Annotated in this window: 104 protein-coding genes and 5 pseudogenes (1 of these 109 cut by a window edge); 41 read left to right on the top strand and 68 right to left on the bottom strand. The window is 63.6% G+C overall.

Going from position 1 to position 113,565, the window contains the following annotated elements:
* Window positions 1-8: 8 nt before the first annotated feature.
* Both FOM02_RS18335 and epmA read right to left on the bottom strand, forming a co-directional pair.
* Window positions 9-1,103 carry a lysine-2,3-aminomutase-like protein gene (locus FOM02_RS18335; protein ID WP_027557930.1) on the bottom strand — a complete coding sequence of 365 codons (1,095 nt, stop codon included), beginning with the start codon at window positions 1,101-1,103 and terminating at the stop codon, window positions 9-11.
* Entirely contained in the window at window positions 1,100-2,164 is a 1,065-nt protein-coding gene (gene epmA, locus FOM02_RS18330) for an EF-P lysine aminoacylase EpmA (protein ID WP_027557929.1), read from the bottom strand. Before epmA ends, FOM02_RS18335 begins: the two co-directional genes overlap by 4 nt.
* A 162-nt stretch (window positions 2,165-2,326) precedes the next feature.
* Between epmA and efp the strand changes: the two genes are divergently transcribed.
* Window positions 2,327-2,893, top strand: a complete 567-nt coding sequence (efp, locus tag FOM02_RS18325; protein WP_027557928.1) for an elongation factor P — start codon at window positions 2,327-2,329, stop codon at window positions 2,891-2,893.
* Window positions 2,894-2,938: 45 nt separating this feature from the next.
* Window positions 2,939-4,540 (top strand): peptidase M23, encoded by a 1,602-nt coding sequence (locus FOM02_RS18320; RefSeq protein ID WP_027557927.1) that lies wholly within the window; start codon window positions 2,939-2,941, stop codon window positions 4,538-4,540.
* A 19-nt stretch (window positions 4,541-4,559) separates the two neighbouring features.
* On the opposite strand, the gene FOM02_RS18315 is transcribed toward FOM02_RS18320, so the two are convergent.
* Together FOM02_RS18315 and FOM02_RS18310 are read right to left on the bottom strand one after the other, a co-directional pair.
* Window positions 4,560-5,063, bottom strand: coding sequence for a cupin domain-containing protein (locus tag FOM02_RS18315; protein WP_027557926.1), 504 nt, complete (start codon window positions 5,061-5,063; stop codon window positions 4,560-4,562).
* A gap of 21 nt (window positions 5,064-5,084) precedes the next feature.
* Window positions 5,085-5,564 (bottom strand): carboxymuconolactone decarboxylase family protein, encoded by a 480-nt coding sequence (locus FOM02_RS18310; protein ID WP_027557925.1) that lies wholly within the window; start codon window positions 5,562-5,564, stop codon window positions 5,085-5,087.
* Between the two features lie 54 nt (window positions 5,565-5,618).
* Here FOM02_RS18310 and FOM02_RS18305 point away from each other — a divergent pair, with 54 nt between their 5' ends.
* On the top strand, window positions 5,619-6,149 hold the full coding sequence (locus tag FOM02_RS18305; RefSeq protein ID WP_027557924.1) for a MarR family winged helix-turn-helix transcriptional regulator: 531 nt from the start codon (window positions 5,619-5,621) through the stop codon (window positions 6,147-6,149).
* Between the two features lie 33 nt (window positions 6,150-6,182).
* On the opposite strand, the gene FOM02_RS18300 is transcribed toward FOM02_RS18305, so the two are convergent.
* The 3 genes from FOM02_RS18300 to FOM02_RS18290 all read right to left on the bottom strand — a co-directional run bounded on the left by FOM02_RS18300 (window position 6,183) and on the right by FOM02_RS18290 (window position 7,023).
* Entirely contained in the window at window positions 6,183-6,371 is a 189-nt protein-coding gene (locus FOM02_RS18300; RefSeq protein ID WP_027557923.1) for a hypothetical protein, read from the bottom strand.
* An 84-nt stretch (window positions 6,372-6,455) separates the two neighbouring features.
* Window positions 6,456-6,707: a hypothetical protein gene (locus FOM02_RS18295; protein WP_027557922.1), complete on the bottom strand. Its 252-nt coding sequence runs from the start codon at window positions 6,705-6,707 to the stop codon at window positions 6,456-6,458.
* Between the two features lie 61 nt (window positions 6,708-6,768).
* Window positions 6,769-7,023 carry a hypothetical protein gene (locus tag FOM02_RS18290; protein WP_027557921.1) on the bottom strand — a complete coding sequence of 85 codons (255 nt, stop codon included), beginning with the start codon at window positions 7,021-7,023 and terminating at the stop codon, window positions 6,769-6,771.
* A 124-nt stretch (window positions 7,024-7,147) separates the two neighbouring features.
* On the opposite strand from FOM02_RS18290, the gene FOM02_RS18285 reads away from it, so the two are divergent.
* Complete coding sequence (locus FOM02_RS18285; protein ID WP_027557920.1) at window positions 7,148-8,377, top strand: lytic murein transglycosylase; 1,230 nt, start codon at window positions 7,148-7,150, stop codon at window positions 8,375-8,377.
* 6 nt (window positions 8,378-8,383) lie between these two features.
* Here FOM02_RS18285 and FOM02_RS18280 read toward each other — a convergent pair whose 3' ends face one another.
* The 3 genes from FOM02_RS18280 to recJ all read right to left on the bottom strand — a co-directional run bounded on the left by FOM02_RS18280 (window position 8,384) and on the right by recJ (window position 11,992).
* A complete protein-coding gene (locus tag FOM02_RS18280; RefSeq protein ID WP_027557919.1) occupies window positions 8,384-9,181 on the bottom strand; it encodes an aldolase in 798 nt (265 codons plus the stop codon).
* A 95-nt stretch (window positions 9,182-9,276) separates the two neighbouring features.
* Window positions 9,277-10,086, bottom strand: coding sequence for an SDR family NAD(P)-dependent oxidoreductase (locus FOM02_RS18275; RefSeq protein ID WP_027557918.1), 810 nt, complete (start codon window positions 10,084-10,086; stop codon window positions 9,277-9,279).
* A gap of 64 nt (window positions 10,087-10,150) precedes the next feature.
* Window positions 10,151-11,992 carry a single-stranded-DNA-specific exonuclease RecJ gene (recJ, locus tag FOM02_RS18270; RefSeq protein WP_027557917.1) on the bottom strand — a complete coding sequence of 614 codons (1,842 nt, stop codon included), beginning with the start codon at window positions 11,990-11,992 and terminating at the stop codon, window positions 10,151-10,153.
* Window positions 11,993-12,274: 282 nt separating this feature from the next.
* On the opposite strand from recJ, the gene FOM02_RS18265 reads away from it, so the two are divergent.
* Window positions 12,275-13,351: a methyl-accepting chemotaxis protein gene (locus FOM02_RS18265; RefSeq protein WP_028146299.1), complete on the top strand. Its 1,077-nt coding sequence runs from the start codon at window positions 12,275-12,277 to the stop codon at window positions 13,349-13,351.
* Window positions 13,352-13,611: 260 nt separating this feature from the next.
* Window positions 13,612-13,755 carry a hypothetical protein gene (locus tag FOM02_RS18260; protein ID WP_265441948.1) on the top strand — a complete coding sequence of 48 codons (144 nt, stop codon included), beginning with the start codon at window positions 13,612-13,614 and terminating at the stop codon, window positions 13,753-13,755.
* Between the two features lie 52 nt (window positions 13,756-13,807).
* Here FOM02_RS18260 and FOM02_RS18255 read toward each other — a convergent pair whose 3' ends face one another.
* Complete coding sequence (locus tag FOM02_RS18255; RefSeq protein ID WP_027557916.1) at window positions 13,808-14,794, bottom strand: helix-turn-helix domain-containing protein; 987 nt, start codon at window positions 14,792-14,794, stop codon at window positions 13,808-13,810.
* A gap of 480 nt (window positions 14,795-15,274) precedes the next feature.
* Here FOM02_RS18255 and FOM02_RS18250 point away from each other — a divergent pair, with 480 nt between their 5' ends.
* The 10 genes from FOM02_RS18250 to FOM02_RS18205 all read left to right on the top strand — a co-directional run bounded on the left by FOM02_RS18250 (window position 15,275) and on the right by FOM02_RS18205 (window position 26,990).
* A complete protein-coding gene (locus FOM02_RS18250) occupies window positions 15,275-16,288 on the top strand; it encodes a formylglycine-generating enzyme family protein (RefSeq protein WP_027557915.1) in 1,014 nt (337 codons plus the stop codon).
* Window positions 16,289-16,298: 10 nt separating this feature from the next.
* Window positions 16,299-18,005 (top strand): arylsulfatase, encoded by a 1,707-nt coding sequence (locus FOM02_RS18245; protein WP_027557914.1) that lies wholly within the window; start codon window positions 16,299-16,301, stop codon window positions 18,003-18,005.
* A gap of 119 nt (window positions 18,006-18,124) precedes the next feature.
* Window positions 18,125-19,108: an HAD family hydrolase gene (locus FOM02_RS18240; RefSeq protein WP_051378467.1), complete on the top strand. Its 984-nt coding sequence runs from the start codon at window positions 18,125-18,127 to the stop codon at window positions 19,106-19,108.
* A 13-nt stretch (window positions 19,109-19,121) separates the two neighbouring features.
* Window positions 19,122-19,361, top strand: a complete 240-nt coding sequence (locus FOM02_RS18235) for a DUF3302 domain-containing protein (protein WP_027557912.1) — start codon at window positions 19,122-19,124, stop codon at window positions 19,359-19,361.
* Window positions 19,361-20,302: an HlyD family secretion protein gene (locus FOM02_RS18230; RefSeq protein ID WP_027557911.1), complete on the top strand. Its 942-nt coding sequence runs from the start codon at window positions 19,361-19,363 to the stop codon at window positions 20,300-20,302. Before FOM02_RS18235 ends, FOM02_RS18230 begins: the two co-directional genes overlap by 1 nt.
* 12 nt (window positions 20,303-20,314) lie before the next feature.
* Complete coding sequence (locus FOM02_RS18225; RefSeq protein WP_027557910.1) at window positions 20,315-21,340, top strand: DUF1254 domain-containing protein; 1,026 nt, start codon at window positions 20,315-20,317, stop codon at window positions 21,338-21,340.
* Between the two features lie 29 nt (window positions 21,341-21,369).
* Window positions 21,370-22,800, top strand: a complete 1,431-nt coding sequence (locus FOM02_RS18220) for a DUF1254 domain-containing protein (RefSeq protein WP_035731270.1) — start codon at window positions 21,370-21,372, stop codon at window positions 22,798-22,800.
* Window positions 22,801-22,851: 51 nt separating this feature from the next.
* Complete coding sequence (locus tag FOM02_RS18215; RefSeq protein WP_027557908.1) at window positions 22,852-23,868, top strand: SphA family protein; 1,017 nt, start codon at window positions 22,852-22,854, stop codon at window positions 23,866-23,868.
* Window positions 23,869-23,889: 21 nt separating this feature from the next.
* Window positions 23,890-25,986 (top strand): adenylate/guanylate cyclase domain-containing protein, encoded by a 2,097-nt coding sequence (locus FOM02_RS18210; protein WP_027557907.1) that lies wholly within the window; start codon window positions 23,890-23,892, stop codon window positions 25,984-25,986.
* Window positions 25,983-26,990 carry an ABC transporter substrate-binding protein gene (locus FOM02_RS18205; protein ID WP_027557906.1) on the top strand — a complete coding sequence of 336 codons (1,008 nt, stop codon included), beginning with the start codon at window positions 25,983-25,985 and terminating at the stop codon, window positions 26,988-26,990. Before FOM02_RS18210 ends, FOM02_RS18205 begins: the two co-directional genes overlap by 4 nt.
* On the opposite strand, the gene FOM02_RS18200 is transcribed toward FOM02_RS18205, so the two are convergent.
* From FOM02_RS18200 to FOM02_RS18170, 7 genes are all read right to left on the bottom strand, one after another.
* Window positions 26,969-27,991 (bottom strand): L,D-transpeptidase family protein, encoded by a 1,023-nt coding sequence (locus tag FOM02_RS18200; protein WP_035729772.1) that lies wholly within the window; start codon window positions 27,989-27,991, stop codon window positions 26,969-26,971. The genes FOM02_RS18205 and FOM02_RS18200 overlap by 22 nt on opposite strands.
* A 186-nt stretch (window positions 27,992-28,177) precedes the next feature.
* On the bottom strand, window positions 28,178-29,185 hold the full coding sequence (locus tag FOM02_RS18195) for a 4-hydroxythreonine-4-phosphate dehydrogenase PdxA (RefSeq protein WP_027557904.1): 1,008 nt from the start codon (window positions 29,183-29,185) through the stop codon (window positions 28,178-28,180).
* Window positions 29,182-30,723: a tripartite tricarboxylate transporter permease gene (locus FOM02_RS18190; protein WP_027557903.1), complete on the bottom strand. Its 1,542-nt coding sequence runs from the start codon at window positions 30,721-30,723 to the stop codon at window positions 29,182-29,184. The genes FOM02_RS18195 and FOM02_RS18190 overlap by 4 nt, the downstream gene beginning before the upstream one ends.
* Before the next feature lie 11 nt (window positions 30,724-30,734).
* Window positions 30,735-31,217 carry a tripartite tricarboxylate transporter TctB family protein gene (locus tag FOM02_RS18185; protein ID WP_028146300.1) on the bottom strand — a complete coding sequence of 161 codons (483 nt, stop codon included), beginning with the start codon at window positions 31,215-31,217 and terminating at the stop codon, window positions 30,735-30,737.
* A 200-nt stretch (window positions 31,218-31,417) separates the two neighbouring features.
* On the bottom strand, window positions 31,418-32,410 hold the full coding sequence (locus FOM02_RS18180; RefSeq protein WP_027557902.1) for a Bug family tripartite tricarboxylate transporter substrate binding protein: 993 nt from the start codon (window positions 32,408-32,410) through the stop codon (window positions 31,418-31,420).
* Between the two features lie 51 nt (window positions 32,411-32,461).
* Window positions 32,462-33,715: a CaiB/BaiF CoA transferase family protein gene (locus tag FOM02_RS18175; protein ID WP_027557901.1), complete on the bottom strand. Its 1,254-nt coding sequence runs from the start codon at window positions 33,713-33,715 to the stop codon at window positions 32,462-32,464.
* 9 nt (window positions 33,716-33,724) lie between these two features.
* Window positions 33,725-34,519, bottom strand: a complete 795-nt coding sequence (locus FOM02_RS18170; protein WP_027557900.1) for an enoyl-CoA hydratase/isomerase family protein — start codon at window positions 34,517-34,519, stop codon at window positions 33,725-33,727.
* Window positions 34,520-34,637: 118 nt separating this feature from the next.
* On the opposite strand from FOM02_RS18170, the gene FOM02_RS18165 reads away from it, so the two are divergent.
* Window positions 34,638-35,303: a GntR family transcriptional regulator gene (locus FOM02_RS18165; protein ID WP_027557899.1), complete on the top strand. Its 666-nt coding sequence runs from the start codon at window positions 34,638-34,640 to the stop codon at window positions 35,301-35,303.
* A 55-nt stretch (window positions 35,304-35,358) separates the two neighbouring features.
* Here the strand turns inward: FOM02_RS18165 and FOM02_RS18160 are convergent, their stop codons facing one another.
* Complete coding sequence (locus FOM02_RS18160; protein ID WP_051377900.1) at window positions 35,359-35,850, bottom strand: cupin domain-containing protein; 492 nt, start codon at window positions 35,848-35,850, stop codon at window positions 35,359-35,361.
* A 224-nt stretch (window positions 35,851-36,074) separates the two neighbouring features.
* Between FOM02_RS18160 and FOM02_RS18155 the strand changes: the two genes are divergently transcribed.
* Window positions 36,075-37,361: an adenylate/guanylate cyclase domain-containing protein gene (locus FOM02_RS18155; RefSeq protein ID WP_051377902.1), complete on the top strand. Its 1,287-nt coding sequence runs from the start codon at window positions 36,075-36,077 to the stop codon at window positions 37,359-37,361.
* Window positions 37,362-37,377: 16 nt separating this feature from the next.
* Here the strand turns inward: FOM02_RS18155 and FOM02_RS18150 are convergent, their stop codons facing one another.
* From FOM02_RS18150 to FOM02_RS18140, 3 genes are all read right to left on the bottom strand, one after another.
* Window positions 37,378-38,136 (bottom strand): sulfite exporter TauE/SafE family protein, encoded by a 759-nt coding sequence (locus FOM02_RS18150; RefSeq protein WP_027557898.1) that lies wholly within the window; start codon window positions 38,134-38,136, stop codon window positions 37,378-37,380.
* Between the two features lie 289 nt (window positions 38,137-38,425).
* Window positions 38,426-38,899 carry a hypothetical protein gene (locus FOM02_RS18145; protein ID WP_027557897.1) on the bottom strand — a complete coding sequence of 158 codons (474 nt, stop codon included), beginning with the start codon at window positions 38,897-38,899 and terminating at the stop codon, window positions 38,426-38,428.
* A 16-nt stretch (window positions 38,900-38,915) separates the two neighbouring features.
* On the bottom strand, window positions 38,916-39,242 hold the full coding sequence (locus FOM02_RS18140; protein ID WP_027557896.1) for a hypothetical protein: 327 nt from the start codon (window positions 39,240-39,242) through the stop codon (window positions 38,916-38,918).
* A 102-nt stretch (window positions 39,243-39,344) separates the two neighbouring features.
* On the opposite strand from FOM02_RS18140, the gene FOM02_RS18135 reads away from it, so the two are divergent.
* The 4 genes from FOM02_RS18135 to FOM02_RS18120 all read left to right on the top strand — a co-directional run bounded on the left by FOM02_RS18135 (window position 39,345) and on the right by FOM02_RS18120 (window position 42,517).
* Window positions 39,345-40,277: a LysR family transcriptional regulator gene (locus tag FOM02_RS18135; RefSeq protein WP_027557895.1), complete on the top strand. Its 933-nt coding sequence runs from the start codon at window positions 39,345-39,347 to the stop codon at window positions 40,275-40,277.
* 178 nt (window positions 40,278-40,455) lie between these two features.
* Window positions 40,456-41,199 (top strand): SDR family oxidoreductase, encoded by a 744-nt coding sequence (locus tag FOM02_RS18130; RefSeq protein ID WP_027557894.1) that lies wholly within the window; start codon window positions 40,456-40,458, stop codon window positions 41,197-41,199.
* A 46-nt stretch (window positions 41,200-41,245) separates the two neighbouring features.
* The gene (locus tag FOM02_RS18125; RefSeq protein WP_027557893.1) at window positions 41,246-41,662 is read left to right on the top strand and encodes a cupin domain-containing protein; all 417 of its coding nucleotides are present in this window, start codon (window positions 41,246-41,248) and stop codon (window positions 41,660-41,662) included.
* A 168-nt stretch (window positions 41,663-41,830) separates the two neighbouring features.
* A complete protein-coding gene (locus FOM02_RS18120; protein WP_027557892.1) occupies window positions 41,831-42,517 on the top strand; it encodes an alpha/beta fold hydrolase in 687 nt (228 codons plus the stop codon).
* 85 nt (window positions 42,518-42,602) lie between these two features.
* On the opposite strand, the gene FOM02_RS18115 is transcribed toward FOM02_RS18120, so the two are convergent.
* Window positions 42,603-45,746 carry an efflux RND transporter permease subunit gene (locus tag FOM02_RS18115; protein WP_027557891.1) on the bottom strand — a complete coding sequence of 1,048 codons (3,144 nt, stop codon included), beginning with the start codon at window positions 45,744-45,746 and terminating at the stop codon, window positions 42,603-42,605.
* 5 nt (window positions 45,747-45,751) lie between these two features.
* Window positions 45,752-46,954, bottom strand: a complete 1,203-nt coding sequence (locus FOM02_RS18110; RefSeq protein WP_028146301.1) for an efflux RND transporter periplasmic adaptor subunit — start codon at window positions 46,952-46,954, stop codon at window positions 45,752-45,754.
* A 262-nt stretch (window positions 46,955-47,216) separates the two neighbouring features.
* Between FOM02_RS18110 and FOM02_RS18105 the strand changes: the two genes are divergently transcribed.
* Window positions 47,217-47,831 carry a TetR/AcrR family transcriptional regulator gene (locus FOM02_RS18105; RefSeq protein WP_051377904.1) on the top strand — a complete coding sequence of 205 codons (615 nt, stop codon included), beginning with the start codon at window positions 47,217-47,219 and terminating at the stop codon, window positions 47,829-47,831.
* A gap of 34 nt (window positions 47,832-47,865) precedes the next feature.
* Here FOM02_RS18105 and FOM02_RS18100 read toward each other — a convergent pair whose 3' ends face one another.
* Complete coding sequence (locus FOM02_RS18100; protein ID WP_159073916.1) at window positions 47,866-48,792, bottom strand: LysR family transcriptional regulator; 927 nt, start codon at window positions 48,790-48,792, stop codon at window positions 47,866-47,868.
* Window positions 48,793-48,880: 88 nt separating this feature from the next.
* Between FOM02_RS18100 and FOM02_RS18095 the strand changes: the two genes are divergently transcribed.
* Complete coding sequence (locus tag FOM02_RS18095; RefSeq protein WP_159073915.1) at window positions 48,881-49,756, top strand: ABC transporter substrate-binding protein; 876 nt, start codon at window positions 48,881-48,883, stop codon at window positions 49,754-49,756.
* A gap of 19 nt (window positions 49,757-49,775) precedes the next feature.
* Here the strand turns inward: FOM02_RS18095 and FOM02_RS18090 are convergent, their stop codons facing one another.
* The 5 genes from FOM02_RS18090 to FOM02_RS18070 all read right to left on the bottom strand — a co-directional run bounded on the left by FOM02_RS18090 (window position 49,776) and on the right by FOM02_RS18070 (window position 54,836).
* On the bottom strand, window positions 49,776-50,495 hold the full coding sequence (locus FOM02_RS18090; RefSeq protein WP_027557887.1) for a haloacid dehalogenase type II: 720 nt from the start codon (window positions 50,493-50,495) through the stop codon (window positions 49,776-49,778).
* Window positions 50,496-50,638: 143 nt separating this feature from the next.
* On the bottom strand, window positions 50,639-51,640 hold the full coding sequence (gene glpX, locus FOM02_RS18085; protein ID WP_027557886.1) for a class II fructose-bisphosphatase: 1,002 nt from the start codon (window positions 51,638-51,640) through the stop codon (window positions 50,639-50,641).
* 138 nt (window positions 51,641-51,778) lie between these two features.
* Window positions 51,779-53,095, bottom strand: a complete 1,317-nt coding sequence (locus FOM02_RS18080) for a homoserine dehydrogenase (protein ID WP_027557885.1) — start codon at window positions 53,093-53,095, stop codon at window positions 51,779-51,781.
* 30 nt (window positions 53,096-53,125) lie between these two features.
* Window positions 53,126-54,346, bottom strand: a complete 1,221-nt coding sequence (locus FOM02_RS18075) for an LL-diaminopimelate aminotransferase (RefSeq protein ID WP_027557884.1) — start codon at window positions 54,344-54,346, stop codon at window positions 53,126-53,128.
* A 217-nt stretch (window positions 54,347-54,563) separates the two neighbouring features.
* The gene (locus tag FOM02_RS18070) at window positions 54,564-54,836 is read right to left on the bottom strand and encodes a hypothetical protein (protein ID WP_027557883.1); all 273 of its coding nucleotides are present in this window, start codon (window positions 54,834-54,836) and stop codon (window positions 54,564-54,566) included.
* 254 nt (window positions 54,837-55,090) lie between these two features.
* Here FOM02_RS18070 and FOM02_RS18065 point away from each other — a divergent pair.
* From FOM02_RS18065 to FOM02_RS18050, 4 genes and pseudogenes are all read left to right on the top strand, one after another.
* A pseudogene (locus tag FOM02_RS18065) lies at window positions 55,091-56,900 on the top strand (PHA/PHB synthase family protein).
* 131 nt (window positions 56,901-57,031) lie between these two features.
* On the top strand, window positions 57,032-57,430 hold the full coding sequence (locus FOM02_RS18060; protein ID WP_027557881.1) for an MAPEG family protein: 399 nt from the start codon (window positions 57,032-57,034) through the stop codon (window positions 57,428-57,430).
* 33 nt (window positions 57,431-57,463) lie between these two features.
* On the top strand, window positions 57,464-58,330 hold the full coding sequence (locus FOM02_RS18055) for an ornithine carbamoyltransferase (protein WP_265441947.1): 867 nt from the start codon (window positions 57,464-57,466) through the stop codon (window positions 58,328-58,330).
* A 176-nt stretch (window positions 58,331-58,506) separates the two neighbouring features.
* Window positions 58,507-59,277 (top strand): outer membrane protein, encoded by a 771-nt coding sequence (locus FOM02_RS18050; RefSeq protein ID WP_027557879.1) that lies wholly within the window; start codon window positions 58,507-58,509, stop codon window positions 59,275-59,277.
* Window positions 59,278-59,396: 119 nt separating this feature from the next.
* On the opposite strand, the gene argC is transcribed toward FOM02_RS18050, so the two are convergent.
* Complete coding sequence (argC, locus tag FOM02_RS18045) at window positions 59,397-60,380, bottom strand: N-acetyl-gamma-glutamyl-phosphate reductase (RefSeq protein WP_027557878.1); 984 nt, start codon at window positions 60,378-60,380, stop codon at window positions 59,397-59,399.
* Window positions 60,377-61,045, bottom strand: coding sequence for an FMN-binding negative transcriptional regulator (locus tag FOM02_RS18040; protein WP_027557877.1), 669 nt, complete (start codon window positions 61,043-61,045; stop codon window positions 60,377-60,379). The genes argC and FOM02_RS18040 overlap by 4 nt, the downstream gene beginning before the upstream one ends.
* 378 nt (window positions 61,046-61,423) lie before the next feature.
* Here FOM02_RS18040 and FOM02_RS18035 point away from each other — a divergent pair, with 378 nt between their 5' ends.
* Window positions 61,424-62,425, top strand: a complete 1,002-nt coding sequence (locus FOM02_RS18035; RefSeq protein WP_027557876.1) for an MBL fold metallo-hydrolase — start codon at window positions 61,424-61,426, stop codon at window positions 62,423-62,425.
* 39 nt (window positions 62,426-62,464) lie between these two features.
* On the opposite strand, the gene FOM02_RS18030 is transcribed toward FOM02_RS18035, so the two are convergent.
* Window positions 62,465-62,995 carry a DedA family protein gene (locus tag FOM02_RS18030; protein WP_027557875.1) on the bottom strand — a complete coding sequence of 177 codons (531 nt, stop codon included), beginning with the start codon at window positions 62,993-62,995 and terminating at the stop codon, window positions 62,465-62,467.
* 274 nt (window positions 62,996-63,269) lie between these two features.
* Here FOM02_RS18030 and parE point away from each other — a divergent pair, with 274 nt between their 5' ends.
* The 3 genes from parE (at window position 63,270) to FOM02_RS18015 (ending at window position 68,331) form a co-directional block, all read left to right on the top strand.
* Window positions 63,270-65,318: a DNA topoisomerase IV subunit B gene (parE, locus tag FOM02_RS18025; protein WP_027557874.1), complete on the top strand. Its 2,049-nt coding sequence runs from the start codon at window positions 63,270-63,272 to the stop codon at window positions 65,316-65,318.
* 395 nt (window positions 65,319-65,713) lie between these two features.
* Complete coding sequence (locus FOM02_RS18020) at window positions 65,714-66,496, top strand: outer membrane protein (protein ID WP_027557873.1); 783 nt, start codon at window positions 65,714-65,716, stop codon at window positions 66,494-66,496.
* A 287-nt stretch (window positions 66,497-66,783) separates the two neighbouring features.
* Window positions 66,784-68,331, top strand: a complete 1,548-nt coding sequence (locus FOM02_RS18015) for an outer membrane protein (protein ID WP_027557872.1) — start codon at window positions 66,784-66,786, stop codon at window positions 68,329-68,331.
* A gap of 69 nt (window positions 68,332-68,400) precedes the next feature.
* On the opposite strand, the gene FOM02_RS18010 is transcribed toward FOM02_RS18015, so the two are convergent.
* The gene (locus tag FOM02_RS18010; protein ID WP_027557871.1) at window positions 68,401-69,036 is read right to left on the bottom strand and encodes a hypothetical protein; all 636 of its coding nucleotides are present in this window, start codon (window positions 69,034-69,036) and stop codon (window positions 68,401-68,403) included.
* Between the two features lie 143 nt (window positions 69,037-69,179).
* Here FOM02_RS18010 and FOM02_RS18005 point away from each other — a divergent pair, with 143 nt between their 5' ends.
* Both FOM02_RS18005 and FOM02_RS18000 read left to right on the top strand, forming a co-directional pair.
* On the top strand, window positions 69,180-69,365 hold the full coding sequence (locus tag FOM02_RS18005; RefSeq protein ID WP_027557870.1) for a hypothetical protein: 186 nt from the start codon (window positions 69,180-69,182) through the stop codon (window positions 69,363-69,365).
* Window positions 69,366-69,386: 21 nt separating this feature from the next.
* Window positions 69,387-70,157 (top strand): SDR family NAD(P)-dependent oxidoreductase, encoded by a 771-nt coding sequence (locus tag FOM02_RS18000; protein ID WP_027557869.1) that lies wholly within the window; start codon window positions 69,387-69,389, stop codon window positions 70,155-70,157.
* Between the two features lie 72 nt (window positions 70,158-70,229).
* Here the strand turns inward: FOM02_RS18000 and FOM02_RS17995 are convergent, their stop codons facing one another.
* From FOM02_RS17995 to FOM02_RS17975, 5 genes are all read right to left on the bottom strand, one after another.
* Window positions 70,230-71,009 (bottom strand): outer membrane protein, encoded by a 780-nt coding sequence (locus FOM02_RS17995; protein WP_051395238.1) that lies wholly within the window; start codon window positions 71,007-71,009, stop codon window positions 70,230-70,232.
* Between the two features lie 346 nt (window positions 71,010-71,355).
* Window positions 71,356-72,123: an outer membrane protein gene (locus tag FOM02_RS17990; RefSeq protein WP_027557867.1), complete on the bottom strand. Its 768-nt coding sequence runs from the start codon at window positions 72,121-72,123 to the stop codon at window positions 71,356-71,358.
* Between the two features lie 179 nt (window positions 72,124-72,302).
* Window positions 72,303-73,550: an FAD-dependent oxidoreductase gene (locus tag FOM02_RS17985; RefSeq protein WP_181411716.1), complete on the bottom strand. Its 1,248-nt coding sequence runs from the start codon at window positions 73,548-73,550 to the stop codon at window positions 72,303-72,305.
* Window positions 73,551-74,025: 475 nt separating this feature from the next.
* Complete coding sequence (locus FOM02_RS17980; RefSeq protein ID WP_027557865.1) at window positions 74,026-74,214, bottom strand: hypothetical protein; 189 nt, start codon at window positions 74,212-74,214, stop codon at window positions 74,026-74,028.
* A gap of 306 nt (window positions 74,215-74,520) precedes the next feature.
* Window positions 74,521-76,035 carry a caspase family protein gene (locus FOM02_RS17975; RefSeq protein ID WP_265441946.1) on the bottom strand — a complete coding sequence of 505 codons (1,515 nt, stop codon included), beginning with the start codon at window positions 76,033-76,035 and terminating at the stop codon, window positions 74,521-74,523.
* 209 nt (window positions 76,036-76,244) lie between these two features.
* On the opposite strand from FOM02_RS17975, the gene FOM02_RS17970 reads away from it, so the two are divergent.
* From FOM02_RS17970 to fabA, 4 genes and pseudogenes are all read left to right on the top strand, one after another.
* Window positions 76,245-77,207, top strand: a complete 963-nt coding sequence (locus tag FOM02_RS17970) for a helix-turn-helix domain-containing protein (RefSeq protein ID WP_027557863.1) — start codon at window positions 76,245-76,247, stop codon at window positions 77,205-77,207.
* 286 nt (window positions 77,208-77,493) lie between these two features.
* Window positions 77,494-79,022 (top strand): annotated as a pseudogene (locus FOM02_RS17965) (DEAD/DEAH box helicase).
* 161 nt (window positions 79,023-79,183) lie between these two features.
* Window positions 79,184-80,251, top strand: a complete 1,068-nt coding sequence (locus FOM02_RS17960) for a GGDEF domain-containing protein (protein ID WP_027557861.1) — start codon at window positions 79,184-79,186, stop codon at window positions 80,249-80,251.
* A 79-nt stretch (window positions 80,252-80,330) separates the two neighbouring features.
* Complete coding sequence (gene fabA, locus FOM02_RS17955; protein WP_027557860.1) at window positions 80,331-80,864, top strand: bifunctional 3-hydroxydecanoyl-ACP dehydratase/trans-2-decenoyl-ACP isomerase; 534 nt, start codon at window positions 80,331-80,333, stop codon at window positions 80,862-80,864.
* A 96-nt stretch (window positions 80,865-80,960) separates the two neighbouring features.
* On the opposite strand, the gene FOM02_RS17950 is transcribed toward fabA, so the two are convergent.
* From FOM02_RS17950 to FOM02_RS17835, 24 genes and pseudogenes are all read right to left on the bottom strand, one after another.
* Complete coding sequence (locus tag FOM02_RS17950) at window positions 80,961-81,398, bottom strand: TfoX/Sxy family protein (RefSeq protein ID WP_027557859.1); 438 nt, start codon at window positions 81,396-81,398, stop codon at window positions 80,961-80,963.
* Window positions 81,399-81,574: 176 nt separating this feature from the next.
* A complete protein-coding gene (locus FOM02_RS17945) occupies window positions 81,575-81,973 on the bottom strand; it encodes a HesB/IscA family protein (protein WP_027557858.1) in 399 nt (132 codons plus the stop codon).
* A gap of 49 nt (window positions 81,974-82,022) precedes the next feature.
* Complete coding sequence (locus FOM02_RS17940; protein WP_027557857.1) at window positions 82,023-82,394, bottom strand: SUF system Fe-S cluster assembly protein; 372 nt, start codon at window positions 82,392-82,394, stop codon at window positions 82,023-82,025.
* Complete coding sequence (locus FOM02_RS17935; RefSeq protein ID WP_027557856.1) at window positions 82,391-83,638, bottom strand: cysteine desulfurase; 1,248 nt, start codon at window positions 83,636-83,638, stop codon at window positions 82,391-82,393. The genes FOM02_RS17940 and FOM02_RS17935 overlap by 4 nt, the downstream gene beginning before the upstream one ends.
* Window positions 83,635-84,957 (bottom strand): Fe-S cluster assembly protein SufD, encoded by a 1,323-nt coding sequence (gene sufD, locus FOM02_RS17930; protein WP_265441945.1) that lies wholly within the window; start codon window positions 84,955-84,957, stop codon window positions 83,635-83,637. Before sufD ends, FOM02_RS17935 begins: the two co-directional genes overlap by 4 nt.
* Before the next feature lie 11 nt (window positions 84,958-84,968).
* On the bottom strand, window positions 84,969-85,718 hold the full coding sequence (gene sufC / locus FOM02_RS17925) for a Fe-S cluster assembly ATPase SufC (protein WP_027557854.1): 750 nt from the start codon (window positions 85,716-85,718) through the stop codon (window positions 84,969-84,971).
* A 61-nt stretch (window positions 85,719-85,779) separates the two neighbouring features.
* Window positions 85,780-87,009, bottom strand: a complete 1,230-nt coding sequence (gene sufB / locus FOM02_RS17920) for a Fe-S cluster assembly protein SufB (RefSeq protein WP_265441944.1) — start codon at window positions 87,007-87,009, stop codon at window positions 85,780-85,782.
* Between the two features lie 191 nt (window positions 87,010-87,200).
* Window positions 87,201-87,395: a 4Fe-4S binding protein gene (locus FOM02_RS17915; RefSeq protein WP_035730311.1), complete on the bottom strand. Its 195-nt coding sequence runs from the start codon at window positions 87,393-87,395 to the stop codon at window positions 87,201-87,203.
* Between the two features lie 744 nt (window positions 87,396-88,139).
* On the bottom strand, window positions 88,140-89,252 hold the full coding sequence (gene ald, locus FOM02_RS17910; protein ID WP_265441943.1) for an alanine dehydrogenase: 1,113 nt from the start codon (window positions 89,250-89,252) through the stop codon (window positions 88,140-88,142).
* 27 nt (window positions 89,253-89,279) lie between these two features.
* Window positions 89,280-89,435: a hypothetical protein gene (locus FOM02_RS17905; protein ID WP_265441942.1), complete on the bottom strand. Its 156-nt coding sequence runs from the start codon at window positions 89,433-89,435 to the stop codon at window positions 89,280-89,282.
* A gap of 192 nt (window positions 89,436-89,627) precedes the next feature.
* Entirely contained in the window at window positions 89,628-90,674 is a 1,047-nt protein-coding gene (gene hypE, locus FOM02_RS17900; RefSeq protein WP_265441941.1) for a hydrogenase expression/formation protein HypE, read from the bottom strand.
* Window positions 90,671-91,813 carry a hydrogenase formation protein HypD gene (hypD, locus tag FOM02_RS17895; RefSeq protein ID WP_265441940.1) on the bottom strand — a complete coding sequence of 381 codons (1,143 nt, stop codon included), beginning with the start codon at window positions 91,811-91,813 and terminating at the stop codon, window positions 90,671-90,673. The genes hypE and hypD overlap by 4 nt, the downstream gene beginning before the upstream one ends.
* Window positions 91,810-91,995, bottom strand: a complete 186-nt coding sequence (locus FOM02_RS17890; protein WP_322596990.1) for a HypC/HybG/HupF family hydrogenase formation chaperone — start codon at window positions 91,993-91,995, stop codon at window positions 91,810-91,812. The genes hypD and FOM02_RS17890 overlap by 4 nt, the downstream gene beginning before the upstream one ends.
* 50 nt (window positions 91,996-92,045) lie before the next feature.
* On the bottom strand, window positions 92,046-94,301 hold the full coding sequence (gene hypF / locus FOM02_RS17885; RefSeq protein WP_265441939.1) for a carbamoyltransferase HypF: 2,256 nt from the start codon (window positions 94,299-94,301) through the stop codon (window positions 92,046-92,048).
* Window positions 94,298-95,254: a hydrogenase nickel incorporation protein HypB gene (gene hypB, locus FOM02_RS17880; protein ID WP_265441938.1), complete on the bottom strand. Its 957-nt coding sequence runs from the start codon at window positions 95,252-95,254 to the stop codon at window positions 94,298-94,300. The genes hypF and hypB overlap by 4 nt, the downstream gene beginning before the upstream one ends.
* Window positions 95,254-95,595, bottom strand: coding sequence for a hydrogenase maturation nickel metallochaperone HypA (gene hypA / locus FOM02_RS17875; protein WP_265441937.1), 342 nt, complete (start codon window positions 95,593-95,595; stop codon window positions 95,254-95,256). Before hypA ends, hypB begins: the two co-directional genes overlap by 1 nt.
* Entirely contained in the window at window positions 95,588-96,682 is a 1,095-nt protein-coding gene (locus FOM02_RS17870) for a hypothetical protein (RefSeq protein ID WP_265441936.1), read from the bottom strand. The genes hypA and FOM02_RS17870 overlap by 8 nt, the downstream gene beginning before the upstream one ends.
* A gap of 100 nt (window positions 96,683-96,782) precedes the next feature.
* A complete protein-coding gene (locus FOM02_RS17865) occupies window positions 96,783-97,646 on the bottom strand; it encodes a hydrogenase expression/formation C-terminal domain-containing protein (protein ID WP_416207785.1) in 864 nt (287 codons plus the stop codon).
* Window positions 97,646-98,089 carry a hypothetical protein gene (locus tag FOM02_RS17860; protein WP_265441934.1) on the bottom strand — a complete coding sequence of 148 codons (444 nt, stop codon included), beginning with the start codon at window positions 98,087-98,089 and terminating at the stop codon, window positions 97,646-97,648. The genes FOM02_RS17865 and FOM02_RS17860 overlap by 1 nt, the downstream gene beginning before the upstream one ends.
* 149 nt (window positions 98,090-98,238) lie before the next feature.
* Entirely contained in the window at window positions 98,239-98,529 is a 291-nt protein-coding gene (locus FOM02_RS17855) for a HypC/HybG/HupF family hydrogenase formation chaperone (RefSeq protein WP_027557843.1), read from the bottom strand.
* A gap of 16 nt (window positions 98,530-98,545) precedes the next feature.
* Complete coding sequence (locus FOM02_RS17850) at window positions 98,546-99,127, bottom strand: HyaD/HybD family hydrogenase maturation endopeptidase (protein WP_265441933.1); 582 nt, start codon at window positions 99,125-99,127, stop codon at window positions 98,546-98,548.
* Between the two features lie 11 nt (window positions 99,128-99,138).
* A pseudogene (gene cybH / locus FOM02_RS17845) lies at window positions 99,139-99,848 on the bottom strand (Ni/Fe-hydrogenase, b-type cytochrome subunit).
* Between the two features lie 4 nt (window positions 99,849-99,852).
* Window positions 99,853-101,637 (bottom strand): nickel-dependent hydrogenase large subunit, encoded by a 1,785-nt coding sequence (locus tag FOM02_RS17840; protein ID WP_265441932.1) that lies wholly within the window; start codon window positions 101,635-101,637, stop codon window positions 99,853-99,855.
* Between the two features lie 13 nt (window positions 101,638-101,650).
* Window positions 101,651-102,751, bottom strand: coding sequence for a hydrogenase small subunit (locus tag FOM02_RS17835; protein ID WP_265442185.1), 1,101 nt, complete (start codon window positions 102,749-102,751; stop codon window positions 101,651-101,653).
* An 884-nt stretch (window positions 102,752-103,635) separates the two neighbouring features.
* Between FOM02_RS17835 and FOM02_RS17830 the strand changes: the two are divergent.
* A pseudogene (locus FOM02_RS17830) lies at window positions 103,636-104,642 on the top strand (IS110 family transposase); the annotation flags it as partial.
* A gap of 433 nt (window positions 104,643-105,075) precedes the next feature.
* Here the strand turns inward: FOM02_RS17830 and FOM02_RS17825 are convergent.
* The 3 genes from FOM02_RS17825 to FOM02_RS17815 all read right to left on the bottom strand — a co-directional run bounded on the left by FOM02_RS17825 (window position 105,076) and on the right by FOM02_RS17815 (window position 108,745).
* Window positions 105,076-106,269, bottom strand: coding sequence for a DUF418 domain-containing protein (locus tag FOM02_RS17825; protein ID WP_265441931.1), 1,194 nt, complete (start codon window positions 106,267-106,269; stop codon window positions 105,076-105,078).
* 974 nt (window positions 106,270-107,243) lie between these two features.
* The gene (locus FOM02_RS17820; protein WP_265442184.1) at window positions 107,244-107,933 is read right to left on the bottom strand and encodes a molybdate ABC transporter permease subunit; all 690 of its coding nucleotides are present in this window, start codon (window positions 107,931-107,933) and stop codon (window positions 107,244-107,246) included.
* 614 nt (window positions 107,934-108,547) lie between these two features.
* Window positions 108,548-108,745, bottom strand: a complete 198-nt coding sequence (locus tag FOM02_RS17815; protein WP_141263466.1) for a hypothetical protein — start codon at window positions 108,743-108,745, stop codon at window positions 108,548-108,550.
* A gap of 355 nt (window positions 108,746-109,100) precedes the next feature.
* On the opposite strand from FOM02_RS17815, the gene dctA reads away from it, so the two are divergent.
* Both dctA and FOM02_RS46855 read left to right on the top strand, forming a co-directional pair.
* A complete protein-coding gene (gene dctA, locus FOM02_RS17810; protein WP_265441930.1) occupies window positions 109,101-110,411 on the top strand; it encodes a C4-dicarboxylate transporter DctA in 1,311 nt (436 codons plus the stop codon).
* Between the two features lie 1,065 nt (window positions 110,412-111,476).
* On the top strand, window positions 111,477-111,944 hold the full coding sequence (locus FOM02_RS46855; protein ID WP_322596973.1) for a DUF4118 domain-containing protein: 468 nt from the start codon (window positions 111,477-111,479) through the stop codon (window positions 111,942-111,944).
* On the opposite strand, the pseudogene sufB (FOM02_RS17800) reads toward FOM02_RS46855, so the two are convergent.
* A pseudogene (sufB, locus tag FOM02_RS17800) lies at window positions 111,877-112,854 on the bottom strand (Fe-S cluster assembly protein SufB); the annotation flags it as partial. The gene FOM02_RS46855 and the pseudogene sufB (FOM02_RS17800) overlap by 68 nt on opposite strands.
* Window positions 112,855-112,967: 113 nt before the next feature.
* Window positions 112,968-113,565 carry the 3' portion of a cysteine desulfurase family protein gene (locus FOM02_RS17795; protein ID WP_027557836.1) on the bottom strand. 542 nt of this gene lie beyond the right edge of the window, so only the last 598 of its 1,140 coding nucleotides appear in the window; its start codon lies beyond the right edge, outside the window — the gene reads right to left on this strand; the stop codon is at window positions 112,968-112,970.

Below are 113,565 nucleotides of genomic sequence, written 5' to 3'. Positions count from 1 at the left end.
TCACCTGCTCAGGTTTCGGGCGGATAGAGATGAACGTCGCCACAATAGTCCACGATACGATAGCGCGTTTCGGCTCCCGCATCACCCGCGTCGGGTGCGGTATTTTGTGCCGCCAACACGTAATTCGGTCCGACCGGAGACTTACCCGCGCCGCCGGGAATATCGATGACATAGTCGGGCTGACACAGTCCCGACACCCGTCCGCGCAACTGCCGCATCAAAGCCTGCCCCTCTGCCAGCGTCGTTCGCAAATGCACGGTGCCCGGCGCGAGATCGCCGTGATGCAGGTAGTAGGGCTTGATCCGGCATTCGACGAAAGCTCGCATCAAATCCGACAAAGCGGCCACGTTGTCGTTGACGCCGCGCAAGAGCACGGACTGGCTGACCATGGGAATGCCGGCGTCGACGAGCCGCGCGCAGGCGGCACGGGCGTCTTCCGTGAGCTCGCGCGCATGATTGGCATGGAGCGCGACCCAGGTGATCGCCCCCGGAACCTTCAGCGCTGCGACCATCTCCTCGCTGATGCGTGCGGGATCAGCCACCGGCACGCGGGTGTGGAGGCGGATGATCTTGACGTGATCGATGGCGGCAAGATCCGCCATGATCTCACTCATCCGGCGCGGCGACAGCATCAAGGGGTCGCCGCCGGTCAGGATCACTTCCCAGATATCGTTATGCGCGCGGATGTAATCGATTGCCGCGCGATAGGCGCTGTCCGACAGCGCGTTCTCCTTGCCGGGCCCGACCATCTCGCGGCGGAAACAGAAGCGACAATAGACCGCGCAGACATGGACGAGCTTGAACAGCACGCGATCGGGATAGCGATGCACGATGCCGGGAACCGGCGAGTGCGGGTGATCGCCGATCGGATCGGCGTTCTCGCCCGGCTGCACTTCGAGCTCTGCGGCGGTCGGCACGAACTGCCGCGCAATGGGATCGTCGGGATCGGCCGGGTCGATCAACTCGACCAACGCCGGCGTGATTGCGACCGCATAGCGCGCGGCAACGCGCTCGAGCGCTGGCAGCGCGGCTGCGGGCGCGAGGCCCTCGGCCACGAGCTCGGCCGGCTCGCGCAAGGTACGTGCAAGACTGGTCTTCGTCATCTCTCGCTTAACGCTTCTTCTGCAGGCGGCGTCCACACCACCTGATCAATCCGTGTTGCGCCGCTCGCCAGCATCACCAGCCGGTCGAAGCCGAGCGCGACGCCGCTCGCCTCCGGCATTGCGGCAACCGCAGCCAGAAAATCCTCATCCAGCGGATAGGCCTCGCCGTAGCGGCGCTGCTTCTCCGCCATCGATTCCGTGAAGCGCTTGCGCTGCTCCTCGGCATCGGTCAGCTCGCCAAAACCGTTGGCGAGCTCGACGCCACAGGCATAGACCTCGAACCGCTCCGCGACCCTCGGATCTTCCGCTTTCACCCGCGCCAGCGCCGCTTCTGGAGATGGGTATTCGAACAGGATGGTCAAACGCCCCTGCCCCAGATGCGGCTCGACGTGCTCGACCAGGACCTTGCTGAAGATGTCCGACCAGGTGTCGTCCTCGGCTATGCGGACCTTGCCGGCCGCCGCCTGGGCGAGCGTGGCACGGTTACCCTCTGCGCCCGAGATTGTCGACAGCAGGTCGATGCCGGCGAAACGCTCGAAAGCGGCCGCAACCGTCAGCAACTCAGGCTCGGAAAACGGATCGGCGGTCCGCCCCCGGAACGAGAAGGTCCCGATCCCGGTGGCCTGGGCCGCGCGGTCGATAACGACAACGGTGTCGGCCATGATGGCGTCATAGGGGGCACTGGCCCGGTACCATTCCAGCATGGTGAATTCGGGCAAATGGAGGTCGCCGCGCTCCCGGTCGCGGAATACCCGGGCGAGCTCGAAGATTCGGGGCTCCCCGGCCGCCAGGAGCTTCTTGCAGGCAAATTCCGGCGAGGTCCGCAAATACCGGCTGGCCCGGCTGCCGTCGGGGCGCATGATCTCGGTCCGGGGGGCATGCAGATGGGTCTCATTGCCCGGCGAGACCTGGAGGACGGAGGTTTCGACCTCGACGAAGCCCTGCTCGGCGAAAAAGCCCCGTATTGCTCCGGTAATGGCGCCCCGTGCCTGGAGGAAGGGCCGTCGGTCGAGGTGCCGCTCGGGCGACCAAAACGGCGAGATCGGCTTGTCCCCAGCCATCAGCCGGCCACCTTGGCCGCCAGCAAAAGGCTGGCATCGAACGGCAAAATCAGTATGTTGCGGCCCGAAACGGGCGCCGAGGTCCGATTTGAGGCCCCAAGTCCCCCATCGATTTGACCACGTCCTGGCCGATGCCGGGCCAAGCAAGCAGGAAATACAGCTTTGAGAGTCATCGCCAGTTCTATTCGCAAGGGCAACGTGATCGAGCAAGACGGCAAGCTTTATGTCGTCGTCAGCGCCGAGAACATCCATCCCGGCAAGGGCACCCCGGTCAGCCAGATCGAAATGCGCCGAATCTCGGACGGGGTAAAGATCTCCGAACGGTACAAGACCACCGACCAGGTCGAAAAGGCCACCATCGAAGAGCGCAACTACACGTTCCTCTATGAAGATGGCGACGGCTTCCACTTCATGAACCCCGAGACCTACGATCAGGTCCAGGTTTCCAAGGACGTCGTCGGCGACGCGGCCGCGTATCTTCAGCCGGATATGACCGTCAAGCTGTCGACCCACGACGTCAACGTGGTCTCGCTCGCGCTGCCGCAGCGCGTGACGCTGGAAGTGGTCGAGACCGAGCCCGTGACCAAGGGCCAGACCGCTTCGTCCTCCTACAAGCCCGCGGTGCTGTCCAACGGCGTCCGCACCACCGTGCCGCCGCACATCTCGGTCGGCACCCGCATCGTGGTGATGACCGAAGACGGCTCCTACTCCGAGCGCGCCAAGGACTAAGCGACGGGCCGGGGATCGGAATGGGTACCGCCGGGGGGCGAGGCAGTGGGTAGGAAGAGCTTCCGCTTCGTCTCGCTTCTTCTGGCGCCGCTTTCGCTCCCCATCGCCTCTCCGCTGGCGGCGGACGAATTCCGGAGCCCCTCGCTCACGGCCCTGCGCGTCGACTGGCGCGCAGCGCTCGACCAGCTCCGCACCGAGATCAACAGTCGCCCCCAGATCGCGGGCGACTTCATCTTCGCACCTCGCCGCTCGGTGCCGCGCTATGACCCGCGCGCGATGCCGGCGCTGGTGCAGCTCAACGCGGTCTCCTCGCAGTTCTTCACCGGCATCGCCCGCAGCTCCGTGCCAGTGCTGCTGCCGTTCGATACAGCGGCTTATCTCGAGACGCAGCGGAGCGGCGCGCCTGCGAGCCTGTCGCTGTCGCGCTTCCAGGCCGATTTCAATTCCGTCGACCTGTTCGATGCCGGCCCCGCCGGTTACAGCGCGACGTTCTCGCTTGAGCCCGGCGCCGGCGACGGCATGCCCAGCCGCGTGTTTGCAAGGCCCGTCGAGGTACAGATCACGGGCTCGGCCCTAATCTACGACATCGCCGATCCCTCAGGCGGCAAGGGCGAGCCGGTCAAGCCGCTCGCAGCAACCTATCCGGACCTGCGCAGGTTCATCCGGGAAGGTTACGTGCGTTACGCCTTCACGCGCTTCGGCGTCGCCTATGTGGTGTCGATCCAGTGCCTGGACAGCGTCGCCAAGCCGCGGCGGCTGGCCTGCAAGGAAGCCTATCCGGTCGCCGAGCGTTTCCTGAAGGCGCTGCGGATCGCCGGCGGCCAGCGCATGCGGCCGCTGACGGACATGGCCTCAGGCATCATTGATCGTCCCTCGGAGCGTTCGGCGGACTTCAGCTATCGGCCGAGCGGCGACATCATCCCGAACACAGGCTATCGCAACAGGGGTGGCCATCCCGACGTGATGGCCTATGCCCAGATCCGTTTTCCGCTGGAGAAGGCGCCCGCCTTCGTGCGCTCGCAATCCTACGCCAAGCGCGACAGGAACGAAGGTCCGATCGGTTATCCCTGGCGTGACAATTTCTGCGAGTCCCGCAGTTTCGAGGTCTGGCAATGCGCCGGCGGTTACGGCCACCAGGGCGAGGACATCCGCGCGGCCGACTGCCCGCCTCCCGGCGAAGGCCGCGCGCCCTGCGATCCCAAACAGCGCGGCGTCGTCGCGGTGCGCGACGCCATCGTGATCCGCGGCGCCAAGGATCAGGCGGTAACGCTCGAGGTCAACAGCCGCACTGAGCACATCCGCTTCCGCTACATGCACATGAACCCGCAGGTGCTGACCGCCGACGGCGTTCTCAATGGCCGCACGGTCACGGAAGGCGAGAAGATCGGTGTGGTCTCGAACTATCTCGACCATCCCGCCGGCACCTCGATGCATTTGCATTTCGACGTGCAGCTATTCACCCGCGATGGCTGGATCTGGGTCAGCCCCTACGTCACGCTGGTCTCAGCGTATGAACGCCTGATCCACGCCCGCGGCCGCGAGGTCGGCCCGGAGATCGCGGGTACGCCGCAGCCCGTGGCCCATGCGCTGCCGGAGGACGTGGTCAAGCCTGATTTGCGCGAGGGCTCGAGCGGCGAGGAGAATTGAGCGGCCGAGCCCTTACCAATCACTCCAGATACGTCGTCAGCTGCGCGCCCTCGTCCGCGACGAACACCGCGATCAACTCCGCCGGCTCCGTTGCGCTGGCATTGGCCGAGACCAGGTGCGTGGAGCCCGGCGGCTCGAAGAAGGACTGGCCGACGCCGAACGTCTCGACCGGGCCGCCGCCGAGCTGGGAGCGGATCTCTCCCTTGGTGATGTAGGCCGTGACGGACCCCGCGTGGCGATGCGGCCGCGAGAACCCGCCGGGGCCGTAGAACACGCGCACGATCGTCACACGCTTGCCCGGCACGTTGGGCAGCGCGTAGGAGCCGATCGGCTCGACCTTGTCGAGCGGCGAGCTCCCCGCGGCGGTGGCGCAGAGCGGCGCCAGGGCGCTGGAAACGGTGTCCATCGTCACCGGCAGCGCCTTGCCGATCGCAAGCGCGCAGGCAAGTCCGCCGACGACGGCCAGCGCCGTCGCGCGCGATGGCACCGGGCGCAGCGTGGTGGCCAAATCCATTGCTGACATGACAGTCTCTCCTCGTTGCGTTCAGGATGCCGCGGCATGCGCCGCGACCGGCCGCTTCGCCGGCGTCCAGCGAAATGCCGCGCCAAAACGGTTCCAGACGTTGATCGAGGCGACCGCCGAGGTGAGATACGTCAACTCCGTCTCGGAGAACTCGCGGCTCGCCTCCGCGTAGACGTCTTCGCCGACGCCGTCCGGCAGCAGGGTCAGCGCCTCAGCCCAGGCGAGCGCCGCCCGCTCACGCGCGGAAAAGATAGGTGCCTCGCGCCAGACCGCGACCAGATGGAGCTTGTCGGCGGGCACGCCGATCCGCTCCGACAACAAGACATGATGCTGCACGCAGAAGGCACAGCCATTGATCTGTGAGGCGCGCAGCTTGACCAGCTCGAGCAGCTGTTTGTCGAGGCCAGCCTTGGCCGCCACCTGGCCCAGTGCGAGCACCAGATCATACGCATCGGGCGCGATCCGCTTGAAATCCTCGTATTCACTGCGGGCGTGAGACATTGCCGTTCACCTCGTGTTATTGTAATAGCACTTACATCTTATAAGAGCTCTTACATGTCACGCAAGTCTGCCGGCATCACAAGATCGAAAACCGCGCGCAAGACGCCCATGTCTGCCGACGAAGGCACCGTTCGCGTGCCCGCTCCCGGCGAGGGCAAGCGCGGCGAGCAAGGCTATCTCGGTTATCTCCTGCGCCAGGCTCACGCCGCGGTCCGCCTGACGATGGAGCGGACGCTGGCGGACCTCGGCGTGACATCGCCCCAATTTGCGGTGCTGACGATGCTCAACGCGTACCCGGGCCTGTCGGGGGCAGACGTCGCCCGCCTCACCTTCCTGACCCCGCAGACGGTCGGCGTGATCATTCGCAACCTGGAACGCGACGGCGCCATTGAGATGACGCCGCATCCCGTCCACGGCCGTATCCAGCAGTGGATGCTGACGTCGCGCGGCGCGACGCTGCTGAAGGCGTGTCGGGAACGCGTGATCGCGCTGGAGAAGCGCCTTGCCGGCGGCCTCGATGCCAAGACCGAGGCAAGCATTCGCCGGTGGCTCGCAGGGATCGCAGCGGATTTGCAGGAGGGCTAGCTGCGCAATGCTCGCAGCATCACGGGGCGAGACCTAGTCGCCGCCTCCTCCATCGCCACCGCCGCCGTCACATCCGCCGGCATCCGAAAAATCGCCGCCGATGCCGCCATCACCCTGAATGCCGCGGCCAAAGTTCTCGGCAATGATCATCAGGACCACGACCAGCAGCCCGGCGCCGAATGGCCAGGGGGTGGCGTAGATGATGCTGAACAGCTCCCGCATGCGGGTATCTTGCACAGACGGAAACGAACCGACCGTAAAGCGACAGTCCAAAAGTTGGGGGTATCCTGACCGCGCAAGGACGGCCTAGTCGCCCTTCAACACTTTCTTAACCTCGCCGTCGGGCCAGGTCTCGTGCGCCGCGATCACCCGCACGCGGCTTTGGTCGGCGCCATTCACCAGCACATGCGAACTCACCCGGTCGCGGCATCGCTCCAGGTGCAAATCCGTCTCGGGCTTCCAGCTCAGCGTCGTCGCGAGATCGCCGGGGAAAATCTGCCACTGCGATCCGTCATCCAGTTCGACGACATGGCTTTCCGCATGCGCGCGTATCTTCATTCCACCCCGAATGCTCGATGAACAGATTGTGGCCCCGGCGTTGCGCCGGGGCCTTGCGCCGTCAGTCGTTGTCGTGATGAATCACGGTCTTGCTGCGATTGCCGAATTCATCTTCCTTCTTGATCACAGTGGTGCGATCGGCGGGCGCACGCTCCTTGATGACGGTTGTACGGTCGCGATCACGGTCGCGGTATTCATGGGACTGGCCCACCGTCACACCGGCGCCAACCGGACCGACGTGAACGCCGACTTCATCGGCGAATGCGGGGGCCGCGATCGCAGTGACCATGGCGGCAGCAAACAGATACTTCCTCATCTTCTCCTCCTCATTATCGTGCGGAGGGAATGCGGTAGTGCGACAGTTTGTTCCGGGCCAATGGGCTGTTCCCGGCGTTCCAGGAACCGACTCACCTGCGCGATTTTCCGGCTAGAATGGCACCATGAAACAAGCTGATTCCTCGTCCCTTCGTAGCCGCCGCACCCTGCTGAAATCCGCGCTCGGAGCAGCCGCTCTGCTCGCCTCGCCCGCGGATGTGCTTGCGGCACCTCCGGGCTTCGACGAGTGGCGCGAGAGCTTTCGCGCTCGCGCCATGGCCAAGGGCATTTCGGCCACGACATGGCAGCGCGCGATGGGACGCGTCGAGCCTGACATGAGCGTGTTCAAGCAGATGCGCAACCAGCCTGAATTTCACGAGCAGGTCTGGCAATACATCAACCGCCGCGTCTCGGACTGGCGCATCATCAACGGCAAGATCGCGCTGAAGAACAACGAGGCGCTGCTCGCGCGGATCGAGCGCGATTTCGGCGTCGAGCGCGGCACGCTGCTGGCGCTGTGGGGCGTCGAGTCCGCCTATGGCGATCCGCTGGTGCAGCAGAACCACATGACGCCGGTGTTTCCCTCCCTCGCCGCGCTCGCCTGGAACGAGCCACGCCGCAAGGCCTATTGGGAGACCGAGCTGATCAACGCCCTGCGCATCGTCGACAAGGGCTGGAGCACGCCCGAGGAGATGAAGGGCTCATGGGCCGGCGCGATGGGACATTCGCAATGGATGCCGGAGGTCTGGCTCAATGTCGGCATCGACTATGACGGCGACGGCAAGGTCTCGCCGTTCGGCAAGCCCGACGACGCGCTGGGCTCGACCGCAAAATATCTGGTCAATCGCGGCAAATGGCATCGCGGCGAGCACTGGGGCTACGAGGTGCGCGCGTCCGGCGAGGCAAGCGGCAGCCGCACCTACGCGGCGTGGCAGTCGGCCGGCGTCACCCGCGCCGACGGACAGCCGTTCCCGCAGCCGAACGCCTCCGCACAGATGTGGACGCCGGTCGCGGGTGGGCCAACGTTCCTGCTCGGACCGAACTTCTATTCGGTGAAGAGCTACAATCCCTCGATGAACTACGCGCTGGCGATCTGCCATCTCGGCGACCGCTGTCTCGGCGCGCCGCCCTTCACCCAGCCCTTCCCCGGCTCCGAACGCGCGCTGACGCTCGCCGAGGTGCAGGAGATGCAGACGCGGCTGACAAAGGCCGGGTTCGACACCGGCGGCACCGACGGCCGCGTCGGCAACGACACCATGAAGGCGATCAAGGATTTTCAGCAGCGCGCAGGGATCACGCCGGCAGATGGCTATGGCGGGCTGAAGGTGCTGGCGAAGCTGCGGCAGGGGTCGTAGGCGACCTCAGTGCCGGTACTGCGGCTCTTCCGCATCGAGCTGCCGCCGGATCGCGGCGAGGTGCAGCCGCGCGGATTCGGAATCGCCCTCGCGCATCTGCCTGTAGGTCTCGGCCGCAATCGCGGGATCGACCGGCAGCACCTTGCGTCCGGTCGACATCGCGAGCACCTGCACTTCGGCAGCGCGCTCGAGATAATAGAGATCGTCCCAGGCTTCCGCGATGGTCGGCGCCAACACCATCACGCCGTGATGCTTCATGAAGACGATGTCAGCATCGCCAACTGCGGACGCGATGCGCGCGCCCTCGCGGTTATCGAGGGCAAGGCCGTTATAGTCGCGGTCGACCGCGGTGCGGCCGTAGAATTTCAGCGCGGTCTGGCCGGCCCAGATCAGCGGATCGCCCTCGGTCATCGAGAGCGCGGTGGCGTAGGGCATGTGGGTGTGGAAGGCGACCTTGGCGCGCGGTAGGCGCTTGTGCATCTCGGCGTGGATGTAGAAGGCGGTCGCCTCGGGAACGCCTTCACCGTCGAGCACGTTGCCGTGGAAGTCGCAGATCAGCAGCTTCGAGGCGCTCAGCTCGCGGAACGCGTAGCCATAGGGGTTGACGAGGAAGAGATCGTCATGGCCCGGCACGACGGCCGAGAAGTGGTTGCAGATGCCCTCCTCAAAGCCGTTTCGGGCGGCCATGCGGAAACAGGCGGCGAGATCCTCGCGCGCGGTGCGGATCGCATCGGTGGCAAGGTCCGGCCGGTTCGAGCGGACGGGCTCGGGCGCGGAAGACGGCGAATGAAGGCTGTGCGCCATGGCGAAGGACACCTCTGTCGGTCGGAAGCTGTCAGCGTTCTACAGGGCCGCGCCTGCACGTCAGCCCCCGCGACCGCCACCCTGCCCTGCGCGTCTCACGCTCGACGCGGCACTCCGCCGGCATTCATGCCGCCGTCGATGACGAGCTCGCTGCCGGTGACGTAGCGCGAGGCATCGGAAGCCAGATACAACACGCCGGAGGCGATCTCCGCGGCCTGGCCGGCGCGCCCGAGCGGAGTTGCGACCTTGGCACGCTCCTCCGGATCGATCGGCGCATTCTGGCCGGCGCCGGCCGCACCGGTCGGAATCTTGCCCCAGATCGGCGTGTCGATGATGCCGGGATGCACGGAGTTGACGCGGATGCCGTCACCTGCTGCCGCGCACTCCATCGCGATCGACTTGGCGAACAGCCGCACGCCGCCCTTGGTCAGCGAATAGGCCGAGAGCCCCGGCGCACCGCGCAGGCCCGCGAGCGAGGACATCATGACGATCGAGCCGCCGCCGGTCTTGCGCATCAGCGGCAGGCAGTGCTTGACCGAGAGGAACACGCCGTCGAGATTGATCGCGTTCTGCTTGCGCCAGTCGGAGAGCGTCATGTCGACGATCGAGGGCACGGCAATGCCGATGCCCGCATTGGAGACCATGATGTCGAGCCGGCCATAGCGCTTCGCGATCTCGGCGACGATCTCGATCCAGCGCTCCTCGCTGGTGACGTCCTGCTCCAGGAAGATCGCCTTGCCGCCCGCCTTGGTGACGCGCTTTTCGAGTTCGGGGCCTCGCAGCTCGTCGATATCGGTGATGACAACAGTGGCGCCCTCGCGCGCGAACAGCTCGACAATGGCCTCGCCAATACCTGACGCGCCGCCCGTCACCAGCGCGACCTTGCCCTCAACCTGCCCTGCCATGTTCACTCCCTTCTTTTTTGTCGTTGCGGCATGATCTTGCCGGAAAATCGCGCCGGGTCTTGCGTTATCTGATCACGGATGGCCCCTGGTCCGGTAGCGCGACATCGAGGACGCGGAATTGCACGCGCTCGGCGCCCTGGTAGCGGTCGACCGACAATGATCCCGCGACATGTAGTTGCTGGCCGCGATTGGCGAGTAGCGCATTGCCGAGCTTCTGGCCGACTGCGCGGAATGCGATGCCGTTGACGATCGAACCGTCGCCCGACTTAAAACGCAGCCTCAAATGCGCCTGCCCGACCTCGTCGGCAAAGACGAGCTGATGCCCCGGCAGCGCCAGCACCGGCTCCGGGTTGCCGCTGCCGAACGGCCCCGCGCGATTGAGCGTCGTCGCGAGCTCCGTCGTTACCGCACGCGCGGAGACCGCGCCGTCGATATCGAGCTCATTGACGTGGCGCGCCTCGGCGACGTCCTGCGCCAGCGCGGTCTCGAGATAGGCACGGAATTCGGCGAGCTTCTCTTTCCGCAGCGTGACGCCGGCGGCCATCGCGTGGCCGCCGCCCTTCAGCAAGATGCCGTCGGCCACAGCCTGCCGCACCGCCTTGCCGAGATCGACGCCGGCGATCGAGCGGCCCGAGCCGGTGCCGATGCCGCCGGGCTCGAGCGCGATGGCGAAAGCGGGCCGCGAAAACTTCTCCTTCAGGCGCGAGGCGACGAGGCCGACCACGCCGGGATGCCACCCTTCAGACGCCGTGACGATGACGCCGAGCTTATCCTCCAGCCCGATCGAGGCCAGCGCCTCGGCTTCCGCCTGCGCTTCCGCGGCCTGCTCGATGATGCGGCGCTCGCTGTTGAGGCGATCGAGCTCGGCGGCGATCCGCGCGGCCTCGACGCTGTCGCCTTCCAGCAAAAGCCGCACGCCGAGATCGGCGCGGCCGATGCGGCCGCCAGCATTGACGCGCGGACCCAGCATGAAGCCGAGATGCCAGGCCTCCGGCGGGCCGTTGAGCCGCGCCACGTCCATCAGTGCGGTATGGCCGACATGGTCGCGCCGCCTCATCGCGATCAGGCCCTTGGCGACGAAGGCGCGATTGAGGCCGATCAGCGGCGCGACATCGGCGACCGTGCCGAGCGCGACGTGATGCAGCATGCCCAGTAGATCGGGCTCGGGCATCTCGGAATTCCAGAAGCCGCGCTGGCGCAGCTCGCGATTGACCGCGACCAGCGTCACCAGCACGAGGCCGACGGCGGCGAGATGGCCGAGACCCGAGAGATCATCGAGCCGGTTCGGATTGACCAGCGCATCGACCTCCGGCAGCTCGTCACCGGCCTGGTGATGGTCGATCACGACCACGGACATGCCGAGGCGTTTTGCTTCGGCCAGCGGCTCGATGCTGGTGGTGCCGCAATCGACGGTGACGAGCAGCGTGGCGCCCTTGGCCGCCAGTCCGCGAACCGCTTCGGTGTTGGGGCCGTAGCCCTCGAAAATGCGGTCAGGGATATGGATCAGCGGATCGAGCCCGCAATGGCGCAGGTGCCAGGCCAGCAGCGCCGCCGAGGTGGCGCCATCGACGTCGTAGTCGCCGAAGATCGCGACCTTCTCGCCCCTCGCCGCCGCGTCCGCGATCCGCTTCGCCGCGGCCTCCATCTCAGTCACGGTGAACGGATCCGGCATCAGCTTCCGGATGGTCGGATCGAGAAAGTCGGCGACCGCGTCGATGTCCACCCCGCGGCCCGCCAGCACCCGCGCCAGCAGTTCCGGCAATTGGTGCCGCTGCACGATGGCGAGCGCCTTGGCCGCCCCGCGCGCGTCCAGCCGGTCGCGCCAGAGCTTGTCGGTGAGCGAGCGCGCGACGCCCAGGAACGCCTGGGGCATCTCGGTCGGCAAGGTGGTGGCGGGCGGTGTCATGGATCGAAACTGGCTTGAGGAAGGCGAACCCGATACAGGCGATGCGGCGATCGGCCGACAATGACGATTGACCGGGAATCCCCTGGTGTTTGCAATGTCCCCGCCGCACAAAGCGGTGGATTGCCGCTTTGCTGCGCGGACTGACTATCATTTGGGCAATCCGCAAAACAGCAAATTAAGCAGGCGTTAGGCGGAATCCTCGAAAAAGAATCGTATTCGATCTGTGAGTTGTTGTTCCGGGTTCATTGCAGATCAGGCCTCATTGCCAAGGGAAGCTCCCCGATGTCTGCTGCGCTGGGTCTCAAAGCCAAGCCCGTTTCCAACGAACCCGCCGACGACGATTCCGACATTTCCGCGCTGATCAACCGCCTCACCGCGGAGGTCAACCAGATCGCGGTCGACAAGACCAAGGCGATCCAGCAGATCACCAACCAGATGAAGATGCTGGCGCTGAACGCGCTGATCGAGAGCTCGCGCGCCGGCGCGCAAGGCGCCGGCTTTGCCGTGGTGGCGCAGGAGGTGCGCGGCGTCGGCCAGCAGGTCGAGACCATCGCACGCGAGCTCGAGACCCAGTTGACGAAACGCACCGGCGATCTCGTCGCCTCGATCGACCGCATGAGCCAGCGCTCGCGCGGCGAGCGCATGGTCGATCTGTCGCTCAACGCGGTCGAGCTGATCGACCGCAACCTCTATGAGCGCACCTGCGACGTGCGCTGGTGGGCGACCGATTCCGCCGTGGTCGATTGCGCGGCCTCCCCTGCTCCGGCCGCGGTCACCTACGCCTCGCAGCGGCTCGGCGTCATCCTCGGCGCCTACACCGTCTATCTCGACCTCTGGCTTTGCGACCTCGACGGCAACGTCATCGCCAACGGCCGCACCGACCGCTTTCGTGTCGTCGGCCAGAACGTCGCCCACACCAAGTGGTTTCGCGAAGCGCGCACCCTTCGCTCCGGCGACGATTATGTCGCCGGCGATGTCGAGAACCAGCCGCTGCTCGGCAACGCGCAGGTCGCGACCTACTGCGCCAGCGTCCGTGCCGGCGGAGAGGCCCACGGCGCGCCGATCGGCGTGCTCGCCATCCATTTCGACTGGGAGCCGCAGGCCCGTGCGATCGTGCAAGGGGTCCGCGTCGGCGACAGCGACAAGGCCCGCGTGCTGCTGGTCGACTCCAATTTCCGCGTGATCGCCGCCTCCGACGGCCAGGGCATCCTCAGCGAGCGCATCTCGCTCTCGCTGAACGGCCAGCGCTCCGGCTTTTACCACGACCGGACCGGCACGATGATCGCCTTCCACGCGACGCCGGGCTATGAGACCTATCGCGGGCTCGGCTGGTATGGCGTGATCGTCTGCGGGGTGTGAGCCTGTTCAACCCAGATCGTGAAAACAACCCCATGCACAGTAGCGGAAGGGTCGTTTTCATGACGATTTTTCATTTGCCATTTGAGAGGTCGGGCAAGGCCGTTTGACAGGTCGGGCAAAACACCGGCATGATGCGATGATGGCGCCGTTGGCAGCCGGGGCTGTTCGCGTCTGATGACCAAGCCACCCCTTCTCGACCCTGTCGCCCGCGCCACCTCCGAGAGCAAGGGAACGCACCTCGTGACGGCGTTGCCGATCTGGTGCCCGAACTCGGCATCTCGAACATTCACGTCAGCCTGTCGTTCTGGCAGGACCTGCTCGGGTTCGAGATCGCCGATGATCGGTCGGCAACGACGAAATCGGGCAGCGCGAATTCCTGGTCCAGGATCCCGATGGCTATTTGATCCGCCTCGTCGAACGCTTAGGCACGCGCGCGCCGAAGTAGCCGCGGCAGCGCTATGCCCTGGCGATGCCGGCTCGTTGTGCCCGCAACGCGGCAATTCCGAGCGTCTGCGACGGGCGCTCGCCAAACACTGCAAAGTAATATTGCGCGAACCGGCCGAGCTCGTAAAAGCCCTGCTCCATCGCGACGGCCGCCACGGTGGTTGAGCCGGGCGCGCTCTGGCGCAGGATGGAATGAACGGCGCATAGCCGCTTGTGCCGGAGGAAACTGACCGGACCGAGGCCGAATACCTCCTGAAAGGCACGGTGCAAGGTGCGCCGCGATACGCTCAATGCCGCGCAGATCTCCGACACATGCACCGGGCGCGTGCCGGCTTCGTCGAGATAATCCTCAACCCTGCGGATCAGCCGTCGCGCCGAAGGCAGCCAGCTGCTGTGGTCAGGCGGCAGTGACGACATGACATTGGCCGCCATGCATTCCACAATCGCCCGTTTCCAGAACTCGGCGGTCGAGGGCGTCAAGCCCTCCGTGTTCGTCCGCAGATGCGACATGATCCGGACCAGGCGACGCGAGGCAATCGCACCGCTCTCGGGATCCGCCTTAAAATGGCTGCGGCTGCGCCAGGTGTCGGGATCGCTCAGCCGCGCCTCGCCGCCGAACAGCGAGGCAACTCCATCGAGGTCGAAGCGCATCGCGGCGTAAGCGGACGCGCCATGGAAGACGCCGTCATGCTCGAGCAGCGGCGGGATCACGAGCACGTCGTTGAGCTGCATGTCGAACGACCAGTGCGCAACGCGCTCCTCAGCCGCGAGCAGCATCCCGATGATCAGCTTGTCGTCGCTGGAGACGCGCTGCGTGCGCATGCCGACGTTGAAGGTGCCGATGCTCAGCGAGAAGTCGCCGATACCAACGTGCGACAACGTTCCCCGCAGCCGCCCGCGTCCGAGCTGCATCACGTCGACATGCGAGCCGTGGACGGCCTGGTGAAGTCCTTCGAAACCGTCGAGCTTACGCGAATCAACCAGAAGGAACTGCCCCATGGCTGCACTCTGTTACTCAAGCGCGACAATTCTGCGGCAGGCGGCCGCGAAATACCACCACAACGCGAGATGGGTGCGACAACCCGCCTGCGCGTTTTGATACAAACGCTATCGAAATCCGGCGAGCGAGATTGCCGTATTCAGCGCGAGTTGCTGCGATTTGTGACATGGGGCGTTAAGTCTCAGCCGCTGCTTCAGCGTACTGGCACAAACTGCACATCACAGCCTCCCATTCTTCGGATACCGTTTGCAACCTCAGCGATCTCAATCGGAAGCGCTCTGTCGATGGCAGGGCGCACGCGGTGGCGTTTTGCCGCGTGGTGGAAGCCCTGCGCGCAAAGGAAAGAGATCTTGACGCAATGACGCGTCTTCGTCTCCCCGAGCGTCGAGAAAGAGGGGACCAGACAATGCGTCCAGCGTACCGGACAACGCGCCGTCGTCGGCACCTGCCAAAACCTTCGCCGTAGCGTCAGGTCCACCATGTTGCGGGCGGACCTCGATCATCGCGAGTGGTTGCCGGACGATGCAAAGACCGGCGAGATGCTCTTCATTCCCGGCGGAACCTTTCGCATGGGATCCGACCATCATTACCCCGAGGAGGCGCCGAGCCATCGGGTCGCCGTCGACGGTTTCTGGATCGATCGCACGCCGGTCACCAACCGGCAGTTCAAGCAATTCGTCAACGCGACACGCCATGTCACTGAAGCCCAGATCGTTCCGGATCCGAAGGACTATCCAGGCGCCCTGAAGGAGATGCTCTACGCGGGATCACTGGTTTTCTCTCCGCTGCCGCGCATCACCGATCTCACCGACTGGAGCCAGTGGTGGTCATTCATGCGCGGCGCCAATTGGCGTCATCCTTACGGTCCCGGCAGCAACATCAAGGGCCTCGACGATCATCCGGTCGTGCACGTCTCCTACAGCGATGCGGCGGCCTATGCCCGTTGGGCCGGCAAGGAGCTGCCGACGGAAGCCGAATGGGAGTTTGCCGCGCGGGGCGGCCTCGAGGGCGAGGAATTCGCCTGGGGCGATGCGCTGATGCCGGGCGGTAAGCACATGGCCAATATCTGGCAGGGAAACTTCCCCGTCCAGAATCTCGGCGAAGATGGGTACGCACGTACCTCGCCGGTCATGGCCTTCCCGCCCAACGGCTACGGCCTCTACGACATGATCGGCAATGTCTGGGAGTGGACATCCGACTGGTGGTCGGCGCGGCACACGGCCGAGGCTGCAAAACCCTGCTGCATCCCAAGCAATCCGCGCGGCGGCCGCGAGGATGCGAGCTTTGATCCATGTCAACCGGACATCCGCATTCCGCGCAAGGTTCTGAAGGGCGGCTCGCATCTCTGCGCGCCGAACTATTGCCGCCGTTATCGTCCCGCCGCGCGGCATGCCGAGCCGATCGACACCTCGACCAGCCATGTCGGCTTCCGCTGCGTGGTGCGGATGCCTCCCGTCACTCACCGCGAACAAGAAGGATCTGCTGCAACATAGGGAGCATCGCATGAGCAGCGAGTTGAAGAACAAGAACAACCAGTCCAGTCAACCGATCGATCGCAGACATCTGCTGCTTGGAACATCCTCCATCGTCGCCGCCGCGGCCCTGACGTCCGAGGCCATGGCGCAGGCCCAGAAAGCAGCCCCAGCGCCCAACCCGTCGCAGACGTCGTCCGGCCGCAAGCCGAACATCCTCGTGATCTTCGGTGACGATATCGGCCAGACCAATATCTCCGCCTATTCTTTCGGCGTGATGGGATATCGCACCCCGAACATCGATCGCATCGCCAAAGAAGGCATGATGTTCACCGACTATTATGCCGAGCAGAGCTGCACCGCCGGGCGATCGTCGTTCATCACCGGCCAGTGCACGCTGCGGACGGGATTGTCGAAGGTCGGCATTCCCGGCGCCGCCGTCGGCCTCCAGTCACGCGACGTGACGATCGCCGAATTGCTCAAGCCGCTTGGCTACGCCACGGGCCAGTTCGGCAAGAACCATCTCGGCGACCGCAACGAGTACCTGCCGACCGTACACGGCTTCGACGAGTTCTACGGCAATCTGTATCACCTCAACGCCGAGGAAGATCCGGAGAACCGGTTCTATCCGCGCGATCCCGGCTTCCTGGAGAAATTCGGACCGCGCGGCGTCCTGCGCTGCAAGGCCAGCGACCGCGACGATCCGACCGAGCACCCACGCTTCGGACGGGTCGGCAAGCAGACCATCGAGGATACCGGCCCGCTGAACAAGAAGCGGATGGAGACGATCGACGACGAGACCTCGGCTGCCGCGATCGATTTCATCAAGCGGCAGACCCAGGCCAACACGCCGTTCTTCTGCTGGTTCAACTCCACCCGCATGCATTTCCGCACGCACGTCCGGCCCGAGCATCGCGACAAGCCCGGGCTGACGTCCCGGACAGAATATGCGGATGGAATGATCGAGCACGACGCGACGATCGGAACGATCCTGAAGGCGCTGGACGATCTCGGCATCGCCAACGACACCATCCTGATCTACACGACCGACAACGGACCGCACCAAAATTCCTGGCCGGATGCCGGCACGACCCCGTTCCGCAGCGAGAAGAACACCAATTGGGAAGGCGCGTTCCGCGTTCCCTGCATGATCCGATGGCCCGGCCGCATCGCTGCCGGCACCGTGTCGAACGAGATCGTCAGCGGTCTCGACTGGATGCCGACGCTGCTCGCCGCAGCAGGCGATGCCGACGTCAAGCAGAAGCTGCTGACCGGTTATCAGATCGGCGGCGAGACCTACAAGGTCCATCTCGACGGCTACAGCCAGCTCGCCTACCTCACCGGTCAACAGCCGAACAGCGCCCGCAAGGAATTCGTCTACTTCAACGATGACGGCGACCTCGTCGCGGCGCGCATCGAGAACTGGAAGGTCGTTTTCGAGGAACAGCGTGCGACGGGAACGATGCGAATCTGGGCCGAGCCGTTCACGAAGCTCCGTGTCCCGAAATTCTTCAACCTGCGGTCCGATCCTTACGAACGCGCCGATATCACGTCCAATACCTACTATGACTGGCTGATGTCGGACGCTGCCGGCGTCCTCATTGCCGGCCCTGCAATCGTCGGTCAATTCCTTGCAACCTTCAAGGAGTTTCCGCCCAGCCAGCGGCCTTCGAGCTTTAGCATCGATCAACTCCAGGAGAAGATGCAACGTAGCTTCGAAGCCGCGCAGAGTAACTGACGGTGGCGGAATGGCGGGAGATGCAACGGTCGGATCGTGAAGAGCGCATCCGGCCGTCTTGGTCGCAATGGCGCGCCATCGCGTCGCGAAAGTCATATCGCGTCGTCCTGGCCGTCGTCATGCTCGTCTCGGTCGGAGCATCGCGCGCATCGGCCCAGACCGATCCCTTGCCATCCTGGAACGACGGCGCGGCGAAGCAGGCGGTGACCGATTTCGTCGCGCGTGTGACCAAGGACGCTGGACCGGACTTCGTGCCGCCCGCCGAGCGCATTGCTGTGTTCGACAATGAAGGCACGCTCTGGTGCGAGCAGCCGGTCTATTTCCAGCTCGCCTTCGGTTTCGACAGTGTCAAGGCGTTGGCGCCGAAGCATCCCGAATGGAGGCATCAGCAACCGTTCAAGGCATTCCTCTCGGGTGACAAGCAAGGCCTCGCGTCGCAGGGCGAGAAAGGCTTGCTGGGGCTGATCGCGGCCGCACATAGCGGCATGACGACCGATGATTATGCCGTATCGGTAGCCGGATGGCTCGCGCAGGCCAGACACCCACGCTTTGACCGTCCCTACAACGAACTGGTCTATCAGCCGATGGTCGAGCTGATCGCCTATCTGCGCGCGAACGGTTTCAAGACTTTCATCGTCTCCGGCGGCGGCGTCGAATTCATGCGGGTGTGGGCCGAGAAAGCCTACGGCATTCCGCCGGAGCAGGTGGTCGGCTCGTCCGGCATCACGCAATTCAGGATCGGCCCCGACGGACGCCCTCTCCTGACGAAGCTGCCCAAGGTCGAATTCATCGATGACGGCCCCGGCAAGCCGTCAGGCATCAACCGCTTCATTGGCCGTCGCCCGATCCTCGCCTTCGGCAATTCGGACGGCGACCAGCAGATGCTGCAATGGACCGCGGCCGGGCCTGGCGCTCGTTTCCTCGGCATCGTCCATCACACTGATTCAGCCCGCGAATATGCCTACGACCGGCGGTCCAAAATCGGAAAGCTAGACAAGGCCTGGGATGAAGCGGTGCAGCGTGGCTGGACCGTGGTCGATATGGCCAAGGACTGGAAGACAGTGTTCGCGTTCGAGCGCGGCAGCACGGGAGCGTCGCAATGACAAGGCGGCCGTCATGAGCGGCTACGACATCTTCGCATGGATCGTGCTGGTGATCCTGCTCGCCAGCGCGATCGGCGTCGTCTGCATCGCCGGCTGGCTGCCCGGACACATCGCGAAGTCCCGCGGCCATCCCCATGCGCAGGCCGTGACAGTCGCCGGCTGGATCACGCTGTTCTTCGGCTTCGCGCTGTGGCCGCTCGCATTCATCTGGGCCTATCTCGACGTGCCCGCGCGCAAGGCGGGAGATGCGTGATGGCCGTCGCGATCCTCAACACCTACCTGGTGCTGCTGTTTCTTCTGGTGCACTTCGGCGTCGTGCGCTTCAACCTGTTCTGGAAGGCGTCGCCCTTCATCGTCATGGCGATCGTACTGATCTGTCTCTTCATCCCGATGGGATGGGGCGCGCCGCAAGGCAATGCGCTGGTCGTGCGCAATGCGGTCTCGATCGTGCCTGACGTCGCCGGCGAAGTGACCGACGTCCCTGTCGCCGCCAACGTGCCGCTCCGATCCGGCGACGTGCTGTTCAAGATCGATCCGACGCCCTACGCCGCCCAGGTCAAGGCGATCGATGCCCAGTTCAAGCTCGCCAAGACGCGGCTCGGCCAGATGACGCAACTTTACGAGCGCGACGCCGGCCGCGGCTTCGATGTCGAGCAGCGCCAGTCCGAGGCGGATCAGCTCTCCGGCCAGCTCGAGGCCGCGCAGTGGAACCTCGACAAGACCGTGGTGCGTGCGCCCACCGACGGCTACGTCACCAATCTTGCGCTGCGCAAGGGCGCGCGCGTCGCCAATTTGCCGCTGTCGCCGGTGATGGCCTTCATCGACACCTCCTCCACCATCATCGGCGTCGAGATCAACCAGATCGATGCACGTTACGTGGCACCCGGCCAGGAGGTCGAGGCGACCTTCAAATTCGCGCCCGGGCAGATTTTTGCCGGCAAGGTCGAGAGCGTGCTCCAGGCGATTGCGCCGGGACAGACCCAGACGTCGGGCACGGCCGTCATGCCGAAAGCGATCGAGGCCGCGCCTTTCGTCGTTCGCGTCAAGCTCGACGATGCCGATTTCGTCAGACGTTTGCCGGCCGGCAGCGCCGGCACGGCCGCGATCTATACCGACCACGTCAAGCCGACCCATGTCGTGCGTCGCGTGATCCTGCGGCAGGTCGCGATACTGAATTACGTCAATCCGTTCTGAGCGAGAGGCGCCATGAAAAGAGCATTGATGACGGCTTCATTCCTTCTCCTCACGCCCGCCGCGCATGCGCAATCGCAAGTCCCGGTGACGGTCGACAATTTTGGCCGCGCAGAGAGCGATCTCTATTTCGGCAACGGCGTCAAGGATGCCGGCGGGATCGGCAAGCTGTTTCACCATCGCGAACCGATTCAGATCAACAAGCAGATGGTGATCCGGTCCAACCGCGACACGTTGTACTCGACCGTCGTCCTCGACCTCGACGCCGGCCCCGCGACGATCACGTTACCGGATGCAGGCAAGCGATTCCGGTCAATGCAGGTGATCAACGAGGACCACTACGTCGTCGGCAAGGTCGAATATGGCGCGGGGAGCTACACATTCGACAAGAACAAGGTCGGCACGCGCTACGTCATGATCGCGCTGCGGACGCTGGTTGACCCCAACGATCCCAAGGACATCGAAAAAGTCCACGCCTTGCAGGACGCGGTCAGGATCAGCCAGAAGTCTCCGGGCAAATTCGACATTCCGAACTGGGATGCCGGCAGCCAGAAGAAGGTCCGGGATGCCCTTCTGGTGCTGGCTGCAACGACGGGTGGGTTCAAGAATGCGTTCGGATCGAAGGAGCAGGTCGATCCGGTCAAGCATCTGATCGGGACCGCAGCCGGATGGGGCGGCAATCCCGACAAGGAAGCCACCTATCTCAGCTTCAATCCGGAAAGGAACGACGGCACCACGGTCTACAAACTGACCGTTCCCGGCAACGTGCCGGTCGACGGTTTCTGGTCGATCAGCCTCTACAATGCCGAGGGCTACTTCGAGAAGAACCCATACGGCGCGTATTCGCTCAACAACATCACCGCGGCGAAATCTGCTGACGGCTTCGTCGCTGTGCAGTTCGGCGGCTGCGACGGCAAGATCCCGAACTGCCTGCCGATCATGAAGGGCTGGAACTACACGGTCCGGCTCTACCGGCCGCGGCCCGAAATCCTGAACAGCAAGTGGAAATTCCCCGAACCGCAGGCGGTGGGCGGATCATGAGCGACATTATGCATACCCTGGAGGCTGTCATGAAGCGTGCAATCGTTGCCGCTTTCGCCGTCATGTTGACCATGGGCACGAATGCGCAGTCGAACTCCTTGGATGAACTCACTGCGCACCAGGCTCAAGCCCGCGCCGTCGAGGCCGTCATCTGGGGGATGCCGATCGTCAACTACGACCTCATGCTCCAGGAGATGCTGACCAAGACGCCGGGCAAGGTGAACCAGGTGATCTATTGGGGCAAGCCGCTGGACTGGAAGAACCAGACGCTGACGCCGAACCCAGATACGCTCTACTTGATGGCGTTCCTCAACACGAAGGATGCTGGTCCGATCGTGATCGAGATTCCGCCGGCAGGCGCTGCGGGCTCCCTCAATGCCAACATCGTCAATGCCTGGCAGCAGCCGCTGGAAGACGCAGGCCTGCTCGGCGTCGACAAGGGGGCCGGCGTCAAGCTCGTGATGCTGCCGCCCGGCTACACGGGCCAGGTGCCCGCAGGCTTCGAACCGCTTCAGCCCAACACGTTTGGAAGCTACGCCCTGTTCCGCTCGAATATGAAAAGCCATGGCGATGCCGACGTGGCGAACTCCATCGCTTACGGCAAGCAGATCAAGATCTATCCGATCTCCCAGGCATCCAGCCCGCCGCAGACGGTCTTTACCGACGTCAAGGACGTCGTGTTCGACTCGACGATCCGCTACGACGACAGCTTCTTCGTCAATCTCCATCGCGCCGTGCAGAGCGAGCCATGGCTTCCACGCGACCGCGCGATGATCGATCAGTTGCGCGCGATCGGTATCGAGAAAGGCAAGGCGTTCGCGCCCGATGCGAGGGTGAAGCAGGCCCTCGCAGCCGGTATCGCCGAAGCGCATGCATGGATGGCGGCGAAATACGACGCCGGTCTGCCTCCGTTCTTCGAGGGAACGCACTGGACCGTTCCGGCGCATCCCGACTTGCTCAAGGCGGCGGCGGCTGAATTCGACGAGCCGGACGCCTATCCGGTCGATTGGCGGGGCATTACCTATACGTACGCCTATATCGGCATCAAACGGCTCGGTGCAGGCCAGTTCTACCTGATCAACATCAAGGACAGAGACGGCCAGAGCTACGACGGCGCGACGACGTATCGCCTGCACGTTCCGCCTGATGTGCCGGTCGAGCAGTATTGGTCGCTGACGGCCTATGATCGCGACACGCACGCGCTCATCAAGAACGTCGACCGCGCGAGTCGCGCTTCGAACAATGCCAACGGGAACAGAAATGCTGACGGGTCCGTCGATCTCTATCTCGGGCCGAAGCCGCCCGCCGGCCAGGAGGCTAACTGGATCCCGACCGACCCCGCCCGCAAGTTCGAGCTGATGTTCCGCCTTTACGGGCCGAAGCAGGAACTCTTCGCGAAGAGCTGGAAGCTACCTGACGTCGAACGGTTCGCGACGACCGTCGGAGGCGCCACGAAGTAGCGGGACCGTGGGACGTGGATTGGTGGCTACGACAAGCGTGAGGGGAATGACATGACGGGACAGCTTCGCAGCGCCACGCTTGGCATCGCAATGGCGTTCACCGGCTTCGCCGCCCAGCCTGCCCTCGCCGATTCCGGCGGCGTCAGCTTCTGGCTTCCAGGCATCTTCGGCAGCCTCGCCGCCGTGCCGGTGACGCCGGGATGGGCCTATTCGACGATGTACATTCACCTCAACGAAAAAGCCGGGGCCGGGCAGAACTTCGTCACCAGCGGCGGCATCTCGGGATCGGTGACCGCCGGCCTCAAGGCTCATGCCGACGTGCTCGTGATGGGTATCACCTACACCTCGGCGATGCCGGTGCTCGGCGGCCAGGCCGGCTTCACCGTGCTCACCGCTCCCGGAAACATCGGCGTCGGCATCGACGCGACGCTGACCGGGCCACGCGGCAACGCCATCTCGGGCAGCGCCACGGACAACCGCACCACGCTCACCGACGTGTTCTACCAGGGCACGCTGAAATGGAACCAGGGCGTCCACAACGAGCTGGTCTACATCACCGGCAACATCCCGAGCGGCACCTATGATTCCAGCCGGCTCGCGAATCTGAGTTTTGGCTTCCCGGCGATCGATGCGGGCGCCGGCTACACCTATCTCGATCCGAAGACCGGCCACGAATTCTCTGTCGTCGGCGGCCTCACCTATAGTTTCATGAACGGCGCGCTGCAGTACCAGAATGGCATCGACTTCCATCTCGACTGGGCCGCCTCGCAGTTCGTCAGCAAGAACGTCCATGTCGGGCTCACCGGCTACTACTTCCAGCAGATCACCGACGACAGCGGCCCCGGCGCCAAGCTCGGCGGTTTCAGGGGCATGTCGGTCGGCATCGGCCCGCAGATCGGCTTCATGATCCCGATGTCCGACGGCTATCAGGGCTATCTCAACATCCGCGGCTACAAGGACCTCGAGACCGAGAACCGGCCGAACAGCTGGTCGACCTGGGTCACCTTCTCGGTCTCGCCGGCAGCGCCCGCGCCGGCCGCGACGAAGCCGATCGTTCGAAAATACTGACGGAGGCGTCACGCAGCTCCGATGACGGGAGAGAAGACAAAGCGGCAGTTTCGCATCGGCTTCCAGACATCGATCATCACGGTGTTCGTGGGCGTGGTGCTGCTCGTGGGCCTGACGCTGGTCTATCTCAGCTTCGAGCGCGTGACTTCGATCACGCGGACGGCCGCCTCCGGCTTCATCGAGAAGGTGGCGCAGCTCGGTGCCGACCATGTCGACGAGCAGTTCAAGAATGTCCGCGACAATCTCGACGTCCTGTCCGGCATGCCGCCGATCCAGGAGGCCGACATCGCGGACAATTCGCGGCTATACAGCCTGATGGCGGCGATGCTGCGCAACAACCCGCAGCTCTTCAATCTCTATGTCGGCTACGAGGACGGCTCTTTCATCGAGATGGACGTGATCGACCGCGCCAAGCCGGCGTTCCGGGCGGGCCTGAAGGTCGATGAGGATGCGAAATTCCGGCTGGTCGTGATCTCGCGCACGGCCGGCAGCGCCCCGGTCACGCAATATCTGTCCGAAAACCTCATCGAGGTCGCGGAGGTCCCCGGCCCTGCCGGCTACGACCCACGGCAGCGGCCCTGGTATGTCGAGGCGTTCAGGAACGACAAGACGCTGCTGACGGGGCCTTACGTCTTCTACGCCACGGGCGAGCCCGGCTACACGCTGCGGACGCCGCTGAAGGAAGGCCGCCGCGGCGTCGTCGCCGGCGACGTGCTGCTGAACCGGTTCGAGGACATGCTGGCGGAGCAGAAGCTCGGCCAATCGGGCCTCGCCTTCCTGTTCAATGATGCCGACCGCATCGTCGGCCATCCCGAGATGAACCGCCTGATGGCGGAGATCCCGGAGCGGCAGGACGACCTGCCGCAGATCGGCGCGCTCAGGCTTCCTGCATTGGTGCCGATCATCCGCTCCTGGCGCGGCGGCGGGCCGGCCCAGCAATTCTTCGATGACGCCGCGGGCCGGACCTATATCGCTGCGGTTCACCGGCTGGATACGACCGGCTCGGCCAATGTCCGGCTCGCGATGTTCGCACCGCTGGATGAATTCTACGCCCAGATCATCAATGAGCGGCGCACGCTGTTCGCGCTGGCGCTGGCTTTCGTCGGCGCGACCATGCCGTTCGCGTTCTGGCTGGGGTCGCGGATGGCGCAGCCGCTGCGCAAGCTGGTCGAGGAGACCGATGCGATCCAGCGTTTCGACATCGCGGAACGGCCGCGCATCCATTCCGCCATCGCCGAGGTCGAGGAGCTCGGCCGCTCGGTCTTCACCATGCGCAGCGTGGTCCGCAGCTTTGCGAGCTTCATTCCGCGGCCGATCGTGCGGCAGCTGATCGAGACCGGCTCATCACTCCGCCTCGGCGGCTCCAGGCGCGAGGTCACCGTGCTGTTCACTGACGTCGCCGACTTCACGGCCAAGACCGAACGCGCGGACCCGTCGCAGGTGATGATCTACACCTCGCGCTATTTCGCGGTGCTGTCGGACGAGATCATGCGGCACCAGGGCACGGTCGACAAATATATCGGCGATGCCGTGATGGCGTTCTGGAATGCGCCCGCGGATGATCCTGATCATACCGCCAATGCCTGCCGCGCGGTTCTCGCCTGCCTCGCGGCCAACGAGGCCCTCAACAAGGACTTTAGGCGCGAGGGCTGGCCGCCCTATGACACGCGCTTCGGCCTGCATGTCGGCGATGCCGTGGTCGGCAATGTCGGCTCGAGCGACCGGATGAACTATACCGCGCTCGGCGCCACCGTGAACCTGGCGTCACGGCTGGAAGGCCTCAACAAGAGCTACGGCACGCGCGTGCTGGTCAGCTCGGCTGTTCGTGCCCGCGTGGGCCATGCGTTCCTGTTCCGCAGCGTCGACAACATCACCCCGAAGGGGTTTGCCGAGCCGATCGAGGTCAGCGAGCTGCGCGGGGAGCTGGCGCAGGCGGGCGAGGCCGAGATTGCGATGTGCCGCCGCTGGGACGAGGTGTTCGCGTCAATCGCCCAGGACGGTTCGGCCGAGACGGCCCCGGTCCGGCTCTCCGGATTCCTGCACGACTATCCCAAGGACTCCGTCGCGCTGCTTCATGCCCAGCGATTACGGTCCTCAGCCCAGGGGGCGGCGGCATGAGCATTCGCGAGCCCAGTCGCCGGCAATTGCTGCGCCGTGGCGCCGCGCTGGCGGTCGCGTCGGTCGGGCTCGCGGCACCGGCCATTGCGCAGGCCCGCACGAAACTCCGGCTCGGCTATCTCCACGTGGTCGCGGTGGACGGTCATATCCGGACTGGCCTCGATCGCGGCTCGTTCGACCGCGAAGGCATCGATTTCGAGCTGCAAGAGTTCAACACCGGCCCCGAGGTCTTCGAGGCGATGATGCGCGGAGAGCTCGAGGTCGTCTCGGCCGGCGGTGTCATCTCCAATTATCTTGCGCTCGGTCGCGGCCGGGGTTTTCTCATCAACGACATCGAGGTTGCGACCGCGCAGCTCTGGGGCCGGCCGTCGCTCGGGGTGACCAAGCTCGCCGATCTCAGGGGCAAGCGGATCGCGACGACCAAGAAGACCACGGCGCACATCTTCCTCGACCGGGCGCTACGCGCCAATAGCATCAATCCGTCCGAGGTGGAGATCGTCAATTCGAGCATGCCGGACGCGGTCGGGGCGTTCATCGCCGGCGAAGTGCCGGCCGTCGCGCTCTGGGTACCGTTCAACGTCGCCGTGCGCGAGGCGCTGCCCGAGGCGGTGAAGCTGGTGGATGCCTCTGCGTTCTATCCGCAATCGGCCGTGCTCGGCGGCTGGGCGGCGCGGACCGATTATTATGCCGGAAACAAGGAGATCCTGAGCCGGATCATCCGTGGCTGGGTCGATGCGAACGACCACATGGTGCGCAACCCGGCCGCCGCGGCCGAAGCGCTCCAGGCCCACTACAGGCGGTCGCGTCCGGCCGATCTCACCGAGGCCTTCAAGGCGCAAAAACTCTACTCCGCGCGTGAATGGCGGCGGCTCTACGCGGACGGAACCGTCGCAAAATGGTTGCAGCAGGTCAGCGACTTCTTCATGACGGACGCCGGTGTCACCAATGCCGTGCGCGCGTCGGATTATTTCGACACGCAGCTCTACCTGGCAGCGGTCGGATAGTGATCATCCACGAACGCGACCGGCGTCCCTTTCGCGACGCGCCCGGCAACGCGTTCGGCGTCCCAATTGGTGAGGCGCACGCAGCCGTGGGATTCGGCCTTGGAGATCTTGTCCGGCGATGGCGTGCCGTGAATGCCGTAGCCTTCGGCGGACAGGTTGATCCAAATCGTTCCGACCGGATTGTTCGGACCGGGCTTGATGGTGAAGGGCTTGCGGGAATGGACGCCCTTGAAGCGGTAAGCGGGATTGTAGCGATAGAACGGATTCTTGCTGACTTCCGTGACCTTGAGCGTACCTGAAGGCGACGGCTTCTCCTCGCTCCCGACGGTTGCCGGATAGAACCCGATCAGCGCATTCGACTTGTCGAACAGCTTGACGGTCTGCCTGACCTTGTCGATCTCGACCCGGTCGGCCTTGGCGGGTGCCTCCTCGCCTGCGCTCGCGGTGTCGACGACGACGATGGTGTCGCCGGCTCGATCGAACTGGCGCCCGGGGTTGAGCGCGGCAAGGAGCCGCTCGCTCATGTGGAACTTCTCGGCGAGGGCTTCGCGCGGACTGGTGTAGCCAAGCTTCGGGATGTCCTTCATGTCCTCCATCTTCGACGGCAGCTTGTTCAGGAACGGGCCCGCCATGTCCTGCTCGGTGATGGTGTAGGTCAGCGTCACCGGCCGGTCGTCCGCCCGCAGTGCCTTCCAGACCTCCTCGGTCGGGTTGTCCGAGCTCGGCAGTTGCCGGGCTTCGGCATAGGCCCGCAGCGCCTTCTTCGCGTTCTCGCCGAACCTGCCGTCGATCTCGCCTGGCGAGAAATGCGCCCTGTCGAGCAGGACCTGCAGACGCACGCCCGCCGGCGTCGGCTTCTCGTTCGAGAGACTCTTCTTCGAGGGCTCGGCAGAATCGATGGCGGCGGGGTTGATCTCGGCCGCGAATGCAGGCGCCGTGCTCAGCGCAAGGGCCAGAACAAGGCAGATTTCGCGGGCGCGGCCGGCCGACCTGGCGCCCATCACTGTCCTTCGCAACACGCGACCGCCCATCTGCCAGCTCCGGGATGGAGACACTCACCGAAATGGCAACTCGGCGCGAGGGCAGAAGTTTCCGGTTTTTCCCGGGCGGAGTTGTCTGCGGCGCATCCTTCGAGACGTCCGCCCACGGCGGGCTCTCAGGATGAGGTCGCGTCCTACGGCGAGATATCAGACCGCCGCGCGGCGCGCCGCCATCTCCGCCGCGAGCAGCAGCGCGGCGCGGCTGGCACCGATCGATGCGATGCCCTGGCCGGCGATGTCGTAGGCGGTGCCGTGCGCGGGCGTGCAGATCGGGAACGGGAAGCCGCCGAGCAGGGTCACGCCGCGATCGAACCCCATCAGCTTCATCGCGATCTGGCCCTGGTCGTGATACATCGTCAGCACCGCATCGAAGGCGCCGGCCTTGGCGCGCAGGAACACGGTATCGGCCGGGAACGGTCCCTCGGCGGCAATGCCCTCGGCCTGCCCGGCCGCGACCACGGGCGCGATCACATCGATCTCCTCACGGCCGAAATTGCCGCCGTCGCCGGCGTGCGGATTGAGACCGGCGACCGCGATGCGCGGCCGCGCGAAACCGGCGTTGCGCATGCAGGCATCGGTCAGCTTGAGCGCACGGTGGATGCGCTCGCTGGACAGGTTTGCGGCGACGTCCTTCAGCGGAATGTGCGAGGTGACGCGTGCGTTCCAGAGCCGGTCCAGCACGTTGAATTCGCTTGCAGGCGTCCTGAGCCCGACAACCTCTGCGGAAAACGCGATCTCGTCGTCATACTCGGCGCGGGCAAGCCGCATCGCCTGCTTGTTGAAGGGAGTGAAGCAGACGGCATCGACATGGCCGTCGCGGCCAAGCTCGAGCGCGTGCCGGTAATTGGCGAGCGCGAATTTGCCGCCGGCAAGGGTCGCGGTCTTCGGCTCGACATTTCTGGGATCGAGATGGCGGAGGTCAAGGAACAGTGCATCGCCCTGTGTCGCGCGAAAGTTGGCGCCCTGCTCCACTCTGGTCAGCTCCGGTGTGACGCCCGCGACGCGCGCGCCCTCGTCGAAGATCCGGCGGTCGCCGATCACGACCAGGCGGCAGCGGGCGCGGATATCGTCCTGAGCCACCAGCTTCGCAGTCAGCTCTGGGCTGATGCCGGCGGGATCTCCCATTGCCAGCGCGATGAGCGGCTTTGCGGTCATATGATCACCTTCTCCTGAGCAGTCGTCGTCTCATTGGCGGATGGCGCAGGCTTGCGAAACAGGCGCGCGAACTGCAAGGCAAGCGGAAGCAGGAGCAGCGCAATGCCGCCCACGATCAGGCAGGTCACCAGCTTGTTGGCGAAGAAGATCCCGAGCGATCCCTTCGACATCAGCATCGATTGCCGGAACGCATCCTCGGCCTTGTCGCCGATGACGATCGCGAGCACCAGCGGCGCCAAGGGATAGAACAGCTTCTTGAAGAGATAGCCGACAATGCCGAAGCCGAGCATCATGACTACGTCGAGATAGGAGTTCGACACCGAATAGGCGCCAACGACGCAGATGATGACGATCAGCGGCGCGATCACCACGAAGGGAATCCGCATCAAGGCGGCGAACACCGGGACGGTCAGCAGCACCAGCGCGACGGCGACGATGTTGCCGACATACATCGAGGCGATCAGGCCCCAGACGAAGTCTTTCTGGTCCACGAACAGCATCGGGCCGGGATTGAGGCCCCAGATCATCAGGCCGCCCATCATGACGGCGGCGGTGGCGGAGCCGGGAATGCCGAGCGAGAGCATCGGCAGCAGCGCGCTGGTGCCGGCGGCGTGGTCGGCCGTCTCCGGCGAGATGATGCCTTCGACCTCGCCGGTGCCGAAATATCGACCGCGGCGCGAGAAGCGGCGGGCGATGCCGTAGCTCATGAAGGACGCCGCGGTCGGGCCGCCCGGCGTGATCCCCATCCAGCAGCCGATCGCGGCGCTGCGCAGCAGCGCAACGCTGTGGCGCGGCAGCCGGCCGACCGCACGGAACACCTCGCGCCAGTCGATCTTGGAGGAGACCGCGCGGGCATGGAACTCCTCCTCAACCGCGACCAAGAGCTCGCCAATGCCGAACAGGCCCATCACCGCGACAACGAAGTTCACGCCCTTCACCAGCTCGTCCACGCCCATGGTGAGGCGCACGCTGCCGGAGACGGTGTCGATGCCGATCGCAGCGATGGCAAAGCCGATCGCCAGCGCCACGACGGTCTTGATCGGCGCCGCGCCGCCCATGCCGACGAAGCTGGCGAAGGCCAGGAAATAGACCGCGAAATATTCCGGCGGCCCGAAGGCGAGCGCGACCTGCGCCACCCAGGACGCCAGGAACGTGATCAGGATGACGCCGATCAGCGCGCCGAACGCGGCCGAGCCGAAGGCGGTCGCGAGCGCCGTGGTCGGCCGGCCGTCGCGCGCCATGGGGTAGCCGTCGAAGGTGGTTGCGACGGAGGACGGCTCGCCGGGGATGTTGAACAGGATCGAGGTGACGGAGCCGCCGAACAGCGCGCCCCAATACATGCTGGAGAGCAGGATGATCGCCGACACCGGCTGCATGCCGAAGGTGAGCGGCAGCAGCAGTGACACACCGTTGGGCGCGCCTAGTCCCGGCAGCACACCGACGAGAATGCCGAGCAGCACGCCGACCGCCATCAGGAGCAGATGCGGCATGGTGACCGCGATGGTGAAGCCGTGGAGGAGCTCCTGGAGATTGTCCATCCGCTCCTCCGTCAGAAGCCGAGCGCGACGGCGAGCGCGCCGTGCGGCAGGCTGACCTGGAACATGCGCTCGAACACCACATAGAGCGCGAGCGCCGTGGCCGCCGCCATGGCGAGCGCGCGCGGCAGGGATTGGTGTCTTGGGATCGCCAGCACGGCGAAGACATACCCCGCCGAGGCGAGATACATGCCGAGCAGCGGGATCGCGGCCACGAAGATCGCAGCCGGCACGAACAGCCCGGCGAGCCGGCGCAGCTCGATTCCCGTGATCGCGATGGGGACGTTGGCGAGCGAGGCGACCGGCAGCACGCCTCGCACCAGATTGTAGAGGCTGCCAGCGACGATGATGATGCCGGTCAGGAACGGGAACGTGCCGGCGTCCACGCCCGCGCTCGACCAGCCGATGCCGTTGTCGAGGCTGGAGATGACGACAGCGACACCGAAGCTGCCGGTGAGAGCGGCGGTCGCAAGCTCAAGCGCGCGGCGCGAGATCATCGAGGGCTCCAGTCGAATCGCGTGTTTTACCCACCACTAAGCGTCGTCCCGGCGAACGCCGGGATCCATAACCCCAGGGAGACGTTTGACGAAGACTCGAAGCCACGTCGGTACGACGACCAACCGTCCTCGAGAGATCACGCGGTATGGGTCCCGGCGTTCGCCGGGACGACGGTGGAGATTGTGGCACGAGCCCCGCCTCACTTCACCAGCCAGCCCTGCTCGCCCGCGACCTGCTTGACGTGCTCGAGGTCCTCCTTGATGAACTTGTCGAACTCGGCGCCGGTCAGGAAGGTGTCGACCTGGGAGGTCTTCTCGATGTAGTCCTTCCATTCTGGCGTCGCCTGCACCTTCTTCATGAGGTCGACATAGTACGCGGCCTGGTCCGGCGTGATCTTGCCGGGCAGCCACACCGTGCGCGGCTGCTCATATTGCTTGATGTCGAGGCCCTGCTCGACGCAGGTCGGAACGTCGCTCCAGCCTTCGCTCGCCGTGACCTTCGGCCCCTGCGGCAGGCGCTTCGGGCTGAAGACGCACAGCGGCCGCTGCGTGCCGCCGCGCCATTGCCCGACGCTTTCGCTGGGATTGTTGACGTGGGAGTCGAGATGTCCGCCGGCGAGCTGCACGGCGGTCTCGGCGCCGCTCTTGAAGGGGATGTAGGTCAGCTTGACCTTGCCGGCCTTCTCGATCATGCGCGTCAGCACCTCGTCGGTGTCCTTGGACTGCGCGCCGCCCATCTTGAACTCGCCCGACGCGGCCGCCTTGAGGTAGTCGCCCGCATTCTTGTAGGGCGCGTCCTGCTTGACCCAGAGCAGGAACTCGTCCTGCGCCATCGCCGCGATCGGGGTAAGGTCGGTGTAGTTGAAGGCGACCTTGGAGACGAGCGGCTGCTGCCAGGCGTTCGATGTGCCGAAGATCACCTTGTAGGGATCGCCCGCGGAGGCCCTGCCGTAGACATAGCCTTCGGCGCCGCTGCCGCCGCCCTTATTGACGACGACGATCGGCTGCTCCGTCAGCTTGTACTTGGTAATGATGTTCTGCACCGCGCGGGCGAGATTGTCGGTGCCGCCGCCCGGCCCTGCCGTGGCCACGAACTCGATCGGCTTCTGCGGTTGCCACGCCGCCAACGCCGCCGGCGTGCCTGCGAGCACGGCCACAGCCACAGAGAGCAGAAGCGTTGATGTCCGACCCATGATTTCCTCCAGCTTCTTTTGTTTTGTTTGATCCGTCGTATCGACGTCCGGTCAGGCGACGCGTTCCTCGCGCCTCCCTGATGCCATAACGATCGCGCCTTCTTGCTCGAGCGCTTCAATCTGCTTGGGGTCGAACCCGTATTCAGCCAGCACATCGCGCGTATGCTCACCATAGACCGGTGCGCCCGACAGCACTTTGCCTGGGGTCTCCGAAAACTTCACGGGAAGACCGATCGTCTTGACCGGTCCGAGCGTGGAATGCTCGACCTCGACCACCATCTCGCGCGCCAGCGTCTGCGGATCGCTCAGCGCCTCCAGCATGTCGTGCACGGGGCCGCACGGCACGCCCTTCTCGTCCAGCGCCGCCAGCCAATGCGCCCGCGACTTGGTGCGGAAGCGCTCGCTCAGGACCGCTTCGAGCTCCTTCAAATTCGCCATGCGGTCCGAGCCGTTGACGAAGCGCGGATCGACGGCGAGCTCGCTCGCGCCGAGCGCTTCCAGCATCAGCAGCCAGTGCTTCTTGTTGGCGCCGCCGACAACGAGCCAGCCGTCGGAGGCTTCGAAGGCCTGATAAGGCGCGTTGAGCGGATGGGCCGAGCCCATCGCGCGCGGCGCGGTGCCGGCGGCGAGCGCGATCGTGGATTGCCAATAGGTCTGCACCAATGCGGCCTCATAGAGCGAGGTCTCGACCCACTGCCCTTCGCCGGTCTTGAGACGGTGCGTATAGGCAGCCAGAATGCCCATGCTCGCGAGCAGACCGGCGGTGATGTCGGACAGCGGCGGTCCGCACTTGACGGGCGGACCGTCGGGACGTTCGCCCGTAAAGCTCATGATGCCGCTCATGGCCTGCGCGACGAGGTCGAAGCCGCGGCGGTGCTTGTAGGGACCGGTACGGCCAAAACCCGAGAGCGAGCAATAGATCAGCGAGGGATGCTGCCTGTGCAGCTCCTCGTAACCGAAGCCGAGGCGCTCCATGGCGCCGGGCGCAAAGTTCTCGACCAGCACGTCGGCGGTGGCGATCAGTCGCCGCAGCACCTGCTTGCCGCCGTCGGTCTTGAGGTCCAGCACGATGCCGCGCTTGTTGCGGTTCATCATCAGGAAGGAAGCCGCCTCGTCGCCGATCTTCGGCGGCACCGAATGACGGGTGTCGTCACCGTTCGGCGATTTCTCGATCTTGATGACGTCGGCGCCCATGTCGGCGAGCATCAGCGTGCAGGTCGGCCCCGCCATGACGTGAGTGAGATCGATGACCTTGAGGCCGGCGAGCGGTCCGGAACGGCGGGCGGTGGATTGCGAGCTTTGCATCGGGGCGTCCTATTGCCCGCGCCATTGCGGCGCGCGCTTGTTGAGGAAAGCATCGAGCCCTTCGCGAAAGTCCTGGCTCGTGTAGCACATCAGGATGAGGTCTTCGCCCTCGTCCCGCGTCAGCCGCTTTTGCAGCCGGGCGACCGCCTGCTTGGTGGCAGTCAGCGTCAGCGGCGCGTGGCTGGCGAGCAGCAGGGCCACCTCGTCGGCGCGCTGGTCGAGCACTGCGATGTCATCAACGACCTCGCCGAGCAAGCCGACGCTCGCGGCCTCTGCGGCGTCGACGAGGCGCGCGGTGAAGATCAGATCCTTGACGCGGGCGGCGCCAATCAGCGCGGTGAGACGGCTGACATTGGACATCGACAGGCAATTGCCCAGCGTCCGCGCGATCGGAAATCCGATTTTCGTGCTGCGCGTCCCGATGCGAAGGTCGCAGGCCGCGGCAATGCCCGCTCCGCCGCCGGTGCAGAAGCCGTTGATCGCGGCGATGGTCGGCACGCGGCACTGCTCGAGCGTGGTGAGCACACGGTCGATCCGGTTCTCGTAGTCGATGGCGTCCTGCGGCGTCTTGAATTCGCGGAACTGGTTGATGTCGGTGCCCGACGCGAAGGCCTTGTCGCCGGCCCCACGCAGCACCAGTACCTTGATCGATTGATCGCGGTTGGCCTCCTCGCAGATCGCCGCGAGGCGCTCGTACATGGCGAAGGTGAAGGCATTGCGGGCCTGCGGGCGGTTGAAGGTGATCCGCCCGATGCCGTCCTTGCATTCAAAAACGAGGTCGTTTGCCTCCACTGCCTGGTCCATTTCCTCATATCCTCTTGTTTTTTACATTTTTGAATGCAAAATTTACGATTATCAAGCTGGAACTTCCAGATTTCGACGCATGATTGCATTTTTGCATTCAAACCGTGGAGCAGGTGCCATGCTGCATGAGGAGGTTGTCGGCCGCATCCGCGCCATCCTGCTCGATGGCGAGATCCCGCCGGGCGCGCGGATCCCGGAGCGCGAGCTGTGCGAACGGCTCCAGATCTCGCGCACGCCGCTGCGCGAAGCGCTCAAGGTGCTGGCCGCAGAGGGGCTGGTGCAGCTGCTGCCGCATCGCGGTTCGCGCGCGGCAAAACTGACCGACAAGGACATGCGCGATCTGTTCGAGGTCTGTCAGGGCCTGGAGGCCCTTGCCGGCGAGCTCGCCTGCGAGCGCATCAGCGATGCCGGGATCGGTGAGATCGCTGCCGCGCATGAGGAGATGGTGCGGCATTATCGCGAGGGCGATCTGATCCAGTACTATCGCGGCAACCGGGCCATTCACGAAGCCATCGTCACCGCGGCGGGAAATCCCGCGCTTGCGGCGGTCTATGCCTCCGTGACCGCGCGCATCCGCCGCGCGCGCTACGTCACGCCGATGACACCGCAGCGCTGGGCGCTGGCGGTGAAGGAGCATGAGGCGATCCTGAACGCGCTGCAGCGGCGCGACGGCGCCGGCCTCTCCCACATCCTGCGCGCCCATCTGCGGCACAAGCGCGAGGAGGTCTTGCAGGCCGGCTTTGCCGAAACCGACGCAAGCGAGCCCACGCTGAAGATCGCGTGAGGCAAAGGCTTGAGCATCAGCCTGACCTGCGCCGAACGCGCCGGCAAACAGCGGTTCAATCAGCCGACGAATGGATCACGACGCCATGCTGCTCGGCGATTGCCGCGACGCTCTGGATCGGCGGCATCCGTCCGTTCTGCTTCGCCAGCTCTGCGAAGGCAGCGAACATGCGATCGAGGCCGGCGCCAGGCATCGCGAACACCAACAGGCGCGCGGTATCGGTGCCGGCATTGTGATAGCCGTGGCGCCGGTGGCGTGGCGCAAAGACAAATGCGCCGGGGCCGAGACGCAGTGGATCGGTCGTGCCTTCGACGTCCATGAGCACTTCGCCGCTCAGCACATAGAATGCTTCATCCTCGCGGCTATGCGTGTGCGCCGGTGCGCCGCGCCCCGGCGGCACGATCGATTCCCATATCGAGAATTGTTGACCGGTCTCGCTCGCCATCGCCTTGTAGCTGTGTGTCACGCCGAGCACGTCGAGCGCAGGTCCAGTCCCCGGCGCGCGGAACAGGGGTTGCGCGACATCACTGGTCATATTGCTGGTCATGGCGGTTCCCTCCGCGGATAGGGTTGCGACACATTGACTTGCAGCGGGTGCGAACCCGCCCGATGCCGCAACGTTCCTTCCAGCGCCTGCCAAGGATGCGTGATGATGGAACCACGCCCGTCCCACCACGGCGGCCGCCACTTGCCGCGCCTGTGGGGCTTCCCAAATGAGCGGGAGGCCTGTCTCGGATTCTCCTTTCAGGTTCTCCAGACGCGGAGACCAGCATGCCCTCACCGGCCGCCGCAAACGAGACTGAACGTCTGGCCGCCCTGCACGCGCTCGACATCGTCGATAGCGCGCCGGAATCCGCTTACGACGAGATCACCCAGCTTGCGGCGCAGATATGCGGTTGCCCGGTGTCCTATATCAGCTTCATCGATGATGAGCGGCGTTGGCTCAAGGCAAGATACGGCCTGCCGGCCGAAGTCACCGACGCGCCCCGCGCGAGCGCGGTTTGCACGACGATCTGCGGCGCCGAGCTGCTCGTCGTGCCCGACCTGAAATCCGATCCGCGCTTCGAGAACAGCCCGATGGTCATGCTGACGCCGCCCTGCCGCTTCTATTGCGGCATGCCGCTGATCACCGATGAGGGCTATGCGCTCGGCACGCTCTGCGTGATGGACTTCGAGCCGCGGCGGCTGTCATTCGAGCAGACAGAGGCGCTCCGGATGCTGTCCCGTCAGGTGCTGGCGCAACTCGAGCTGCGCCGGAAGCTGATCGAGTACGGCCGGACGATCAGGGATATGGAGCAGGCCCGACTGGAGGCCGCCGCAGACCGGGCGCGCGCCGAGGATCTGCTGCGCAATGTCCTGCCTGCTCCGATCGCCGACGAGCTGAGGCGCAGCGGCAGGGTCCGGCCCAGATACACGCGGTCCGCGACCATCCTGTTCGCGGATATCCAAGGCTTCACGCTGCTCGCCGAACGAACCGAGCCGGCGCGGCTCATCAACCTCCTCGATCGCTGTTTCTCGACCCTGGACGAGATCGGCGCCCGACACGGGCTGGAGAAGGTCAAGACCATGGGCGATGCCTACATGGCGGTCGCCGGCGTCCTTTCGCCCGATCGACGCCACCCGATCGATGTCTGCCTGGCGGCGCTGGAGATGCGCGCCCGGCTGGACCATCTGGGGGCGCAGGGCGGGGCCAGCGGAGACCAGGCCTTGCAATTGCGCATCGGCATCCATACCGGGCCGGTCATTTCCGGTGTCGTCGGCAACCGCAGGATGACCTTCGATATCTGGGGCGACGCGGTCAACACCGCATGGTTCATGGAAGCCTTCGGCGTTGTCGGACGGATCAACGTCTCGGAGACCGTGGCAGGACACGTCAATGGCCTGTTCGAGCTGGAATCACGAGGCCCGATCGAAGCCAAACACCATCGCGCGCACGAGATGTTCTTTCTCAATGGCTTGAAGAAGGAATGCTCGCGCAACAGCGACGGCCATCTTCCAAACGACTATTTTCTTGCCGAATACAACCGCATCGGCGGTTCGCGATTGGGCCCGAATTGACCAGCGCGCGTATCCCTCACGCGAGATAGCCGGAGACGCCGTCCCACAACAGCTTCAACGCGGTGACCACGAGCAGACCGTAGCAGGCGCGAAAAATCTGCTGCTGATCGAGCTTTCCGTGCAGGCGCCAGCCGAGCCAGACGCCGGCCGGAATGGCGAACAGACAGATCGCCATCACGATCCAGACGTTGCCGCTGGGGCGCACCAGCAGCAGCCACGGCACGGCCTTGGTGGCGTTGCCGACGGTGAAGAACAGGCTCGTCGTTCCCGCATAGACCTCCTTGCTGAGGCCGAGCGGCAGCAGATACATCGCCAGCGGCGGTCCGCCTGAATGCGCCACCATGGTCGTGACACCAGAGGCGAGGCCGGCGGCGACCGCCTTCGGCTTCGAGCGCGGGCGGATGATCACCTTCGGATCGCTGAAGAACCACAGCCCGACAAAGACCAGGGTGACGACCGCCATCACGATCGCGACGGCGCGATGGTCGAGCACGCGGAACAGGCCATAGCCGAGCCCGATGCCGATCAGCAGCCCGGGCAGCAGCAGCGCGAGGTCCGGCTTCGACCAGGTCGACGGCTTCCAGTAGCGCAGCGCGAACAGGTCCATCGCGATGAACAACGGCGCGAGCAGGCCGCCGGCGGTCACCGGGTCCATCACGAAGGACAACAGCGGAATGCCAACGATGGAGAAGCCGCCGCCGAAGGCGCCCTTCATGAAGCAGATCAGGAACACGCCGGCGAAGGCGATGAGGATGGTGGTGACCGTCAATTCCATATCGGCATCTCCGACACGATTTGGCTGATCCCACCCCTCGCTTTCTCTACGAAGCCCGCCGGCGTGAGGTGTCCTCGTTCCGGAAAAACAGGCCGGGCAGCGCCGAGGGCACGCCAAACACCAAGCCGAGGAATCCGAGAAACAGGTCGAGATAACTGACGGTCATTTTCGTGGCTCCGTAGTCCCGGGCGAACCCGGTGCAATGTTCTGATTGCCCGGACTATGAGCCGATACACATCTCAGTACAATAAGAACATTGTACTCGGTGCAATTCGGTCGGGCTTTTTGACTAAACGGCGGCTCTTCCGAAACGACCTGAAATGACGTTCCGGCTTTCGATCGCCTGGACGGAGTTCTCGAACGCCCGTTCGAGGACGCCTCTGCCGATGGTGCCGAGCACGAGGCCGAGGATCCAGCCCTTGAGGTTCTTGCCTTCGAGCACGACGACGACGTCGATGTCGGTCATCCCGTCGCGCCGCCGCGTGAAATTGTAGGTGTGGCCCGACGCGCCGCCCCACACATTGGAATCGATCGTCGTCAGCACGACGCGGTTGGGGTTGGACCAGTCGTAATGCAGCCGCTCCCAGACACCGCGCGAGCCTTCCGTCACGTCGGCGCGCGTCGGGCCGAGATGATGCAGTTCGAGATACTCATCGGCACTGTTGCTGAACACATGGGAGCGATCGGGACCGAAATCGGTGAGCGCGGCGATGTACCTCTCCGGGGTCAAGGTGGTGGTTCGATGCAGACGGATCGTGGACATCGCCGGCTCTCGGGATTCAGTTCGAGATCGCGTTCGGATTGCGGATGGTCAGCCGATCGCCGGTCCGGCTGATCTCCAGCGCGCTTGCCTCCATCGGCGTCGAGAGAAGGACGCGCTGGCCCGGCGCCAGCACCGACACGAAGCGGATCGGCGTCCCGGCCTCGCCCTGCGCGAGCGTGGTGACGACGCGGAATCCGGCGGGCTCGACGGTGTAATAGGCAACGCCCGTGAGTTCGCCGAGACGGATGCTGCTGCCCTCGATCGGCTTCAGCCCGGCGGCGTGAGCGGCTCCCAGAGAAGCGATGGTGAAGGCGGCTGCGAGAAGTGTGCTGCGGATCGACATGCGACCCTCCGTTGGTTTGGGCGGCGGGCGCGATGCCCGCCTGCTCCCTTGCGGCAGGACATGGGCAGGCTAAGATCATTGATCAAACAGATGGGGTCGATAATGGGTATCGATGCTGTCAATCTTGGTCGTATCGACCTGAATCTCCTTGTCCATCTCGGCGCGCTGCTCACCGAGCGGAACGTCACGCGGGCTGCAACGCGGGTCGGCATCGGCCAGTCCGCGATGAGCCACAACCTCGCGCGTCTGCGGGAGCTGTTCAGCGACGAGCTGCTGACGCGGGGGCCCGACGGCATGCGCCTCACGCCGCGCGCGGTGACGTTGCTCGAGCCGGTGCAGTCGATGCTGGCCCAGGTCGAAGCGCTGGTGTCGCGCGAGCAGGCCTTCGATCCGGCAACAGCGGTGCGAACGTTCAGGTTCGGCTTGCCTGACAGCATGGAGGTCCTGATCATGCCGGCGCTGCTGGCGCGCATGCGCAACGTCGCGCCCGGCATTCACCTGCGGCTCTACAATTTCGACGCCTCGCGCCTGCTCGACGAGCTCGATGCCGACGAGATGGACCTCGCCATCGGCTTTGACGCATTCCAGCAGGGACAGCTCCACCACAAGCGCCGCAAGCTGTTCAGCGAGAGCTATGTGTGCATGTTCGATGCCGAGAAGACCGGGATCGAGCCTCCGATCTCGCTCGACGACTATGTGCGGCTGCCGCATGTGCTGACCAGCCTGCGGCCCGCGCGCAATCCACGGGGCATCGTCGACGATGCGCTGGAGAAGCTCGGCTTGCGCCGGTCCGTCGCCCTGACCACGCCGCGCTTTCTCACCGTGCCGTCATTGGTGGCGCGCGCGCCGGTCATCGTAACGATACACTCGCGGCTGGCGCGCCGCTTTGCCACCGAGCTGGGGCTCAGCATCAGCCCTCTGCCCATCGAGCTGCGCGACGTCACGGTCTCGCTGCTCTGGCACGCCTCTTACGATCACGATCCGGCTCACACCTGGCTGCGCGAACAGGTCGCGCAGCTCGCGTCCGAGCTTTAAGCGGGCGCCGTCCGGAACCATCGGTCTGGAGCATTTTTCGGCAAGGCTGGCCCGTTCCAGGCAAGAGCCTCAGTCGCATCTGGCGTAAGATACTTTCCAGATGACGCAGACCGGCTTGAGAGCGTCAGGCCGGCTGTCCTAGTCATCTGAAGCTCACGCAGTGCCAAGGAGACATGCCATGAAGATCGTCGTGATCGGTGGGACCGGATTGATCGGATCCAAGCTCGTGGCGAAGCTGCAGCAACAGGGCCATGAGGCGGTGGCGGCCTCGCCAAAATCGGGCGTGAACGCGGTGACCGGGGAAGGCCTCGCAGCGGTGCTGACCGGTGCCGACGTCGTCGTCGATGTCGCCAACGCGCCGTCCTGGGAGCCTGCGGCCGTGCTCGAATTCTTCGAGCGATCGAGCAAGAACCTCGGGACGACAGAGGCCGCAGCGGGCGTCAAACATCACGTCGCGCTGTCGATCGTCGGCACGGATCGGTCGCCCGACATCGCCTATTTCCGCGCCAAGCTCGCGCAGGAGACCATCGTCAAGGCATCGTCGGTCCCCTACTCGATCGTGCGCGCCACCCAGTTCTTCGAATTCCTCGGCGCCATCGCGGAGTCGGGCGCGGCCGAAGGCCGGATCGTCGTCCCATCGGCGGCGTTCCAGCCGATCGCATCCGACGACGTGGCCGCTGCCCTCGCCGAGGTCGCAACGGGCCGGCCGTTGAACGGCACGATCGATATCGCGGGACCTGAAAAGGCGCCCTTCAACGAGTTCGTTGCGCGCCGTCTGAAAGCGGCCGGCGACAGCCGTCCGGTCGTGGGTGACGCGAAGGCAGGATATTATGGCTCTCCCATCGCGGACACTTCGTTGGTCCCGCTCGGCGAGGCACGTCTCGGGAAAACGTCGCTCGCGACATGGCTGGCGACGGCCTGAGCATCCGCGATCCCGCGGCCACTGCAACCACAATGAAGGACTACCCATGCGCAGATTGCTGATCGCAGCCGCGGTTTATGCCGCGACTTTCATGGCGGCCCATGCAGCCGAGACGGCAGCGTCGCCTGCGAAGATCACGGTCGTTTTCGACCAGACGCTGCCCAACGTCCCGGGCAAGAGCATGAAGGGCGTGCTGGTCGAATATGGTCCTGGCGGCTCCTCGCCGGCCCACATGCACCCGCGCTCCGCGTTCATCTATGCCACCGTGCTGGAAGGCGCGATCCGCAGCCAGGTCAATGACGGCCCCGCCAAGGTCTATCGCAAGGGCGAGAATTTTTCCGAACGGCCCGGCGACCGTCATGCCGTCAGCGCCAATGCCAGTGATAGCGAGCCCGCGAAGCTGCTCGCGGTCTTCGTGCTGGATACAGCCGACACGGAACTGGTGATGCCGATCGCGAAGTAGAGCGCGGGCCGAGGGCCGCCACAGCTGCCTCGGCCTGCAATTTCGCGTTCGCCCGATTATCCCTAGCCCCCTCTGTCGGCTGAATTGATGGCGCGCTAGCGTGAAGCTCCCCTGCTCCACGCTTCACGCGCACATGCGCTCGCCCACAAGCAGCCAACGGAGACCATCATGACCAAACCCGGCATCGTTTTCGCACACGGCCTCTGGGCTGACGGATCGTGCTTCGGCAAGCTGATCCCGAAATTGCAGGCCGAAGGTCATGAAGTCATGGCGAGCCAGCACGGCCTCGATTCACTCGCAACCGACGTCGCCGCGGTGACGGCATGTCTTGGCCGCGTTCCAGGGCCAGTGGTCCTCGTCGGCCACTCCTATGGCGGCACGCTGATCACGTACGCCGGAACTGATCCGCGGGTGGCCGCGCTGGTCTACATCGCCGCGCTCGCCCCCGATGCCGATGAAACCTCGCAGAGTCAGCTTGCGAAGTTTCCGACGACTGAGGTGTTCAGCCATCTCGATGCGCCGCAAGGGCGCATCTGGCTGAAGCCAAGCGGCGTCAAGCATTTTGCCGGAGACCTGCCCGAGGCCGAGCAGAAGCTGGTGTATGCGACGCAAGGCGCGCCGGTGGCAGATCTCTTCAACCAGAAGGTCGACGGCACGGCGTGGAAATCCAAGCCGAGCTGGTATGTGCTCGCGACCCAGGACCAGACGGTTCACCCGGAGCTGCAGCGCTCCGTCTCGAAGCGCATGAATGCGACGGTGACCGAAGTCACCTCGTCCCACGTCCCCATGCTGTCGAAGCCGGACGTGGTCCTGGACGTGATCCGCAAGGCTGTGAGCGCGGTCTCCAAAAGCTGATATCGGCGCCGCTGCCGGCCCGATGCGGATGCGATCATAGCTTTCAAGATCAGGCCCGGCGGCGCGTGTCTGCCGGGCCTGTGATCTATTCCGCGGGCGCCGCAACGGCGACGGGATTTTCGGCTGCATCCGTCTGCTTGCCCGGGAAAATCTTGCGGACCAGGACGAACAGCGCGGGCACGAAGAAGATGCCGAGCACGGTTGCCGCGATCATGCCGCCGGCAACGCCGATGCCGACCGCGTTCTGGCTGGCGGAGCCGGCGCCGGTCGCCACCGCCAGCGGCAGCACGCCGAGGATGAAGGCGAGCGAGGTCATCAGGATCGGACGCAGGCGCTGGCGCGCCGCATGCAGCGTCGCCTCGACCAGGCCGCGGCCGGCCGCGATCTGCTCCAGCGCGAATTCGACGATCAGGATCGCGTTCTTCGAAGCGAGGCCGATCGTCGTGAGCAGGCCGACCTGGAAATAGACGTCGTTGGCCTGGTTGAACAGCGTCGCTCCGAGCAGCGCACCGAGCACGCCGATCGGCACCGTCAGCATCACCGCGAACGGCACCGACCAGCTCTCATAGAGTGCGGCGAGGCTGAGGAACACGATCAGCAGCGAGATCGAATAGAGGTACAGGGTCTGGCTGCCGGTGAGCCGCTCCTGGAACGACAAGCCGGTCCATTCATGGCCGTAGCCCTTGGGGAGCTTGGCCATCTGCTCCTCCACCGCCTGCATGGCGACGCCCGAGCTGATGCCCTGCCCCGCCTGGCCCTGGAGCTCGACGGCGGCAACGCCGTTGTAGCGTTCGAGGCGCGGTGAGCCAAAGCTCCAGCGATCGGTGGCGAGCGCCGAGAACGGCACCATCGAGCCCGAAGCATTGCGGACATACCAGCGGCCGATGTCGCTGGTGTCCATGCGGAACGGCGCATCGCTCTGCACATAGACCTGCTTGACGCGGCCGCGGTCGATGAAGTCGTTGACATAGGCGCCGCCCCAAGCCGCCGACAGCGTGGTGTTGAGGTCGTTGAGGTTGACGCCGAGCGCAGTGGCCTTGGCCTGATCGACGTCGAGATCGAATTGCGGCGTGTCGTCCTGCCCGTTCGGCCGCGCCTGCACGACCCGCTTGTCTGCGGCGAGCTGGCCGAGCAGCTGGTTACGGGCCTGGATCAGCGCCTCGTGACCGTTGCCGCCGGTGTCCTGGAGGTAGAGGTCGAAGCCGCCGGCATTGCCGAAGCCGGGAATCGACGGCGGCAACACCGCGAACACCATGGCGTCGCGGATCTTCATGAACGCCCCCATGGCACGGCCGACCACGGCCTGCGCCGAGGTGCCTGGATGCTTGCGCTCATCGAACGGTTTCAGGCTGACGAAGGCGAGCCCGACATTCTGGCCCTGCCCCGCGAAGCTGAAGCCACTGACCGCGAACACGCCCTCCACCGCATCCTTCTCGTTGTCGAGGTACTGATGCTCGACCTGCTTGATGACTTCGAGCGTACGCGCCGAGGTCGCGCCGACCGGAAGCTGGATCAGGGTCATGATCGTGCCCTGGTCCTCCTCGGGCAGGAACGAGCTCGGCAGCCGCTGAAACAGGAACACCATGCCGGCGACGATCGCCGCGAAGGCGATGATCACGCCCGCGACGCGCCTGATGGCGCCGCCCGCCGCGCGCTGGTAGCCGTCCGCCATGCGGTCAAAACCGCGGTTGAACAGGCCGAAGAAGCCGCGCTGGCTGCCGTGATGTTTTGGCGGCTTCAGGATGGTGGCGCACAAAGCCGGCGTCAGCACCAGCGCCACCAGCACCGAGAGCAGCATAGCGGTGACGATGGTCAGCGCGAACTGCCGGTAGATGATGCCGACCGAGCCGTTGAAGAACGCCATCGGGATGAACACGGCGGAGAGCACGACGCCGATCCCGACCAGCGCGCCGGTGATCTCGCGCATGGACTTTTCAGTCGCCTCGCGCGGGCCGAGATGCTCCTCGACCATCACGCGCTCGACATTCTCGACCACGACGATGGCGTCGTCGACCAGCAGGCCGATCGCCAGCACCATAGCGAACATCGTCAGCGTGTTGATGGAGTAGCCGGCGAGCGAGAGCACGCCGAAGGTGCCGAGCAGCACCACCGGCACCGCGATGGTCGGGATGATGGTGGCGCGCCAGCTCTGCAGGAACACGAACATCACGACGAAGACGAGCGCGATCGCCTCGAACAGGGTGTGGATCACCTTCTCGATCGACAGCTTGACGAAGGGCGTGGTGTCGTAGGGATAGACCACGCGAAGCCCCTCGGGCATGGTGGCACTGAGCTGGGCGACGCGCGCCTTCACCGCTTCGGAGGTTGCGACCGCATTGGCGCCGGTCGCAAGGCTGATGCCCATGCCCGCCGCCGGCTTGCCGTTGTAGCGCGCCGTGGAATCGTAGGACTTCGAGCCGAGCTCGACGCGCGCGACGTCGCCGATGCGGACCGTCTGGCCCGATGTCGCGGTGCGCAGGATGATGTCCTTGAACTGCTCGACGGTCTGAAGGCGGCTCTGCGAGGTGATGGTGGCATTGAGCTGCTGGCCGCCGACGGACGGAAGTCCGCCGAGCTGGCCGGCCGTGACCTGGGTGTTCTGGGTCTGGATCGCCGCGATCACGTCGCCGGGCATCAGATTGTATTTGGTCAGCTTGTCCGGATCGAGCCAGATGCGCATGGCATATTCGGCGCCGAACAGCGTCACCTGGCCGACGCCGGCGACGCGGCTGATGGGATCGTTGACCGAAGACGCCACGTAATCGGCGATGTCGCTGGCGGCGAGCCGTCCGTCCGCGGAGACGAAGCCCAGCACCATCAAGAAGCTCGCCGACGATTTCACGACCTTGATGCCCTGCTGCTGCACCACCTGCGGCAGCAAGGGGGTCGCGAGCTGAAGCTTGTTCTGGACCTGCACCTGGGCGATGTCGGCATCGGCCTCGTTGGTGAAGGTCAGCGAGATCTGCACGACGCCGGTCGAGGTGCTCGACGAGGACATGTATTGCAGATGGTCGAGGCCGGTCATGTTCTGCTCGATGACCTTGGTCACCGAGTTCTCGGCGGTCTGGGCGTTTGCGCCGGGATAGGTCGCCGTGATCGTGACCACGGTCGGGGCAATCTGCGGATATTGCGCGATCGGCAGGCGCATGATGGCGAGCACGCCGCCCAGCATGATCAGGATGGCGATGACCCAGGCGAAGATCGGCCGCTTGATGAAGAAATGCGACATGATGATTATTGCTCGGTTGTGGTGGGAACGGGCCGCGCATCGGCCTGCTGGGTCGGGTTCACCGTGAGGCCGGTTGCCGGATCGACGACGACCTCCACCGTCTTCACGGGCGAGCCGGGGCGCGCCTCTTGCGTGCCGTCAACGACGAGGCGATCGCCCGCCTTGGCGCCTGATCGCACCAGCCAGTTGCCGCCGACGTCCTCGCCGAGATCGAGCGTGCGCTGCTGGATCTTGCCGTCCTTGTCGACGAACATCGCCACCGCCTGCCCCAGCGGATTGCGCGACACCGCCCGCTGCGGCACCAGGATCGCGGCAGGGTCGACGCCGGCGACGATTCGTGCGCGCACATACATGCCGGGCAGCAGCGCGCGCTCGGGATTGGCGAAGATCGCGCGCGAGGAGACCGAGCCGGTGCTCTCGTTGACGCTGGTATCGGTGAAACCGTATTTGCCCTTGTGGCCATAGGCCTTGCCGCTCTCCATCAGCAATTCGACCTGCACGCCGTCGGCCGGGCGCTTGAGACGGCCGCTCGCAATCTGGTTGCGCAGGCGCTCCATCTCGGAGGTCGACTGGTCGAGATCGATATAGACCGGGTCAAGCTGCTGGATCGTCGTCATCGCGGTGGCCTGGCTCGCGGTGACGAGCGCACCGGGCGTGATGGTCGATTTGCCGATCCGGCCCGAGATCGAGGCGGTGACCTTGGTGCGGTCGAGCGAAATCGCAGCGGTGTCGCGGTTGGCCTCGGCCGCCTTCAGATCGGCCTCGCCCTGCTTGTAGGCAGCGACCGCGTCGTCGACGTCCTGCTGGCTGGCGGCGTTGGTCTGCAAAAGCTGGGTTTTGCGCGCAGCCTTCAGCTTGACGCTGACCAGCGTTGCCTCGGCCCGCTGCACCGCGGCCTCCGCGCTCGCAAGGCCTGCCTTGTACTGAACGGGGTCGATCTCATAGAGCAGGTCGCCCTCCTTCACCTCGGCGCCCTCGACGAAGTCGCGCTTGAGCAGGATGCCGGTGACCTGCGGCCGGACCTCGGAGACCTGATAGGCGACGACGCGTCCCGGCAGGACCGTCGAAATCTTCGCTTCCTGCGGCTTCAAGGTCACGACGCCGACCTCCGGCACCATCTGTGGAGGCCCGGCTTGCTGGCTCTGGTCCCCGCAGGCTGCAAGCAGCAGGGCAATCAACGGAACAGCACGGGCGATCGGGGGGCGCATGATGACGATCCATGGGTGAGGTTGCGGCCCCTTCCGGGCACCGCGCGCGGAAACATCCGGAAACTCATCAGTTTCCATGTGGAAACTTGGTAGTTTCCTTTCCCGAAGTCAAGTGCTAGGCTGCGCGCATCGTTGCGTTCAAGCAGTCGTGAAGCGGCTCGGATTTGGCGGCAGGTTTTGGATGGCGAAAACATCGGCGAATCGCAGGCACGCCAGCAGCGATGCCGCGCCGGAACGGAGTCCTCCCGCTCCGGATGCGCGCATGGTGCAATTGCTGGCGGCCGCGAAGGACACCTTCACCAGCAAGGGTTTTGCCGCGACCACTATGGACGACATCGCCGGCGCTGCGGGCATGTCGAAGAAGACGCTCTACAAATTGTTCGAGAGCAAGACCGAACTCTTTCGCGCCATGCTGCTGCGCAGCCTGCCCGAAGCCGATTACGCCGACGCGCCTTCGGAAGGTTCGCCAGTGACCCGGCTTCGCAACATGCTCCGAGAGGCCGCCGACGTGGCGCTATCGCCGGGCGAGATCGCGCTGCAGCGTTTGATCATCGGTGAACGTCAGGCCTCGCCGGAGCTGGGGCGCATGTTTGCCGAGGTCATCATGGAGAGCGGCACGCAGCATATCGTCGAGCTGCTGAGGACTATCCGCCTGGAGCCCCGTTTCGAGGACGTGCCGCTGCGCCTGGTCGCCGAAATGCTGTTCGGCATGGTGTTCGGCCATGATCATTTCAGGCTGCTGACCGACACCGGCTTTCGCCTCAACCGCCGCGCGGTGGACCGGCGGATCGACCTGGCGATTGCGACGTTCTGTGCGGCGGAGGATGGCGCTGAAGCTGACCGTCCGTCCGGCAGCGTAACGCCGGCGCGATCCTGAACCGCGACCGCGTCGGCGCTTCTCTTCTCTCCTGTCAGGCGCGATTGCCGAACAGGTCGAGCGTGACCGATCGTAGCCAGCGGTGGGCGGGATCGCGATGGTAGCGCTCATGCCAATATTGCGCGATCTCGATCCGCGGTAGCGCAATCGGTGTCCTGAACACCGTCATTCCGAGCGGCTCGGCGACGATGGCGGCGAGATTGGCGGGCAAGGTCGCGACCCCATCCGTCTGCGAGGCGACGATCGCGCCCGCGATGAAGCTCGGCACCTGCAACAGGATATTTGTGTGCGCGATCGCGCGCGTCAGCACGCGCTGCGTCTCGAGATGGGCCGCATGCCCGGTCTCGGACGCCGTGATCACGATATGCTTCTCTTCGAGAAATCCCCGTCGCGTGCGCGCCTCTGCCGGCCTCGGATGGCCTCGCCTCACGACGCTTGCGTAGCCGTCCGAATAGAGCCGCTGCGAGCGAAGATGCCCCGCCGCGCGCGGCAAGGCGCCGAGCGCAAGGTCCGCCTCCCCCGCCTCCAGCTTGAGCGCGAAGTGCCGGGAATCGAGCGGCATGGCGCGGAGCTGAACCCGCGGAGCGAGTTCGGCGAGGCGCGCCACCAAAGGCGGCAGGAACCGCACCATGCCGACGTCGGTCAAAAGCAGGCTGAAAGTCTTCTCGGATTTCCCGGGATCGAACGGCAACCGCTCCTGCCATAACCGGTCGGCCATCTCGAGCAGGGCGCGGACCTGGGCGGCCATCTCGACCGCGCGTGCCGTCGGCTGCACGCCGGTGCCACGTCGCACGAACAAGGGATCGTCGAAGCGCAGCCGCAATCTTGCCCGGAGCTTGCTGATCGCCGGCTGCGTGGTCTCGAGGCTCGCGGCCGCGCGCGTGATGCTGCCCTCGCGGATCAATGCATCGAGCACGCGCAAGTCGCGGAAGTCGATCCCGGAAGATTCCATTTTCGACATATGAAACATTCCCTTGCGGCCATGGATCGAGCTTCGCCGTTTGCTATCCTGCAGTCAATCGAACGGCCACGCGAACATGGAGGACGCCATGACCAAATTCGTGATCGAGTCTCATTTCCGCCTGCAGGAATGGGTGGCCGAGGAGAAAGGCTATTTTCGCGACGAAGGGCTCGACTACGAATTTCGCGAGCTGATCCGCTCGACCGAGGGCCAGCACCACAACAAGGTCAATGAAGGCGCGTTCCAGAGCATCGAGAAGGGGCGCAAGGCCGACGTCAGCTGCGCCTGCCACTGGACCGTCAATGTCGCGGCCTCGAACGGCCACGCCAAGCTCTACGCCGACGTCTACTCGGTCGCGCCTTCGGGAATCTTCGTTCCGGCCGATTCAAGGATCCGCACACCGTCGGATCTCGCCGGCGTGCCGATCTCGGTCGGCTTCCAGTCAGGCAGCCATTATTCGACGATCCAGGCGCTCGAACCGTATCTGGCGCCCGGCGAGATCAACCTGACCTTCGAGGACGGCATGCTGTTCCGCCGCATGGAGCTGTTGTTCGAGGGCAAGAGCGAGGCGGCCGCGCTGTTCAACGGCCCCTATTATTTCGCCGAGCAGCTCGGCTATCGCAAGATCATCGACACGACGTTCATGATCGCGTCCATGATCAACGGCGATCCGGCGCCCGAGGACATCAAGCGCTATTTCCGCGCCCTGAAGAAGGCCCAGCGCGACATCGACCTGCGTCCGGAGCTCTACACCCGCTACTACAAGAACGAATTTCCGGAGCGCTTTCACGCGGCCATGGACACCAGACGCTGGGGCCCGGGCGAGCGGATCGTGTTCGAACCCTATTCTCGCGAGATCTACGAGCAGTCGTTCGACTGGATCGCGAAGCACGGCATCTTCAAGGACGGCACGATGGGCGAAGGCACCTACGACAAGGCCACGGTCGCGTTCGGGAGGATTTGAGAGCGGGCGTTCCGCTGTCCTAGCACCCCAGCCTGTCAGCGACCCCGCCAAAATCCCTGGCAACGATGTCCCAGTTGCCGGTCGCTTCGAAATCGACCTTCTGAAGCGGGCCGTACTCGGTCGGCCGCGCCACGAACGCGGTCTTCAGGCCGTTTTTCTGCGCGGCGGCGAGATCGCCGTTGTGGGCGGCGACCATCATCACCTCTTGCGGCTTAAGGCAGAGCAGCTTTGCCGCGCCGAGATAGGTCTCGGGATCGGGCTTGTAGTGCTCGAACAGCTCGGCCGACATGATGAGGTCCCACGGCAGACCGGCGTACTTCGCCATGTTGGTGAGCAGCGCGACGTTGCCGTTCGACAGCGGCGAGATCACGAACTTGGTCTTCAGACGCGTCAGGCCGGCGACGCTGTCAGGCCAGGGATTGAGGCGGTGCCAGCCCTTGGTGAGATGGTCGAGATCGGCGGCGGTGAGGTCCTTGATCTCGAACTTCTCGACCAGCTTCTCCAGCGAGCGGCGGTGCAGGTCATCGAGCATGACATAACCGCGCTCGGGATGCTTGCGCACGTCGTCCATCGAGGCGACGTACATGCCGCGCCAGCCGTCGACCAGAGCGGTCCAGTCGGCGCTGATGCCGCGGCCCTTCGCCCACCACATGAAGTCGGTGATTAGGCTGGTGCGCCAGTCCACGACCGTGCCGAACACGTCGAAGACCAGGGCTTTGACGGCGGTGAGATCGGACATGTGCGCTTCCTCTGTTGTTCTTGTTGTCATTCCGGGGCGCGACGAAGTCGCGAGCCCGGAATCCAGAAGTTGTGGCGCGAGATTCCGGGTTCTCCGGGCCGCGCTTTGCGCGGTCCCGTCGCCCCGGAATGACGTCAGAGGACTTAGTCCAGATGGAACTTCGCGAGCTCGCGGTGCTCGGCCTTGATGTAGCGCACGGTGCCGGTGACGGAGCGCATCACCACCGTCTCGGTCTCGATCACGCCGTCCTTGCGGAACTTGACGCCCGAGAGCAGCGAGCCCGTGGTGACGCCGGTGGCGGCGAACAGGCAGTCGCCGCGCGCCATGTCCTCGATGCCGTAGATCATCTTGGGATCGTTGACGCCCATCTTGGCAGCGCGCTCGCGCTTCTCGTCGGAATCGAGGATCAGGCGGCACTGCATCTGGCCGCCGATGCAGCGCAGCGCCACGGCCGCGAGCACGCCTTCCGGCGCACCGCCGGTGCCGAGATACATGTCGACGCCGGTGTTGTCGGGGTCGGCGCAGTGGATCACGCCGGCGACGTCGCCGTCGGTGATCAGGCGCACCGCAGCGCCGGTCGAGCGCACGCTTTCGATGATGCTGGCATGACGCGGACGGTCGAGCACGAGAACGGTGATGCCTTCGGGCTTGACACCCTTGGCCTTGGCGAGGCGGCGGACGTTGTCGGCGGGCGAGGCATCAATTTCGACAACACCCTTGTCGTAGCCGGGACCGATCGCGAGCTTCTCCATGTAGACGTCGGGCGCATGCAGCAGCGTGCCGCCGTCGGCCATCGCCATGGTGGCGATCGAGCCCGGCATGTTCTTGGCGCACAGCGTGGTGCCCTCGAGCGGGTCGACCGCGATGTCGACCTGCGGGCCGGCCTTGAGGCCGACTTGCTCGCCGATATAGAGCATCGGCGCCTCGTCGCGCTCGCCCTCGCCGATCACGATGGTGCCCTGGATCGGCAGCTTGTTGAGCTCGCGCCGCATCGCGTCCACCGCGGCCTGGTCGGCCGCCTTCTCGTTGCCGTGCCCGCGCAGTCGCGCCGAGGACACCGCCGCCCGCTCCGTCACCCGCACGATCTCCAGCGTGAGAATGCGCTCGAGCAATGCGTGCGGAGGGACTTCAATATGGGTCGACATCGGCTAACTCCTTCGAAACAGTTTTGGACAGGACGCCCTGTCCGCATCAACTCGTAACACCCACAGTTCGTTCGAACCGTGTCATTGTTTGAGCATGACCTTTTCGGAAAACCGCTTCACATCTTTCCGGGTCATGCTCTAGTTCTTCTCAATCCGTATGACCTGCGGCCGTCCGCTGATCACCTTGTCCTTCTGCACGGCGGCGAGCGCGCGGCGCACGGCGTCCTCATGCGTGGCATAGGTGATCAGGATGACGGGCACGGGGACCGCCTTGCCGTCGCTGGGCGCAGCGCCGCCATTGGGATGGCGCTGCACGATCGACTCGATCGAAATCTTCTGCTCCGCGAGCCGGGTCGCGATCGCAGCCGCGGTGCCCGGGAAATCGCGCGCCAGGAGGCGGATGTAATAGCCGCCCTCGTGACGCTCCATCGGCGCCTTCTTGGTGTCGTGGAGCTGCGCGATCGGCCGGCCGAACGGGTTGGCGCGGATGCCGCGCGCGACGTCGGCGATGTCGGCGACGACGGCGGATGCGGTGGCAGCACCGCCCGCACCGGGGCCGACCAGCGTGATCGGCGGAATGCCCTCGCCATCGATCGTGACCGCATTGGTGACACCCATCACCTGCGCGATCGAGGAGGATTTTGGAACCATGGTCGGATGCACGCGCTGCTCGATGCCCTTGGCGGTGCGAACGGCAACGCCGAGCAGCTTGACCCGGTAACCGAGATCGGCGGCGGCACGAAGATCTTCCGGCGCGATGGAGGAGATGCCTTCGACATACACCGCACTTTGAGCAACTTTCGTGCCGAAAGCGAGGCTGGCGAGGATCGCGAGCTTCTGCGCGGTGTCATGGCCGTCGACGTCGAAGGACGGATCGGCCTCGGCATAGCCGAGCCGCTGCGCGTCCTTCAGGCATTCGGCGAAGGACAGGCCTTCCTGCTCCATCCGGGTCAGAATGTAATTGCAGGTGCCGTTGAGGATGCCGTAGACGCGGCTGATGCCGGTTCCGGCAAGACCTTCGCGCAACGTCTTGATGACAGGGATCGCAGCGCCGACCGCTGCCTCGAAATTCAGCGCGCCGCCGTGCGTTTCAGCGGCTTTCGCCAGCTTGATGCCGTGCTTGGCGAGCAGCGCCTTGTTGGCGGTAACGACCGACTTGCCGGCGGCCAGCGCGGCCTCGACCGCGGAGAGCGCGGGATCGCCGGCGCCGCCCATCAACTCGACGAAGCAGTCGACCTCAGGATGGGTGGCGAGTGCCATCGGATCCCTGGCCCATTCGACGCCGCGCAGATCGACGCCGCGCTTCTTCGCCTTCGAGCGCGCGGTGACGGCGACGACGCGAATACCGCGGCCGCTGCGGCCCGCGAGCACACGGGCCTGCGTTTCAATCAAACGGACAACTTCGGCGCCCACGGTGCCGAGCCCCGCTATGCCCACTTTCAGGGGTGCAACCATGATGTCTTAGAAAACCTGCCGAAGAGAAGCTTAGCGCCGATTGGCGAGCGGAACCACGTTGTGCAACGTTTCGATGCCGCTTTCAAGGAAGCGGCGCACGCCGCGCGCGGCCTGCCTGATCCGTTGCTCGTTTTCCACCATGGCGATGCGGACATACCCTTCGCCATGCTCGCCGAAGCCGACGCCGGGCGAGACCGCGACGCCGCTTTTCTCCACCATCAGGGTCGCGAACTGCATGCTACCGACACTGCGGAAGGCCTCCGGCAGCGGCACCCAGGCGAACATCGAGGCTTCCGGCGGCGGGATCTCCCACCCCGCCCGGCCGAACGATTCCACCAGCGCGTCGCGGCGCTTGCGATAGGTGTCGCGCATCTCCTTGATGCAATCATCAGGGCCGTTCAGCGCGGCGGTCGCGGCGACCTGCACCGGCGTGAAGGCGCCGTAGTCGAGGTAGGATTTGACGCGCGCGAGTGCCGCGATCACGCGGTCATTGCCGACCGCAAAGCCCATGCGCCAGCCGGCCATGGAATAGGTCTTCGACATCGAGGTGAACTCGACGGTGACGTCGATCGCGCCGGGCACCTGGAGCACCGAGGGCGGCGGGTTGTTCTCGTCGAAATAGACCTCGGCATAAGCGAGGTCCGACAGGATCAGGATCTCGTGCTTCTTCGCGAAGGCGACGAGGTCCTTGTAGAAGTCGAGGCTCGCGACATAGGCGGTCGGGTTCGACGGATAGCAGACGACGAGCGCCAGCGGCTTGGGGATCGAATGCACGATCGCCCGCTCCACCGCCTCGAAGAATTGCGGCGTCGGCTCGGAGGGTACCGAGCGGATCACGCCGCCCGCCATCAAAAAGCCGAAGGCGTGAATCGGATAGCTCGGGTTCGGACACAGGATGACGTCGCCCGGCGCGGTGATCGCCTGGGCCACATTGGCAAAGCCCTCCTTGGAGCCGAGCGTCGCCACGATCTGGGTGTCGGGGTTGAGCTTCACGCCGAAGCGGCGGGCGTAATAGGCGGCCTGGGCCCGACGCAGGCCGGGGATGCCGCGCGAGGCCGAGTAGCGGTCGGTGCGCGGCTTGCCGAGCGTCTCCTTGAGCTTCTCCAGCACGTGCGGCGGCGCCGGCAGATCCGGATTGCCCATGCCGAGGTCGATGATGTCGGCGCCGGCATTCCGCGCGGCCGCCTTGGCCCGGTTGACCTGCTCGAACACGTAAGGCGGAAGGCGGCGAATGCGGTAAAATTCTTCCATGGCTCTCTGGGCTCCGGGCAACCGGTCAGGACAGAATCGACAGGCCATGGCGGCCGCCTTCGAAAGGCGCCCCGCCCCTCTCGCGCAAATCACTCAAAATCAAATACTTAGAGCAATTTTCGACGATGGTGGCTGAAGTCGTTCGCCCTGACTCTCGGCTGAACTGAGGTCTTTTAGCACGGCACGACGGGGGCGCCAGCGATTACCTTGCGCTGCGCTATTTCGCATCCTTGGCAGCAGTGGCCTGGCGATCGCGGGCGGCGGCGAGTTCGGCCTCGATCTTGGCGCGCTGCTCCGGCGGAATGACCGCCTGGTCGCGATCCGGCGGCAGGTCGTGTACCGGCAGATAGCTGCCGGGCTCCTTGGGATGCGCCTGCGCATCCGCGGGCGTGAGATCGGCAAGCTGGCTCGAGCAGCCGGCAAGCACAAATGCCACGCTCAGCGCGCCACAGATCCGTAGCGACTTTTGCAGGTCCCTAAACGCCAACACTTGGGAAATCCCCTACTCGTCCCAAAGCACGGCCTCGGGCAAGCCTACCCGACACCACGCCCAAGCTCAAACCATTGCTGCCCGAAATGGTGCGAGCGAGAAAACAGCCCGAAACTACCAAGACGAGCGGTGCGGCTCGATTGTGACGGAACCAAGAAAATTTGTCGCACCGCAACACATCTTCGAGAGTGTTTAACGCCAAAGATGCTAGCTTCGCGGTGACGAATACGGAATGAATCGTTACTGTTCTGGTCATGAGTACCGTCACGACCGACACGCCCAAACCCGAGACCAAGTTCGATGCGGAAGCCTTCGCGATGAATGTCGCGCGGGCGATGGAGAGCGGCGGCAAGGCGCTCGCGGCCTACCTCAAGCCGCGCGAGAGCGGCGAGGTGCAGGACCGTCCGCCGGCCGAGCTGACGGAAGTGGTCAAGACCTTCACCTCGGTCGCGGAATACTGGCTGTCGGATACGTCCCGCTCCTCCGACCTCCAGACCAAGCTCGCCAAGGACTATCTCGATCTCTGGGGCACGGCGGCACGCCGCATGGCCGGCCAGGACGCCGCGCCCCGCGATCGCGCCCTCGCCGCGCGACAAGCGCTTTGCCGATCCGGAATGGAAGTCGAACCAGTTCTTCGATTTCATGATGCAGCTCTATCTGCTGACGAGCAAATGGGCGCAGGAACTGGTGCGCGATGCGGAAGGGCTCGATCCGCAGACCCGCCGCAAGGCGGAGTTCTACGTCCAGCAGGTCACCAACGCGATCTCGCCGTCGAACTTCGTGCTGACCAATCCGGAAGTGCTGCGCGAGACGGTGGCGAGCAGCGGCGAAAATCTCGCGCGCGGCCTGAAGATGCTCGCCGAGGACATCGCCGCCGGCAAGGGCATGCTGAAGATCCGCCAGTCCAATCCGGACAACCTCGTCGTCGGCGTCAACATGGCGACGACGCCGGGCAAGGTGATCTACCAGAACGAGATGATGCAGCTGATCCAGTATGCGCCGACCACGGAGAAGGTGCTGCGCACCCCGCTCCTGATCGTGCCGCCCTGGATCAACAAGTTCTACATCCTCGATCTCAAGCCGGAGAAATCCTACATCAAGTGGTGCGTCGACCAGGGCATCACCGTGTTCGTGATCTCATGGGTCAATCCCGACAAGCGGCTCGGCAACAAGAGCTGGGAAGACTACATGAAGGAAGGCCCGCTCACGGCGATGGACGTGATCGAGAAGGTCACCGGCGAGATGAAGGTGCACACCGCCGGCTATTGCGTCGGCGGCACCATGCTTGCGACCACGCTGGCCTGGCTCGCCGAGAAGCGCCGCCAGCGGGTGTCGTCCGCGACGTTCTTCGCCGCCCAAGTCGACTTCACCCACGCCGGCGACCTCCTCGTCTTCGTCGACGAGGAGCAGATCGCAGCGCTCGAGCACGACATGAAGGCAGCCGGCGTGCTCGAAGGCTCGAAGATGGCGATGGCCTTCAACATGCTGCGCTCCAACGACCTGATCTGGTCCTACGTCGTCAGCAACTATCTGAAGGGGCAGCAGCCGAGCGCGTTCGACCTGTTGCACTGGAATTCCGACGCGACACGGATGACGCAGGCGAACCATTCCTACTACCTGCGCAATTGCTATCTGGAGAACCGGCTGTCGACCGGCACCATGGTGCTCGACAACACCCTGCTCGATCTCTCCAAGGTCAAGGTGCCCGTCTACAACCTCGCCACCCGCGAGGACCACATCGCACCGGCGGAATCGGTGCTGTATGGCTCGCAGTTCTTCGGCGGACCGGTGAAGTATGTGCTGTCGGGCTCGGGGCACATCGCCGGCGTCGTCAACCCGCCCGCCTCGAACAAGTACCAGTACTGGACCAACGACAACATCAAGGACATCACGGTCGCGGACTGGATGAAGGGCGCGGTCGAGCACAAGGGCTCGTGGTGGCCGGACTGGCGCGAATGGCTGGGCAGCCTCGATCCGGAGGAAGTGCCCGCGCGCAGCATCGGCAGCGATGCCCTGCCTCCGATCGAGGACGCGCCCGGCAGCTATGTCAGGGTCCGCGCGTAGCGCATGATCCGGAAAAGTGCGAAGCGGTTTTCCGGAGAGATCATGCGCAAACGAATACGAGGCGCATGGCGCAATCTTTCTCGTTTGTATAAGCTCGCCTCAAGCACAGCGACGACAGAGGGGACCGGGTTATGACGCGCGAATTGTTCTGGCTGACCTGTACGGTGATCCTGACCGGGATCCTCTGGATTCCCTACACCATCAACCGCTGCCAGGTTCGGGGGCTTAGCGGCGCCTTGGCCAACCCCTCGCGCGGCGACAAGCCGCAAGCCGAATGGGCGAACCGCCTAATGTTCGCCCATGACAACGCGGTCGAGAACCTCGTGCTGTTCGCACCGCTGGTGCTGATCCTGAACGCGATCGACTATTCCTCGAAATGGACCGTGCTCGCCTGCGCGGTCTATTTCTGGTCGCGCGTCGCGCATCTGATTGTCTATGCGCTCGGCATCCCGGTGTTCCGCACCCTCGCCTTTACCGTCGGCTTCCTGGCGCAGGCCGTGCTGGTGCTGGCAATCTTCAGGGTATTCTGATCGCGCGCCCCCGACGCGCGGCAACGCTTAGCAATGCATCACGAAGCCAACCGGGACTTTCTCCAGTTCCAGGACGTCGACGCGAACACGATCAGATCGATCGTCGACCGCGCGCAAGTGCTCGCGGCGGCCTGGCGCGACCGCGTCATGCCGCAGCCGCTCGCCGGCAAGCGCGTCGGGCTCATCGTCGACGATGGCGGATGGCGCAATACCACCGCTTTCGACCTCGGCATCCAGGCGATGGGCGGCATCTGCGTCCATGCGCCGGTCAGGCTCAATGCCGCCGAGGCCACCGCCGATCTCGCGAAATATCTCGACAATTGGTTCGACATCCTGGTCGTGCGGACACGGGAGCTGTCGGCCTTGCGAGAGCTCGCGGCCAGCGCGGAAGCGCCGGTCATCAATGCGAGAACGCGCTCGAACCATCCTTGCGAGACGCTCGGCGATCTCGCCTATGTCAGGAGCAAGCGAGGGCATCTCGACGATCTCAAGGTCGTTGGCGTAGCGCCCGATGCCAATATCCTTCGGTCCTGGGTTGAAGCCTCGATCGCGCTGCCGATCAAGGTGACCCAGGCCTATCCGTCGGACTGGCATGTCAGGGATCTCGCCAGCCCGAACTTCACCGCCACGACCGATCTCGACGCCTTGTTCGATGCGGACGTGATCATCACGGACTGCTGGCCTGTCGGAGCACAGGACGATCAACTGGCGAGCTACCGGATATCGGCCGCGACCCTGAACCGGTGCCGCCCCGACGTGATTTTCCTGCCCTGCCCGCCCGTGACCAGAGGTCAGGAGGTCAGCGCCGATGCGACGTCGCATCCGGCCTGCCAGAGCCCGCCGGCAAAGGCCTATCTCCTGCACGCGCAGAATGCGCTGCTCGAATGGACGGTCGCGTAAAGGCGGGGGAAGGCTCGCGACCGGTGCAAGCCGGGTCTTCGGGCGCCGGCGAGCGCCGCCATGTTGCCGAGCGACAACACCGCGGACGAAAACGACAGCCTGCCGGTTTGCTCGCACAGATTGTCACTCATCCACAGTTATATTCACCCATCTCAATTGATTGATTCGGGGCTGACATGAATTGGAAGATTGCATCCGCGCTTGGCGCCCTCTCTCTGGCCGCCTTCGCGACCGAAGCCGGTGCCGCAGATCTCGCCGCCCGGCCCTACACCAAGGCGCCGCCGATGATCGCCGCGATCTACGACTGGAGCGGTTTCTATATCGGCGCCAACGGCGGTTACGGCACGTCACGCAAGTGCTGGGACCAGACGGTCGGCTTCGCCCCCGGCGTATCCGAAGGCTGCCATGATGCGACCGGCGCCGTTGCCGGCGGCCAGGTCGGCTACCGCTGGCAGAGCAGCACCTTCGTGTTCGGCCTCGAAGCCCAGGGCGACTGGGCCGATCTCTCTGGCCGGAATACGAGCACCGTGCTCGGCGTCGCCAACCGCACCCGCGTCGACGCCTTCGGCCTGTTCACCGGCCAGGTCGGCTACGCCTGGAACAACGCGCTGCTCTACGTGAAGGGCGGCGCCGCCGTCACCCGTGATCGCTACAGCGGTATCGGTACGGGCGGTCTGGCTGGGGCGGAGTTTGATCGTGCCAACGAGACCCGCTGGGGCGGCACTGTCGGCGTCGGCTTCGAATACGGCTTTGCCCCGAACTGGTCGGTTGGCCTCGAATACGACCACATGTTCATGGGTCACCGCGACGTCACCCTGCTGGCGACCGGCCTGGCGGCGCCTGCTGCCGGCACGTTCTCGCGCACCGAGCGCATCGGCCAGGACGTCGACCTGATCACTGCCCGTATCAACTACCGGTTTGGCGGGCCGGTCATCGCGAAATACTGAGCGCACCAACCTCGTAGTCGTCATGCCCGGGCTTGCCCCGGGCATCCACGTTCTTCCTTGATCGCGGCAACGCGTGGATGGCCGGGACAAGACGGGCCATGACGCGGCAGAAGCGCGCCCTACTCCTCCTGCAATCCCAGCATCAGCCGCATGTTCTGCACGGCGGCACCCGAGGCACCCTTGCCGAGATTGTCGAGCCGCGCGACCAGCACCGCCTGGTGATACTTGTCGCTGGCGAAGACGTAGAGCTCGAGCATGTTGGTCTCGTTGAGGGCCTCCGGCTCGAGCCGGCCGCCCTTGGTCGCCTCGTTCTGCAGCGGCATCACCTTGACGTATTTCGACCCGGCATAGCGCTTGGCCATCGCGGCTTGGAGGTCGGCACCACCAGGCCTGCCCGGCAGCGTGTCGAGCTGCAGCGGGATCGAGACCAGCATGCCCTGCCGGTAATTGCCGACCGAGGGGATGAAGATCGGCCGCCGCGTCAGGTTCGAATAGAGCTGCAGCTCCGGCAGATGCTTGTGCTCGAAGCCGAGGCCGTAGAGCTCGAACGACGGCGCGCTGCCGTCCTCGAAGCTTGCGATCATCGACTTGCCGCCGCCGGAAAAGCCGCTCACCGCGTTGACGGTGATGGGATAATCGGAAGGCAGCAGACCCGCATCGACGATCGGCCGCAGCAGCGCGATGCCGCCGGTCGGATAGCAGCCGGGATTGGAGACCTTGTTCGCGGCCTTGATCTTGGCGGCCTGGCCCGGCGTCAGCTCGGGGAAGCCATAGGCCCAATCGGGCGCGACCCGGTACGCGGTCGAGGCGTCCAGCACCTTCGGCGCGGAATTGCCCATGCTGTCGACCAGCGCCACAGTTTCCTTGGCGGCATCGTCGGGCAGGCAGAGGATGACGAGGTCCACCTCTTCCATCAGCGCCTTCTTCGCCACGGGGTCCTTGCGCTTGTCATCGGCAATGGTCTTTACCACGACGTCGCTCTGGAGCTTCAGCCGCTCGTTGATGCCAAGGCCGGTGGTGCCGGAGCCGCCGTCGACGAAGACGGTGGCCGGCTTCTTCGGAGCGCCGGTGGTCGGGGCTTTGGTGGTTTCCGTGAGGCTCATGGCGCGCTCCTTTCGAGCATGTTGGTTTCGTTCACGAAGGCCTCCGGCCTCACGTCCTGCATCAATTGCGCGATCTCTCTGGCGTCGGCAGCAGGCTGTGCCCCGAGCGCATTGGCGATCGCCGCATAGTCGGCGTCCGACTTGTGCTGGTTGAGCTTGAAGCTGCCTTCAACCTCTTCAACCGTCATGACCAGACCCACGATCCCCTTCTTCAACGCCTCGAGCCGGCCCGCCGTCATCTTGGCCGAGGTCCAGGGCTTCTTCGGCAGCAGCCAGTTCTCGAACTTGTCGCTGAGCGTATCGATCTGCACCGACAGCTCGTCGCCCGACAACAGCCGCACTGGCCCGCTCAGATGCACCGACTGGTACAGCCAGGTCGGGACCTGGTCCGGCGAGACGTACCAGTCCGGCGATACATAGGCATCGGGGCCGTTGACCGCGAGCAGCCACGAGGCATCGCCGCCCGCAAGCTTTAGCAGCGGATTGTGACGGGCGACATGAAAGGCGGCCTGCGGCGTGCCGTCGGCGGCATAGGTCAGATAGAACGGCAGCGACGAGGCCACCGGTTTGTAGCCGTCGAAGGCGCACATGGTGCCGAAGCCGCGCTCCTCGGCGAATTTCAGGCTCGCGGCGCGGTCCTGCTTGAAAAATGGTGGCGTGTACATCGTGGTCTCCTGCTGGGCCTCCTTGGGGGGCCGCCGGATCAGATCGCGCTGACAGGAGAGAGAATGCCGCGGATCGGATCCAGCGGCAAAGACGATGATCTCAAACGCGATCGACCGCCCAAACCGCACAGCTGCGGCGGCGGCGACGGGCGAACAGGATGGTCGCGGCGTTGATCATGGCGCGCGGCTATAAGGCCGGCGGGTTCCAGGGTCAAGTCCAAATGCGTGGCGCCCGAGGGCGGGATGCCGCAGGCGCGATGGCAGGATGTCATCGGACCGCAGCGGAATTTCCTTTAACCGTAGGGGTTCCGGAGAAAGACCGACGCGCCACAGCCTGCCGGTCCTTAGTCTTTCGAAAACCCAGCCCAGGACATCGCCATGACCGAGATTACCCGTCGCGCAACGCTGGCCGGTGCCGCCGCCTCGGCGCTCCTGCCCTTCGTGAAGACCTCGCCCGCGAGCGCCGCCGCGCCCCCGGCGACCGCACAGAATGCGAGCTTCTACCGCTACAATGTCGGCACCCACCAGGTCACGGTGGTCTGCGACGGCGTCGCCACCGTCAACCTGACTGACAATTACGCGGCCGGCGCCAGCAAGGACGACATCAACAAGATCTTCGCGGAAAACCATCTGCCGACGGACAAGGTCACGCACACCTTCAATCCGGTCGTCGTCAACACCGGGCCGAAGCTCGTCGTCATCGACACCGGTCTCGGACCCGACCAGTTCACGCAGACGAAAGGCAAGGTCGGCCAGTTCCACAACAACCTCGCGGCCGCCAGCATCGACCGCGCGGCGGTCGACACCGTCATCATCTCCCACTTCCACGGCGACCACATCAACGGCCTGCTCGCTGCCGAGAACAAGCCGGCCTTCCCCAACGCCGAGATCATGGTGCCGTCGACGGAATGGAAGTTCTGGATGGACGACGGCGAGATGAGCAAGGGGACGGGCAATCCGATCCTCGAGGGCAACTTCAAGAACATCCGCCGCGTGTTCGATGCGCTCGGCCGCAAGGTCACGCAATACGAGTCCGGCAAGGAGGTTGCGCCCGGCATCACCTCGGTGGCGAGCCCCGGCCACACGCCCGGCCATAACTCCTTCATCGTCGCCTCCGGCGCGGAGAAGGTGCTGGTGCAGGTCGACATCACCGCTGGCGCGGCGTTCCTGTTCGTGAGGCATCCCGAATGGAACATCGCCTCCGACGTCGACAAGCCGCTGGCGCAGGAGACGCGGCGCAAGCTCTACGACATGGCGATCGCCGAGAAGATGCCAATCCAGGCCTTCCATGCCGCCTTCCCCGGTCTCGTCCGCGTCGAGAAGGAAAAGGACGGCTCGGGCTATCGCTGGATCCCGTCGATCTGGAACGCTTCGCTGTAAGCTACGCCTTGCGCCCTGACCGGGCGGCGTGCCGCCCGGTCAGAACAGGCGCCAGAGCCATTCCATCAGCTTGGCCATCACGTCGCCGAACAGCAGCAGCGCCGCCGCCCAGATCAGTGCAGAGATGAAATTGGCGGCCTGAAAGCTCCAATACGGCATCTCGAAGATGCCGGCCGCGAGCGGCACCGAGGCACGCAAGGGCCCGAAGAAGCGGCCGATGAAGATGCTGGGCACGCCCCAGCTGCGCACGAAGGCCTCGCCCCTTGGCAAGAGTTCCGGATAGCGCGAGAGCGGCCACATCTGCGCGACCTGCTCCTTGTATCGATAACCGAACCAGTAGGAGACCCAGTCGCCGAGCGCCGCCCCGAGGCCGCCGGCGATCCAGACCGGATAGAAGCTGATCCCGCTCGCCCCGATCAGCGCGCCGATCGCCACCAGAGCGCCCCAGGCCGGGATCAGCAGCGAGATGAAAGCCAGCGACTCGCCGAAGGCGAGCAGGAACACGATCGGGGCAGCCCAGGCCTGGTGAGCGCGCACGAAGTCGGCCAGGGCGTGCGCAAACTGCTCCATTCAGAAATAGCCTTCCCGCCCTGCCTCAAGGTGCTGCTCGATGAAAACGACTGGTAAGCCAAGGACTTGTGTGACATCAAGTCACAAAACCGGCGCCAAACCGGACCGGCACGTCAAATTGCCGGGAATTGGCGGGCCTGCGGCGTAAAATCGCCGGGATTGGCTCCCACCCACACCCCCTTGGCCGGCATGCGGTGACCTCTATAGGTGAGCCGTGGCATAGTCGCCCGAACCGATTCGCCGCCTGCGCGACCCTCAAAACACATCAAGATATATGTCCAAGCAATTGAAAACAAAAGGCAAAGACGATTTGTTCGGCGGCAACGAGCCGAAAGCGCGTCAGAGCGCCGCGAAGCCGGCTCCGCGCGCGAGCGGTGGCGAGGCCGATTACACCGCCGCCGACATCGAGGTGCTCGAGGGCCTGGAGCCAGTGCGGCGTCGGCCCGGCATGTATATCGGCGGCACCGACGAGAAGGCGCTGCATCACCTCTTCGCCGAAGTCATCGACAACTCGATGGACGAGGCGCTGGCGGGACACGCGACCTTCATCGGCGTCGAACTGAGCGCCGACGGGTACCTGACCGTCACCGACAACGGCCGCGGCATCCCCGTCGATCCGCATCCGAAGTTCCCGAAGAAGTCGGCGCTCGAAGTCATCATGTGCACGCTGCATTCGGGCGGCAAGTTCGACTCCAAGGTCTATGAGACATCGGGCGGTCTGCACGGCGTCGGCATCTCCGTGGTGAACGCCCTCTCCTCGCATCTCGAGGTCGAGGTCGCGCGCGGCCAGAAACTCTATCGCATGACGTTCGAGCGCGGGCACCCGAAGGGCAAGCTCGAGGATCTCGGCAAGATCAACAACCGCCGCGGCACGCGCACGCGCTTCAAGCCCGACACCGACATCTTTGGCGCCAAGGCCGCGTTCAAGCCGCAGCGCCTGTTCAAGATGACGCGCTCCAAGGCCTATCTGTTCGGCGGCGTCGAGATCCGCTGGAACTGCGCGCCCGAACTGCTCAAGGGCGTCGAGGACGTTCCGGCCGAAGCCACATTCCACTTCCCCGGCGGCCTCAAGGACTATCTTGCCGCCGCGATCCACGCCGACACGCTGGTGCATCCCGACATCTTCTCCGGCAAGTCGGGCCGCAACGGCTCGCATGGCGCCTGCGAATGGGCCGTGGCCTGGACCGCGGATGCCGACGGCTTCCTGTCGTCTTACACCAACACGGTGCCGACACCGGATGGCGGCACGCACGAATCCGGCCTGCGCAGCGCGCTGCTGCGCGGCCTGAAGGATCACGCCGAGCGCGTCGGCCAGGGCAAGCGCGCCTCGTCCATCACGTCCGAAGACGTGATGGTGGGCGCGGCCGTGATGCTGTCGGTGTTCGTGCGCGAGCCGGAATTCCAGGGCCAGACCAAGGATCGTCTGGCCACCGCCGAGGCGCAGCGCATCGTCGAGCAGGCGATGAAGGATCCGTTCGACCATTGGCTGTCGGGCAATCCGAACATGGCCAACCGGCTGCTCGACTTCGTGATCGACCGCGCCGAGGAGCGGCTGCGCCGGCGACAGGAAAAGGAAACCGCGCGGAAAACCGCAGGCAAGAAGCTGCGCCTGCCCGGCAAGCTCGCCGACTGCACCGATGCCGGCACCGAAGGCTCCGAGCTCTTCATCGTCGAGGGCGACTCGGCGGGCGGCAGCGCAAAGCAGGCCCGCGACCGCAAGACGCAAGCGGTGCTGCCGCTGCGCGGCAAGATCCTCAACGTCGCCTCCGCCGGCAAGGACAAGCTGACGGCGAACGCCCAGCTCTCCGATCTCGTGCAGGCGATCGGCTGCGGCCAGCTCTTGCATTACCGCGAAGAGGATCTGCGATATCAGCGCATCATCATCATGACCGACGCCGACGTCGACGGCGCGCACATTGCTTCGCTGCTGATCACGTTCTTCTACCGGCAGATGCCGCGGCTGATCGACGAGGGCCACCTCTTCCTCGCCGTGCCGCCGCTCTACAAGCTGACGCACGGCTCGAAGTCGGTCTACGCCCGCGATGACGCGCACAAGGAAGCGCTGCTCAAGAGCGAGTTCAACGCCAACGCCAAGGTCGAGGTGAACCGCTTCAAAGGTCTTGGCGAGATGATGCCGGCGCAGCTCAAGGAAACCACCATGGATCCGAGCAAGCGGACGCTGCTGAAGGTGGTGCTGCTCGCCGACGACCGCGACACCACCGCGGATTCGGTGGAGCGCCTGATGGGAACCAAGGCCGAGGCGCGCTTTGCCTTCATCTCCGACAAGGCCGAATTCGCGAGCGAGGAGCTGCTGGACGTCTGAACTAGGCTCCAATGCCTTGCAGAAAGCCCCGGCCGTCGGCCGGGGCTTTTTTGTTGCAGCCAGGCCTCAGCATCGCCGCGAGAGAGCGACTCGGCCAACGACTCAGGGTCGCCAACGGCCGAGGCAGGCCTGCCTCCATTTCGGACAACGGCGATCTGCTAACGAAAACTTACTCAGGGCACGCAGACCAAAACCCGAAACAAAATATTGTAATTACTACGCTTTTTAGGCCTTCGCCGATCACGTATCAAAACCCGACCGAAGGGCGTTTTCCGGCGACTGTGCCTGCGCAGCAACAGCATTTCGGGGAGAACCGTCTATAGTCCGGGCATCAGATGACACGGACTTCAGTGCGCTCGCGCCTGCTACGACAGACAAAGGTTGGGGATTTTAAGATGAAGAAGATTTTGCTCGCTCTGACCGCTGTTGCGGCAATGACCGGTTCGGCCTCGGCGGCCGACCTTGCTGCGCGCCCCTACGTGAAGGCCCCGGTTGCGGCTCCCGTCGCCAACTGGACCGGCTTCTACATCTTCGGCGGCGGCGGCGGCGGCCTCTCGAACGCCGACCAGCGCGTCCAGACCACGGTCGGCGCCGTTCCGCTGACGATCGATCAGCGCCAGGGCGGCTCGGGCTGGTTCGGCACCGTCGGCCTCGGCTATGACTGGCAGTTCAACAGCACCTGGGTCGCCGGCGTGTTCGCCGATGGTCAGTTCGGCAGCATCCGCGCCACCATCCAGGATCCGATCGCTGGCATCACCGGCAGCCAGAAGCTGGAAGACTCCTGGGCCGCTGGTGTGCGCCTCGGCTGGCTGGTTGCTCCGAACGTTCTCACCTACGTCAACGGCGGCTACTCCGGCGCTCACTTCGGCAGCACCAATTTCCTGACGCTGGCGGGCGCTCCGGCTGGCATCCACCTCAACGGCTACAACCGCAACGGTTGGTTCGTCGGTGGCGGCGTCGAGAACAGCCTGAACTTCTTCGGCATTTCTTCGCCCGGCTGGTTCATGAAGACCGAATATCGTTCGGCCTTCTACAACGCCAAGACCCAGAACGAGCTGTTCGATGCCGGCAACGTGCTGGTTGGCCGCGACATCCGCGCCAACAGCTGGAACCAGACGATCTCGACCTCGCTGGTCTACCGCTTCAACTGGACCGGCCCGGTCGTCGCCAAGTACTGAGCGACCAAATACTGATCCGAACGCAAGTTCAGACGTCAAAGCCCCGGCATCGCCCGGGGCTTTTTCGTTGCGCGGTGCATTCCTCGCGCTGATTTTGAATCCGCGCACACGCTCCGATACAGGGCACGGCGGCGGAGCCCAGCCCCGTCGCCGCAGGCGTTGCGCAGATTTCGCGTCGTTGCTGGCCAGCAACAGTCTTCCGCCTGGAACTCGTCTATCCCTTTGGAACAGATCGAATGGAATCGCATCGCGGTTGCGGCGAGACGATCGGGGCTGAGGGAGCAGGAATGAAGAAGCTGGTGATTGCATTTGCGGCGGCGGCTGCATGCTCGGGAACCGCCACGGCAGCCGATCTCGGCGCCCGGCCCCTCAAGGCCGTCGCCCCAGTGCCGGTCGCAAGCTGGACCGGCTTCTACGTCTTCGGCGGCGCCGGCGGCGGGCTGTGGAATGCGGACAGCAACGTCTTCAGCGACGGGGCCGTTGGCTTCTACGGGCCGGCAGGCACGCGACTCACGCGTGATCAGCGGCTCGGCGGCAACGGTTGGTTCGGCACGGTTGGCCTCGGTTACGACTGGCAGTTCAACAGCAAGTGGGTGACCGGCATCTTCGCCGACGTTCAGTTTGGCGATCTCCGCGGCTCATTCGTGGATGCTGTGTACGGCGCTGAGGGCACCGCAAAGCTTCGAACGAGCTACGCGGCCGGCGCGCGACTTGGCTATCTCGTGGCTCCCAATGTCCTTTCCTATGTGAATGCCGGCTACTCCGGCTCCGAGTGGTCGGGCAGCACCCTGTCGACCCTGACCTTGCCGACCACGACCATCGCAACGACTCCATCCTTCCGCCGCGATGGCTGGTTCATCGGCGGCGGCGTCGAAAACAACCTCGACATCTTCGGCATCGCGGCCCCCGGCTGGTTCATGAAGACCGAGTACCGCTCCGCGTTCTATGACCGCATCACCCTGCCGGAAACCGCCCTTGCCGGCGGATCGACGGGCACGACGACGACGTTCAAGCCCTGGGTGCAGACCATCAGCACCTCGCTGGTCTATCGCTTCAACTCGACTGGATCGGCTGCGGTCGCCGATCCCGCCCCACGGCTCTACGCGAAGGCGCCAGCAGCCATCTCAGCTCCGAGCTGGACCGGCCTCTATGTCTTCGGCGGCGGCGGCGGCGGGCTTTGGAATGCTGACAGCAACGTCATCAGCGATGGGACCTCCGGCGGCTTCTTCGGGCCGGCCGGCACGACACTGTCCCGCGATCAACGGGCCGGCGGCAGCGGCTGGTTCGGCACGGTCGGCATCGGATACGACTGGCAGTTCAGCAAGTGGGTGGCGGGTGTCTTCGCCGACGGTCAATTTGGCGACATCCGCGGGTCCCTGCCCAGCAATGCCTTCGTCAGTTTCGAAGGCCGCGAAAAGCTCCGGACCAGCTACGCCGCTGGCGCACGGCTCGGCTACCTCGTGGCTCCGAGCGTACTGTCCTACGTGAATGCCGGCTACTCCGGCTCCGAGTGGTCAGGCACCACGCTGTCCACGCTCGACCTGCCTGCCACCGACACCTTCACGACGACGTCCTTCCGTCGCGACGGCTGGTTCGTCGGCGGTGGCATCGAGAACAACCTCGACATCTTCGGCATCACGGCCCCCGGCTGGTTCATGAAGTCCGAGTACCGCTCCGCCTACTACGACCGCATCACCCTGCCGGAGACCATCGTGCCCGCCTTCGGCGGCGGACCGAGCGGCAGGGCGACAACGTTCAAGCCGTGGGTGCAGACCATCAGCACCTCGCTGGTCTATCGCTTCAACGCGACCAACGCGGTGGTCGCCAAATATTGACCAGGTACTGACCGAGCCGAGTCTCAAACGTCAAAAGCCCCGGATCCTCCGGGGCTTTTCTTGTCTCGCTCAGCGGCTGACACTCGCGTTGAGCGACCGGTAGGCCCGCGCGAGCTGCGCCTCGATCTCGCCCCAATCGGAAGCGGTGATGGCCGCACCGCGCGCGTCGCGATAGGCCATGGCTTCCGCCCGTACGATGCCGAATTGCCAGATGCCTGAATCCGGGATCCTGCCATAGGTGAGCTCGGCCACGCGCGCGATGGTCAGGCCGTAGTCGCGCGGATCGACCGCTTCGCGGCGAGCCTGCCACCAGTCGAGCTCGAGACGCGCGGCCTCCTCGACATCGAACGCCGTGGGCGCCGCGGAGGAAAGCTCTCCATAGTAGACGATCAGCGGCGGCAGCGCCGCGTCGGCCTCCTGCCGCGAGCGTGTCGGCTGGAATGTCCTGGCTGCCTCGGCGGCGCTGATCGCGATCCGCAGGCCCTTCAGTGGCGAAAAGCCGAATTGCGTTCGTGTGGATTCGTAGAGGTGATAAAACAGCGCGCCATATCGCTCTTCGTAATAGTCGCGCCACATCGCCGTCTCGAGCCGCGCCATCTCGGCCGGATCGAAGGCGCGCAGATCCGCATGGCGAGGCCAGGCCACGTAGCCGGCCAGCAGCGCCGAGACGATGACGGCCGCGACGAGTAGCCTCTTCAAGTGCATGGCAGCACCTTCCGACGGGGACGGCCATTGTATCAGCACCACAGCTACGGCTAGTCTGTGTCGAAGTTTTCGTGGCGGCGGCCGAATGATGCCAACTTCGTTCATGCCGCGGCGCGACAGAAGCAGAACCGAGGGAGGAGCGCATGCGCAGATTTCTGCTTGTAGCAGGCCTGTTTGCCCTCGCCGTCGGGCTGCTCTGGATCGGACAGGGAACGGGCACCGTTCCCTGGCCGCGATCGAGCTTCATGGTCAACCAGCTGCAATGGGCCGGCTATGGCGCCGCCATGGCCGGCTTCGGGCTGGTGCTGATCTGGCAGAGCAACCAATAGAAGAAACCAGGGAATACAAGCATGACATCCAGCCGGTTCGATCTCCGCGGCAAGGTCGCGATCGTGACGGGAGGCAATGGCGGCATCGGTCTCGGCCTCGCCCACGGACTGGCCGACGCGGGCGCCGACATCGCCGTGGTCGGACGCAACGAAGCCAAATCCGCCGCTGCCGTGGCCGACCTCAAGGCGCGCGGCGTGAAGGCGATCGCGGTCGCCACTGACGTAACCGACAAGGTGGCGGTCGCTGCCATGATCGACCGTGTCGTCAAGGAGTTCGGCCGGATCGACATCCTCATCAACAATGCCGGCATGAGCATCCGCAAGCCGCCGCACGAGCTCGAGCTCGACGAGTGGAACAAGGTGATCGACACCAACCTCACCAGCGCCTTCGTGTGCTCGAAGCTCGCCTATCCGGCGCTGAAGGCGTCCGGCAACGGCAAGGTGATCAACATCGGCTCGATGATGTCGATCTTCGGCGCGAGCTTCGCAACCGCTTATGCGGCGAGCAAAGGCGGCATCGTGCAGTACACGCGCGCCTGCGCCAATGCCTGGGCGCCCGACAACATCCAGGTCAACGCCATCCTGCCGGGCTGGATCGACACCGACCTCACGCGCGGCGCGCGGCAGCAGGTTGCAGGTCTGCACGAACGGGTGCTGGCGCGCACGCCTGCGGGCCGCTGGGGCGACATCGACGACTTCGCCGGCATCGCGGTGTTCCTCGCCTCGCCCGCCTCGAACTTCGTCACGGGCACCGCGATCCCCGTCGACGGTGGATTCTCGGTCATGGCGTGAGGCGCCACGCTCCATGAAAATAGCCCCGGCGCGAAGGCCGGGGCTATCGAATGTCGTGGACGTGGACGAGCGTCAGTATTTCGCGACGACTGGGCTTCCCCAGTTGAAGCGATAATTGATGCCGGCGCGCACGATGTTGTCGGTGAGATGGGTCGACTGGAAGGTACAGCACCCCGTCGCAGTCGCCTGGAAGAACCCCTTGCTGCCCAAATCCATATAGAGGTATTCGACCTTCGCCGACCAGCTTGGCGCAAAGGCCCATTCGACACCGGCGCCAGCGGTCCAGCCGGCAAACGTCTGTGTCTCCGTGGCTCCGATACCAGCCGGCGAACCGGCGGCAGCCGTCGGATCGAACTCATGGATACGCAAATCCGCGAAAGCGCCACCCGCGGTGCCGTACAGCAGCACAGTCGGTGTGACAGTGAAGCCGACGCGGCCGCGGATCGTCGCGATCCAGCTCTGCGACACGTCTTCCCTGAAGGTCGGCACGAACGGCGGGCTCACCAGGTTGGAGCTACCCGTCTTGCCAGACCACGATCCGTCCCCCTCGATGCCGAACACCCACCGGTCGCGCTGATAGTTACAACCGATCGTTCCACCGACCAGACCTCCGTTGACGTCGCCTGAAGTCTTGAGGGCTCCGGCAGTCCCATTGTCCAGGCCATTGTTCGTACCGTTGCTGATCGCGCGATCACGGCCCCAGGACCAGCCACCTTCCACGCCGACATAGCAGCCGGTCCAATTGTACACCGCGACCGGCGGTGGCATGGGGGGAGCCTTGACCGCCATGTCGGCTGCGCAGGCCGCGCCCGTCGCCGCGAACAGAAGTGACATTTCGGCAGCGAAAGCCATTGCCGTTTTCATCGATGTCCCCTTCGGAAAAAAACTGCGAGAAATGGAATCGTGTCGATGAGGCAGCTTATGCATCGCCAATTTGGACGGCGATGACGAACTAGCGGTTCCCGCTGGTTTCCAGGCGCTATTCGGGAAAACGTGACATTTCCGGTACGCAAAGGTCGGCAACGCTGACCCATGCACGTCCTAGGATCGGAGTCCTGTCGCAGGCAAAGAAGCCTCGGCATCGGAGTTGAGCTTCCGCAATGTCCTGCGGAAAAAAAGAAGCCCCGGCAATGCCGGGGCTTTTGAATTTGGGTCGTGATGGTTTTTTGTCGCTTGCTTGGTCGTTTCGTTGACGTCCTCAGTAGCGCGCGATGACCGGCGCGTCGAACTTGTAGCTGGCGCGCACGACGGCCCACTGGATGTCGCGCGGCTTGGCATCGAAGGTGTAGTTCCCCGAGGTGCCGCCGAGCTGATAGGTCTGGCTGCCGAAGGCCGCGTAATTGTATTCGAGGCCGACGATCCAGTTGCGGGTGATGCCGTATTCCCAGCCGGCGCCGACGGTCCAGCCGTTGGCCCAGTGGGTCTGACCGCCCGAGCCCGTCGCCGGGCCAACGGTGTCGCTGACGTTGAGACGGTTGTTCACGCCGGCATAGCCGCCCTTGATGTAGAACAGATTGTTCTGCACGGCGAAGCCGGCACGGCCCACGACCGTCGCGAGCACGTTGGCGCGCCAGGTGAAGATGTCGTCGCCAGCACCGAAGGCGGTGTTCACGACCGTGCCCTTGTTGTCGAGGCCGGAGATCGTGCCTTCCACGCCGAACACGTAGTTGTTGGCCTGCCAGTTGTAGCCGATCTGCGCGCCGCCCATGATGCCCGCGCTGCGCTGACGATAGCCCTGTCCCGGAACGAGGTCGCCGAACGGCGCGCCGGTCCCGTTGTTGATGAACTGCTCGTTGGTCCAGGCGCCACCGATGTGGCCGCCGACATAGAAACCGGTCCAGTTGAACAGCGGCTCGACATAGACGGGCGCCTTCGTGTAGCGCGCACCGAGATCGGCGGCGGAGGCAGCGCCGGTCGAAACCAGAGCGGTCGTGCAGGCGAAGGCGGCAATCAATTTGTTACGCATGGTACACCCCGTGTCCTTTGATGGGCGCACGCTCACACGCAGGTCTTACTCAAATTTGAATCAAGAAAGTTAAGATGCCGGATTGCCACATAGTGCGCCGTGAATCCGTTTGCGCTGTTGCTCGCGCGCAACGCACCGCGCGCGATTTAACGCGGCATTATCCCTACCACCTGCTTGCATTACAGTGCAGGCGCGGCCTTCGACTGCACATGCTCGGGCCGCACGCCGATGGCCAGGAAGCGCGCGGGGATGCCTTGCAACCACGGCACGGCGGTGAGGACGCGCAGGACCAGCGGCGCCTTCAGCGGCCGATCGCCGCCCTGCAAGGCGCCGCTGATGATGTTGTTCTGCACGATCACCTGCATCGTCTGCGTCATCCGCACCGGGAACGCTCGGCGGCGCCGCACCGCATCGAGCTCATCCTCGGAGGGGCAGCCGCGCTGAAGCTTGTCCGCAAGCAGGTTTGCAGTCGCGACTGCGTCCTGCACGGCGAGATTGACGCCGACGCCGCCGACCGGCGACATCGCATGCGCGGCATCGCCGATGCACAGCAATCCTGGCCGCGTCCAGCGGCTCAGGCGATTGATCGCGACGGTAAGCAGCTTGACGTCGTCAAAACTCTTCACGTCGGCGATGCCGGATCTGAGGATCGGCGCCATGCGCACGACGTCGTCGAGCAGCGCCTGCAATCCCCTCGCCCTCACCGCATCGTATTGTCCCTTGGCGATGACATAGGCGCATTGCCAATAGTCGCCGCGGTCGAAGGTGACCATCATCTTGCCGGGCTCGATGCGCGCGAACAGGTTCTCGGTCTCGTCCGCCCTGCGGCCGACGCGGAACCACAGCACGTCCATCGGCGCGCCGATCTCCTCGACCGCAAGACCCGCGCGCTCGCGCACGGTCGAATGCCGGCCATCACAGGCGATGGTGAGATCGGCCTCGATGTCGACCGGGCCATCCGGCGTGTTCGCGCGCACGCCAGCAATGGCGTCACCGCGGCGGATCAGGTCGACGGCTTCCGTATTCATCATCACCTTGAGCGATGCGAACCGCTTGCCGGCCTCCCGCAGGAAATTGAGGAAGTCCCATTGCGGCATGAAGGCGATGAAAGGATATTTCGTGTCAAGCCGGCTGAGATCGGCGATGCGCACCTTTGTGCCGCCGAACAGGCCGTCCATCTTCTGCAAGCGCTGATGCGGCAGCTTCAGGAAGTCGTCGATCAGGCCGAGCTCGTCCATCACCTGGAGCGTCGAGGGATGCACCGTGTCGCCGCGAAAGTCGCGGAAGAAATCCGCATGCTTCTCCAGCACCACGACGTCGATGCCGGCGCGTCCGAGCAGATAGCCCAGCATCATGCCGGCCGGCCCGCCGCCAACGATGCAGCATCGGACGTTTGTCAGCCGGTTCGGTGCTTGATTGGTTGTCATTGTGGCGCGCTGCCGCTTGGAGGATGGGGAGAAGCTTAGCCCGAGTTCCACACGACCGCAGCGGTCATTTGAGATCCGCCGGAGGCCCGCGGTACCCGTCGGTGGCCGCCGAGACAGGAATATCTGCCCTCTCTCAAACGATTGAATGCAGCGGAGAAACCATCCGCATTCGTCGATCCGCGAGCAGAAGGTTCCGGTTCCACCAGCTCTAGCGCTCCGCCCGGTCCACAAGGAACCCTCTTCGAACCGTAGCGATACGGATTTTCCTGCCGTCCGGCGTTGCCTAAGATTCGACCTAAATCATAGGCGAGATTGTAAGTTGTATCGCCGAAGAAGATCGCGTCGCTCAATGAACGCGGCACTCGAGGGAACCAGGTGGGGAAATGGCAATGGCCGAGGCGTTGCAGATCAATTTCGCGTTGTGGGGTATGATCGTCTGCGCGGCGATCAAGATCAGTCAGTTTCTGGCGGCAGGTTAGCCGAACACCATCCAGCTGATCGCGGCAAGCGCAGCGCGGGTGATGACATAGAGCCAGCAGATCATCGCGACGCCGACAGCGGTTAGATAGGCGCCGGCAAAGGCACGCTCGCGGAGCGGCGTCTTGTTGCCAGCGAATTTCTCGGCGTCCGCGCGCAAGCTGGCCTGATTAGCTATATCCGACATGTCTCACCTCCGGCGACGGAGTATGGCGCAGGAATGTTGCGTCCAGCCGACAGCAACGTGGAAAGCGCGGGGGCGGTAGCCTGGCAAAAGCAAAAAGCCCTAAAATATCTGGCGCACATTCCGCTGCCGGAACCTGCAAAAAAACGTAGCCTTGCAGGTTTTTCCCAACCCCGCCACCATTCTAAGGTTGCGCATTGTCCGAGCAGCATGCGCCCGACGGGCCGCGGGCGCTGCGTAGATCGTGGTGCACGATCGCAGGGGCTAGGCGCTCCCGAGCGTCACGACGCGGCTGATGATCGAGCGGCGTCAATTGTTGCTGCGGTTCGCCGTGCGGAAACTCTTGATCTCCGAGACACTGCCGTCACGATAAGTCAGCTCCACCGAAACGAATTGCGTGGCGGGGCCGAGCTTCATGTAGAGCGGCATGCCGGCAGTGATCGCGCTGGGATCGCGCATGTCGCAATTCGGCATCTTCAGCACTTGATTGGGCACGGCAGTGTCGATGCCGATCCGCACCTCGCGGATGGCGCAGCGGTAGGACACGAGGTGCGTGTAATAGACCAGCAGCCCATTGAACTCGCGAAATGACAGCCAGCTCGTCGCGGTCATGTCGAGGATCTTGCGCTGGTCGCGGATCAGCGCGGCCTCGGGATCGAACCTGATCGGGAACGGCCCCTGCATATCGCCGGACTGGTCAACATAGCGGACCTCGATGGTGCCGGCCTGCGCATCCGGCGGGAGCTCGATCGAGGGGTTTGGCATCCGCTTGCGGGTGCGCGGATCGAGCGTGTCGATGAAACCGGTCTCGCGGAACTCGCCCTTGCCGGCCATGCGCCAGGATATGCCGAGCGTCGGATCGGCGAAGGAGAACACCACGCTCCAGCCGCCATTGTGGCGCGAGAAGCTCGCGATCGGCGCGTTGGTGGTGTCCTCCTTCGGCACGCGCGGCACCGACACCGGCGGCAGCGCGGCGACCTTCTGCGGCGGTGGCTCGGCCGGCCGCACCGCGGCGCCCTTGGCGATGCCGCTGAGGAAGACGTCGTCGACCATCTGGTCGAAATAGACCGGCACCTGCTTGTGCCGGACGGTGTCGGCCATCTCGCTGACCATACGGCGGGTGCGCTGCGCCACCTGCACGAGGTTCTCGCCGGGCTGGAGCAGCTCCTTGGCGAAGGTGCGCGTGAACACCGAATTGGGATTGGCGTCGTCATTGGACAGACGGTCGAGCGCGGTCTGGCGGGGACCTGCCGAAAACACCGAGAACACGCCTTCGGGCAGCTGCGTCATCGGCGCGAGCCCGCCGCCGCCGGCAACCGCACGCGTGCCGGCGCGTTCGAATGGATTATTGCGACAGGCATCGAACACCAGGATCGAGGTCCGCGCCTTCTTGTTCTGGAGCCGCTCGACGATCCGGTCGGCGAGGATGGAGGCGTCGCGCACCAGCTCTTCCTGACCTTCGGTCGCTGCCGGCACGTCGGTCGGCAGCAGATAGTTCTGGCCCGCGATCTCGAAGCCGTGGCCGGCGTAGAAGAAGAACGCGGTGTCGCCGGGCTCGATCGCCCGGTCGAAAGCGAGCAGCGTCTCGGAGAATTGCTGACGGTTCTGGTTCTCGGCGACCATCACCTGGAAGCCGAGCTGCTTCAGCGTATCGCCCATGGTGCGGGCATCGTTGACGGCCTTGAGCAGCTTCGGGACGTTGCGGTAGTCGTTGTTGCCGACGACGAGCGCGACGCGCTTCTCGGCATGTGCGGGCAGCGCGACGCCGCCAAGGCTCATCGCTAGACCAAGGGCCGCCAGAATTCTGAAAAGCCGACGCGTCATCGAATAAATCCCATTGCAGAACGGCCGGTCCCCGGCTCCCTCGAACTGTCGTTCATTGAAGCCTCCGCCGCTGATGTGATAGTCGGCCGAGCCATATCGGCGGTTCAAGGGCTCCCCGCTTCGAGCGCCCCGGTTCCGTCATCTGGCCTATGGCAGATTCGGCCGGAATCTGCTTTTTCTAGGGCGTCGCGCTGCAAGCGGGGGCTGCCGTGTATCGCTGGTGTACTGACGAAGTCGAACCGCATGACCGCTTCGACTATTGGCGCGAGGTGCGGGCCAAGGGATTGTTCGGCGTCACCGCCGAGCTCGAGCGCGAACGGCGCGCGGACTTCTTCGGCGAATTCTCGCTGCGCCAGCTCGGCGGCGCCGGCCTCGTCGAGCTGAAGGCCTCGCCCTATACGGTCGAGCGCAGCGCATCCGACATCGCCTACGCCCCTGGCGATTCCATCTGCGTCTACCAGCAGCTCGGCAGCGGCGGCTGGTTCGGCGGCATGCGCGCAAGCGAGTTCGCGATTGCCAATGGCAGCTTCGCCACCAGCCATACCGACCTGCCCTACCGCACCGCGCCGCTCGCCGCCGGGGGCTTCCACCTGCGAATCGTGAAGATCCCGATGAGCAGCATCCCGGCCCAGGACAAGCGGATGCGCGAGCTCGCGCCGAAGACCTTCAACGACCACGCTTTGGCGCCCTTGCTCGCGGCCTGCTTCACCGATCTCGGCGAGGGCGCCGCGGATGAGAGCGCGACCGACGCGACCTCCCTCGTCCAGGCCCTCGCCCATCTGGCGCTGATCGAGCGCGGCATCGTGCGGCCGGGCAGCCGCCGCGGACAGGCCGCGCTGCGGACCGCCCGCCTCTCGCAGGCGCGGCACCTGATCGTGCGCCACCTGCAAAACCCAGATCTGGCGCCGGCCATGGTGTCCGACCAGCTCGGCGTGTCCGTGCGCCACCTCCACATGCTGTTCGAGGCCGCCGAGAAGAGCTTCTCGCAGACCGTGACCGACGAGCGTCTGAAACAGAGCCGCCGCCTGATGCGCGAGGCGCCGGAACGGCTGATCGCCGACATCGCGACCTCGTGCGGCTTCGAGAGCCTTGCGACCTATTACCGGGTCTTCAACGCCGCCTATGGCATGGCTCCAGGCGATTTCCGCGCCCAGGGGCCGGAGGGGCGCTAGGCGCGCCCCTTGCGGTTCCAGCCCGGCGGAAAACCCCTGACGCACCCGGTATTTGGCTAAAAACCTCAGGTTTTTTAGGGTCTTCCCGCGCCCGCTCCATTGACTTTGGCCAATTCCTGCCTATGTTCCGGGGCGACGCGGCTCAGGTCGAAGACCGATTCCTGAGCCTGGCGCTTTGTCCGCGTGAGTCAGCACCCCCAGCTTCTTTGAGAGCGCGCCGTTTCGGGGTGGAACGCGACAGCCTTATTACCCTCGATTCCGAACGGCGGTTTCGACCAGAGGCTCAATGTCCTTTTCAAATCTCGGACTGTCCGAAAAAGTCCTCGCCGCAGTAGCGGCCACCGGTTACACCAATCCCACCCCCATTCAGGAACAGGCGATCCCCCACGTCCTCGCACGCAAGGACGTGCTCGGCATCGCCCAGACCGGCACCGGCAAGACCGCGGCCTTCGTGCTGCCGATGCTCACCATCCTCGAAAAGGGTCGTGCCCGGGCGCGCATGCCACGCACGCTGATCCTGGAGCCGACCCGCGAGCTCGCGGCGCAGGTCAAGGAAAACTTCGACCGCTACGGCGCCGGCCAGAAACTCAACGTTGCGCTACTGATCGGCGGCGTCTCGTTCGGCGACCAGGATGCCAAGCTGATGCGCGGCGTCGACGTGCTGATCGCCACCCCGGGCCGCCTGCTCGACCACACCGAGCGCGGCGGCCTGCTGCTCACCGGCGTCGAGCTGCTCGTCATCGACGAAGCCGACCGCATGCTGGACATGGGCTTCATTCCCGACATCGAGCGCATCTGCAAGCTGGTCCCCTTCACGCGGCAGACCCTGTTCTTCACCGCGACCATGCCGCCGGAGATCCGGCGCATCACCGAGGCCTTCCTGCACAACCCGCAGAAGGTCGAAGTCTCCCGCCCCGCCACCACCGCCGTGACCGTGACGCAGGCCCAGGTGCCCGCCGGGCGCGAGGCGCACGAGAAGCGCGAGCTGCTCCGCCGCCTGCTGCGCGAGGCCAAGGACCTCAAGAACGCGATCATCTTCTGCAATCGCAAGCGCGAGGTCGCGATCGTTCACAAATCGCTCCAGAAGCACGGCTTCAGTGTCGGCGCGCTGCACGGCGACATGGACCAGCCGGCCCGCATGGCCGCGCTCGATCAGTTCCGCAAGGGCGAGCTGCCCCTGCTCGTCGCCTCTGACGTCGCCGCGCGCGGCCTCGACATCCCCGAGGTCAGCCACGTCTTCAATTTCGACGTCCCCCATCACGCCGACGACTATGTCCACCGCATCGGCCGTACCGGCCGCGCCGGCCGCACCGGCACCGCGATCTCGATCGTGACGCCGCTCGACCAGAAGTCGATGGCCGCGATCGAGAAGCTGATCGGCCAGAGCATTCCGCGCGCCGAGGGCGACTACGAAGTCCATGCGGACTCGGGCGAGCAGAGCGAGCGTCCGCGCGGACGGGAACGCGAGCGTTCACGCGGCGGCCGCGGCAAGCCGCAGCGCGTCGCGACCGCGAACGCAGCCATGAGCCGCGCGAGCCGCGTGGTGAGGCACGACACGCTTCTGAAAGGCCTTCAGCCGAAGCACGGCCCGCCGCTGAGGCGAGGCCCGCACGCGAGGCAAGGCCTCCGCGCGAAGCCAGGCAATCATCCGAGCCGCGTCACGGCTCGCGCCAGCAGGCCAGCAATTCGCATGTGCCGTCGATCGGCCGTCCCGAGCCACGCCGGCAGCGCGAGGCCGACACCGAGCCGGGCGATCATTCGCACCTGCCGGCGTTCCTGCTCCGGCCAGTGCGCTCTTCGCCCGCCGGCGCTTGAAGCGCGATGCTTCAGGTTGGTTGAGACAGACGTCCACACACTTTTTCAGATGCATTCGTGAACGTATATTTACGGGTCGTTCACGATCGTCCGTTAGCCTACGAACATAATTTAAGCATTGCAGTGATCGGCCGCGTACCGATCGCCGTGGGGTATGTTCTGTGGTCAAGGTGCTCGACGAACACGAACGCACGATGGCGTTCGCCGAGGTAGCGCTCGGTCAGATCCGATCGCTTCGGCAGACGGCAATTCCCCGCAATTACGAGATCTGGTACGTGTACGCCACCGGCTACAACGCGCCGCTCAACAAGATCATCAACGAGACGCTGGCGCGCAACGGCAAGCTGACCGAAGCCGATCTCGAGCAGATCTACGAGACCTATCTCTCCCACATCAAGACCACCGACCGCATCGACAAGGTCGGCGCGCGCGTCATCGGCGAGATCGACGACGTGATGAAGGTCCTGGGCGAAGCGCTCGGAATGACCGGTTCCTACGATGCCAGCCTGTCGGGCGCGACCGCGAAGCTGGCCTCGGCCAAGAACCGCGACCAGGTCAAGGCGATCGTCGAGACGCTGCTGCGCTCGACCAGCGAGATGCGCGAGACCAACAAAGCGCTGGAAGACCGGCTGACGCTGTCGAAGAACGAGATCAGCAACCTCCAGCAGAGCCTGGAGGCGATCCGCGCCGAGAGCCTGACCGATCCGCTCACCGGCCTCGGCAACCGCAAATATTTCGACCGCATGATCGGCATGGCCGTGCAGAGCGCGCTGGCGAGCGGCGAGCCGTTGTCGCTGCTGCTGTTCGACATCGATCACTTCAAATCGTTCAACGATTCCTACGGCCATCTCACCGGCGACCAGGTGCTGCGGCTCGTCGGCCTGTCGCTGAAGCAGACCATCAAGGGCCAGGACATCACCGCGCGCTATGGCGGCGAGGAATTCGCGGTCGTGCTGCCCAACACGGCGCTGCGCCAGGCCCTCACCGTGGCCGATCACATCCGCCGTGCCGTGATGGCGAAGGAATTGAAGAAGAAGTCCACCGGCGAGATCCTCGGCCGCGTCACCATCTCCGTCGGCGTCTCCATGCTCAAGGAAGGCGACGACACCGACGCGCTGATCGAGCGCGCGGATGCCTGCCTCTACGCCGCCAAGCGCAACGGCCGCAACCGCGTGATCTGCGAAGCCGATCCGGAGTTCGCCGTCGAGAGCCACAGCCGCGTGGCCTGAGGCGGCTCGTCGCGCGCTTGACTTTCCAATCTGCCGAACGACATCTTCCTCGCTGCCTGAGCATCGAGGATTTGTCGTCGTGGCCAACAATCCGCATGACTTTCACACGCCGCAGCCGTCCTACACCAGGGACGAGCTGCTGAGATCGAGCGAAGGCGGCTATTTCGGCCCGGGCAACGCGCAATTGCCGGCGCCGCCGATGCTGATGATGGACCGCATCACCGAGATCAGCCTGGACGGCGGCACATACGGCAAGGGCCACATCGTCGGCGAGCTCGACATTGTCCCGGGCCACTGGTTCTTCGACTGCCACTATCGCGGTGACGCGATGATGCCAGGAAGTCTCGGCCTGGACGCGATGTGGCAGATGATCGGCTATTGGCTCGGTTGGTCGGGCTCACCGGGCAAGGGCCGCGCCATCGGTGTCGGCGAAGTCGAGGTCACGGGCGCCATCACGCCGCAGACGCGCTCCGTGCGCTACGAGGTCGCCATGCGCATGGTCCGGCGCGGCAAGCTGGTGCTCGGCATTGCCGATGGCCGTGTGGTTGCGGATGGCGTCAGCGTGTTCGTAGCGAAGGATATGCGGGTTGGTTTGACGAAAGCCGCGGACTAATTCTCAGGTCTCGTAGGATGGGCAAAGGCGCATCGCGCCGTGCCCACGACTTCTCGCGATGACAATCCTAATCGTGGGCACGCTCCGCTTTGCCCCCTACCGCACCGTCTTCTTGGCTGCCTTGTCGGCCGACCGCTTCTTCGCTGCGGCTCTCTTCGGCGCGGCCTTCTTCGCAGTCTTCTTCGCCGCCACCTTCTTCCGCTTCGGCCGCTTCTTCACCTTGGCGCGCTGGGCCGCGGCGAGCGCCGCCCTTGCCCATTGCGCAAGCTCGGCGGAATCGTCGAACAGCCGCGCCGGCAGCTCCCAGTAGGAATTGACCGTCACGGTCTTGGCGCGGGTCGAGTACTGGAACGGCTTTGACCCCTCGGCCTCAAATTCCGGAATGGTCACCTCGTCGGCGCGGAAGAACAGGCCGGCCCGCAGGGACAGCGCAAAGTTGGTGCCGTCGGCGGAGATGCCGTAGCCGGAGAACATTTTTCGGATGGTGACGGGACCGAAATCGGCGAACAGGTCGATCAGGAATTCGCGGTCCATTGGACTCCCCCGCCGTCGTCCTCGCGAACGCGGGGACCCATAATCACAGGGAGGAGTTTAGCGAAGACTGGCAGCTAAGAAAGCGTGGTACTGGTACCGCACGTCACCGCTAGATCACGCGGTATGGGTCCTGGCGTTCGCCAGGACGACGGCGGAGCGAGAGGAGAAAGCTGGGCTTACCCGTCGATCTTCGCCGGCCGCAACTCGACCGACTCGCCGCAGCCGCAGGCGGAGATCTGGTTGGGGTTGTTGAAGACGAACTGGGCCTGCATCTTGTCGGCCTTGTAGTCCATCTCGGTGCCGAGCAGGAACAGCACGGCCTTGGGGTCGACCAGGATCTTGACGCCCTTGTCCTCGACGACCTCGTCGGTCGGGCGGATCTCGTGGGCGTATTCGACCGTGTAGGACTGGCCGGCACAGCCGCCGTTCTTCACGCCGACACGCAGGCCGACGATCTCGGAATCGGCGCGCTGGGTCAGCTCGGTGATGCGCTGGGCAGCGGCATCGGTCAGCCGCATCACCTGCGGGCGGGGCCGCCGGGGCTTTGGTGTCGAAGCTGATGTTGCCTGGGTCATGTTATCTATGTGGTCCGTTGCGGAGCGAATTCAATGCGGGCCGAGACCGTCACCACATGTTGAGCACGAGGCGGGCCTCGTCGCTCATGCGTTCCGGCGACCATGCGGGCTCCCAGACCACCTTGACGTCGACCACGCCGACGCCGGGGACGCTGGCAACCGCGTTCTCGACCATGGTCGGCAGCTCGCCGGCGGCCGGACAGTTCGGCGTCGTCAGGGTCATCAGCACGTCGACCGAGCGATCATCCTTGATCTCGACCTTGTAGATCAGGCCAAGCTCGTAGATGTCGGCCGGGATTTCCGGATCGAACACGGTCTTGAGGCCGGCGATGATCTCGGTGGTCAGGCGCTCGGTCTCCTCCGGCGGCAGCGCCGAGAGAGTCTCCATCGGATTGGCTTTGATTTCGGCCGTGTCACTCATGCGAACAAATCCCGCGCCTTGAGCAGCGCCTGTGCCAGATGATCGACTTCTTCCCGCGTATTATACATGCCGAACGAGGCCCGGCAGGTGGCGGTCACGTTGAACCGCTCTAAAAGCGGCATCACGCAATGCGTGCCGGCGCGCACCGCGATGCCCTGGCGGTCGATCACGGTGGCGACGTCATGGGCGTGCGCGCCCTTGAGCTCGAACGAGATCACCGGCCCCTTGCCGCGGGCCGTGCCGATCAGCCGCAGCGAATTGATCTCGCGCAGCTTCTCCTGGGCGTAGGCAGTCAGGTCGGCTTCGTGCGCGGCGATGCGCTCCTTGCCGATCGAATTGACGTAGTCGATGGCAGCGCCAAGCCCGACGGCCTCGACGATCGCGGGCGTGCCCGCCTCGAACTTGTGCGGGGGATCGCCATAGGTGACGATCTCGCGCGAGACCTCGCGGATCATCTCGCCGCCGCCGTTGTAGGGGCGCATCGCGACGAGGTGGTCGTACTTGGCCCAGAGCACGCCGATGCCGGTCGGACCGTACACCTTGTGCCCGGTGAAGACGTAGAAATCGCAACCGAGATCCTGGACGTCGACGGGCAAATGCACCGCGCCCTGGCTGCCGTCGACCAGCACCGGGATGCCGCGGGCGTGGGCAATTCTGACGACGTCCTTGACCGGCACGATGGTGCCGAGCGCGTTCGACATCTGCGTGATCGCGACCAGCTTGGTCTTCGCGGTCAGCAGCTTCTCGAACTCGTCGATGAGGAAATTGCCCTCGTCGTCGACCGGCGCCCACTTGATCACGGCACCCTGGCGCTCCCTAAGGAAATGCCAGGGCACGATGTTGGAGTGATGCTCCATGATCGAGAGGACGATCTCGTCACCGTCCTTAATGTTCGGGCTACCCCACGAAGACGCGACCAGATTGATCGCCTCGGTCGCGTTGCGGGTGAAGATCACTTCCTCGGTCCGCGCAGCATTGATGAACTGCGCCACCTTGGCGCGGCCACCCTCATAGGCTTCGGTCGCAGCGTTGGCGAGGTAATGCAGGCCGCGATGCACGTTGGCGTATTCGGACTGATAAGCCTGCGTCATCCGGTCGAGCACGGACTTCGGCTTCTGCGCCGAGGCGGCGTTGTCGAGATAGACCAGCTTCTTGCCGTAGACTTCCAGGGCGAGCGCTGGAAAGTCCTCGCGCACGCGCGCGACGTCATAGGCGCCGTTCTTGACTGCGGGATGGGTGCTCATGACCGCCGCTCCAGCCAGCGCTCGGCGATGCCGATCACGTGCTCGCGCAATCCGTCATCAGCGATCTGCTCGATCGCCTCACCGACGAAAGCCTGGATCAGCAGCGCCTGAGCCTGCTTCTCCGGCAGACCGCGCGCCTTCAGATAGAACACCAGGCTGTCGTCCAGCGCGCCGGCGGTAGCGCCGTGGCCGCAGGAGACGTCGTCGGCAAAGATCTCGAGCTCGGGCTTGTTGTCGGCCTCGGCCTCGTCCGAGAGCAGCAGCGCCCGGGTCATCATCTTGCCGTCGGTCTTCTGCGCATCGGGACGGACGATGATGCGGCCCTGGAACACCGAATGGGCGCGATCGTCGATCACGGCACGGAAGACCTCGCGGCTGACGCAGTTCGGCACGGCATGATCGACCACCAGCGTGGTGTCGCCATGCTCGGTCTTCTGCAACAGGTTGACGCCATTGGCGGAGAGCTCGCTGCCCTCGCCTGCCAGCGTGATGAAGCCCTGCAGGCGGCTGACGGCTGCGCCGGTGGTCATGTTGAAGAAGTTCAGCTTGGTGTTGGCGCCGACGGTGACGAATTGCGAGGTGACGTTCACCGCGTCAGGCGCGTCGTCCATCAAACGGATATGGGCGATGTCAGCGTCATCGCCAATCCAGAGGATCACCGCATCGTTGACCTGGTAGCCGCTCGCCTTCCCGGCCGCGACGAAGCTCTCGACGATTGTGGCGCGCACGCCTTTGCCAATCCGCAGATGCGAGCGAGTGAACGCGGACGCGCCAGCCGCGGTCGCAATGTGGATGACCTGGATAGGCGCAGACAGCTGCGTGCCGTCGGCCACCGAGACCACCACGCCATCCGTCGCCATCGCCGCATTGAGCGAGATCACCGCATCGGTCGCGGCGGTCTGGAGCAGATCGCTGGTGGCGGGATTTGCCTCGTTCGCCAGCACCTCGCGCAGCGTCCTGAGGCTCGCTTCGGACGAGAGTGCCTTGACGTCGGAGAGATCGGCCACGAACGCACCGTCGACCAGCACCAGCTTGCGGGCGCCTGCGATCGCATGCGCCTTCACGGCCTCCGCGGCAGCTTTGAGCGCAGCCGCATCGGGGCTGGCCGCCAGCGGCAGCACCTCGCCGACCAGCGCGCGCAGATCGGTATATTTCCATTCCTCGATCCGGCGATGCGGCAGGCCGAGACGCTCATAGGTCTCGAACGCCTCGCGGCGGCCGGCGATCACGGACGGCGAACCCGGCAGGCGGCCTTCGGCGCTGGCGAAGAGATCGCTCACCGCGCGGCCGTTCCCGGTCTTTGCCACAGCAACGTTCATCGCAAAAATCCTTACGCGTCCTCGAACTGGGCGTAGCCGGACGCCTCCAGCTCCAGCGCCAGATCCTTGGCACCGCTCTTCACGACCCGACCGCGCGACATCACATGCACAAAATCAGGCACGATGTAGTTCAGCAGCCGCTGATAGTGGGTGATCACGACCATCGCGCGCCCAGGCGAGCGCAGCGCGTTGACGCCGTCGGCGGCGATGCGCAGCGCGTCGATGTCGAGGCCGGAATCCATCTCGTCGAGGATGCACAGGCTCGGCTCGAACAGCGCCATCTGAAGCACCTCGTTGCGCTTCTTCTCGCCGCCCGAGAAGCCGACATTGACGCCGCGCTTGAGCATGTCCTGCGGGATGTTCAGCGACTTCGAGACCTCGCGGACCTTCTTCAGGAAGTCCGGGGTGGAATATTCGCTCTCGCCGCGCGCCTTGCGCTGCGCGTTCAGCGCGGTGCGCAGGAACGTCATGGTGGCGACGCCGGGAATCTCGACCGGGTACTGGAAAGCCAGGAACACGCCCTTCGCGGCACGTTCGTCCGGGTCCATCTCCAGGAGATCCTCGCCCTTGAACAGGATCTGGCCGTCGGTGACCTCGTAGCCGGGCTTGCCCGCGATGACGTGCGAGAGCGTCGACTTGCCGGAGCCGTTCGGCCCCATGATCGCGTGCACCTCGCCCTCGTTCACGGTCAGCGTCAGCCCGTGGAGGATCTCACGCTCCTCGACACGAACCTTGAGGTCTTTCACTTCAAGCAAAGCCATCGTGGTATCCAGTCTATTCAATTGATGTTGGAGCGCCTCAGCGCGCCGCGAGGATCGGCGATCAGCCGACCGACCCTTCAAGCGAGATCGAGATCAGCTTCTGCGCTTCCACCGCGAATTCCATCGGCAGTTGCTGCAGCACGTCCTTGACGAAGCCGTTGACGACGAGGCCGACAGCCTCTTCCTGCGAAAGGCCGCGCTGGATGCAGTAGAACAGCACGTCCTCGGAGATTTTCGAGGTCGTCGCTTCGTGCTCGAACGTTGCCGACGAGTTCTTGGCTTCGATGTACGGCACGGTGTGCGCGCCGCATTTGTCCGAGCCGGTTTCGACCTGGGTCCAGGAGATCTTGGAACGATCACCGCGGCAGTCACCACGCTTGGTGACGAAGTTGTAGATGCCGCCCTTGCCTTCCGAATTGCCGGGATACCAGTTCTGCACTGTCGAATATTTGATCTCGGCGTCGTCGAGCGCGACGAGCTCGACCACGGCCGCATGCAGCTGATTCTCGTCGCGCTGCGGCGCGGTGCAGCCTTCGAGATAGGAGACGTAGGAGCCCTTGTCCGCGATGATCAGCGTGCGCTCGAACTGGCCGGTGTTGCGCTCGTTGATGCGGAAATAGGTCGACAGCTCCATCGGGCAGCGCACGCCCGGCGGCACGTAGACGAACGAGCCGTCGGAGAACACCGCCGAGTTCAGCGTCGCATAGAAATTGTCCGAGGTCGGAACCACCGATCCCAGATATTTCTGCACCAGCTCAGGATGCTCGCGGATCGCCTCCGAGATCGGCATGAAGATCACGCCGGCCTTCTTCAGCTCCGCTTTGAACGTGGTCGCAACCGAGACCGAATCGAACACCGCGTCGACCGCGATCTTGCGGTTCGGCGTCTGCTCGCCGCCGGGTGGCGGCTCAACGCCCTCGAGCGCCGCGACCTCGCGCAGCGGGATGCCGAGCTTCTCGTAGGTCTTCAGGATCTCCGGATCGATCTCGTCGAGCGAGGTGACCGTCTTCTTCGGCTTCGGCGCCGCGTAATAGTAGATGTCCTGGAAGTCGATCTTGGGATACTCGACGCGCGCCCAGGTCGGCTCGGTCATGGTCAGCCAGCGCCGATAGGCCTCCAGCCGCCACTGGAGCATCCAGGCGGGCTCGTTCTTCTTCTGCGAGATGAATTTTACGATCTCTTCCGACAGCCCCTTGGGGGCCTTCTCGGACTCGATCAGGGTCTCAAACCCATATCGATACTGGTCGCCGATGCGCTTCACGCGCTCGACTGTCTCTTGTAAAGCTACCATTGCCCGCTCCACTGGAGCAACGACAGCTCCCGCCGGCGGGGACTCCGCCGCAATCGATCCAAGCGGATCGCGCAAGTCGCCGGCAACTCGGGGCCAGCGAGTGAAAGAAGAAGACGAATCCGACGGACGGCGGCTGTCGATAGCGTCTTCATCATGTTTCGCGCAGAAGCTCCCCTCATCGACTACTCCACCTATGCCGGCACACAGGTATCTGGCACCGGGCAAACGACGGCGCATTGCGGCGCGTCAAAGTGCCCCTCACATTGGGTACACTGGGTCGGATTGATCACATATATATCGTTCTTCAGGCTGATCGCGGCATTGGGACATTCGAACTCACATGCACCGCACACGGTGCACTGGGATGCGATTATCTTGTAGGCCATCACTGCGATTCCATGAGCGAAGTTTGCGGACAGTTTCTTGCTTTCAAGTCTTGTGCCAAACAGATTAACTCGATTTTGTCTGAGCTATTTTTGATAACGCAAGTCGCCGCCTCGACACGGTGTCGCAAATCCTACAACGCGCATGACAGTAGCTTGAGCTCGATGCCGTGGTTTGCGCATGGTCCATCTCACGGCAGTCAGCGATCAGGTGAACCGCGTTCGCCAAGCTCAGGGAACGATCTGCGATCCTTGCTAAGGCCCCCGCGCCGCGGCGATGATGGATGCGCCGCGCGACTTCAAAAAGTTCTCCGCCGGTGCGTCGGGTCGCCCCCGAGCCGCCTCTTGATGGTTCCACTCACCGGTACAGCGGCGGCGCCGGCGACAGCACCACGGTAAATAACCCGCGGCAGTCATCACCGGCCCGGTTGGCGTCTCCACAGCCGGTCCGATTGGCGGCGATCAAGCCAGACAAAGTCGCCGGTGATCGCGGGCCCCCGTGGACGCATGTTCAATTGGCTCGGCTTACCTGGCAAAACCGGCATTCATATGCGCTATATGGGCGAAAGTACATTGTCTCGCATCGTGGGGGCTAAAGCGAGGCGCTCGTCTGGCGATCCTTCGCTTCGCTCCACGTTCGAAATGCATGCCGGCGCCGGTAGCAGATCGATGGAGCCGAAAAAAAGAAGCCACCCCGGAGGAGGGTGGCCTAAGTCAGGGAGGAAATGCCCATAAGGGCCTCTGGGATCAGGCCGCAGCCTGTTCGATCGGTGAGAAGGGCAGCCCGAGGCTTTCGGCCGCCGCTTCGTAAGTTAGCCGGCCCCGATGGACGTTGAGACCTGCGCGCAAATGCGGATTTTCGAGCACGGCGGTAAAGCCCTTGTTGGCCAGAGCCAAACCAAACGGCAGCGTCGCGTTGTTCAGTGCCTGGCTCGAGGTCAGCGGCACGGCCCCGGGCATATTGGCCACGCAATAATGAATGATGCCATCCACTTCGTAAGTAGGATCAGCGTGAGTGGTTGGGTGCGATGTCTCAAAGCAGCCGCCCTGATCGATAGCGACGTCCACGAGCACCGCCCTCTTGCGCATCGAGCTCAGCATGCTCCGGCGGACCAGCTTCGGCGCGCTCGCACCTGGAACGAGCACCGCACCAATCACCACATCCGCCGCAAATACCTCTTCCTCCACAGAGTCGATAGTCGAAAACCTGGTGCGAGCGCGTCCTTCGAATAGCTCGTCCAACTCGCGGAGCCGGAGTATCGAACGGTCGATGATGGAGACCTCTGCGCCCAGACCAACCGCCATGCGTGCCGCGTGCGTACCAACGACGCCACCTCCGATCACCACGATTCGGGCAGGCTGAACACCAGGCACTCCACCGATCAACAGCCCTCGTCCGCCTGCACTCCGCTTCAGGGCGCTGCCCGCCGCTTCGATCGCAAGCCTACCCGCGACCTCGCTCATCGGCGCCAGCAGCGGAAGACCACCATGCGGATCAGTTACGGTCTCGTAGGCGATCGCAGTGCATCCAGATTTCAGCAGGCCCTTGGCCTGATCCGGGTCGGGGGCCAGATGCAGATAAGTGAACAGGATCTGATTTTCCCGCAGCTGACACCACTCGGACGGCTGAGGTTCCTTAACCTTTACGATCATCTCGCTCGATGCGAATACCTCAGCTGCGGAAGTTAGAATCGTTCCGCCAACAATGCGATAATCGTCATCGGTTGCACCAATGCCAGCGCCGGCATTGGTCTCGATCATCACGCGGTGGCCCGCTGCCACGTATTCGCGGACAGCTCCCGGGGTAAGGCCCACGCGATATTCGTGCACCTTGATTTCCTTGGGGACTCCGACCTTCATTTGAAAACTCCTGCCTGAAGCGCCTTTCTAATCGGAAGCGAGCGGCGATGCTGCGACGCTGCCGTCAAAACGGCGCAGAAATTCAACGATATTTGACAAGGTTCGCAGGATTTCAAACCCATGGGTGCCGAGCGGATCGTGTGACCATGCGCTGCGCAACCGTCGAAACTGCGCGATGGCCATGAATCGTTTCGAATTGCGTTCTCGGCTCGTGGAAAAACTAACAACCGATATTCAGCACGCCCAAAGAGCAAACTCGCAGTTTGCCGGTGGGCAGATTGCCCATAGAAGGGATGGTTTCCAGAGCTGATGGGTGATGGCTCACGACCATTGCTCATAAACCTGGTTTCCAAAAGCTGGACGATGCGCAGCGTGTCAACAGATCCGAGGCAATTGTTCGCCCCACAACCAGTCGACAATTCGTCGACCGCCGAAACCGGTCGCCATCTGGACAAATTTCCGATTGTCAGCCACCGCTTCGCCAATATCAGCTGCATCGGACCCGAGCGGGTGTGCCTTCATGGCTGCAAGCACGGCGTCAGCCAAATCAGGTGCGACGATGGCGACGAGCTTGCCTTCATTGGCGACATGGATGGGATCCAGTCCAAGGAGTTCGCAGGTAGCCGCAACCGCCGGCTTCACCGGAATGGATGCTTCGTGCAGACGGAACCCGAGCTCGGATTGATGCGCAATCTCGTTGAGGGTCGCGGCAAGCCCACCCCGCGTGGGGTCGCGCATCACCCGGATGCCGCTACCGCCGGCGGCAACCATGACCGCCACGAGATTATGCAAGGCTGCGGAATCCGAGCCGACCTCGGTCTGAAAAGCGAGGTTCTGACGTTTTGACATGATCGTCACCCCATGATCGCCGAGGCTATCGGACACCAGCACACGGTCCCCCACCCTTGCCTTGTCGGCGGAGAGATCGAGCCCATCGGCCACAATCCCGATCCCGGTTGTAGAGATGAACAGACCATCCGCCTTGCCACGCTCAACAACCTTGGTGTCTCCGGTAATGATGTGAACGCCGGCACTACGCGCTGCCGAGCCCATCGAATCCGCGATCACCTTCAGATCAGAAAACGGGAAGCCTTCCTCGATGATAAAGCTGGCCGACAGATAGAGGGGACGCGCGCCGGACATCGCGACGTCATTGATGGTGCCGTGCACAGCCAGTGACCCGATATTGCCGCCGGGAAAGAACAGCGGCGAGACCACATAGCCGTCGGTCGTCATCACCATTCTGCCCGCCGCAACCTCAAACGCTGACTGATCATTGCAGCGGGCGAGCCATTCATTACCAAAGGCTTGGTGAAAAAGGCCGGAGATCAGCTGTGCCATGGCACGGCCCCCGGATCCGTGGGAAAGATCAACGCGTCCGTTCTCGAGGTCGAGCTTGCGCTGATGGCCCTTTACGCTCATGACGTCCGCCTCAACGGTTCATCGCGAACTCGGCCATAGGTCCAATACGCCGCGCAAGCGCCTTCCGACGATACCATGCAGGACCCTATGGGAGTTTCCGGCGTGCAGACGGTTCCAAACAGCTTACAATCGACTGGCCGCTTGGCGCCACGCAGAATCGCGCAGCACTCGCAGGCTGGATTGTCCGCGACACGCAGGTCGTGGATCGCAAAACGCGTCTCAGCGTCGAATTGCGCGTAAGCCGGTTTCAGCTTCAGTCCGCTGTTGGGTACGAGTCCGAGCCCACGCCATTCAAACTGCGCACGGAGTTCGAATATCTGCGATACCTCGTCTTTGGCACGCCGATTGCCTTCACGCGTCACCACGCGACTGTACTGGTTCTCCACCTCGTTGCGATCTTCGTTCACCTGCCGCACCAGCATCAGGATAGCCTGCAACACATCGAGCGGCTCAAATCCCGCGATCACGATCGGCTTGCCAAATTGTTCTGCCAGGGGCTCGTAAGGCTGCGTACCAATAATGGTGCTGACATGTGCAGGCCCGATGAAGCCGTCAATTGGAACCCCGCCGGTGTCGCGGATTTTGGGGTTCTCGAGAATGCTGTGCATCGCAGAGGGTGTAAGCACGTGGTTGCAGAACACGCTGAGGCCCTTCAGCCGCTTCTTCTCGGCAATTCGGATCATCACCGCCGTCGGCGGCGTCGTAGTCTCAAATCCGATGGCAAAGAAGACCACCTCGCGGCTCGGTGCCTGTTCGGCGAGCCTGATAGCATCGAGCGTCGAGTAGACCATCCGAATGTCGGCGCCGAGCGCTTTAGCTCGCAACAGGGACTGTCCTTGAGACCCAGGCGCACGCATCAGGTCGCCGTACACGCACAGAGTGACCTCTGGTCGGTCGACAAGCCGGATCGCCATATCGATTCGACTGGCGGGCAGAACGCAGACCGGACAACCGGGCCCGTGGATCATGCGGACGTTCGCGGGCAGCAGATCCTCCAGGCCATAACGGGAGATCGCATGAGTGTGCCCGCCGCAGAACTCCATGAACCGATAGGCCCGTTGCGAACTAACCTCGGCGCCAATCGCACGCGCAATTCCTTGGGCGATGGCCTTGTTGCGAAATTCGTCGGCAAATTTCATGATGGGCGTTCCCCTGCGCTGCCCAGCTCCTGCAGCAGCTCCAGCGTGCGCTCGGCTTCCACCGGATCGATCTTGGCCAACGCATAGCCCACATGGACAAGGACGCAATCACCGACCTCGAGCTCGTCGACGAGAGCAATCGATATCTCTAGGCTGATGCCGTCGATGGACACTATGGCCATGTCGTTGGGAAGAATTTTTGCAATCTTTGCCGGAACCGAAAGACACATAGTCAGGCTGATCCTCCCCTGGCGGACGACTGTTGAGCTATCTGCAGAGCGGCAATCCAGGCCTGGCCAAGGCTCAAACCGCCATCATTGGGCGGCACCCGCCGTGGCATGAGCGGGATAAGGCCGGCAGCGCTGCAACCGCGCGGGATTTCATCCGCCAGCGCCGCGTTCAGGAAGCAGCCACCGCTCAGAACGACCGTGTTAACGCCAGTTGTCCGCGCAGACCGCGCGACCCAGTCAACGCAGGCGGCGGCGAAAGTGCCATGAAACAGGCCGGCTCCGCCCACCGCGTCAATGTCATCTGCAATCAACCGCGCAAATAGCGGGCGAAGCGACAGCACGCCACCATCGATCGTCCAGCCGGCTTCGAGAATCGCAGTCCGCCGCACCAGCGCCTCGAGCTTCATCGCCGCTTCGCCCTCATAGCTCTGCAAACTCGCAATCCCCAGCAGCGCCGCTGCGGCGTCGAACAATCGGCCCGCACTGGTCGTGGTGGCCCCGCCCGGCTGTTCGAGCAACGCCGACACACATCCAGCCTGCCGTTGTGCCGCAAAGCGCAGCCCGATTTCGTTACCCCGACCGAGTCCGTGTAATACTGCGCTGGCCATCCGCCACGGCTCGCGGGCTGCACGATCTCCACCGGGCATTTGCAGGGGCGCTAAGTGCCCGATGCGTTGGCACCCCGCCCCTTCGCACAACAATAGCTCGCCACCCCAGTTACCGCCCTCGGAGCCAAGGCCATGGCCATCCAGCACCAGGGCAAGCGCAGGTCCCGCATGACCGTGCTCGGCGATCACTGCGGCAGCGTGTGCGTGGTGATGCTGGACAGCGATCAGCGCGCGGCCATTGGCTTCCGCAAACCGGGTAGAAGCCATATCAGGATGCAGATCATGGGCCATGGCGACAGGCTCTACATCAAGGCTCGATGTAAGGTGTCGGATCGTCTCCTCGAACGCGCGGATGCCTTCGGCCGTATCCAGATCGCCAATATGCTGGGAGACGAACGCTTGGTTGTCCCGCGTGATGGTGACGGTCGATTTCAGTGCGCCGCCGACGGCGAGCACGGACGGCACCGACTTCGCAAGCCTGATCGGTTCGGGAACATAGCCACGGGCACGACGAATGAATCGCGGCCGGCCAGCCACCACCGAGACCACGGAGTCATCAGCACGTGTCACTATATCGCGATCATGGGTCACGATAAGGTCGGAGATCCCCTTGAGCCGCCGCAGCGCCTGCGCGTTGTCGATCAGGAGCGGTTCGCCGCAAAGGTTGGCGCTGGTGGCGACGATGATCGGGCTGGTCCGCGCACATGCCCCTGCCGAGCGAAGCGCATGAAGGATGAGGTGATGCAGCGGCGCTACAGGCAGCATGACACCCACGCGAGATAAGCCAGGAGCTATGGCGGGCGCCAAATTGTTGCGCGAACACAGAAGGACGATGGGGCGTGCTACGGATTCGAGCAGCGCAAGCTCGGGCGCATTCGCCTCCGCGATGTCGCTGACGCGCTCTATGGAATCGACCATAACCGCGAACGGCTTCTGAAGGCGCTGCTTTCTCCTGCGCAAACGCTGCACGGCATCCTGGTTACGCGCGTCGCAAAGAAGCTGGTATCCTCCGAGCCCCTTGATCGCCACGATTTGTCCCCCCGCGATTGCCGCGGCAATGGCGCTGATCCCATGGCTGAGCCGAGGCCCGCATGTCGGACACGCGATCGCCTCCGCATGGAACCTGCGGCTCGCCGGATCGGCATATTCGGCCGCGCAGGCAGCGCATAGCCTAAAAGCCCGCATCACGGTGTTGCGGCGGTCGTACGGAAGCCGTTCGGCGATGGTGTGCCGTGGGCCGCAATGGCAGCAACTGACGAAGGGGTAAAGGTAATGCCGACTTTCTGGATCGAACAGCTCGCTGAGGCATTGCTGGCAGGCAGCAGCATCAGCGACGATCTGAGTTGACAATTTGCCGGCTTCGCTCGTGCCGATCGAAAATTCTTTCGCCTCGAGCGCCGCCGTCTCCCGAACGCAGATGTGGTCGATGCGTGCCAATGGAGGTGCCTCGAGCGGCAACGTTGCTACAAAGTCCGACGCACGGTTGCCCTCGACCTCGATCGTAACACCCTCGGGGCCATTGATGACAAACCCAGCCAATCCGTAGCGCACGGCGAGTCTATAGACGTAAGGACGAAAGCCGACCCCTTGCACGGCCCCAGCCACGCGCACGCGCAGTCGCGTTCGGTCGCAGGTGGTTGCGGCGCTCATCGCCTTATGTCCTCTACGGCGCGCCTTTGATACCATGCCCGTCTATCGATCCAGGCGTAGAGCGCGCCAAGACCCTCGCCTGTACGAGCCGAAACTAAAAGCACCTCGATGTTTGGATTGACTCGTCTGGCGTATTCGATCGTCTTGCCGAAATCGAACTCAAGCAGCGGGGCCAGATCAATCTTGTTGATCACCATGAGCGACGAAGCTGCAAACGTATCAGGATATTTGAGCGGTTTGTCTTCACCTTCGGTAATGGATAGCAGCACGATCTTGCAGGCCTCGCCAAGATCGAATGCTGCAGGACAAATCAGATTACCGACGTTCTCGATGAAGAGAATACCACCCGTGAGCAGTGGCAACTGGCGATAAGCCTCGCCAATCATTGCAGCGTCGAGATGGCAACCCTTGCCGGTGTTAACTTGAATGGATGGCACGCCGGCGGCCCGAATGCGTTCGGCGTCGTTCGAGGTGTGCTGGTCGCCCTCGATAACCCCAACCGGCCGGCTGCGCTTGAGCTCAGACGCCGCGCGGACGAGTAGCGTCGTTTTACCTGCACCGGGACTGGATAAAAGATTAAATACAAGCAGGTCATTGGCGAGAAAGAATGCGCGGTTGTGCGCCGCAATCCCATTATTCTTGCTAAGAATATCGCGCTCGATCTGAATGACCCGCTCTCTGCTCATACCCGCGACCTTCAAGCCAGCCGGCCCGGCACCGCTCAGAAGCGCCTGCCCACCATAAGCCTGGTGATGGGCAGAGCGAGGATTGCGACTATGACTATCGCCAGCATGGTTCGAACGCTGCGGCCCTTGGTCGTCATGCGGACGGGCACAATGGCGATCGCAATCGCCCTGCATATGGGCATCGTATCCCTCATGGCGCTCCGCATCATGCGCCTTGGCGCGCTTGGTCGACGGCGTCCCTTCGGTGCAGCCGCAAACGGTACACATCAATCGATCTCCAGCTCTTTCACGCGCATCTGTTCGCCCGCGGTTACCTGCAACTGATAGCTGCCGCAGCAAGGACAGCATTCACCGCGTCGCGCAATCTCGACGCTCTTCGAACAGTTCATGCACCAGGCAACGCCTGGCAGTTCGACGATATTAAGGACTGCCCCCTCGGCGGCCGTCCTCGTTGCAACGACAGCAAAGCAGAACCTGAGCGCTTCAGGCGCGGCATGGGTCAGCGCTCCGATCTCTAGACAGACGCTCCGCACCTGCGAGAACGATCGCCGACGTACCTCCTCCTCGACGATTTGAATGATGCCGAGACAAATCGCCATTTCATGCATCGCCAACTTCGCGAAAATTGAGGGTGAACCCGACGCACGGATCGAGCGAGGCGATCACCGCATCGACTGCATCCCGACGTCGTCCAGCCATCAGCACCGCTCCCTGCAGGCTGCGGACAAGCGGTCCGCACGGGTGGAAGTTCCACTCCGTCGGCGCAAGGAATTCGAAGCGGGATATCCGGCCTTGAGGATCGAGCTCAACCGCGTGGTAGAGACGCCCCCTGGCGCATTCGACCGCGGCCGCCGCACGGGCGGGCCCTAACTTGTATCTTTCGATAATCCCGTGCTCTGCCGAGTCAATCTGAGCACCGGCCTTGAGCCAGGCACATAACCGGAGCGTTTCAGCAATTCTGGCCCTCAGCCGCTCGGCCGCACCGGAAGGGCTGGGCGAGAGTCGATCACGCGTCATTTGGCGCGCCCATGGACCCGTCTCGGGCACGTTTCCGTCAAGATCCGGACAATAGCAAAACCTCGCGCCATCCACGAGCAGCCGCGTAACGATGTTGAGGTCGTCAGCAACGGACAGGAACGAGTGCTCCGCCGGAATTCGCTTAAGGTCGATCTCATCAAGCGCTGCAATGCGAAGCGCCAATGGGCTACCGGACCTCACCGCGCCCCCCTCATTCGTCATGCCGAGCGCGTTCAGCGCAGCCACGATCCGCGCTGTTGCTTCGCATTGAGCGGAGTGCCGGGGTGAGTGTGCGCTGCCGAGAAGCGCTGACATTGCCCGCATCAGGGAGCGAATTGCCGCCGCACTGGCGATGTCTTGCGTAAGATGTCCGACAAACAGGGCCCGTAGCAAATCCGCGATGCGCTCGATAACGATAAGCGTAATACGACGCTGTTTTGTTGTACGAGTGATCACTTCGTCCCGCGCCGTCTCGACCGCGGACAGCAGTGCAGCTTGCTGTGCAGCGGCACACAATGCGAACAGCCGCGGCAGCACCCTGAGCAGCGACGAGACTTGCTTGCCAGCGAACAGCCGTGCCAGCGGCGGCCTGACTCGCGGAAGGATCTCGATCGCGGCGACTACGTCGGCAGCTAGCGATACGGTGACATCGATTTTGTTGCCGGCAGCGAGGCTCATGCGCACCGCTCCACCAACATCCTGGGCGAGGTATGCCGGCGGTCGCCGCGCCCGCTCCGTCCATGGGATCCCTCCAGAAGGCGAACCTTCTCCAAGCTTTTCATGTGAAGTACGCCTCAATAATTTCCTGCATGCGTTCGGCAGAGTCCTGCAAATCCTCGTCGGCAGCCAACGCTAGCATCGGCACGCCGCCGACTTCCAACGTATCAAGGATGATATTGTCCGTAGAATTGAAGAACTGGACCGACCAGACGTTCCTGATCCCGGTCGCCTGCACTCGGCATGTGCTGTAGCCGCGGAAGATGAGTTGGACCGGACCATTCCCCAGGCTTTGCTGCAGGAATGCCAGGTCGATAACGCTCATCGGCAGCAAGGTGAGATTGATGACATGCGCGCGCATTCCAAAGCGCCAGACGCGGGCCCGCTCGCGTATTTCGGCGAGCACCGGTTGCACGTTCATCGCGCCGTCGGGCGCGGGGCCGATCGCAAGGTCGGCGGACGTCAGGTCAGTTGCGGCGCGCCGGACAATCTGCGGGATCGCTCCGACCTCAAGATATTCGCGCGGCGGCTCGCTTCCGATGCGCACGCGCCAAATTCCTGCAAGCACGGACTCACGGATTTGCGCCAAAGAGCCATCTGGCAGCGCAACCACCCCAGCGACCTCACCGGCTCCGAGCACTTCGCCTATCAGCTTGCGCTCGGGATCGCTGAGATTCGCGAGTCCGTACAGTTGTGTCCGAGCGCCGCTCTTCTGTCTGCCAACGGCAGCGGCGGCATTTGATAATAGCGCGGTGGCATTCGGATAGGTCTTTGCAAGCTCGTCACCGTCGCGCCAAGCGCGCTTGGCGAGCGCACTCGTACTCGTTAACCCCCTGTAGAATACATCGAGACTTCCAGAGCGGGTGGCAAGGTCATTCGCCGCCCCGTCGGCGACGTCGGACATAACGCGGATCGCTGTTTTCATCATGCGATGTTCCGTTGGCTGCATCGTGAGGCAATGCACTTGCCGACATAAGCGCTGCCGGCGTGTGGCCGAACCCTCGGTACCGAAATGCGATCGATCGCGACGAAACGGACCGGTCTCCTACCGATCAGGCGGAGTGTATCGTGCCGTCGGGTGAGGATCGGCGTCGACGGGCCTCGCGGGTCGAGCCACTCAACCAGTTCGCCACCTACGGCGCGCACACGCACTGCCCCTTGCCTGCGCCGCCGAAACGTCTTGACCATCTCAGAAAGTAAGAATGCGACCTGGATGATGCGGAGCAAATATGTGGGATCAGCCGCCGGCAGCGGCATCACGGCCGCTTTCACGGGAGCATGCGCGACCAGGCACGCATCGACGCTGACGCGCTCGGCGTCGGACGGAGCGGGCCGCGCCAGACCATGCTGCGCCGGCTGCAACTTCATCACACGCCTTTCTGATTCGGTTCTGCTAGGAGGGTAATAGCAAGGCGCGTGCCAATCAGAAGCGCCTGACATTTTCCATGCCGAGGTTACGTGCGACTGGAATTCGATTTGTGAGCAAGCTTGATCGGCGCAACTGGCGAGCGGAACTGCTAGCGTAGGTGCTCGGGCAATTGCGGCTCATGACCGATCAAGTCCGCAAAGAAGCGATCGCAGTCCTGGCCGTTGAGGGTGGCCTCAAGTCCTTCAAGTGCTTCCGAGATCAGCCTTGCTTCATTTTCATCCAAAAGCCGCACCGCGGTATCGATATGAACGAGCACCTTGGCGCCGGCCGAGGCGTCGGAGAGCAGCATGACCGATACGCGCCGCTGTTCATTGCCATACTTGCAGAGCGCCACGATGCCGTCGGTCTCGACAATCGTCATTGGCAGGCCAAGGCACATGGTCAGTCGCGGGCCGCTAGATCGGCTGCGCCCCCATCTCATAGTTTGCATGGTCGATATTGTTTGCCAACAGCCGTTCTGATGCAGGCAGCGGCGCGGTCCGCGGCTTTGCCGGCGAGCCCCACTGCGCCAGGAGTTTGCAAGCCAGTTTAATCGCAGGCGCAATCTGGAGGCGTACCGGGGCGGTCAGCGGACCGCCCCAATGCTCCAGGTTCATCGGCTGACAGCCGATGAGAGCGAGCTCTCGCGGGCGACGGCCAAGCAGGTCGGCCGCACTCAAGACCTCCTGAAAGCCGGTCTGATGTAGGCTCACCTTCTTGACGGCGGTAAATTTTGGCACTTCGTCATCTCGCACCAGCTTCAACTGCCCGGGCAGCAATCCATAGTCGACGGCATCGAACACGATCAGGCAATCGGCCTGCTCCAGAAAACTGACGAGGTAGAGCCCCTGTGTGCCGCCATCGAGGACCGTTACGTTGTCATCGATCACGTAGTGCCGGTGAAACTCCTCGACCGCCCGCACGCCGAATCCCTCATCGGCCCACAGGATATTTCCGATGCCGAGCACCAGGATCCTTTTCTTGGTTTCCGGTTGCATCCGCTTTCCAGTCAATCGCGAAACCCACACTCACCCGATATCACAGAAGCGATGCTGCGGCGCGACATTAGTCTTCCCGGACGGCCGCGTAGATGTGGACCAGCGCAAAGGTCACGATCACCCACAGGCCGAGATGATGCCAGGTATGGACGTCCTGACTGTTCGGCCAAATTGAAAATACCCAGCCGAATAGCGTGTACTGCCAACTGTCAGTGCCGGCACCTTGCCCATAAAGTGCAAAGCCTGTGATGACCATGAACGTAATTGTCTGCGTAAACATGAAGAACATCGCGAGCTGAGCAAGACGGTTGTGCCCAACGCGCCTCCCGGGCTCAACTGTCAGGAACGCATACCAGCGAATCTCGTGGTACACTTCGCGCCAAAAGCACTTGCGCCAGAGCGGCACCCAAAAGATCTGCATGGCATACGCGTTTCCGACTAACGCCCAGTAGATCCGCAGAAGAAAGCCGATACTGAGCACATATCCCGCCGAGAGATGAGCAAAGCGGATATAGCCGAACAGGAAATTGCCGCTTGCCTCTCCCGACATTGCTGGTGTCCCGGTTCCGATGACATAGCCGCTTAAACTCAGCATCAGAATGGCCGCAGCATTAACGCAATGCCACAGTCGCACCGGCGCGTCAGCGATGGCAGCGCCGATGCTGCGTTCAGTGGGTTCCGTATCGACGGCGGTAATGAGCTTCCGAGCTCTGTCCAGCATGTCGTTAACGAACATTCACTGAGGCCATTTCCTGGCCGTCAGGACTCATCACGTGAGTCGAACAAGCCAAGCACGGATCAAAGGAATGGATCGTGCGCAAGATCTCCAGGGGCCGCTGCGGATCGACCATCGGGGTACCGATCAGGGCGGCTTCAAAAGCGCCAATATTGCCCTTGGGATCGCGAGGAGATCCGTTCCACGTCGTCGGCACGACACATTGATAATTGTCGATCTTGGCGCCCTTGATCTTGATCCAATGCCCAAGCGCGCCGCGTGGGGCCTCACTGAACCCGTAACCCTTAGCCTCCTTGTGCCAGCTTTCCGGCTTCCACTTGCTGACATCGGCAGTTGCCGTATTGCCTGCCTTGATGTGGATTACCAACTTATCCTGGAAATAACGCATCTGATGCGCCGCCCACTGGCATTCGAGCGCCCGCGCCGCAGTACGGCCAAGCGTCGAGAACAGCGCAGTCAGGGGAAGATTGAGCCCCTTGAGTAGTCTCTCGGCCGGCTCCTCGAACTCGGCTTTGCCTTGCGCATAACCGATGATGTATCGCGCCAACGGCCCGACCTCCACGGCGTGGCCGCGCCAGCGCGGCGCTTTGATCCAGGAATACTTGCTGCCTTCGTCGAGTTCCTTGATATCTGTCTTGCTGCCTTTGAGTTTTGGCCCAAGTTCAAAACACGGCTCGGTGATACCGTCCCAGGGATGCAGTCCACAACGATCGCTGGGGTACCTATACCATGAATGCGCGACGAATTCCTGGATCTGCTCGGGATCACCATGGTCGATCGGCAAGATCTCGTTGAGATTGCCACCAAGAATGACCCCGCGCGGCAGCTTGAAACAGGAAGAGTCATTTGCGTTTTCGGGGATATCGCCATAGGACATCACGCTCTTGCTCGAAAGTCCGCCGCCATGGAGCCAGTCCTTATAGAACGAGCAGATCGCGACAATGTCGGGCAGGTAGACCTGCTCGACAAACTCGATCGAACGGTCGATGATCGAGGAGACGATGTTCAGTCGCTCCATATTGATTGCACCCACCGCACCAGTTCCGTCGATGTTGATCGCGCAGGGCACGCCGCCGACCAGCCAGTTCGGATGCGGGTTCTTGCCACCATAGATGGCTTGGATCTTGACGATCTCCTTCTGGAAGTCCAGCGCTTCCAGATAATGCGCTACAGCCATCAAGTTCGCTTCCGGTGGCAGCTTGTAGGCCGGATGCCCCCAATAGCCATTCTTGAACGGACCGAGCTGCCCTGATCCGAAAAATTTGGTGAGCCGGATCTGCAAATCCCTAAAGTAGCCAGGGGACGACAGCGGCCAGGGCGAGATAGACTGCGCGAGCGCCGAGGTCGACTTGGGATCGGCCTTGAGCGCGGAGACCACGTCGACCCAATCCAACGCGTGCAGGTGATAGAAATGTACGAGGTGATCATGCACGAGCAGGCACAGCTGCATGATGTTGCGGATTGAATTGGCATTCTCCGGAATCGCAATTCCTAGCGCATTTTCAACCGCGCGCACGGAGGTGAGCGCATGGGTGCCGGTGCAGACCCCGCAAATCCGCTCGGTGAACGCCCAGGCGTCGCGCGGATCGCGTCCGCGCAGGATGACTTCGATGCCACGCCACATCGTCCCGCTTGAGACCGCATTGCGGATCACATTGTCCGAATCGAGATTGGCTTCGACACGCAGGTGGCCTTCGATCCGCGTCAGCGGGTCGATGACGATTCGCCTGCCTGAACGATCGAGATTGAACCCATTCGGTGTCTGGACGGCCAACGTCGCCCCCTCCTCAACTCAGTTTGCCTTTGGGGGCTGCGCGATCCGACTTGTGGGTCAACCGCTTCACTGCGGTGACCGCCGCATGGGCAGCGACCGTTAGCCCAACTACGCCAGCGGCGGCCATGCCGATCTGGTCGGCGTTCTCCTCGATGCCGAACTGCTTGATGGTTGTGAGACGGTCGTAAAAAGACCCATTATCCCAGAAGCCGTCTTCGGAACAGCCGAAGCAGCCGTGCCCGGATTGAATCGGAAATGAGACGCCGCCGTTCCACCGAATGGCCGAACAGGCATTGTAGGTGGTTGGCCCTTTGCAGCCCATCTTGTACAGGCAATAGCCCTTGCGCGCGTACTTATCGTCCCACTCTTCGACGAATTGGCCAGCGTCGAAATGGGAACGCCGATAGCACTTGTCGTGAATGCGCTCGGAATAGAACATACTTGGACGCCCTCGGCGATCGAGCTCCGGAAGCTTTCCGAACGTGGTGATGAAAGTCACGAGGCCACTCATGACTTCTGCGATAGGCGGGCACCCGGGCACCTTAATGATCGGCTTGTTGGTGATCACCTTATCGATCGACGCCGCGCCAGTCGGATTGGGCTTGGCCGCTTGCACGCATCCCCATGACGCACACGTGCCCCAAGCGATGATCGCCATGGCCTCTTCCGCCATGCACCTGAGCTTTTCAACGAACGGCTTGCCGCCGTCAATGCAGAACATGCCCCCCTCGTTCAGCGGTGGATTGCCTTCGACGGCGAGCACATACCTGCCTTTGTACTTGGCACGAGTTTCCTCCAGGATGGCTTCGGCCTGGTGTCCCGCCGCCGCCATGATCGTATCGTCATAGTCGAGCGAAATCATCGAGAGCAGCGCGTCCTTGATCAAGGGATGGGCCGAGCGGATAAAGCTTTCCGAGCAGCAGGTACATTCGAGCCCGTGCAGCCAGATGACGGGCACACGTGGTTTGGTCTCCAAGGCGTTGGCAATACTGCTTGCGGCGAGCGGACTAAGTCCCAAGCTCGCGGCAGTCAAAGTGCAGAATTTGTGGAAACTACGACGCGTCATACCTTGGCGTCTGATCACGCTGTAGAACGTTTCCGTTGGACCACCCATAAAGCCTTCCGTGTGAGTTGTCGTCGGCCGTAACGAATTACTGACGTTCAGCAAGAAACAAGCCAGCGAAGCGAAACACTTGACAGATACCAAGTCACCGCTTCGGCACTGCGGACTGTCGAAAGCAGCGAGCCATAGGCTGCGCCATTGATCTTTCATGCAAACGGTGTCCGGTTTTGGACGTTCATGTGAGCACTTCTACAGAGCAGCAATATAGTTCATCACTGCATGGCGACTACGTCATGCTCGCTTTTGCACGACCGCGACACTCACGCGTCATGCCGGTTCTTGAATAGAATTGGTGTTGCTGACGGGCACCGGCCTGCCCTCCAGCCTTCATCAGACTTGCCGATTGCTGACCAATGGGGCGTTAAAGCCCGCCCATAGTAGCAACTGCAAGCAGCCCGCCAAAGCAGCTGCCGAGCGATAGAGAAGCCGCAGAAGAGCGCGATGCGCGCACTACCTTCACTTTTTAAGTATGATCGATACTATCTGCCTTTGATCCCAAGCGGCTCGCCTCACGCTGCAGGGGAGAGAGTCTGAAGGTTCTGAGCTATCACAAGAGCGTTCATCGCGCGAGCCGATCGACAGTAATGCGAGATCGTCTTGGCGCCTCGCGACACCAAACCCGCTTGCAAGAGCTTCTTCGTGATAGCGGAGGCGATCTCGTTGTTGCAGCACTGGCGCGAGCCGGCCGACGCAGACAGCAGGTGACGGCGCCGACCTTCAGTCGACATCGATGGGTAGTAGCAACGGTGTCTGCCCAGATGCCGTAATGGGCCCTGCTCCGAGCAAGGGGTAATGATGGTGGCTGTCCCCCGATAGATCATGAAATGGGGTCACGACCTCAGTCGCCCACAAGCATCTGGAGAAGGAGGACAGCCGTGGAGAACTATGCCGGAATCGACGTGTCATTGGAACTGTCGAGCGTGTGCGTTGTGGATGCCCAGGGTAAGATCCTGAAGGAAGCGAAGGTCGCGAGCGAACCCGACGCCTTAGTCGAGTTTTTCGAGACGCTTGGCTTTGCAGTGAATCGGATCGGGCTGGAGGCTCGGCCGCTGTCGCAATGTCTGCATGCGGGGTTGAAAAGAGCAAGGTTCGAGACGGTTTTGCTCGAAACTGGACATGTGAAGGCCGCATTGTCTGCGATGACGGTGAAGACTGATCGCAAGGATGCGCGCGGGATCGTCCGGTTGATACGGATGGGATGGTTCCGGCCGGTACACGCAAAGTCGGTCGATGCGCAGGAGATCCGGGCCCTCCTAATCGCACGCAAACAGCTTCTCGGGCGGCTGATCGACGTGGAGTTGAGTATCCGCGGGATTTTGCGCGGCTTCGGGCTGAAGGTTGGCCCGGTGACGCGGAAGACTTTCGAAGCGCGGATCCGAGAGTTGGTTGCGGGGCAGGCGACATTGGAGCGCATTGCTACAGCGATGCTTTCGGCACGATCGGCCTTGAAGGCAGAGTACGGAAGCTACACAAGGCTGTGCGGACAATTGTGCGTGACGATGCGGTTTGTCGCCGCCTCATGACAGTGCCGGGTGTTGGTCCGCTCGTGGCTGTTACCTACAAATCGGCGATTGATGACCCTCATCGCATCGTAAAATCGAAGGCGGCAGGCGCGCTGTTCGGGCTTACGCCAATGAAATATCAATCGGGAGAAAAGGACGTCACAGGCGGGATCACGTTGGCCGGCGACGAGACGGTGCGCACGGGGTTGTATAAAGCCGCCAACGTTCTGCTGTCGCGCATCACGCGGTTCTCAAAACTCAAGCGCTGGGGGATGGACCTCGCCAAGCGGTGAGGTTCGAAGCGTGCGACAGTCGCTCTGGCACGTAAGCTGGCAGTGATCCTGCGCCGGATCTGGGTCGACGGCACAACTCACCGATGGACCGAAGCGGGGCCGATTTGCGGCATAGGAGATGTGGAGGAGATCAAAAACGCAACCGGGCCCGAACTGAAGCCCAGTGCCCGAAGTCCCGTCGCCGGGACGGTGGATCCGGTGAAGCCGCTACACGTCATCCAACGAACCACGCGTATCTAGATAGGCTCACCGCTCCCTCTGACAGCATGATGTGCGGCCAGGCGTTGACCACGGACAGAAGCATGAGCTCGGCGACGAGACGTTCACGCGGGAGGCTTGACATCATCGTGCCCATTACGAAAGGCCGTGTACTCTTAAGCGACTGGCCGCCTGATGTCCGCTCCCCCAACCGGCGGAAAAGCGGACACCTCCGGAGGTCGCTGAAGGCACAAAATCAGCCGTACCCGCTTGGGCGACTTCCACTTGAAGCAGAACGCAGCTTGGGTATCGGGGGCCCGCATCAAACTGCTATAGTCGCGCGCATGATGGCTGAATTGGCCGTTGCCCGCATCGGCTGCGGTACCCCATACATGCTGGAGCGCCAGAGCCACTCGACCGGACCGAACCGATAGCGGCGCAGCCACCAAGCGCTGAACACCACCTGCGTGACATACACGAAAATGCCGATCGCCAGTGTCGCGGCCACGCCGAGGCGGCCAAATTGGCCTAGACCATAGCCGTAGAAGATCCAGCCGCAGATCACAGATTGCGCCAGATAATTGGTGAACGCCATGCGGCCAAGCGGCGCGGCCCAGCCGAGCATTCTCCGCCCGCCCGGGAGGTTCACAGCGGCGATGACTGCGGCGGCATAACCCAGGGACAATACGACCACGCCCAGCTCTTCCACCAGAAAGCGCGCGCGACCGAGCGACGGCCAATCGAAGAGCTCTTGTCGTGCTGCCGGGAGATTCAATCCGCCGCCGAGAAGAATGGCAGAGGTTGCGATGACGAACAGCAGGCGCCGGTTCGCCGAAGCCCAACGCAAAACTCCGCTGCGCCACGCAAGGGCGCCGATGAGGAACAGCGCGACAGTGCGCGGAAACACCATGACGTGCAGCGGAAAAATCGCCGGCACCTCGCGGATCCGAAACGCGAGCACATCGAAAAATCCGCCCGTGCCGTACACACGCGTCGCCTCCGCGGCAAGAGCGGCCATCTCGGCTTCACCCGGCAGCGGCACGATCGGCGGTAACAGCGGCATGGTCACGTAGAGCCCCAGGAGCAGCAAGGCTGCACCTGCCATAAGCCCCCGCGGGCGGCCGAGAAAGTGCAGCACCACGAAGCCCGCCAGCGCGTATTCGACCAGAATGTCCCCGTTCCAGATCAAATAGAGATGCACCAGGCCAATAGTCAGCAACACCAGCAGCCTGCGCACGAGCAAGATCATGCGCCGTGCATTGCCGGCAAGCCGCTCGAATTGGATCGCAAGGCCAACCCCAAACAGCAGCGAGAGGAGCGAAAACGCCTTCAACTCGACCACAACCGTCAGCACAGCCGCCACCACCTGGTCGAGCGGCCCCGCCCGCTCCACGTTTGGTAAGAACAGCGCGAAGATGGAGATCCGAAATATGGTCACGATGTTCATCGCGAGCACGCCGAACAGGGCCACGCCCCGCAGCACGTCAATGGCGTCGAGCCGCTCCGACGGGTTCATAGGCTTTCTTGACGCGTCACTCGCCGGCGCAGGTTGCGAGCCTATGCTTCCGCCGGTCATTGCAGGATTCCCCCCATTTGCGATGGAGAGATTTAGAATGCCGCCTCGTACCGCGTCAAACTACCAGAATTGGGCAAAGTCTCACATTGCGCTCGATGTGAGTTCGGGGTTTTGTCGGATCTAGCCGATGTGGTCCGGATGGGACCGGCAAGGTCCGGTTGAGGTTCAAGGCTCCCCTCCGCAGCCAGCATGCCCTTGGTCTGGTCATCTCTCGGAAGAGGACATCGCCGCGCTCTGAGTTAAGGTCAGCCACGCGTCACAAGCTGACATGCGCGACCGAGAGAGGCGATCAACTAAGGGGGCACTGCGCTCAATTATCTTCTTGGCAAGGGCCACCTGATGTAGCGGATCGGTCAGGTCGAGCCGAACGAAGAGACAGGTAAAAAAGCCGTAGCTTCAGGTGATTGCTTCTGTCGGCTTAGCGCCCAAGTTTCGGGCATAGGTCGTAAAATGAACCTCCAGGACAGATGTTTTCGTTGGCCAACTTGCATTCCTGCGAAGTCATGCGCAAGAAGTATCTCGATCATGTGACTGCCGAAACCCCTCCTGGTCGTTGGGCCGCCGGTTTCCCGCCAAGAGAAGCAGAACTCCTCCCCTCGAAAGCCCAACCGATAAGAACATAGCCTTCATCACAGGAAAGGACCCCATGCTTCACCAGCGTTCGTCGCGAACTTGTGGATCGCCGTCGCAAGGGACAGAGCCTGCTTTGACTTTAGCTCCACTGCTGGACCAGACAACCTTAAGCGATCGGCACTCGAACCGTACGGTGCGAGGAGCGGAGCGCACTGAATTGAGCCGATTCCAACAGCCGCCACGGCCATAACAAACTTGTTCATTGTAGCCCCGCAAGGATTGATGGATCTGGCTTGCAATACTGCTGCTCGGTCGCGATCGGATATGTCCGACCAGCTAACCTAAGACGGTTCGGTGCCTCTCCTGGCACAGTGTCGGTCGATGAGGGCTAAGGTGGAGATTGCCGCAAAGGCGAACATCACCATACCGCCGGCAACTACACTCGCCTCGCGCCAGCGCGATGCTTGGACGTAGTCTACGACGTAGGCTGACAAAACCTTGGTGCGCCCAGGAATGTTGCCGCCGATCATCATCACGACGCCGAATGTGCCGATCGTATGAGAAAAGCCAACCACGGCGGCTTTAACAACCTCCAATCGCGCCAGCGGCCCCCTGATGGTAATGAAGGCATACAACGACGAAACGCGCCCCGTAGTTTCCAAGTGACGATCTCCTATCCCAACAAAGGCGTTACGGATCGGCTGCACCACCAACGGCAACGCCGAGAGGACCGATCCGATCACGATTCCTGCGAAGGTAAAAGCGAGCGTGCGCTCGCCCCACAAAGTGGCGAGAACGCCACCCGGCCCGCTTGGGCCGAGCAACACGAGTAAGCAAAAGCCGAGAGCTGTCGGCGGTAGCACCAGCGGCAGGGCAATCATCGTCGTCACCGCCTCACTCAAAAGAGTCTTTGAGCGGGCTAGCCACCAAGCGAGGGGCACACCAATCACGAGGAGGATCACGGTCGTTACGGCGGCTAGCTCAATCGTGAGCGCAACAGATTGCGCAATCTCTGCCGAAAAGACATCCATGTGCGTCAGCCCAAAAGTGAAAGCAGGTCGTCTTACGGTTCCAGTGATCGCCTGCACGTCCGGCTCGCCCAGGCATGTGGCGCGGGTCGCGTTTTAGTCGCGCCGCGCTTCATGGCGGCCGCCACATTTACGCGCGTCGTTTCTACGAGCAAGAGCAGCGTCGCAGGTCTCATCGGCAACTCCTGTAACAGGGCCGCCTCCATCTATCTGACGGCGGCACCTCCTCGTTTGAAATCAGCAATTCCTGTGCCGCTTGCGAACGGCGCGGCGCGCTATGCGCGACATGGGAGAAATTCGCATAGACGTCGACGTCGCTGTGGCGCGGAACTAACGCTATGTCAGATTTCTGGCATCTCTGTTGCCGAGCAGACAGGCGCGGTCACGCAACGGAACGGCAGAATTTGATGCGGCCAGAGATGCCTAGGTAGTTTGTCGGTAGCTCAAACACCGTACTCGTTTGGCCGGTAATGAAACGGATCGCAGGAGGCCTGCCCCTTGGCAGCAACGCGAACGATCTAGCTGAGTAATCATCGTGACGCAGCTTCTGCGACTCGGCAGAAGGCGCGGGCCGAGAGCGAAGGCGGAATCTCGACCAACCTGCCTGATGCGCATCGTTAGCGCAGGCTGGAGACAAATGCCCCGTGCACGACGAGCTTTGCCGCTAGCGACAAGGCAGTGCATCGATTCAAGATATTGCCACGCAATCGAGCTCCTAAAAGGCTTCCATCTCGTAGATGAGTGCGATCCAAACTATCAATTTTACCGATGTCATCTACTGTTGCATCCATCAGCAGCTGGCGCATATCGATCACGCTCGGGCTTCTATCCCGAGACGGGACTCCGCTAATGCGCTCAGCCGATCAAGTTGCGCGTCTCGCTGCGACTTTTTGTTTCGACCTTGCGAACGCGGGCCGAGCACCCAAACCGATACCGCCCGGAGACAGACGGTTTGTCAGAGACTGCTTAATCGGGCGCACTTTGAGCAACTGGTGCATATCTTGCTTAACGAGAAGGGATAACGCAACTAAACGCCTGCCTTTGGAACGACGCGCCGGCTCTCGGAACCGTCTTCAATCGGACACGGCTAAAATGATGAGTCTCGTATGACGCTGTCGTCGCTCAATGACGCGGCGGCTCGCATTCGAGTATATTAGGGAAGGAAGCGTCATGACCACCATGGCAACTGCGGCGCCCGCACGCGCGTCGCAAGCTTGGTATAGGATTCTCTACGTGCAGGTGCTGATCGCGATCTTGATTGGCGCCATGGTCGGTTGCCTATGGCCCTCTGTCGCGACCAACGACTGGGTCAAGGCGCTCGGTGACGGGTTTATCAAGCTCATCAAGATGGTGATCGCGCCGATTATTTTCTGCACCGTCACATCTGGTATTGCGCATATTCAGGATGCGAAGAAAGTCGGGCGCGTCGGCGTCAAGGCGCTGGTCTATTTCGAGATCGTCTCCAGTTTTGCCTTGGTGTTGGGCCTGCTTATGGGCAATCTGGTCCAAATCGGTCATGGCCTTGCCGTCAAGCCGGATGCCGCGGCGGTCGCCAATTACGTCAAGCAGGCGGAAGCCTCGAAGACCGTCGATTTCTTTCTCAACATCATTCCGGATACCGTAGTCGGCGCCTTCGCCCGCGGCGATGTTCTGCAGGTTCTCCTGTTCGCGATCCTGTTCGGCTTTGCACTGATGGCGTTAGGAACCCGCGGGGAGCGACTGCGAGGCATGATTGACGACGTCGCGCACGCTGTGTTCGGCGTGATCGCTATCATCATGAAAGCGGCTCCGATCGGCGCCTTCGCGGCCATGGCCTTCACTATCGGCAAGTTCGGGCCGGCAGCACTCGGCAATTTGATCGGTCTGATCGCGCTGTTTTACGCGACGGCGGCGTTGTTTGTCGTGGTGGTGCTCGGTTTGATCGCGCGCCTCGTCGGCTTTTCAATCTTCAAGTTCATCCTCTATATCAAGGACGAGATTTTGATCGTGCTCGGCACATCGTCCTCTGAAAGCGCGCTGCCGCAATTAATGGAGAAGCTCGAACGGCTGGGCTGCTCCAAGCCCGTGGTCGGCCTGGTGGTGCCAACTGGCTACTCCTTCAACCTCGACGGCACCAATATCTATATGACACTTGCGACCTTGTTCATTGCCCAGGCACTCGGGGTCGATCTCACCTTTGGCCAGCAGCTCACGATCCTGCTCGTGGCAATGCTAACGTCGAAGGGAGCAAGCGGCGTCACCGGCGCGGGCTTCATCACGCTCGCTGCGACGTTGTCGGTGGTCAGCCCAGCGCTGGTGCCGGGCATGGCAATTGTATTTTCGATCGACAAGTTCATGAGCGAGGTGCGCGCCCTTACTAACATCACCGGCAATGGCATCGCCGCCGTGTTCGTATCCTGGTGGGAGGACGAGCTCGAGCACACGACGCTGCAAGCTCGGCTCAACCAGCCCAACGTTTCCACCACTATCGACACACGATGAGATAGGTCCCGGATCCTGACCGCCGCCATTCAAAGATGCGTTGAAAGCAAGCGCAGCGACATTTCTCGTAGTTTGAATCGAGACAGCCGACTTGACGAGCCGGAACTTTCACGCGCGATCGCCAGTGCGCAGCCCTTGCCCCACCTCGCCCGGGGCCAGCCGCCCTGGAACGATGCCCGTCGAGCAAAAGAGTCGGGGCTTTTTTTACCAGTCATTTTCAAGCGCGTCTTTCACCGTTAAGCTTCCGGCCATCTGAACGCTTCTGCGACATTTGCCGCGCCAGATATCAGGACTGCGACAGAACGTGTCGGCCTGACAAACTTGTTGTTGCTCCCCGTACAATCGCATGTGTGCGGTCACCGCCCTTGCCTCGTCCGACCAACGACGTGGTAGCGATCCTGTGACGCAACTCATCATCCCTTGTTAAGGTCCGCGCTGTCGCATTAGATCAGACGGTGTGTGATCAGCACGGATTAGATGGCACCTTGACAGAGCTGTGGCGGGTCGCAGACGGCTAGTGTCGGTTCGGCGTCGCTGCGCGCGCGCTTTTGATTCCGGCCAACGCCCCGGAGGCCAGTCCTCCGCACCGAGGCGTAAAGGCCCGTAAAGGCCCGCAGGACATACAAAGCGGTCGCGTAACTTGGCCTTCGTATCTCGGCACATGAGTACCGGCGAGATGAGTGGTTCGGCAGCTTGTCTTTGTTCTTTCCGGTTCGGCCAGGTGCCCCTGATTGTTCCGGCTCAACGTCTTGACTGAACTGCAGCCGCTGTCCTCCTGCGGCTGGTTATCCTCGGCTGCAGCTCGAGCGCCTGCCCGGAGTTATCGGCAACGGAGGAAAGCAGGCACTTGAGCATCGATCGCGGGCGTGTCACCGCGCCATATTGAAAGGTTTAGGACGACTATACGTACGTCTGTAATGCAATTGTTCTCTGCGCGTGCTCAGGTCACCACCAAGCAATCGAGCGGAACCGCTCACCAGCGGGTGCTGGTGCTGAGTATTGCCCTATTTTTGCCTAAAATGTTATAGCTCCCCCGCCGGAGAAAAAAGGCCGGACGGTATCAGAATGCGTAGCCCGATCAGCAGTTTAGAACGTTCAGCCCCTCAGCTTACGTTCGGCAGCATAGCGCTGGCCGTGGTAACTCTGGCCTGCTTGTACCTTCACGCCCATTTCGCCGCGACGGCGTTCGCCTATTTGTTAGTGGTATTGCTGTTTTCGTTGATGGGAAGCTTCATTGCGTCGTCCGCGCTTTGCATCATAGCCATCGCTGCTCTCGCTTACTACTTTGCGCCGCCGGCGTTCAGCCTGCGTATCGATGACCCCCAGGATCTGCCGGTGGTTGTTGCATTCTTTATCGCCTCGATTGTGGGAGCGCACCTGATCGGAAAGCTCCGCCAGGAAAGAGAGGCTGCGCGTGTCGTTGCGGCCAAGCTTCAGCGGAGTGCGGCCGATTTGGAGGATCGCCCGAGCCGGTTTCGACCTGGGTCCAGGAGATCTTGGAACGATCACCGCGGCAGTCGCCACGCTTGGTGACGAAGTTGTAGATGCCGCCCTTGCCTTCCGAATTGCCCGGATACCAGTTCTGCACCGTCGAATATTTGATCTCGGCGTCATCGAGCGCGACGAGCTCTACCACCGCCGCATGCAGCTGATTCTCGTCGCGCTGCGGCGCGGTACAGCCCTCGAGATAGGAGACGTAGGAGCCCTTGTCCGCGATGATCAGCGTGCGCTCGAACTGGCCGGTGTTGCGCTCGTTGATGCGGAAATAGGTCGACAGCTCCATCGGGCAGCGCACGCCCGGCGGCACGTAGACGAACGAGCCGTCGGAGAACACCGCCGAGTTCAGCGTCGCATAGAAATTGTCCGAGGTCGGAACCACGGAGCCGAGATATTTCTGCACCAGCTCAGGATGCTCGCGGATCGCCTCCGAGATCGGCATAAAGATCACGCCGGCCTTCTTGAGCTCCGCCTTGAAGGTGGTCGCAACCGAGACCGAATCGAACACCGCGTCGACCGCGATCTTGCGGCGGGCGGGATCTTCCTCGCCCACCTTGGGCTCGACGCCTTCGAGCATGGCAACTTCCCGCAAGGGAATGCCGAGCTTCTCGTAGGTCTTCAGGATCTCCGGATCGATCTCGTCGAGCGAGGTGACCGTCTTCTTCGGCTTCGGCGCCGCGTAATAGTAGATGTCCTGGAAGTCGATCTTGGGATACTCGACGCGCGCCCAGGTCGGCTCGGTCATGGTCAGCCAGCGCCGATAGGCCTCCAGCCGCCACTGGAGCATCCAGGCGGGCTCGTTCTTCTTCTGCGAGATGAATTTTACGATCTCTTCCGACAGCCCCTTGGGGGCCTTCTCGGAGTCGATCAGGGTTTCAAACCCATAACGATACTGGTCGACGTCGATGCGCTTCACGCGCTCGACCGTCTCTTGTACGGCTGGCATTCCATCCTCCGCTCGCGGTTTCAAGGACCGCGGTGGATCAAACTCGGACGAGTATTACGATGTTTTCTGGCCGAAAGCACGTGCTTAGAACCGTTCAAGCCGTGTTTCGTCGCTTACGCTCTAAGTAGGGTATTACCCAGCTTTCGCCAAGCCTCTAACGCCCTATTGATGTCATTTGGCTCCGTGGACCAGCCCAGACTGAGACGCACCGCTCCCTGGGCCACGGTGGCATCATACCCCATGGCTGACAGTACGTGGGACGGCTGGACCTTGCCGGACGAGCAGGCGGAGCCAGAGGAGACAGCGACTCCTTCGAGGTCGAAGCCGATCACTGCAGTCTCGGCCTTCAGGCCGGGTGCGGTGAAAAGGACCGTGTTTGGCAGCCGCTCCACGTCGTCGGCAAAGATGGTGCCTCCGGCGACGCCGCGAAGTCCATTTTCCAAGCGATTCCTGAGGGTTGTCATCCGCTCCACATCTTCCGGGAGAGTCTGAAGCGCCGCCCTCACCGCCGCACCGAACCCGGCGATGCCTGCGACGTTCTCGGTTCCCGCGCGGCGGTTCAGCTCCTGCCCGCCGCCGCGCAGCACCGGCTCCAGTCCGGCGATTCCCTCGGCGACGACCAGCGCGCCGACGCCCTTTGGGCCGCCGATCTTGTGCCCAGAAAAGGTCGCAAGGTCCGCGCCTACCGCGTTAATATTGAAAGCAATTTTG

The organism is Bradyrhizobium sp. SEMIA, from assembly GCF_014844175.1.
Lineage (GTDB): Bacteria > Pseudomonadota > Alphaproteobacteria > Rhizobiales > Xanthobacteraceae > Bradyrhizobium > Bradyrhizobium arachidis.
Note: the sequence above shows the minus strand (reverse complement) of the source record. Positions and strands in the feature narration are given on the sequence as shown.

Bases quoted from the DNA above. Each gene is read 5' to 3' on its own strand.
- FOM02_RS18335 (WP_027557930.1), bottom strand. From the start codon at position 1,103: ATGACGAAGACCAGTCTTGCACGTACCTTGCGCGAGCCGGCCGAGCTC.
- epmA (WP_027557929.1), bottom strand. From the start codon at position 2,164: ATGGCTGGGGACAAGCCGATCTCGCCGTTTTGGTCGCCCGAGCGGCAC.
- FOM02_RS18315 (WP_027557926.1), bottom strand. From the start codon at position 5,063: ATGTCAGCAATGGATTTGGCCACCACGCTGCGCCCGGTGCCATCGCGC.
- FOM02_RS18310 (WP_027557925.1), bottom strand. From the start codon at position 5,564: ATGTCTCACGCCCGCAGTGAATACGAGGATTTCAAGCGGATCGCGCCC.
- FOM02_RS18305 (WP_027557924.1), top strand. From the start codon at position 5,619: ATGTCACGCAAGTCTGCCGGCATCACAAGATCGAAAACCGCGCGCAAG.
- FOM02_RS18300 (WP_027557923.1), bottom strand. From the start codon at position 6,371: ATGCGGGAGCTGTTCAGCATCATCTACGCCACCCCCTGGCCATTCGGC.
- FOM02_RS18295 (WP_027557922.1), bottom strand. From the start codon at position 6,707: ATGAAGATACGCGCGCATGCGGAAAGCCATGTCGTCGAACTGGATGAC.
- FOM02_RS18290 (WP_027557921.1), bottom strand. From the start codon at position 7,023: ATGAGGAAGTATCTGTTTGCTGCCGCCATGGTCACTGCGATCGCGGCC.
- FOM02_RS18285 (WP_027557920.1), top strand. From the start codon at position 7,148: ATGAAACAAGCTGATTCCTCGTCCCTTCGTAGCCGCCGCACCCTGCTG.
- FOM02_RS18280 (WP_027557919.1), bottom strand. From the start codon at position 9,181: ATGGCGCACAGCCTTCATTCGCCGTCTTCCGCGCCCGAGCCCGTCCGC.
- FOM02_RS18275 (WP_027557918.1), bottom strand. From the start codon at position 10,086: ATGGCAGGGCAGGTTGAGGGCAAGGTCGCGCTGGTGACGGGCGGCGCG.
- recJ (WP_027557917.1), bottom strand. From the start codon at position 11,992: ATGACACCGCCCGCCACCACCTTGCCGACCGAGATGCCCCAGGCGTTC.
- FOM02_RS18265 (WP_028146299.1), top strand. From the start codon at position 12,275: ATGTCTGCTGCGCTGGGTCTCAAAGCCAAGCCCGTTTCCAACGAACCC.
- FOM02_RS18255 (WP_027557916.1), bottom strand. From the start codon at position 14,794: ATGGGGCAGTTCCTTCTGGTTGATTCGCGTAAGCTCGACGGTTTCGAA.
- FOM02_RS18250 (WP_027557915.1), top strand. From the start codon at position 15,275: ATGTTGCGGGCGGACCTCGATCATCGCGAGTGGTTGCCGGACGATGCA.
- FOM02_RS18245 (WP_027557914.1), top strand. From the start codon at position 16,299: ATGAGCAGCGAGTTGAAGAACAAGAACAACCAGTCCAGTCAACCGATC.
- FOM02_RS18240 (WP_051378467.1), top strand. From the start codon at position 18,125: ATGCTCGTCTCGGTCGGAGCATCGCGCGCATCGGCCCAGACCGATCCC.
- FOM02_RS18235 (WP_027557912.1), top strand. From the start codon at position 19,122: ATGAGCGGCTACGACATCTTCGCATGGATCGTGCTGGTGATCCTGCTC.
- FOM02_RS18230 (WP_027557911.1), top strand. From the start codon at position 19,361: ATGGCCGTCGCGATCCTCAACACCTACCTGGTGCTGCTGTTTCTTCTG.
- FOM02_RS18225 (WP_027557910.1), top strand. From the start codon at position 20,315: ATGAAAAGAGCATTGATGACGGCTTCATTCCTTCTCCTCACGCCCGCC.
- FOM02_RS18220 (WP_035731270.1), top strand. From the start codon at position 21,370: ATGAAGCGTGCAATCGTTGCCGCTTTCGCCGTCATGTTGACCATGGGC.
- FOM02_RS18215 (WP_027557908.1), top strand. From the start codon at position 22,852: ATGACGGGACAGCTTCGCAGCGCCACGCTTGGCATCGCAATGGCGTTC.
- FOM02_RS18210 (WP_027557907.1), top strand. From the start codon at position 23,890: ATGACGGGAGAGAAGACAAAGCGGCAGTTTCGCATCGGCTTCCAGACA.
- FOM02_RS18205 (WP_027557906.1), top strand. From the start codon at position 25,983: ATGAGCATTCGCGAGCCCAGTCGCCGGCAATTGCTGCGCCGTGGCGCC.
- FOM02_RS18200 (WP_035729772.1), bottom strand. From the start codon at position 27,991: ATGGGCGCCAGGTCGGCCGGCCGCGCCCGCGAAATCTGCCTTGTTCTG.
- FOM02_RS18195 (WP_027557904.1), bottom strand. From the start codon at position 29,185: ATGACCGCAAAGCCGCTCATCGCGCTGGCAATGGGAGATCCCGCCGGC.
- FOM02_RS18190 (WP_027557903.1), bottom strand. From the start codon at position 30,723: ATGGACAATCTCCAGGAGCTCCTCCACGGCTTCACCATCGCGGTCACC.
- FOM02_RS18185 (WP_028146300.1), bottom strand. From the start codon at position 31,217: ATGATCTCGCGCCGCGCGCTTGAGCTTGCGACCGCCGCTCTCACCGGC.
- FOM02_RS18180 (WP_027557902.1), bottom strand. From the start codon at position 32,410: ATGGGTCGGACATCAACGCTTCTGCTCTCTGTGGCTGTGGCCGTGCTC.
- FOM02_RS18175 (WP_027557901.1), bottom strand. From the start codon at position 33,715: ATGCAAAGCTCGCAATCCACCGCCCGCCGTTCCGGACCGCTCGCCGGC.
- FOM02_RS18170 (WP_027557900.1), bottom strand. From the start codon at position 34,519: ATGGACCAGGCAGTGGAGGCAAACGACCTCGTTTTTGAATGCAAGGAC.
- FOM02_RS18165 (WP_027557899.1), top strand. From the start codon at position 34,638: ATGCTGCATGAGGAGGTTGTCGGCCGCATCCGCGCCATCCTGCTCGAT.
- FOM02_RS18160 (WP_051377900.1), bottom strand. From the start codon at position 35,850: ATGACCAGCAATATGACCAGTGATGTCGCGCAACCCCTGTTCCGCGCG.
- FOM02_RS18155 (WP_051377902.1), top strand. From the start codon at position 36,075: ATGCCCTCACCGGCCGCCGCAAACGAGACTGAACGTCTGGCCGCCCTG.
- FOM02_RS18150 (WP_027557898.1), bottom strand. From the start codon at position 38,136: ATGGAATTGACGGTCACCACCATCCTCATCGCCTTCGCCGGCGTGTTC.
- FOM02_RS18145 (WP_027557897.1), bottom strand. From the start codon at position 38,899: ATGTCCACGATCCGTCTGCATCGAACCACCACCTTGACCCCGGAGAGG.
- FOM02_RS18140 (WP_027557896.1), bottom strand. From the start codon at position 39,242: ATGTCGATCCGCAGCACACTTCTCGCAGCCGCCTTCACCATCGCTTCT.
- FOM02_RS18135 (WP_027557895.1), top strand. From the start codon at position 39,345: ATGGGTATCGATGCTGTCAATCTTGGTCGTATCGACCTGAATCTCCTT.
- FOM02_RS18130 (WP_027557894.1), top strand. From the start codon at position 40,456: ATGAAGATCGTCGTGATCGGTGGGACCGGATTGATCGGATCCAAGCTC.
- FOM02_RS18125 (WP_027557893.1), top strand. From the start codon at position 41,246: ATGCGCAGATTGCTGATCGCAGCCGCGGTTTATGCCGCGACTTTCATG.
- FOM02_RS18120 (WP_027557892.1), top strand. From the start codon at position 41,831: ATGACCAAACCCGGCATCGTTTTCGCACACGGCCTCTGGGCTGACGGA.
- FOM02_RS18115 (WP_027557891.1), bottom strand. From the start codon at position 45,746: ATGTCGCATTTCTTCATCAAGCGGCCGATCTTCGCCTGGGTCATCGCC.
- FOM02_RS18110 (WP_028146301.1), bottom strand. From the start codon at position 46,954: ATGCGCCCCCCGATCGCCCGTGCTGTTCCGTTGATTGCCCTGCTGCTT.
- FOM02_RS18105 (WP_051377904.1), top strand. From the start codon at position 47,217: ATGGTGCAATTGCTGGCGGCCGCGAAGGACACCTTCACCAGCAAGGGT.
- FOM02_RS18100 (WP_159073916.1), bottom strand. From the start codon at position 48,792: ATGTCGAAAATGGAATCTTCCGGGATCGACTTCCGCGACTTGCGCGTG.
- FOM02_RS18095 (WP_159073915.1), top strand. From the start codon at position 48,881: ATGACCAAATTCGTGATCGAGTCTCATTTCCGCCTGCAGGAATGGGTG.
- FOM02_RS18090 (WP_027557887.1), bottom strand. From the start codon at position 50,495: ATGTCCGATCTCACCGCCGTCAAAGCCCTGGTCTTCGACGTGTTCGGC.
- glpX (WP_027557886.1), bottom strand. From the start codon at position 51,640: ATGTCGACCCATATTGAAGTCCCTCCGCACGCATTGCTCGAGCGCATT.
- FOM02_RS18080 (WP_027557885.1), bottom strand. From the start codon at position 53,095: ATGGTTGCACCCCTGAAAGTGGGCATAGCGGGGCTCGGCACCGTGGGC.
- FOM02_RS18075 (WP_027557884.1), bottom strand. From the start codon at position 54,346: ATGGAAGAATTTTACCGCATTCGCCGCCTTCCGCCTTACGTGTTCGAG.
- FOM02_RS18060 (WP_027557881.1), top strand. From the start codon at position 57,032: ATGACGCGCGAATTGTTCTGGCTGACCTGTACGGTGATCCTGACCGGG.
- FOM02_RS18055 (WP_265441947.1), top strand. From the start codon at position 57,464: ATGCATCACGAAGCCAACCGGGACTTTCTCCAGTTCCAGGACGTCGAC.
- FOM02_RS18050 (WP_027557879.1), top strand. From the start codon at position 58,507: ATGAATTGGAAGATTGCATCCGCGCTTGGCGCCCTCTCTCTGGCCGCC.
- argC (WP_027557878.1), bottom strand. From the start codon at position 60,380: ATGAGCCTCACGGAAACCACCAAAGCCCCGACCACCGGCGCTCCGAAG.
- FOM02_RS18040 (WP_027557877.1), bottom strand. From the start codon at position 61,045: ATGTACACGCCACCATTTTTCAAGCAGGACCGCGCCGCGAGCCTGAAA.
- FOM02_RS18035 (WP_027557876.1), top strand. From the start codon at position 61,424: ATGACCGAGATTACCCGTCGCGCAACGCTGGCCGGTGCCGCCGCCTCG.
- FOM02_RS18030 (WP_027557875.1), bottom strand. From the start codon at position 62,995: ATGGAGCAGTTTGCGCACGCCCTGGCCGACTTCGTGCGCGCTCACCAG.
- parE (WP_027557874.1), top strand. From the start codon at position 63,270: ATGTCCAAGCAATTGAAAACAAAAGGCAAAGACGATTTGTTCGGCGGC.
- FOM02_RS18020 (WP_027557873.1), top strand. From the start codon at position 65,714: ATGAAGAAGATTTTGCTCGCTCTGACCGCTGTTGCGGCAATGACCGGT.
- FOM02_RS18015 (WP_027557872.1), top strand. From the start codon at position 66,784: ATGAAGAAGCTGGTGATTGCATTTGCGGCGGCGGCTGCATGCTCGGGA.
- FOM02_RS18010 (WP_027557871.1), bottom strand. From the start codon at position 69,036: ATGCACTTGAAGAGGCTACTCGTCGCGGCCGTCATCGTCTCGGCGCTG.
- FOM02_RS18005 (WP_027557870.1), top strand. From the start codon at position 69,180: ATGCGCAGATTTCTGCTTGTAGCAGGCCTGTTTGCCCTCGCCGTCGGG.
- FOM02_RS18000 (WP_027557869.1), top strand. From the start codon at position 69,387: ATGACATCCAGCCGGTTCGATCTCCGCGGCAAGGTCGCGATCGTGACG.
- FOM02_RS17995 (WP_051395238.1), bottom strand. From the start codon at position 71,009: ATGGCTTTCGCTGCCGAAATGTCACTTCTGTTCGCGGCGACGGGCGCG.
- FOM02_RS17990 (WP_027557867.1), bottom strand. From the start codon at position 72,123: ATGCGTAACAAATTGATTGCCGCCTTCGCCTGCACGACCGCTCTGGTT.
- FOM02_RS17985 (WP_181411716.1), bottom strand. From the start codon at position 73,550: ATGACAACCAATCAAGCACCGAACCGGCTGACAAACGTCCGATGCTGC.
- FOM02_RS17980 (WP_027557865.1), bottom strand. From the start codon at position 74,214: ATGTCGGATATAGCTAATCAGGCCAGCTTGCGCGCGGACGCCGAGAAA.
- FOM02_RS17975 (WP_265441946.1), bottom strand. From the start codon at position 76,035: ATGACGCGTCGGCTTTTCAGAATTCTGGCGGCCCTTGGTCTAGCGATG.
- FOM02_RS17950 (WP_027557859.1), bottom strand. From the start codon at position 81,398: ATGGACCGCGAATTCCTGATCGACCTGTTCGCCGATTTCGGTCCCGTC.
- FOM02_RS17945 (WP_027557858.1), bottom strand. From the start codon at position 81,973: ATGACCCAGGCAACATCAGCTTCGACACCAAAGCCCCGGCGGCCCCGC.
- FOM02_RS17940 (WP_027557857.1), bottom strand. From the start codon at position 82,394: ATGAGTGACACGGCCGAAATCAAAGCCAATCCGATGGAGACTCTCTCG.
- FOM02_RS17935 (WP_027557856.1), bottom strand. From the start codon at position 83,638: ATGAGCACCCATCCCGCAGTCAAGAACGGCGCCTATGACGTCGCGCGC.
- sufD (WP_265441945.1), bottom strand. From the start codon at position 84,957: ATGAACGTTGCTGTGGCAAAGACCGGGAACGGCCGCGCGGTGAGCGAT.
- sufC (WP_027557854.1), bottom strand. From the start codon at position 85,718: ATGGCTTTGCTTGAAGTGAAAGACCTCAAGGTTCGTGTCGAGGAGCGT.
- sufB (WP_265441944.1), bottom strand. From the start codon at position 87,009: ATGGTAGCTTTACAAGAGACAGTCGAGCGCGTGAAGCGCATCGGCGAC.
- FOM02_RS17915 (WP_035730311.1), bottom strand. From the start codon at position 87,395: ATGGCCTACAAGATAATCGCATCCCAGTGCACCGTGTGCGGTGCATGT.
- ald (WP_265441943.1), bottom strand. From the start codon at position 89,252: ATGAAGGTCGGAGTCCCCAAGGAAATCAAGGTGCACGAATATCGCGTG.
- FOM02_RS17905 (WP_265441942.1), bottom strand. From the start codon at position 89,435: ATGGCCATCGCGCAGTTTCGACGGTTGCGCAGCGCATGGTCACACGAT.
- hypE (WP_265441941.1), bottom strand. From the start codon at position 90,674: ATGAGCGTAAAGGGCCATCAGCGCAAGCTCGACCTCGAGAACGGACGC.
- hypD (WP_265441940.1), bottom strand. From the start codon at position 91,813: ATGAAATTTGCCGACGAATTTCGCAACAAGGCCATCGCCCAAGGAATT.
- FOM02_RS17890 (WP_322596990.1), bottom strand. From the start codon at position 91,995: ATGGCCATAGTGTCCATCGACGGCATCAGCCTAGAGATATCGATTGCT.
- hypF (WP_265441939.1), bottom strand. From the start codon at position 94,301: ATGAGCGCCGCAACCACCTGCGACCGAACGCGACTGCGCGTGCGCGTG.
- hypB (WP_265441938.1), bottom strand. From the start codon at position 95,254: ATGTGTACCGTTTGCGGCTGCACCGAAGGGACGCCGTCGACCAAGCGC.
- hypA (WP_265441937.1), bottom strand. From the start codon at position 95,595: ATGCATGAAATGGCGATTTGTCTCGGCATCATTCAAATCGTCGAGGAG.
- FOM02_RS17870 (WP_265441936.1), bottom strand. From the start codon at position 96,682: ATGAGCCTCGCTGCCGGCAACAAAATCGATGTCACCGTATCGCTAGCT.
- FOM02_RS17865 (WP_416207785.1), bottom strand. From the start codon at position 97,646: ATGAAAACAGCGATCCGCGTTATGTCCGACGTCGCCGACGGGGCGGCG.
- FOM02_RS17860 (WP_265441934.1), bottom strand. From the start codon at position 98,089: ATGAAGTTGCAGCCGGCGCAGCATGGTCTGGCGCGGCCCGCTCCGTCC.
- FOM02_RS17855 (WP_027557843.1), bottom strand. From the start codon at position 98,529: ATGTGCCTTGGCCTGCCAATGACGATTGTCGAGACCGACGGCATCGTG.
- FOM02_RS17850 (WP_265441933.1), bottom strand. From the start codon at position 99,127: ATGCAACCGGAAACCAAGAAAAGGATCCTGGTGCTCGGCATCGGAAAT.
- FOM02_RS17835 (WP_265442185.1), bottom strand. From the start codon at position 102,751: ATGGGTGGTCCAACGGAAACGTTCTACAGCGTGATCAGACGCCAAGGT.
- FOM02_RS17825 (WP_265441931.1), bottom strand. From the start codon at position 106,269: ATGAACCCGTCGGAGCGGCTCGACGCCATTGACGTGCTGCGGGGCGTG.
- FOM02_RS17820 (WP_265442184.1), bottom strand. From the start codon at position 107,933: ATGGATGTCTTTTCGGCAGAGATTGCGCAATCTGTTGCGCTCACGATT.
- dctA (WP_265441930.1), top strand. From the start codon at position 109,101: ATGACCACCATGGCAACTGCGGCGCCCGCACGCGCGTCGCAAGCTTGG.
- FOM02_RS46855 (WP_322596973.1), top strand. From the start codon at position 111,477: ATGCGTAGCCCGATCAGCAGTTTAGAACGTTCAGCCCCTCAGCTTACG.